Source organism: Bradyrhizobium retamae (assembly GCF_001440415.1).
GTDB classification, from domain to species: domain Bacteria; phylum Pseudomonadota; class Alphaproteobacteria; order Rhizobiales; family Xanthobacteraceae; genus Bradyrhizobium; species Bradyrhizobium retamae.
In genome coordinates this window covers 1-112,243 of the sequence record NZ_LLYA01000068.1, presented here as the reverse complement: position 1 = coordinate 112,243, position 112,243 = coordinate 1, and the positions used below count along the sequence as shown (strand labels likewise).

The following is a 112,243-nucleotide window of genomic DNA, read 5'->3' as shown; positions in this document are numbered from 1 at the left end:
GTCGCCGCAGGCTTGTTTGTCTCAGCGGCAAGTCAAAGGCTTGCGCGGCATTTTGGCAAGCGGGAAGTGCGTGGACTCCTTACGAATCGCTCAAGTGGCAGGGCAACGTTGTCATTTCGCAGGCGCGAAGCAGGACCTGTTCTCGCTCGGCGGGGCGAATGCGCATCGGCGTCTTGCACTTTAGTCGCAGAAAATTGGTGGCGCGCCGTCGGCAGTACGCTGAATCAAGTTGGGCTGATTTTATTCCCGCGCCATTCTGCGCCCAATAGCCGCGCCGCGTCGCCCTTATCGATGGATCAGGTGCTGCTGCCGGCTGCGGTCGCAACCACCGGCAAGACCTCGTTGGCGGCGCGGTCGGGGGTATCTTCCTTCCAGCGGACCGAGCCGAACGGCCGCTCCAGCATGCGGCGGACGCGGATCGGCTCCGGCCCGAGGTGAAAGTCGATCGCGCGCTGGTGCAGGGCGCGCTCGGACTGCGTCGCACGGTTACGCTGGCGCAGATAATCGAGCCAGGTCGGGCAATGGTAGCGCTCGGTCCATAATTCGGGGTCGCCGATGTCGCGCGCGATCGACCAGCCATAGGCGCCGTTGCGCTGGCGGCTGAGCTGCACTTCCTGCATCACATTGTGAAACGCGCGCGCGTTATCCTGCGCGACGCGATATTCGATCTCGACCACCAGCGGTCCGCTGCGCCCCGTGAGCGACAGCCGCACCTCGGGATCGGCAAGCAGTTCGGTGGCATCCTCGTTGCGCGCGCCGACCGGCGGCATGCGCAGCCAGATGCCGAGCAGGGGCGAGACCAGCATCAGGCCAGCCGAGACCAATAGCGCGATCTCCACGCCGGCGAGGTCGGTGAGGTATCCCCAGCCCCAGCTTCCGACCGCAATGCCGCCGGCGATCGACGCCTGGAAAGCCGCCAGCGAGCGGCCCGCAACCCAGCGCGGCGCTGAAAGCTGCACGCCGATATTGAACAGGGCGACCGCCAGCATCCACACCGCGCCAGCGAGCACGAGCGCAATCGCCGTCAGGACTGCGTTGGTGCTCAGGGCGACCGCCGCGATCGCGCCGGCCATCGATATCGCGCAGGCGCGTACCGCGGCCTCGCCGCTCATGCGCCGCCGCACCTCGCCGATATTCAGCGCGCCGAAGACCGCGCCCATGCCGAAGGCCCCGAGCATGATGCCGTAGGTTTGCGCGCCGCCATGCAGGAGATCGCGGGCGACCAGCGGCATCAGCGCCGAGACCGAGCCGCCAATGATGCCGGTGACCAGCGTGCGCGTCAGCACGATCTTGATCGACGGCGAATTGGTGATGTAGCGCACGCCGGAGACCATCGCGCGGTTGAGCCGTTCGCGCGGCAGGCGCGACGGCTCGTTGGCGCGATTCCACAGAAACATCACCACCATCAGCGGCAGATACAGCACCGCATTGACGGCAAACGCGGCCACGGCGCCTGCTGTGGCGACCACGATGCCGCCGATCGCCGGACCGAAGCTGCGCGCAATGTTGTAGCTGATGCCGTTGAGTGCGACCGCCGCCGGCAGTGTCTCCGCCGGCACCTGCTCGGTCACCGAGGCCTGCCAGGCCGGCCCGAACAGCGCCATGCCGCTGCCGACGACGAAGCAGAGTGCCAAGAGGATATTCGGCGTAACGAGGCCGAGCCACGCCAGCACGGTGAGCGCGGTTGCGCCGACAAATGCGATGCCGAGCGAGACCAGCGCGACGATGCGGCGGTCGTGCATATCGGCGATGGCGCCGGCGGGCATCGAGATCAGCATGATCGGCAGCATCAGCGCGGTCTGCACCAGCGCGACCTTGTCGGCCGAAGCAGTCATCTGCGTCATCGCCCAGGCCGCGCCGACGCCCTGGATCAGAATCCCCAGGTTGGAAACGAGGCTGGCGAGCCAGATGCGCCGGAACACCGCGTGCCGCAACGGCGCTGCGATGCCATCTGTCGCAAGTCGCGAGCGTTTCGGCTGGTCGGTCATGATCGGTTCCGTTGGCGTTCTGTCACCGGCTTGATTCCGTTCGAATGTAAAGTGATGCCTGCGAAAGCCCCGACCTGTCCAGTCGAAGCAGCACTATCGGCGGTGCTATCGCACAGCTAAGGTATTGAAAAGCAACGGAAGGTTTCGGAATGCGGCTGTCGCGGCGGTTGATTCTCAAGAGCGCGGGAGCGTTGCCTTTGCTGGCGGGCGGTCTTCCGCTCCTCGGTCTGCAGGCGCGGGCGCAGACCGCACCGGCGGCGGTCCCACCGATCCTGTTCGTGCATGGCAATGGCGACCATGCGGCACTCTGGATCACGACGCTGTGGCGAATGGAATCGAATGGCGTGCCACGCGAGCGAATGCTGGCGATCAGTTTTACCGATCCTCTGGCGCGCACCGATGACAAGGTGCAGCAACCGAACCGCTCCTCGACCGAAGACCAGCGCCGCGAGCTCGGCGAGGCCGTCAAGGAATTGCAGCGTCGCACCGGCGCGGCGCGCATCGCCCTTGTCGGTAATTCGCGTGGCGGCTATTCGATCCGCAATTACATCAGAAATGGCGGCGGAGCTGATGTGAGCCACGCCGTGCTGTGCGGCGTTCCCAATCACGGAATCTATGATTGGGATGACGGCATCAATAACGAATTCAACGGCCGCGGCCCGTTCTTGCGCGGCTTGAACGAGGGCGACAGCGAGGCGACGCCGGGCACGGCGTTTCTCACTTTGCGCAGCGACGGCAACGACAAATATGCACAACCCGACGGGCGCTTCGTCGGCAAGCCGGGCATGCCAACCGGCGTCACATCGGACGGCCCGGCGCTGAAGGGCGCGACCAATCTGGTGCTCGGCGCGCTCGATCATCGCGAGGTCGCGTTTCATCCGCGCGCGTTTCGCGAGATCTACAAATTTATCGCTGGCGTAGAGCCGTCACGCATCGAGATCGCGCCGGAAGCGGAAGTCAGACTGAGCGGGCTTGTGACGGGTACGCCGGGCGGCGTCGTCACCAACCGTCCGGTCTCTGGCGCGACGGTCGAAATCTATCGGGTCTCTCCCGAGACCGGCGAACGGACCGGCGGTCCGATCCATGCTTCGCAGACCGGCGCCGACGGCCGCTGGGGGCCGGCGCAGGTCGAGGCTACCTGGTTTCTCGAAATCGAGCTGACGTCAGCGGGTTCGCCGACCACCCATTTCTACCGCTCACCGTTTCCGCGCTCCTCCGAGATTGTGCATCTGCGTTCCGCGCGCCCGCTTGGGCCGGCCGATGCCGGCGCGGGTGCCGTGGTCCTGATGTCGCGCCCGCGGGGCTATTTTGGGCTGCCGCGGGACGTGGTGCTGATCGACGGCAAGGAGCCCAGGGACGTGAAATCCGGCGTGCCGACCGATTCGGTCACGACCTTGCGGCTTTCGGCCAGCGAAGCCGGTCGGCCGGTGGTAGCCCTGTTCAATCAAGAGCGGATCGTGGCGCGAGCCTGGCCGGCCTCCGAGAACCGGATTGCGGTTGCCGAACTGACTTATTAGCTGTTTCCTGACAGGAGCGCCTTTGTGGCGCCCGGATCGAATACATAGTTGCTGCCGTAGCCCGCATGAGCCAACGGGTCGCTCGAATGCGCGCCCGATGACAGGCTCCGCGATATGCGAGGGGCGTTGGTCCCTACGAGAGTGGTGCCGATGAGCATAGCCGAAGTCTACGACATGACGGTTGCGCGCGCACCGCTGGTGCCGCCGAGCCCGCCGCGGGCACCCGACGACATGACGGTGTTCGGGCGGATGAAGGCGATCCGAGAAAGCCCGATCGGTAGCTGGGGCCAGCGGGCCTATGAGGAAGATATCGTCCAGGGCCGCTTCTTCGGCCGCAGCACGTTCATTCTCAACGCGCCGGATGCGATCAAGCATGTGCTGGTCGACAATTATGAAAATTATACGCGCACGCCAGCCGGCATCCGGGTGTTGCGTCCGATCCTCGGCGAAGGTCTTTTGATCGCGGAAGGGCGCGCGTGGAAGCATCAGCGCCGCACGCTGGCGCCGGCATTCACGCCGCGCGCGGTGATGCCGCTCATTCCGCACATGCTGGCGGCGATCGACCAGACGGTCGCCAAGCTGAGAGGCGCCAACAATGGACACGTCGACCTGCGCGAGGCGATGCAGCGGATGGCGCTCGAGATCGCCGGCCGCACCATGTTCTCGTTCGGGATGGATCGCCATGGCGCCGCCTTGCGCGATTTCGTGATGGAATATGGCGAGCGGCTGGCGCGCCCGCATTTTCTGGACTTGCTGTTGCCGCTGAGCTGGCCAAGCCCGCAGGACATTGCGCGCGGCCGCTTCCGCAAGCGCTGGACTGCATTCGTCGGCATGCTGATGGCCGAACGCCGCGCCGCCGGCAAGCAGAAGGGCGCGCCGGCACGCGATCTGTTCGACCTGATGGGCGACGCGCGCGATCCGGAAACCGGCGAAGCCTTCTCCGACGAACAACTCGGCGATCAAGTCGCGACCATGATTCTCGCCGGCCATGAGACGACGGCGACCGCACTGTTCTGGGCACTCTATCTCCTGGCGCTCGATCCTGCCACGCAGGAGCAGGTGGCGAGCGAAGTACAGACCGCGTCCGTCAACGGCGCGTCCGATATCGAGCGGCTGAAATTCACCCGCGCGGTGATCGACGAAACGATGCGGCTCTATCCGCCAGCGTTCCTGATCGCCCGCGCGGCGATCGGGCCGGATACCATCGCGGGTCTGCCGGTCAAGAAGAAGGACGTCATCCTGATCGCGCCGTGGCTGTTGCATCGGCACGAAAAACTGTGGCGCGATCCGAGCGCGTTCATCCCGTCCCGCTTCATGACGGGAACGCCGCCCGACCGCTTCGCCTATCTGCCGTTCGGCGTCGGCGCCCGCGTTTGCATCGGCGCGCATTTCGCGCTGGTCGAGGCGACGCTGGCGCTGGCGAAGATGATCGGCGCGTTTCGCGTCACGCTGGTCGACAATGATCCGGTGATGCCGATCGGCGTGGTGACGACGCAGCCCGACCGTTCGCCGATGTTTGCCATCACGCCTCGGTAGTCTTTTCTTGATCGGCCGATTGCCGGACCACGCGAAGAAAATGCGTCAGAGAAGGAAGCGCATCTTGCGCAGCCCCTTCGGGAGCGTCATCTAGGTTATCACCATGAGCGATACCCAGGCCCAGTTCGCAGTCTTGAAGCAGACCGCCGATCCCGCGGTGGTCGACGCCATCACGCAACTGATCGCCAAGGGCGAAGACCGCGAGCTCAACCGGATCAACCTGTTGGATTTCGCTGCGCGCTACGGGCTCGACGAGGAAAAGGTCATCTCGGCCTTCCTGCATTCGGCGCGGCTCGGGCTGTTCGATCTCACCTGGAATGTGCTGTGCCCCGGCTGCGGTGGCGTGCTCGGCGCGCACAACACTCTGAAATCGCTGCGGCACGACGATTACAATTGCGCGCTATGCGCCCAAGGTTACGAGGCATCGGTCGACGACCGCGTCGAGGTCGCTTTCACGGTCAGCCCGCGCGTCAGGCGCATTGCGGCACACGATCCCAACACGCTGCCGATCTGGGAATATAACCGCCAGATGTTCTGGAGCTCGGGGATGGACCTGAGCGAGGAATCGATCAAGCGGCTCATCGATGAAGTCTCGCTCGAAGCCATCGAGTTGCCGGCGGGCGAGAAGGCGGTGCTGTCGCTGCAACTGCCCAATCAGTTCGTCATCGTGTTCGAGCCGGTGACGCATTCGGCGCATTTCTTTGATGTCCAGGGCGAACCGACCCGCGAACGGCAACAGTTTTCGATCGTCTTCAACAAGCTGCACGCGCCTACGGGCTCGACGGTGATGCGCCCGGGACCGCTACGGCTATCGCTCGAAAACCAGACTGACCACCGGGTGCTGCCCGCGGTCTGGGTCGCCAACGACACGCTCCATGAACTGCTTGGCAAACGCAAGCCGATCCTGACCGCCAAGCGGATGCTGTCCAACCAGACTTTTCGCGACGTCTTCAAGGCGGATAACCTCAACGTCGATCAGCGCCTCAAGATCACCTCGCTGACCTTCCTGTTCACGGACCTCAAGGGCTCCACCGCGCTCTATGAGCGGGTCGGCGATCTCGCCGCCTTCGACCTGGTGCGCGCGCATTTCCACGCGCTGCTTGAAATCATCGCCTCGGAGAAGGGCGCGGTCGTGAAGACGATCGGCGATGCCGTGATGGCGACCTTCATCAGGCCGGAACATGCGATCGTCGCGGGCCTGCGCATGCGGGCGGCGATGGCAGTCCTGAATGCCGAGCGCGGCCGGGAGGACCTGATCATCAAGATCGGCATCCACGAAGGCCCGTGCCTGGCGGTCATGCTGAACGAGCGGCAGGACTATTTCGGCCAGACCGTCAACATCGCCTCACGGGTGCAGAGCTTGTCGACCTCGCAGGAAATCCACATCACCGGACCTGTGATCGAATCGCCCGCAGTCGCCACGATCCTGGCGAAGCAGGCGATCCGGCCGATCCAGAAGGAAGCGGCGCTGCGCGGCATCGCCGACAAGGTTATGGTGTACGAGATACCTTAGACAGCGCTATTCGATCACGATCTCGCCGGTCATGCCGAGCTCGGCGTGGGTCTTGCCGTCGCTGGTCTTGATGTCGCAGCGCAGATCGTTGACGTGGCCGGCTGCGACCGGCACCAGCCACCATTCGGCGGATTGTCCCGGATAGACCTCGATCTCGCGAATGGCGCCCTTGAATTCGGCGAGTGTAACGGTCTTGCCGTTCTGCTGCTGCGTCACCTGCGCCTTGCGCGTGAACACCATCTGCGAGAACGCATGCGAGGTGAAGTAGTGCGGATCGTTGCTCGAATTGCGCAGGATCAGCTTGTAGAGCTTGCCGGTTTCGAGCTTGAGTTGCTTCGGCGCGAATTCGTGTTTGCCGGGCGAGCCGAGATCGACCGTCACCTCGATCGGCGTCTGTCGCGACAGGTCACCTGCCGCAAGCGCTGCTCCGGAAGCGATTCCCAACACAACGGCAGCGCCAAGTGCGAAGCGCAAGGAGGCCATGGTCGTTTCCTTCTTTGAAAATAGCCTGCTGAAACAAGGAGTTCTTCCCTAATGCAAATGCGAATGATTTGCAATTGAATATCGGCCGACTGCCTGCGGCGAATCGCGCAGCCGGCCGTTGGCCGATAGGCGGTGTCTTGCCGAAGCGGCAAGACTACATGCCTTGAACCGGTCCCCCTCCCAACAGAAAAGCGAAGGCGCGCCGTTGTTTTAGGCGCTGCCCAGGCTTCACGCAGATGTTTCCGTCACACCCAACGTGACGCCGATTTAATCTGCACGCCTTGTCAGCCACCGATCGCGCGGATTGCGAAGGCCAGGTCTTCGACCCATATTCGCTCGACAGCTTCTTCGAATTTGCAGGTAGATTAATGCTCGACGGACTGCGCCAATTCATTGCCGATATCGTCGCTCCCAACGCGGATCAGGATTTCGCGTTCGACGATACCGGGTATCTTCTCGCGGCGACTGCACTACTGGTCCATGTCGTCTCGCTTGACGGCGAGCCGAGCGTGATCGAGAAGCGCAAATTACACAGTTTGATCGAAAGCCGCTTCAAGCTCGATCGCGGGACGGCGGATCATTTGATCGCGTCGGCGACGCGGGCCGAAGGCGATGCGGTCGATCTCTATCGTTTCACCAGCGTCATCATGCGTTCGGTGAACGAAGAGGGCCGGCTTCGCATCATCGAGATGATGTGGGAACTGGTATACGCGGACGGCCAGGTCAGCGAATTCGAGGATAACGTCGTCTGGCGCGCAGCCGACCTGCTCGGCATTTCCTCGCGCGACCGGATCGACCTCAAGCATCGGGTGGCCGAGCGGCAGCCGGTCTCGTCTGCAGGTGCGCCGAAGGCCGAAGACGCAGCAATGTGACAATGCGCGGCGCAGCCACGCATCATTGCAGATGACGAAACTTTGATGTGCGCCGCAACCGGCTGCGCCAGCGCGCGATAAGCCTGAAAACATAGGGACTTCAGCGCGTGGAGCACACAGGCCGGCATGGCGCCATGTTTGGGGGATGGCTTGCGCCACACCGCGCGCCTATGCTCTCGTTCTCGTGCTGGCGGCATAACCCTGATTTGATTTTTAAGAGAATTCAATCGTGACCGAGCGTGTGACGCTGATTACTGGTGCATCGGCGGGCATAGGCACCGAGCTGGCGCGCGTTTTTGCATCGAAGGGTCATCGCGTAGCGCTGGTGGCGCGGCGCGCTGATCGCCTGGAAGCGTTGGCGGCGGAAATCAAGGCGGCCGGCGGCGCGGCGCCGATCGTCATTCCCTGCGACCTTGCGCAACCCGACTGCGGCGACAGGATTGCCGAGGCCTTGACCGCCTCCGGCGTGGAGGTTGAATACCTCGTCAACAACGCCGGATTTGGCGTGTTTGGCAGAGCGATCCAGCGCGATCGGTCCAACCAGCTTGAGATAATCGCCGTCAATATCCGCGCGCTGACTGACCTGTCACTGCGGTTTTCCGATCACCTGATCCGCAATCGCGGCGGCCTTCTCAACGTCGGCTCGATTGCGGGCTTTCTGCCGGGGCCGGGAATGGCGGTCTATTACGCGTCCAAGGCCTATGTGCTGTCGTTCACCGAAGCCATGCGCGCAGAACTGGCGCCACATGGCGTGCGCGTGACGGTGTTGTGTCCGGGACCCGTGCCCTCGGAATTTCAGGCGCGCGCCGGATTCAGACCCGGCTATGATTCGTCGATCCTCAATATGTCGTCGGCCGATGTCGCGCAGCAGGCCTACAGCGGCCTCATGGCGAACAAACGGGCAGTGTTGCCGGGCCTCGGCATCAAGATTGTGCCGTTCATGCTCCGGCTGGTTCCGCGCTCCTTTGTCCTCGGGGCGATCGGCCGCTTCCAGCTCCGCCAGCGCTGAAGAAACCCCAGTTTTTTCCGGTGTTCTTGCCCGTTCGCACCGCGGGTCGGGGCGCTGACCGCATCTGGCCCGCGGTTTGCTTACAATTTTGGATGTGTGCGTGAACTCACCCGAAATTAACAGTCACTTAGGTATGGTTTCGATTCGAGGCACCTGAGCAACGTCGATGTCGTTCCGCTCGAGCAAAAAAGACGACAACATCGTGCCCTTTCCGGGCAGAGGGGCGCTGGCTGCGCCTGACGCCGCATCCCTGTCACCGGTTCTGATCGTTCTCCACCAGGAAAGCTCGACGCCCGGCCGGGTCGGCAACGCGCTGCGCGCGCTCGGCTATCCCCTCGATATCAGGCGTCCGCGGTTCGGCGACCCGTTGCCTAAAACATTGGCCCAGCATGCCGGCGCGGTCATCTTCGGCGGCCCGATGAGCGCCAACGACTCCGAGGAGTATGTCCGCCGTGAGATCGACTGGATCGAAATTCCCTTGCGCGAGCGGCGGCCGTTTCTCGGCATCTGCCTGGGCGCCCAGATGCTTGCCAAACAATTGGGCGCGCCGGTCGCGCCGCATCATGAAGGCAGGGTCGAGGTCGGTTACTATCCGATCCGCCCAACCGCTGCCGGTCACGCGCTCTGTTCGGACTGGCCGGAGCGCGTCTACCATTGGCACGGCGAAGGATTCCAACTGCCTGACGGCGCCGAACTGCTTGCCGAAGGCGATGACTTTCCGGTGCAGGCGTTTCGGCACGGCCACGCGTTCGGCTTCCAGTTTCATCCCGACGTCACCTACGCCATGATGCATCGCTGGACCACGCGCGGATGCGTGCGGATGGATTCGCCAGGCGCGCAGCCGCGTCACCTTCACTTCGAAGGCCGCGCCGTGCACGACGTCGTCGAACGGGCGTGGCTGAAGAATTTCATTGCAGGCTGGATCGTGCGCGCGCCGCAGGCGGCTCTGCTGGAAGCGGCCGAATAGCCGCCACGCGGAATTTGCCCGCGCGTCCGAACGTCTTTCAAAAACCGCTGATGTGATAGGGTCGCGCTCCTGAGCCCGCACGGCAATGACAAGAACGACAGGGAGACCCGCGGTGACCTATCAGCATATTCTCTTCGAGGTGAGCGACAAGATCGCGACCATCACGCTCAATCGCCCCGACCGCATGAACGCATGGACCGCGACCATGGAGCGCGAAGTGCGCCATGCAATGGAGGCGGCCAGCGCCGACGACAATGTCCGCGTCATCGTGCTCACCGGCGCCGGCCGTGCCTTCTGCGCAGGTGCCGACATGGAGGCGTTGCAGGCCATCGACCCCAGCGAGATCAGGCGCGGCGAGAACATCCCGCCCTTCGACATGAACCGCCGGGCGGACTGGCAGACGCGCTACGCCTATTATCCGGCGATCCCAAAACCCGTGATCGGCATGCTCAACGGCGCTACCGCCGGCATCGGCCTGGTCCACGCGCTCTATTGCGACCTGCGCTTCGCCGCCGACAATACCGTCTTCACCACCTCGTTTGCGCGCCGCGGGCTGATCGCCGAGCACGGCATTAGCTGGATGCTGCCACGCATCGTCGGCCACGCCAATGCGCTGGACTTGCTGATGTCGGCGCGACGGGTTTCGAGCGAGGAAGCCTTGCGCATCGGGCTGGTCAACCGGATCTATCCGCCGGACCAGTTGCGCGAACAGACGTATGCCTACGCGCGCGATCTCGCCGATTTCGTCTCGCCCAGCGCGATTTCTGTAATCAAGCGCCAGCTCTATGACGTGCCGTTCCAAACGCTCGCCGAAGCCACCATCGATGCCAACCGCGAAATGCAGATCGCGCTGAAGGGGAGCGATTTCCGGGAGGGGGTAGCGAGTTTTGTGGAGAAGCGGCCGCCGTGGTTTACGGGGAAGTGAGGGGGAGTTGGTCTAACAGCCCGTCTTCGCCCGTTGGGCTACGCCGGGCTCGCTTCGCCCTTCTGGCTCTTGCGTGGCTGCGCCACGCGTAGCCCGAAGGGCGAAGCGTGGTGGAGCCAGGCGGGATCGAACCGCCGACCTCGTCATTGCGAACGACGCGCTCTCCCAGCTGAGCTATGGCCCCGTCGCGACCGCCTCGACATCGTCCGAAGCAGCCGACAATCGGCGCCATTTACAGTCCGGCCCAAGGCCAAGTCAAGAACGGTGAAAGTACCGATTTTGGCGTGATTTTGCCGGGAACTTCCCTTGTTTGCGAGAGGATGAACCGATATCTAGCTGTTTACCCCTCCTCGCGAGCTCCCCCCTCCCATGCGCGCTATCCTCGACATCGTCATCATTGTCCTTGACCTATACGTCTGGCTTTTGATCGCCGCGGCCATCCTGTCCTGGCTGATCGCCTTCAATGTCGTGAACACGCGCAACGGGTTCGTCGCGGCGGTAGCCGAATTCCTGTACCGGATCACCGAGCCGGCGCTGGCGCCGATCCGCCGGTTCATGCCCAACCTGGGTGGGCTCGACATCTCGCCGATCATCCTGATCCTGGTCATCATGCTCATCCAGCGGGTAATCCTCTACTACGTCTATCCCAACGTCATCTGACCGCGAGCACTGATAGCTGACGGATGCCCCATGGATCCCTGGCGCTACTCCACCGACGGCATCAGTGTCGCGCTGCGGGTGACACCGCGCGGCGGCCGCGACGATATCGATGGCATTGAGACGCTCGCCAACGGCCGCTCGGTGGTGAAGGTTCGCGTCCGCGCCATCGCCGACGGCGGCGAAGCCAACCGTGCGGTCACGGAACTGATGGCGAAGGTGCTCGGCGTCCCGAAGGCGAGGGTGAAGATCCTGTCGGGCATGACCTCGCGCATCAAGCAGGTCGCCGTTGACGGCGATCCCAAAATTCTCGGCGAAACGCTGCGAAAGGTAGCCGCCGCCAAAGCATGATCCGGACCCGGAGGGCCGCGGAAGCGCAAAGTGGGAACCGGTTTTACGAAAAGATCATGCGTCAAGACGAAGACGAAGGATTGAGATGACGGCACGCATTATCGACGGAAAGGTCATTGCGGCGGAGCTTCGCGCCCGTGTCGCGGAAGAGGTCGCGCGGGTCAAAGGCGAGCATCAGGTCACACCGGGCCTTGCGGTGGTGCTGGTCGGCAACGACGCCGCCAGCGAGGTCTATGTTCGCAGCAAGCACACCCAGACCCAGGCCGCCGCCATGGCCTCGTTCGAGCACAAACTGCCCGCCGACGTCGCGCAGGCCGATCTCCTGGCGCTGATCGCAAAGCTCAACCGCGATCCCGCCGTGCACGGCATTCTCGTGCAATTGCCGCTGCCGAAATCGCTTCACACCGAAACCATCATCAACGCGATCGATCCCGCCAAGGATGTTGACGGGCTGCATCCCAACAATGCCGGCCGGCTGGCCGGCGGCTTTGCCGCGCTGTCGCCGTGTACGCCGCTCGGTTGCATCATCCTGACCAAGAGCGTGCATGCCTCGCTGGAAGGCATGAACGCGATCGTCATCGGCCGCTCCAACCTGGTTGGCCGCCCGCTGGTGCAGTTGCTGCTGAATGAAAATGCGACGGTGACGATCGCGCATTCGCGCTCAAAGGACCTGCCGCAACTTTGCGCCGGCGCCGATCTGGTCTATGCCGCGGTCGGCAAGCCCGAGATGGTTCGCGCCGACTGGATCAAGCCGGGCGCCACCGTGATCGACGTCGGCATCAACCGCCTGCCTTTGGCTGACGGCAAGACGCGGCTGGTCGGCGATGTCGCGTTCAAGGAAGTGGCCGAAGTTGCCGGCGCGATTACGCCGGTGCCGGGCGGCGTCGGCCAGATGACGGTGGCGTGCCTGCTGGTGAATACGCTGCGTGCGGCCTGTGCGATTCACGGGCTGCCGAAGCCGGCGGTGTAGGTGTTACCTTCGTTCCAGGGCGAAGCGGTCGAACTATGGAGCGCAATTGCGCACCTGAGAACCTCGAGATTCTCCAATGCGCCATTGCGCATCGTAGTTCGATGTGACGCTTCGTCCCGGAATGACACAACCTCATCAGCGACAACGACGTGCTGAAAAAGGCTACTTCTTGTTGGCGCGTTCGATGCCTTCCAGGATCAGGCGGTGGGCGTCCTCGGCGCCGCACCAGCGCAGCACCTTCACCCACTTGCCCTTTTCGAGGTCCTTGTAGTGCTCGAAGAAGTGCTGGATCTGCTGCAGCGTGATGTCGGGCAGGTCGTTGTAGTTCCGGACCTTGTCGTAGCGCTGGGTGAGTTTTGAGGACGGCACGGCGATGATCTTCTCGTCGCCGCCGGCCTCGTCTTCCATCAGCAAGACGCCGACCGGCCGCACGCTCATCACGGCGCCCGGCACGATGGCGCGGGTATTGGCGATCAGCACGTCGCAGGGGTCGCCGTCGCCGGACAGCGTGTGCGGGATGAAGCCGTAATTGCCGGGATAGCGCATCGCCGTATAGAGGAAGCGATCGACCACCAGTGTGCCGGCTTCCTTGTCCATCTCATATTTGATCGGCTCACCGCCAACGGGCACCTCGATGATGACGTTGACGTCGTGTGGCGGATTTACTCCGATCGGGATGGCGTCAATGCGCATAAAGGGCTCCGCTTTGCGTTAAGGGGCGCGCCCGGAATCAGGTGCGCGTCCGGGTCCGTTTAGACCCGCAGCGGAGCAGGGGAAAGCCGAAATTAGGCTCAGTTGGTCCAGGCGAAAGCGACTTTATCGAGCGATTTGGCCCCGAACTTCTCCGAGGAGCGGGCCACCATGCGACCGCCGAGCGCGCGGTAGAATTCCGTCGCCGGATCGTTGTCGGACAGCGCCCAGATCACCATGCTCTTTAGCCCGCTCTGCATCAGATCGCGCCGGGCAGCAGTGAACAGGCGGCGGCCGAAGCCGAGGCCCTGGAATTCCGGCCGCAGATAAAGCTCGTAGATCTCGCCTTCGAAATGCAGGCTGCGGGCGCGGTTGCGGCCGTAATTGGCGTAGCCCGCGACCTTGTCGCCGAACACCAGCACGCTGACGCGGCTGCCTTTGCGGATTGCGCTGTCCCACCATTGCGGGCCGCGACGGTTAATGAGCTTTTCGAGCTCGGCGCCGGGAATGATGCCCTGATAGGCCGAGCGCCAGGCTTCATCATGGGTAGACGCCACCGCGGCTGCATCCGCAGCCTTGGCCGGTCGAACCTCGATCAGGGTTGTGCTCATATGCTGATCAAAGCAAGTCGGCGGGCCGGCTTCAAGGTCCATCGTTAATTATCGGTTAACCTGTGGATTTTCTGCATCAGTTTCGTGTTCTTCTGTACCGAAAGAGGACAAGGTGGCTGTCTCATCAGGTGTTTCGCCAAGGCAATGGGTGGCGAAATCGTTGTTAAAATCATCCAACCAAACGACTCAGTGAATTCTGTTCACGGAAAAATGCGCAGGATTTGATTCGCCGACGGTATTCTGTTGGTGACTTCGCAATACGCCCTTCCCTCGGCTGCACCAGGCCAGTTCATGCGTCCCCTGAACATGCTTCCTGCGCTGGTTCTCGTTGCCGCGCTCGGTGTGAAGGCTGCCGCCGCGCCGCAGCCCAGCCTTGGCGCGCAAGGGCCGGAAGGCGAACCTCACCGGCTGCAGCAATGGCTGGTGCCTTCTCCCGATTCTGCAACCGCCGCGCATGCGGTGCTGTTCAGGCCGCCGGGCAGGGGGCCGTTTCCACTTGCCGTGATTGCGCACGCCTCGACCCAGAACGTGTTGCGGCGGGCGCAGATGCCGCAACCCGAATACCGCGCGCTCGCCGGATGGCTCGTGGCGCGCGGTTTTGCCGTGCTGGTTCCTGAACGCCCGGGTCACGGCGCGACGGGTGGAAAATACCTGGAGGATCAGGGCGGTTGCGACGAGGCTGACTACGCCAAGTCTGGCCGCGCCACGGCGGATGCGATCGCCGCTGCCACCGGCTTCATACGCAAGCAGCCCTTCATCCGCGCCGAGGGCATGGTCGTGATCGGCCATTCGGCCGGTGCCTGGGGTGCACTGGCGCTGGCCGGCGAAGATCCGAAGAACGTTGCCGCCATCATCGCGTTCGCGCCGGGGCGCGGCGGGCATGCCGATGATTCTTCCAACCGCGTCTGCGCGCCGCACACGCTAATGGCTGCCGCGGGCGAATTCGGCCAGGCCGCACGCGTGAGGGTGACCTGGCTGGTGGCTGCCAATGACAGCTACTTTTCGCCCGCGTTCTCGCGTCAACTGGCCGATGCGTTTCGCGCCGCCGGCGGCAAGGCCGATTTTCGCGTGCTGCCGGCACATGGCAGTGAAGGCCACTGGCTGATGGAAACCGGCGGCGGTGTAAGCCTTGCCGGACCTGAACTCGATCATGCCTTGAAGGCGCGGTCCCGTACCCCGGCAGCCAAGTGATGACGCGTGGAGCGAACGCTGGTTGATGATCTCGCTCGGGCTCTATGCGGTGGCGGGCTGTTCTGGGTGCCGGTCGTCTTCATGCAGATTGAAATGCGCGATCTTGCGCGCAAGGCGGCCGAGCAAAACCGAGAGTTGCCGCTGCGCTATTCCGCACTTTTCCACCGCTGGTTTCTGTTTGGGATTCCCGGGTTCGGCTCGGTCATGGCTATTCTCTGGCTGATGATCGCCAAACCGTTCTAGGCAGCATGAACGCCGACATTCGAAAAATCCTCGTGCTCGGCGCCTCCGGCCTGATCGGCCGCTTCTTGACCGACGATCTGCGCGGGAGAGGATTTCGCGTGGTTGGCGTCGCCCGAAGATTATCCGCTTCGCAGAAGGCCGGCGCGCTCGACCTCGAACTGCCGCTCATGTCGATGGATGCGGCGGCGATGGCGCGCCTGCTGCGCGATCACGGCATCGGCCTCGTCGTCAATTGCGTCGGCGTGTTGCAGGATGGCCCCGGCAGCGACACCGCCGCCGTGCATCGCGAATTCGTCGCGCGCCTGTTGCAGGCGATCCGCGAAAGCCGCCTCGCGATCCGGCTGGTGCATATCTCGATTCCTGGCGCCGCCGAGACGGACGCCACGGCCTTCAGCACCACCAAGCGCGAGGCCGAACGGCTGATCGCCGATTCCGGCCTCCCGTACACGATCCTGCGGCCGGGTTTCGTGGTGGCATTGGCCGCCTATGGCGGCAGCGCCATGCTGCGCTCCGTCGCAGCACTTCCGATCGATCTTTCGCCCGCCGAACGGCTGACGCCATTCCAGCCGGTCGCCATGGAGGATATCGCGGCGACGATTGCCTGGCTTGCCGCGCGCGATCCAGGCGCGGCGAACGCGGTGACGTGGGACCTCATGCAGGAGCAGCCGGTCACGCTGGGCGACGTGATCGATCAATTTCGCGAGGTGTTCGGCACCGGCAAATGGTGGCGCATTGTAATGCCGGCGTTCCTGCTCGATCTCGGCGCCAGGCTCGGCGACCTCACGAGCTTGCTCGGCTGGAAGCCGCCGATGCGAACCACGGCGATTGCGGAGCTGCGCCGCGGCGTCAGCGGCAGCCCCGCAGGCTGGATGGCCGCCACCGGCATCATACCGAAGACGATCGGGCAAATGGCGGGAAAGCGCGTAGCGACCATCCAGGACAAATGGTTCGCCCGGCTGTTCCCGATCAAGGCCCTGATGATCGCAAGCCTCGTGCTGTTCTGGGTCGTCTCCGGCTTCATTGTGCTGGTGATTTCCTATGACGCGGCGGCCGGAATCCTGCGCAGCCACGGCTTTCCGCCGGCGCTCGTCGCGCCCATCACGGTGGGTACCAGCCTGATGGATATGACCATCGGCGTGCTGATCGCGTTCCGTCGCACCTCGGCATTTGGCCTAGTGGCGGGTATCATCGCCTTGCTCGGCTATCTGGTGGGCGCCGCAATCCTGACGCCGGACCTCTGGATCGAGCCGCTCGGCGCGCTGGTGAAGACGGGACCCGCGGTTGTGCTGATGCTGGTGGCGCTGCTGACATTGGATAACCGATGAGCCCAAACTCGTGACCCAATGGCCCGACGATGACGTGATCCTCTATGACGGCGTTTGCGTCTTCTGCTCGCGCTGGGTCCGCTTCGTTTCGAAACGCGACGTCGAGCGGAGGTTTCGTTTCACCGCGATCCAGTCGCCCTATGGCACACGGCTGGCGCAAGCGTTTGGTATCGATCCCAACGATCCCGACACCAATGCGGTGGTGCATGGAGGCGTCGCATATCTCAGATCGGACGCCGCTTTGACAGTACTCGGCATGCTGCCGGGCTGGCGCTGGACGCGTGCGCTGTTTGCCGTGCCGAAGCCGCTGCGCGACGCGGTGTACAGCCTCGTCGCCCGCAACCGCTACCGGATCTTCGGAAAGTATGAGGAGTGCTTTGCGCCGGACGCGGAGATGCGGGCGAGGGTGATGGAGTAGGAAAGAAAGTCGCCTCTACCGTCATTGCGAGGAGCCAGTCCGGCGGCGCCTCGCGCCGACTGGCTGACTCGCAATGACGGCGTAGACGTCAGCGCTTCTTCGACGCAGCCAATACCTCTTCCGCCGCGCGTTCACCCGAATCCCTTGCCCCATGCGCGGTCGAGAAGAACTCCGGCGAGGTTGCCTCGCCTGCAAAGAACAGCCGGCCATCGACGGGCGCGGCGAGGACCTCGCGATCTCCCGCATGTCCCGGCAGCGCGTGTGAATAGGAGCCGCGGGCGAAGAGGTCATGCGCCCAGCGTGACTCCGCGAGCGGCTTCAGCTTGCGGCGAAAATCGTTGCCGAGGATCGAGACGATCTCGTCGATGCTTGCTGCGGCCAGTGCGCCGGGGCCGGCGTCCTCCAGCGACTGCGCGAAGCGGCCGCCGAAAAAGCCCTCGATGCAGGGTTGGCCGAATGGGCGGATGTGATAGGTGCCCATTTCGGTGCGCATAGTGGCGGCGCGCAGATTGCCCTCTACGGGCAGCGCCTCGGGCTGATCCACTGCCAGTGTCACCTTGTCGGCGAGGCCGAGCGGCAGGCCGCGCGCGGCATCGACCTTTTCGGGCAATTGCGGGTGAAAGCGTATCGCTTCATAGGCGATCAGGCTGGTCGGCACCGTGATAATCACCTTGTCGGCGGTCAGCGTGCCGCGCGATGTCTCGATGCGGACGCGCTTGGCTGAGTGATCAATCAGCGTCACGGCGCAATTGAGTGCAAGCGGACACGTGGCGCCATAGGCCGCTACCAGTGCGCCATAGCCGCGGCGGACGCGCCAGTTGATGTCGGTGTCTTCATAGGCGTCCATGTCGAGGATCGAGACCTGGTCGAGCTCGCAGCCGTTGACGTAAGTCGAGATCGCATCGATCATCGGGTTCCAGCGATTGCCAGGCTCCAGATAAAGGCTTGCGGCGCAGTCGCGGCCACTCTTCTCGGCTTCCGCCGCTGCTACTTCGGCGCGGTCGTAGAACGCATTGAGCGCGTGCATGAAGTCGTCGCGCTCGGCCTGCGGAAACGCCTTGCCGTGGGCGCGCTCGCGCCAGGGCGGCAGTGACCTGTTGATCTCGAAACCGAGCTGTTCGGCGATTTTGACAAAAGAGTTCTCATCCGCCGAGTGCAGCCAGCCGCAGCCGACGTCGAAGGTGACGTCAGGTGAGGCCATGATGGTGTGTGCGCGGCCGCCGACGCGGTCACGCGCTTCCAGCACAATGACGGAGAGGCCGGAGATTTTCAGTGCGTTCGCCGCGCCGAGCCCGGCAGCACCGGCGCCAATGATGGCGACATCGATTGAGGAGGGGAGAGACGTCATGCGGCAGGCTCTAGCACGTTCGCCGTGAAGCTAGAAGCCGGCCCTTGACGAGGGGCGATGCCGGGGCGGCAATCCGGGCGCGTCCGCGTATCGATCCGCAAGCGGACGTCGGTCGCGGCGGGCGGTTGATGCGACGCTGTGGAAACACGGTGGCAACGACGCGGTCTCTTGCGCCTCGTTCTGTAGTTGTATTGAATACAATATTCACTTGTCTCATTTCAGATATGGATTTCAGCCATGACCACGTTGGATCCGGCGACGAGACGCAAGCGAACCGCCGTTCTCGTCGTTCACGGCATCGGCAGCCAGCGCGCCCTGGAGACAATGCGCGGGGTGATACGGGGGATCTGGGTCGACCGCAACAACCCGGCCGACAAGGACAAGCGGGTATGGACGCATCCGCAAAAGGATGGCGCCGATATCGATCTGTCCGTCATGACGACCAACAGGGTGCCGGGCTCGAAAGACAATCGCAGCGTCGACTTCCACGAACTGTATTGGGCTCATCTGATGAGCGAAACCAGGGCGGTTGCGGTGCTGCTCTGGCTGTACGAGCTCTGCCGGAAGGGTCCGATCATGAAGCTCGGCATGAACGGACTCTGGTGGGCCGCGGCCATTTTCCTGTGCCTGATGAATCTTTCCTTCGCAGTGCTGGTGCTGCGGGGCATCTTGCTGTTTTCGGGAAACAGCGCGCAGATCATGCTGGTGTCGCCGTTTCTGCTGCTCATCGCCAGTATATTTGTCGGTTTTGCCGTGGCGTGCCGGTGGCTGGCGTTCCGGCTCATCATCCTGTTTGCAATTCTATTGGCGGGCGGAGGCCTGCTGGCTCTCGGCTACTTCGAGGTTGCGTGGCATTTCCCCGGCAGCCCCGGAATTCCTGACGGCGCCGAACTGGTGACACTGATTGCGCTGCCTACGCTGATCGCGTTCATCGCAACCGGGCTGGTCATGGGGCTGCAGGGGCTGCGCGCCTTCTGCTGGGCTTTGTTCATTTCGCTGTTCCTGTTTGGCTGGTTTGTCGCTGCCGACCGGTACTGGAATTCGGAGACGGCCTTCGTTTCGACCGTGATCAAGGGTTGGGTGTGGGGGCTGAACTCGCCGTGGGCCGTTGCCACGGCCGCAGCCGTGATCGGCATCTATTTGATCGTCAATGCCGCGTTCCTGCAGCCCTATCTCGGCGATGCGGCGCGCTATTTCCGCAATTCGCCCGCCAATGTCGCGGTGCGCCGGGCGATCCGGAAGGATGCCGTGGAAACGCTCGAGCGTCTTCACACCAGCGGTCAGTACGACCGGATCGTCGTGGTCGCGCACAGCCTCGGAACCGTGGTGGCCTACGACATGCTGCGCGCCTATTTCAGCCGGATTTCCAGCGAGCTGCCGCCGGTCGACCAGCTTGGGCAGGAATTCGCCGACATCGACGGCGCGCCATGGCAGCCAGACGACAAGAGCGCGTCGATCGCAGACAAGAAGGCGTTGCGGACGAAGGCGCGAGCGGCGATCGCAAACATCGCAGCCGCCGCGGCCCTGCAATCGCCCAATGGACAGCGGCCCAAAAGCTGGCTGGTTACGGACTACGTCACGTTGGGAAGTGCGCTGACCCACGCCTACTTCCTGATGTGTGAGGACAAGCACAAGACCGACGCCGCGGCGCGTCAGGACAAGACCAACGCTTCGGCCAAGGTGGCCGACGCCGGGCTCAAGAAAGATTTCAAGCGTCGTGTTGAAGAAAGAGAATTTCCGACCTGCCCGCCAAAACGGCTTGATACGGATGGTTTGCTAACGTTCAGGGACCCAAATACGGGGAATAGGCGGGTTCATAACGGCGCCCTGTTCGGCTTGACCCGATGGACCAACATCTATTTCCCGCGGTTTCAGCTTTTCTGGGGAGACGCCATCGGCGGCGCGCTATCGCCGATTTTCGGCTACCACATCGTCGATCTCGAAGTATCGACCAAGGCGGCAGGCGGCGCCGACTTCTTCACCCATACCGCCTACTGGGACGTCGAATGCAAACCTGACACCTATAGCGCCCCGCACATCGTTGCACTGCGCAACGCCGTCGATCTGGTCGACGCCGTCGGCGCCATCGATCTGGTTGACGACGGTGACGATCCGACCAAGCACGAGGGGGAGTAGAGCATGGCGTCATCGCGGAGGAAGAACGATGCTGTCGTGTCCCGGACACGGTGCAGCCTAGGCGATGCGTAGCGTCCGGCAGCGCTGCTCCGCAGAGCCGGGAACCAGAAGGTGCCACTAACGCTTGGGCTCCGGCTCAGCAGCGCACCGCTATCGCACTGCGCTGCGTCCGGGGCACGAGACTGGCCTTACGCTACCGCTTCCTTGGCCTTTTCCGCGCGCTTGCGGTCGTTGGCGTCGAGGAACTTCTTGCGCAGGCGGATCGACTTCGGCGTCACTTCGACCAGCTCGTCGTCCTCGATATAGGCCAGCGCCTTTTCCAGGGTCATCTTGATCGGCGGCGTCAGGCGCACCGCCTCGTCCTTGGACGTGGTGCGGATGTTGGTGAGCTGCTTGCCCTTGAGCACGTTGATCTCGAGATCGTTGTCGCGGGTGTGCTCGCCGACGATCATGCCCTTGTAGACCTTCCAGCCTGGCTCGATCATCATCGGGCCGCGGTCTTCCAGCTTGAACATCGCGTAAGCCACCGCTTCGCCCTGGTCATTGGAGATCAGGACGCCGTTGCGGCGGCCCTGGATGTCGCCCTTGTAGGGCGCATAGCCGTGGAACAGGCGGTTCATGATCGCGGTGCCGCGGGTATCAGTGAGCAGTTCGCCCTGATAGCCGATCAGGCCGCGGGTCGGCGCGTAGAACACCAGCCGCAGGCGGTTGCCGCCGGAGGGGCGCATCTCGATCATCTCGGCCTTGCGCTCGCTCATCTTCTGCACGACGACGCCGGAATGCTCCTCGTCGACGTCGATCACGACTTCCTCGATCGGCTCCTGCCACTGGCCGGTGGCTTCGTCCTTCTGCAGCACGACGCGCGGACGCGACACCGAGAGTTCAAAGCCTTCGCGGCGCATGGTCTCGATCAGGATCGCGAGCTGCAATTCGCCGCGGCCTGATACTTCCATGGAATCCTTGTCGGCGGCCTCGACCACGCGCAGCGCGACGTTGCCTTCGGCCTCGCGCAGCAGGCGGTCGCGGATCATGCGAGAGGTCACCTTGTCGCCTTCAGTGCCGGCGAGCGGCGAGTTATTGACGATGAACGACATCGACACTGTCGGCGGATCGATCGGCTGCGCCACCAGCGGCGTCTCGACGGAAGGATCGCAGAAGGTGTCGGCGACGGTACCCTTGGTCAGGCCTGCAATCGCGACGATGTCGCCGGCTTCGGCTTCATCCAGCGGGGTGCGCTCGATGCCGCGGAAGGCGAGGATCTTTGTGATGCGCCCTTGTTCGATCGTCTTGCCGTCTGCGCCCAGCACCTTCACTTGCTGGTTCGGCTTGATCGCGCCCGAGGTGATGCGGCCGGTGATGATGCGGCCGAGATAGGGGTTGGCTTCGAGGATGGTGCCGATCATCCGGAACGGGCCCTGCTCGACGCTCGGCGGCGCGACGTGGCGCACGATCAGGTCGAACAACGGCTGCATGCCGGCATCCTGCGGGCCGTCCGGGCTGTCGGCCATCCAGCCCTGCTTGGCCGACCCGTAAAGAATCGGGAAATCGAGTTGCTCCTCGCTGGCGTCGAGCGCCGCGAACAGGTCGAATACCTCGTTGATGACTTCGGTCGGACGCGCATCGGGACGGTCGACCTTGTTGATGACGACGATCGGCTTCAGCCCGACCTTGAGCGCCTTGGAGACCACGAATTTGGTCTGCGGCAGCGGACCTTCGGCTGCGTCTACCAGCACCAGCGCGCCGTCCACCATGTTCAGGATGCGCTCGACCTCGCCACCGAAATCGGCGTGGCCGGGGGTGTCGACGATGTTGATCCGGGTGTCCTTCCACTGCACCGAGGCGGCCTTGGCCAGAATGGTGATGCCGCGCTCGCGCTCCAGGTCGTTGGAGTCCATCGCGCGCTCGGTGACCTTCTGATTCTCGCGATAGGTGCCGGATTGCTGCAGCAGACGGTCGACGAGGGTGGTCTTGCCGTGGTCGACGTGGGCGATGATGGCGACGTTACGAAGGTTCATGGCTCTTCTTCTGGTCGTGCATGTGGAGGCGCGATCTCACCGGAAAACCGGGACCCACTTTTCCGGATCGCGCTCAAACCTGGGATGCGAACGGGGCCAAGGCTCAAACCTGCCCCAAAAAGGAAGCCCGGCCAAAAGGACCGGGCACACCTTACGCGTTGCGGCGCAATATATTCAGAAAACGCCAAAAAACAATGGTTCGTTTGGCATTTGGTTAGCCGATTTTGGGCCTGGCCGGGCTCAGTTGCCCGTTTCGGGGTCGGGATAGACCCCGCGCAAAACCTCGTCAAAATGGGCTTTCACCGCCTCGTTACAGCGGCAGGACCGGTTCCGCAGCGTCTCCCGGTTACGGACCAGGATCGAGCCGCGCCGGGTCTCCAGCGTGCCTTCCACCCTGAAAGTCTGAATAACCCGGCTGGCGTAGGAGCGGCCGACGCCGAGCAGGGTCGCCAGTTGCTCATGAGTCAGCGGCACGACGTCATCGCCATCGGTGCGCTCCATCGCTGAAATGATCCATTTCGCGGTGCGCTGTTCGATCGAATGGATCGCGTTGCAGGCGGTGGACTGGAAGATTTGCGCCAGCATGCAATCCGCATAGCGTGCGAAAATGTTGCTCAGCGTGCGTGACTTCGATTTCGCCGCATCGAGCTTTCCGACCGGGAGCCGCACGAACGGCCCAGCGAACTTGACCGTGATGCGGGTATAGGCTGGCAGATAGCCGTGGCTGACGACGCCGCCGACTGCACCTTCGCGACCGATCAGAACGGTTTCGACGTCGCGGCCATCCTCGTTGGGGACCATGTAGGAGACAAGGCTGGGGCCGCAGGGAAAATGGACGGTCTCGACGTTGTCGCCGGGGTTGTAGAGCAGGTCGTTCGGTTGCGTATCGACCGGAACGAGATGTGGTTCGATCAACCCGAAGTCGGCGTCATTCAAGCGACGCAGCAGGTTATTGAACGGCCGAACGGCGGCCGTCACTTCGCGTCGCGTGAGCATCAGGAATCCCCTATTTCCCTCAATATAATCGGTTTGGCTCCGTTCATATGTTCACAAGTGAACAGACGATCGAACGAAGATGTGGTGGTTTCAGTTCCGGACGGGCGGATGCGCTTTTTGCGAGGCATAGGCCGACTTCCAATCTCCGGGGCTTCGGCCCGGATCCCGATCAAAATCTGAACCTTGGAACCGGCGAGAACATGGACTGCGCCCCCCATGACGGCATGCCCTGCGACGTGCTGGTCGTTGAAGACGATCCGATCATCGCACTCGATTTTGAAGACACCATTCTGGGTTTTGGCGTGAAGACGGTGCGGATCGCCGCGAACGTGGCCAAGGCGCTCGAATTGATCGCCCATCGGCCGCCGGAGTTTGCCCTGCTCGACGTCAGCCTTATCCGCGAAAAGAGCTTTGCCGTCGCCGAACGGCTTGAGGTGCTGAAGATCCCGTTTGTCTTCGTCACCGGGTACGGCGCGGACGCCCCGCTGCCGGCGGCATTTGCGGCGAAGCCGCGTCTGCCGAAACCTTGTTCGACCGAAGCGCTTGAGGCGCTGCTGAAGAACAGCCGCGTCATGCCTTGAGCGGTTGCGGCCCGCGCAGCGATTACACCGGCTTGGGATCGAGCGTCGTCGACCACAATGCAACATCGGCGCGGTCGCGCAAGGTCACCGTCATCTGTGCGCTGTCGCCGTCGATCCTGACATGGCCGAAAAACTGCATTCCGGCGGACGGCGGCAAATTCTGTTTGCCGGGTCCCGGCGCCTTGATGAACTTCACCTCGGGTCCGAACGTGTTGTCGAGCTCGTTCGGGCCGAAGGTGCCGGCGTGCAGGGGACCAGCGACAAACTCCCAGAACGGGCCGAATTCTTGAAATTGCGCCTTGTCGGGATTGTAATAATGGGCGGCCGCGTAGTGCACATCCGCCGTCAGCCACACGGTGTTGACCACGCCCGACGTCTTGATGAAACGCAGGAGATCGGCGATCTCCAGCTCGCGGCCGCGCGGCGGGCCGTCGCTTTGTGCAACGGCTTCCGAGCCTTTTCTGTTGCGTGCATCGTCATAGACGATGATGCTGAGCGGCATGTCGGATGCGATCACCTTCCAGGTGGCGCGCGAGTTCAACAGTTCCCGTTTCAGCCACGCGAGTTGCGTCGGCCCGAGGAAAAAGCTTTCCGGCCCGTAAGCGGTCTCCTGGTTCGCGCCATTCGGTCCGCGATAGCTGCGCTCGTCCAGCATGAACACGTCGAGATGCGGGCCATAATGCAGCGTGCGGTAGAGCCGTCCCGGCTCGGTGATGTTCGCGCGGATCGGATACATCTCGTGGAAGGCGCGTGCTGAGCGGGCCGCGAGCAGGGCGACGTTGCGTTCCCTGTAGGCGGCGGGCAATTCCTTGGACGACGACCAGTTGTTGACGACCTCGTGGTCGTCCCACTGCACGAAGATCGGCACCTCGGCATTGAACGCGCGCAGATGCTCGTCCATGAAGTTGTACTTGTGCGCGGCGCGGAATTCGTCGGTCGTTTCGGCGACCTTTGCTTTCTCGGGCGTCGTCACGTTCTTCCAGACCTTGCCGTCGGGAAGCGTCACCTCGCTCTTGATCGGGCCGTCGGCATAGATGGTGTCGCCCGAGTGCAGCAGGAAATCCGGGCGATGCTTGCGCATGGTGGCGAAGGTGAGCATGCCGCCGTCATCCTGGTTGATGCCCCAGCCCTGTCCGGCAACGTCGCCGCCCCAAACGAAACTGACGTCGCGGCGGTCGCCAGGTGCGGTGCGAAACCGCCCGACCACCGGCTCGCCTTCGATGCCGGTATGGGCGAGGTCGCGAAACCGGATGCGATAGAAGATCTCCTGCCCGGCAGGAAGGTTCTCCAGCAGCATTTTTGCGGTGAAGTCGCTTTCGGGCAGCGCTGCGATCGGCGGCAAAGCCCGTGCGTTGGCAAAGGATTCATTCGTGGCGACCTCGACCAGCATTTGCGAGGGCCGGTCGGCGCGCGCCCATACCACGCCGCCGTCAGCGCCGACATCGCCGGACTGCACGCCGGAAGTGACGATCGGCCGATCCGCGGCGCGGCTGAGATAAGGCGTTGCAATGACGCCGATGGCGCCTGCTCCGGCGGTGGCGAGGAAGTGACGCCGCGAAATTCCAGGAAGGCGGTTGCGGGAAACCCTGAATGTCATGCAAGCCTCTTCCGGACCAGGTTTAGGCGCAATAGAGCGGCCAGACCTAGAGGGAATTGATGACGGCCCGATTACCGGGTTCGCAGATCAGGCGTTGCCGGCCGCGCGGAACTGCGCGGTGGCGCGTTGCAGGTTGTGCGGCATGCTCAGCAACAGCGCCTTGCGGTCGGCGACCGCGTTGTGGAATTGCTCGATCGCGATGTTGAACGCGGTCAACGTACCTTCCTCGATCGTGCCGTGTTCGTAGCACAGCAGCGTGTGGCGCAAGATGTCGTCCGCTTCCGCCTGCATCTGGTCGAGCTCGTCCATCGAATCGCACTGGCGGGCGGCGCTGAGCATGTCGAGAAGCCGGTCGCGCTGCGATACGTTGACGTTGCGCTCATCCTTCTTGAGGTAGCCCGCAAACCACGCGCCGGCGGAGCCCATCGCCGACATCGCCATCAACGTCCACCAGATGTAATCGCTGTAACGGTCGAGAAAGGTCTTTTCCTCGCCGTCGACAAAGGCGGCGGCTCCGGGATGCACTGGAATCGTGGCGTCCTTGTCGGTGTCGGGCGTCTCGATCTTTGCGGTGAGCGGAAACTCGTTCTTCAGGATTTGCCGGATGGCGAACAGTTGGCGGGTAAAGGCGGCGATGGTCGATTCCGAAATGCCTCTGCGCGCCACGATGTGATGCGCGAAACTGATGGTCTTGACCTCTGCCTCGGGCTTGTCCGGCGCGCCGCCGAAAGTCCCGGCGGGAATGTCGGTAGCCTCGTAGGCGGGGTGGTTCTGCGCAATCGCCTCCGCCGAATCGATCGCCAGGAATTTCGGCGTGCCGCCGTCGCGCGTCGAAGCCGCGATCGCGTCCGAAGTGATTTTGCTGTTGACCGGGCCGGCCGCGAGATAGGCATCCGCCTTTTGGCTGCGGATGGCTTCCGCGGCCTCGTTGGCCGGAAACTGAACGATCTCGACCTTGCCGGGATCGACGCCGTATTGCCGCAGGATCACCTTGAGCAAATTGACATTCGCCTGGGTGCGGCCGACCACGCCGATGCGACGGCCGGCGAGTTGCGTAATGTTCTTGATTTCGGGCGCGGCCTTGCTGCCCCTGGCAGCCTTGGCCTTGCCGGCCGACGGGACCCATAACACGGCGACGTTCTTGCGCAGCGTTGCCACGGCCTGCGCGTTCTTCGGCACCTCGAGATCGCCGCGGATGATGGCGAGATCAGCTTTGCCTTCGCCGAGCAGATTGGCGCTCGCGAGCGCGCCGTCGGTTTGCACCGGACGCAGCCGGACCTGGCTGTTTCGGGGATTATTGAAGGCCTGCGCCAGATTCTGAACCACCTTGAGATCGTCGCTGTTGGCAGGGCCAACCGCGATCCGCAGCGTCACCGGCCGCATCGCAAAGTAATAGCCGGCCGCCAGCGCGCCGACGACGGCCAGTACGCCGGCCAGCGTTACGAATGTCAGCCGTCGTTTCGCAGAGCGGGGCGAGGGGGCGGCCGGCGTTTCCGCAGAATGGGGGCCGTCGGTCATCAATCCCAGTAGGTTTGAGGGTGGAATTCTCACGCGGCCGGCACGCTTCGCCCAACATTCTAGCAAATTTTCCCGCGGAACCATTGTTACATCTCTGTCATGGTTACCGGCGTCCGGGCCGCCATTCCTCCTTGCTTGCCAATTTTAGGCGTGGGGGATCCCCAAAGCGGCCTTGGGTGTTAGGCTTGGCGTTAGGTGACAGGCAGAATTCAGCGCGGAGGCGATCATGGCGGAACGGCTGTCGGCAGAAGCGCGAAAATCGGCGCTGGCGGAACTGCCCGGCTGGTCGGAAACGGCCGGCCGTGATGCGATTGCCCGCACCTTCACTTTCAAGGACTTCAACGAAGCGTTCGGTTTCATGTCCCGCGCCGCCCTCGTGGCCGAAAAGAACGACCACCACCCGGAATGGAAGAACGTCTACAAGACGGTGGAAGTGGTGCTGGCGACCCATGACGCCGGCGGCGTCACCAAGCGCGATATCGATCTGGCCAAGGCCATGAACGCCATCGCCGGGCAATTGGGCGTCGCCTAGAGCCCTTTCGGTTCTGATTGAATCAGAACCGGGCTCCAGGTTTTTGTTTTGACGCGTTTTCTTGACGCGAACCGGTGTCCACTTGGCTGGAAAAACGCTCTGAGGTCGCCTCGCCGCGATCTTGCGGGGTGGGGCGCACATCCCCAATTCTTCATCCGTACATATTGACCGCGGCGATCTGCCGCGCCGGATGCGAGGGGAGCGCCGCAATGGCATCGTCCGATCACACCGTGGGTTTTGAGCCGGCCGACCGGCTGGCGCAGGACCGCGAGAGTGTGCGCCGGCGCTTCTGGATCAAGCTCAAGCGGGTGGTAGCGCAGCTTCCCTTCGCCGAGGATCTGCTCGCGGCGTACTATTGTGCATTCGACAAAGAGACGCCGCGTCACGTACAGGCGGCGCTGCTCGGCGCTGTCGCGTATTTCATCCTGCCGTTCGATTTCACGCCGGACGTGCTGCCGTTGCTCGGCTTTACCGACGATGCCGCTGTGCTCGCCACCGCCATCCGCATGGTCGCAAGTCACATCACGCAGGAGCATCGCGATGCCGCCCGCGCTGCGCTGAAGCGCGGGATCGACGCTGCTGAAGCGACGGAATAGCGGATGCCAAAAGCCCGTTCCGATGAAATCGGAACGGGCTTTTGATTTTCTGGCCTTGATGAACCGGCCGCCGTCCCGGACTAAATCCGACGCCGGCTTCCACCGGAAGACGCCTGGAGCCCGGTTCTGATTGAATCAGAACCGGGCTCTAGGTTTTTGTTTTTGACGCGTTTTCTTGACGCGGACCGGTGTCCACTTCGATGGAAAACGCTCTAGCGAGTCTGCGCCCTTGCGCCTCGCTCCGCTTCCCACGCCTGGAACTGCTTGAAGAGCGCCTCCTTGTCCGCGTCGGTCTTGACGCTCGCCGCGGTCGTCGGGCTCTGTTTCAGGAATTCATCGAACCTGGCGCGCGACACGGCCTCGACGTTGTGGGTCTTGAGCCATTGCTCGGCGACCGGCAGACGCTGCCAATCAGGGAGCGGCGCCGACAGCGAGACCTCCTTCCACTTCGGGTGGAACGGCGGGTTCTGGAACGTCGGAAACTTCGTGAAGAAGGCGTCCACGAACTGGGCCAGCTTGCGGTAGCGCTCCGTGTTGGGCGCCCAGTTGTAGGCCGCGAGCACCGCGGGCACGGCGATGGTATCGACCTTCGCCCCTTCCGCAATCAGATTGGGATAGTCCTTCGAAGTCAGGACCGCGGGCAGATAATCGCCCTGCAGCGGCCGCGAATAGTCGACCGGAACCAGGTGGAAACGATCGTCCTTGAATGCGGCGACGGATTTGTACGGTTTGCCGCCGACGGCAACCACGGCGTCGATCTCGCCAGCCCGCATTCTCTCCATCGCGATGCGCTGCTCGAGATAGAGGAAATTCGGTTTGATGCCGAGCCGTTCGAACACGATCGCGGCGGTTACGAAGGTGCCGCCATTGGGTAGGTCGACGCTGACCTTCTTGCCGTTGAGCTGGCTGATGTTGGTCACCGACTTCGATGCGAGGACGTACATCTCTTCATTGTAGAGCTTCGTCACATAGGTGAATTGCTTCTTGATGTCCTTCGCGAAGCCCTTCTTTTCGAGATAGTCGAGCGTGTCGGCGCGCACGATGCCGAGGTCCACACCCTGCAGGAACAGGATGTCGGCCACGCTCTGTACAGAACCGCGCCCGACGATCGGAAGTACGCGCAACTTGTTTCCGTCGTCGAGCACGGAAGCGAGGTCGGCACCGAACTGCACATAGGTACCGCCGATTGTTCCTGAGATCAGCGTAACTGTGTTAGCGTTCAGCGCCTGCTTGGTGGCGACCGAACCGAACTGGAAAATGGCCTTCAGGCTTTCGCTGACTTTGGCTGGATCGTATTCCTTCTCAGCGGCCTTGGCCGCCGTATTGCTGCACGCCACCGTCATGGCAAGCAACGCCATTCCCAGTAAATGTCGCATGGGTTCCTCTGCGCTGGTCTTGAGTAATTTTCTTGAGTAATTGCCTAGTTCTGTAACTGGCCGAGCCGCCGCTTCGCATCAGGCGACCCGAGCTCGGCGGCCTTCTGGTACCAGAGCCGCGCCGCCGCCGGATCGGGCGTGACGCTGCGCAAGTCCTGGCTGCCCAGCACGTGCGGATCATACGTTCCGGCCAGCATCAATGCCGCCTCCGCCTCCTGCGCGTCCGCCGCACGCTCAAGCAATAGTCGGGCGGAAGTAATATCGCCGATCGCAAGCAGGCCTTTCGCTCGCTTCAGCAACGCCGCCAGTTCGTCCGGATCGATGCGACGTGCCGGAGCCGCCTCGCGCGCGGGCTCACGAAACGCCGGTGCGGCCGCAGCAACCGGGGCCGCCGGATTGATCGCAGCGACGACGTCCTGTGATGCTTCGCGCGCCACCGGCTCAGGCACCGCGACCTTGCCCTTGAGCGCGCTTTGATAGGCGGCGGTAATTTCGTCGCGCGACGGCGACGCGGATGCAAGCGCGGTGGGTGTCGAGCGGCGAGCGGCTGCCATCTCCGCACCGGATGGCTCGGCGGCCAGCGGCGGCGCGGCAACGCGCTGTTGCGGCGGCGGGGGCTCCGGCACCGCCGCGGCGAGCTGGTCGGCTGGCGGCGCGATGCCGCCGCCACCGCCGCCGAGCGAGGCGTTGAAGATGACGGCCCGGGTCGAGTCGATCGAAAAGAGCGCGAGAACGGCCGCTATCGCCGATACGATCACGACGCCGGTTACAATGCGCCCGGCGCGCGCCTTCTTCAGGCCGCCGCTGCCGAATCTTCCGCTGCCGAACGTATATTCGGAAAGCTGCTGATGCGACTCCTCTTCGTAGTTGGAGAGGAAAAGCGGCACCGGCTCGTGTGGCGCCAGCTCCTCCGGCAGCACATCGGTCCGCTCAAACGATGGCGCAAAAGACTGCGCATACTGGGGCTGCTCGTATTGCGGCTGCTCGTATCGGGGCTGTTCGTATTGAGGCTGTTCGTATCGAAGCTGCTCGTATCGAGGTTGATCGGCCTCGTACAACCGAGGATCGCTGATGGCTTCGTCGAATCTGTCGAACGGATCTCTCGCCTGAATCGGCTTGGTGTTGTCCGCCATGGTGATGCTCCCCACTACTGAACGCAACGACGGGTTTCCCCCTGCACCTACTTCTTGCTCTTCTTGACGTACAGGAGCCCCTTCACTGATGGTTAAAATCGCACACGGAATGGGTTCAAAAAACGACGGCGGCTGGTGGGAATGAGGAGATATTTTGGTATGATTGAGGCAAACAAGCGGCATCCTGCCGTTTGAAAACACGCATTGTTACCGAGAAACTATATTGGTGAGATGAAATTCATGCCGCAGATGCGAAAAAAGTGCGTCGCTGGTCCGCGCATGACCGCTCTCGCTTCTTCCGAGTGAGCGACTAAGTTCGACAGATGATCCCGCACCTCAGGGATGCAGGATCACCTTGCCCATCGCTTTGCGGCCGGCAAGCACCTTGAGCGCTTCGGCGGTTTCTGCCAGCGGAAAGGTGCGGTCGACATGCGAGGAAATCTTGCCTTCCGCCGTCCACTTCACGAGCTTTTCCAGGTTGGCGCGGTTCTTCTCGGGATTGACCCTGGTCCAGGCACCCCAGAACACGCCGCGGATATCGCAACCCTTGAGCAGCGCGAGGTTGAGCGGCATCTTCGGAATGTCGCCCGCCGCGAAGCCGATCACCAGGAAGCGGCCTTCCCAGGCGATCGAGCGCAAGGCGGCTTCGGCGTAAGTGCCGCCGACCGGATCGAAGATGATATCGACGCCCTTGCCCCCGGTGAGTCGACGCAAGCCCTCTTTCAAATCTTCCTTGCTGTAATTCAGCGTCAGCTCGGCGCCGTGCGCCTTGGCAAATTCCAGCTTCTCGTCCGACGACGCGCAGGCGATCACCTTCAGACCCATCAGCTTGCCGAGCTCGCAGGCCGCAAGGCCGGTGCCGCCGGCAGCGCCCAGCACGGCAAGCGTCTCGCCTGGCTTCGGGCTGGCGCGATCTTCCAGGGCGTGCAGCGCCGTGCCGTAGATGATGATGATCCCGGCGGCGCGGTCAAAATCCAGATTGTCGGGGATCTTCACGATCGAGCTTGCCGGCAGCGCGATCTTTTCGCGCGCGCCGTTGTGGCCGCAGGATGCCACCACGCGGTCGCCGACCTTCAGGTCGGTCACGCCGGCGCCGACGCTTTCGATCACGCCGGCGACTTCGGCGGCCGGCGAAAACGGGAACGGCGGCTTGATCTGGTACTTGCCCTGGATCATCAGAATGTCGAAGAAATTCAGCGCCGCGGCCTTGATCGCGATCACGGCCTGTCCCGGTTCGGCCACCGGATCGGGCAGGTCGGCCAGCACGAGATCGTCCGGTTGGCAATATTGCGAGCAGAGAATGGCTTTCATGGACACACCTGATTTTCGGACCGACGATGAGCTGACTGCTTCATGCCGGATTTGAAGCCGGGCTACAATCCGATTCAGACCGATTCGGACGCATGACTGCGCGGGTGAAGGGGATTCAAACGATGTTTGAAAACAACCTGTTGGCCGGCAAACGGATATTGGTCACCGGTGGCGGCTCGGGGCTGGGAGCGGCGATGGGACGCCGCTTCGTCGAGCTCGGCGCAGAGCTCGTCATTTGCGGCCGACGGCTCGAAGTGCTGGAGGCGACTGCCGCGCAGATGCGCGGTGAACTCGGCGGCAAGGTCACTGCAGTCCGATGCGATATCCGCGACGGCGCGGCCGTCGATCTGATGATGGACCAGATCTGGCGGGAGGCGCCGGTCGATGTGCTGGTCAACAATGCTGCCGCGACCTTCATCGCGCAGACCGAACATCTTTCGTTCCGCGCGGCGGATGCGATCCTGGCGCCGACGCTGCACGGTACGATGTACTGCACCCTCGCCGCGGGCAGGCGCTGGATCGAAAGCAAGCACGAGGGCGTGGTGCTGAGCATACTCTCGACCTCGACGATTACCGGCCGCGCTTTCACGGTACCTTCGGCGATGGCGAAATCCGCCGTGCTCGCGATGACCAAAAGCCTTGCGGTGGAATGGGGACCGAAGGGTGTGCGCACGGTTGCGATCGCGCCCGGTGCGTTTCCGACGCCCGGCGCGTCGGGTCAGCTCCGTCCCGAGGGCCGCGATGAAAGCTGGGCGCAACGCAATCCGCTTGGCCGTGCCGGCGAGCATGGCGAACTTGCGAATCTCGCGAGCTTTCTGATTTCCGACCAGGCCGGTTACATCAATGGCGAGATGGTGGTGCAGGATGGCGGCGCGCATTTGCGCAGTTCCGGCGCCGAGGATTTGCTGCAATGGACCGATGCGCAGTGGCAAAAGCAGCGCGAGCGCCGTTCCAGGGACTGAAGTCGAAACCCGCGCCCTGAATTCGAGCGGACCTGGGACGAAGCGTCGCCACGGCGGTGAGTAACACCGTAACTGCCTTCCCAAAAAAGCATTTCCCGGCTATCCATCCCCGGCGGCGCGATGCGCCCGCGGGCCATCTTCCAGTCACAATAATGAGGGAACCAGTTGTCCGTGTTGCGAATACTGGCATTTCTGGTTGCGATAGCGGCGTTGTGCGGGACGACAGCCCTCGCGCAAACACCGAGCCCTGCTGCGAAGGGCGCCAAGGACTCAGGCAAGGCGGCACCTGCACCAGCGGCAAAGAAGTCGGAACCGGGAGCGGCTGCTGCCGCGGGCGGCGCGGAACCTACCTTGATCGGTCAGTACGGGACCTGGGGCGCCTACACCGCGACGCCGAATGGCAAGAAGGTTTGCTTCGCGTTGGCGAAGCCGTCGTCGTCGAAGACCAACCCGCCGAACCGTCCGCGCGATCCCGCCTACGCTTTCGTCTCGACGCGTCCGGCTGAAAAAGTCGTCAACGAAGTTTCGATCATGATCGGCTACGCGCTGAAGCCGGGCTCGGAATCCTCGCTCGAGGTCGGCGGCGCGTCCTATGCGATGTATACCCAGGGCGATGGACTCTGGATCAAGAACGCCGCGGAGGAAGAACAAATGGTCGCGGCCATGCGCAAGTCTGCCGAGGTCACCATCAAGGGCGTCTCTGCCAAGGGCACCGAGACCACGGACGTCTTCTCGCTCAAGGGGCTGTCCCAGGCGCTCGACCGGCTGGCGCAGGATTGCAAGCGCTAGACGGCATTTAAGCCTAGAATCACGTTGTTTATGGGCCGTGGAAGGCCTATTTGAGGGAGTTCGCAGGGTGGGCAAAGGCGCGGAGGCGCCGTGCCCACCATTAACGTTTGTGGTGGGCACAGCGGAGTTTATCATCGGGCGCGCGTTCGCGCGGCCCGGTGGCTTTGCCCACCCTACGTATCCGCTTCAACCTCGTGTGAATTAATGACGCTTTCATCTTCCGTGGTGCCGCTGGAGAAGGTTCCACTCGAAACCTATGTGCCGCCGGCAAAACCCTCGCTGATCGGCCTGTCGCGCGCCGAGATCGCCGACCGGCTCGGCGAGATCGGCGTTGCGCCAGCGCAGCGCAAGATGCGCACGCAACAGCTCTGGCACTGGATGTACTTTCGCGGCGCCAAATCCTTTGCGGAGATGACCAGCGTCTCCAAGGACATGCGCGCGCAGCTCGAGCAGCATTTTACCGTCGATCGTCCGGAAGTGGTGGCCGAGCAGGTGTCCAACGACGGCACCCGCAAATGGCTGTTGCGCCTGCCGAGCGGCGATGCGTTCCAGAAGGCACATGAAGTCGAGTGCGTCTACATCCCCGAAACCGATCGCGGCACGCTCTGCGTTTCCTCGCAGGTCGGCTGTACGCTGAATTGCTCGTTCTGCCATACCGGCACGCAACGGCTGGTGCGCAACCTCACCGCGGGCGAAATCGTCGGCCAGATCATGGTGGCACGCGACCGCCTCAACGACTGGGCCGATCGCGACACGCCGACCGGCAGTCGCCTTGTCACCAATATCGTCATGATGGGCATGGGCGAGCCGCTCTATAATTTCGACGCGGTGCGCGATGCGCTGCTGATCACAGCCGATAATGAAGGCATCGGCATTTCCCGCCGGCGCATCACGCTGTCGACCTCGGGTGTGGTGCCCAACATCATCCGCACCGGTGAAGAGATCGGCGTCATGCTCGCGATCTCGCTGCATGCGGTTCGCGACGAATTGCGCAACGAACTGGTGCCGCTGAACCGAAAATATCCGATTGCCGAATTGCTGCAGGCCTGCCGCGATTACCCGGGCTCGTCGAATGCGCGGCGCATCACCTTCGAATATGTGATGCTGAAGGGCGTCAACGATTCCCTCGACGACGCCAAGCTGCTGGTCAAGCTGCTCAAGGGCATTCCGGCCAAGATCAACCTGATCCCGTTCAACCCGTGGCCGGGCTCGCGCTACGAGTGCTCGGACTGGGAGCAGATCGAAAAATTCTCCGAATACATCTTCAACGCCGGCTATTCCTCGCCGGTCCGCACGCCGCGCGGCCGCGACATCCTCGCCGCCTGCGGCCAATTGAAGTCGGAGACCGAAAAACTGTCAGCGCGCGAGCGCCAGGCGCTCCGCGCCATGGCGATGACGGATTGATATGATGGGCGAGCCGTCACTCAGGCCGTCATTGCGAGCGAAGCGAAGCAATCCATCCCTCGGCTTGCTGAGGGATGGATTGCTTAGTCGCTTCGCCCCTCGCAATGACGGCGTGTGAACCATGTCCCTAATCGGCCGCCTCTTCGTCATCCTGTTCGCCTTCCTCGCCGCCTGCTTCGTGGCAGGGATGATCGTGGTGGGCGCGGTGTTGTATCCGGAGTTCAGCGACCTCGACAGCGGCATGATCGATCAAAGCGCGATTAATGTCGTGCTCGGCTTTGGATTCATCTTCCTGTCCGGCTTTGCGCTGCTGCCGGCGCTGGTGGTGGTGCTCATCACCGAAGCGTTCTACATCCGCAGCGTGCTGGCTTACGCGGTCGGCGGCGCGATCGTCGGCGCGGCCTGCTATCTCGGCCTCGTTCCCTTCGACCCCGAGACGCTGAAATTTGATGGTATCGTGCGCCGTCATCTCGAAATCATGACCGGTGCAGGCATCGTCGCCGGCCTCGTCTACTGGATGATTGCGGGCCGCACCGCCGGGGCCTGGCGCGAACCATCGCCCCCGATAAAGCCTCCGCCGCCCTTGCCGTCGCAGTCACGGCCATTCTCTTGATGCTTCTCCCACAAGAGGAGAAGGGAAGCGCGCTTGTGCCTTTTCTTCCCCAATCGCCTCGGCTAAACCCCGCGCCATGAACCGTACCGGACTTGTTATCGCGTTGGGCTTGTCGCTCGTCATCGGACTGCTGTTTGGAATCTTTCCCGAACTCGATCTGAAGCTGGCGGCATTGTTCTACGATCCCGCAAGCGCCTCGTTTCCATCCAAACAGAACGGGCTTTACGCTTTCGCGCGTGATGCCGCGATGTGGATCGCGTGGGCGCTGGCGCTGCCCGCCCTGATCGCCATCGTCGCGAAGCTGCTGCGGCCGGATCGGCCGATGCTGGTTCCGGGACGCGCGGCGGTGTTTCTCCTGGCCACCATCCTGCTCTCCGCGGTCGTGCTGACCAATCTGACCTTCAAGAGCCATTGGGGACGGCCAAGGCCAGTGGTGGTGACGGAGTTCAAAGGCCCTTGGGAATTCGTGCCGTGGTGGGACCCGCGCGGGGCTTGCGGGCGTAATTGCTCGTTCTTCTCGGGCGAGGGCGCCACCGCATTCTGGACCTACGCGCCCGCGGCGTTGACGCCGCCGGCGTGGCGGCCGCTGGCCTATACGGCGGCGACCCTGTTCGGTATCGCGACCAGCGTGCTACGGATGGCGTTCGGCGGGCATTTCTTCACCGATGTCGCAGCCGCCGGCCTCGTCAGCTTTTTCGTGATCTGGCTGGCCTATGCCTGGATTTACCGCTGGCCGTCGACGAGGCTCACCGATGCGCAAATCGAAGCCGCGCTGGCGCGCTGGGGCTGGCCCGGCTACCGCCTGTGGCAGCGCTGGCGCGGGCGCGAGGCGGGGTAGTTCGCCCCCAGCCGCCAAGCGCCATTAAACGCGTGCCCACTGCTGCGAAATTTGATATTCGCGGCCCTCAAGCTGCCAGAGCTTCGGTTCTGATTGAATCAGTACCGAAGCTCTAAATTCTTGTTTTGACGCGTTTTCTTCACGCGAACCGGTATCCACTTCGCTCGAAAACGCTATAACGACACCCGCCATTTCGACCGATTGGAAGCTCGATGAGTACGATCCTGAAAAGCCTGCCCAAGGGGGAAAAAGTCGGCATCGCTTTCTCGGGCGGTCTCGACACCAGCGCGGCGCTGCTCTGGATGAAGCAAAAAGGCGCGCGCGTTTTTGCCTATACCGCCAACCTCGGCCAGCCTGACGAGGCCGACTACGACGAGATTCCGCGTAAAGCGCTCGAGTTCGGCGGGGAGAAAGCCCGGCTCGTGGATTGCCGTACCCAACTGGTCCACGAAGGGATTGCCGCGATCCAGTCCGGCGCCTTCCACGTCTCTACCGGCGGCATCGCATACTTCAACACCACGCCGCTCGGGCGCGCGGTGACCGGCACGATGCTGGTCTCGGCCATGAAGGAGGACGGCGTCAACATCTGGGGCGATGGCTCCACCTTCAAGGGCAACGATATCGAGCGGTTCTATCGCTACGGCCTGCTCACCAATCCGAACTTGCAGATCTACAAGCCCTGGCTTGACCAGCAGTTCATCGACGAGCTGGGCGGGCGCGCGGAAATGTCGGCGTTCATGACCGCCAACGGATTCGCCTACAAGATGAGCGCCGAAAAGGCGTACTCGACCGACAGCAATATCCTCGGCGCCACCCATGAGGCCAAGGATCTCGAGCGTCTCGACAGCGGCATCAAGATCGTCAACCCGATTATGGGCGTGCCGTTCTGGCGCGACGACTGCGCCGTCAAGGCCGAACAGGTCGCCGTGCGTTTTGAGGAGGGCCAGCCCGTCGCGCTGAATGGCCAGACATTTACCGATTCGGTTGCCTTGTTCCTCGAGGCCAACGCCATCGGCGGCCGGCATGGCCTTGGCATGAGCGACCAGATCGAGAACCGGATCATCGAGGCCAAGAGCCGCGGCATCTATGAAGCGCCCGCCATGGCGCTGCTGCACATCGCTTACGAACGCCTGGTCACGGGCATCCACAACGAAGACACCATCGAGCAGTACCGGATCGGCGGCATGCGCCTTGGCCGACTGCTGTACCAGGGACGGTGGTTCGATTCCCAGGCCCTCATGCTGCGCGAAACTGCCCATTGGGTGGCGCGCGCGGTCACCGGTGAGGTGACGCTCGAGCTGCGCCGTGGCAATGACTACTCGATCCTGAACACCGAGAGCCCGAACCTGACCTATCAGCCGGAGCGGCTGAGCATGGAGAAGGTCGAGGACGCCGCGTTCTCGCCGGCGGACCGCATCGGCCAGCTCACCATGCGCAACCTCGACATCGCCGATACCCGCACCAAGCTGAAGCTTTATTCGGATACGGGGTTGCTGGCGGGAAGCGAAGGCCCGGAGATATTCAAGCTCGAGAGCGACAAGGGCTGAACCGCGCAGGCGTTGTAACGGGAACGTCATTCGGGTCCGATAAGATACAGGTAGGCCCATGCCTAAGGCTCGGCGGCCGTTGGCTGCCGCTTGGCGCGACCTAATCCGACTCCGATCCGGTGCACGCTCATGATCAAACGCTTCATCAAACTCTTCGCTGCCGCCCTCGTTGTCCTGTCTGCGGGATCCTCGGCGGTTGCCCAGACCATCTACCCGATCGACCGCGCGTCGATTCTCGCCGGCGCACGCTTCGATTTCAAAGTCGAGTTCCCGGATCGCGTCGATCCCTCGAAGCTGAAAGTGACCGTGAACGGCGACGACCATGCCGCTGTGTTCAGCCAGTCCGGAACATTCGTCGAGCGCGAGGACGGCAAGGACCAGTCGGCATTGATGCTTCGCGGCGTCACCCTGACCAGGCCGGGCAATGTCACGGTCGAAGTCAGCGATGGCACGCGAAGCCGCACGGTGGCGTGGACAGTCTACGATACCGGTCCGCGCAAGGCGAAGAACGTCGTCCTGTTCATTGGTGACGGGCTGTCACCCGCGCACCGCGTCGCCGCCCGTCTGCTCTCCAAGGGCATCGCGGAAGGCAAGAGCCTCGGCAAGCTTGCGATCGACGACATGCCGCATATGGCGCTGGTGGCGACCGCAGGCTCGGATTCCATCATCACCGATTCAGCGAACGCTGCGAGCGCCTATGCCACCGGCCACAAGGCCGCGGTCAATGCCATGGGCGTCTATGCGGACCGTACTGCAAGCCCGTTCGATGATCCAAGGGTCGAGACCATTGCGAGCCTGGCGAAGCGGCGGCACGGCATGGGTATCGGCATTGTCACCAATACCGAAGTCGAGGATGCGACGCCGGCGGCGATGGTGGCGCACACCCGCCGTCGCGCCGCCTATGACCAGATCGTCGAGCAATTATTCGCCGCCAGGCCCGATGTGCTGATGGGCGGCGGAGCTGCGAATTTCCTGCCGCAAGGAGCGCCGGGGTCCAGGCGCAAGGACAACGTCGATTACCTCGCCCGATTCCGCGATGCCGGCTATTCGATTGCGGCGACGGCGGGCGAACTCAATGCGCTTGCGGCCAAGCCCGACACGCGCCAGTTACTCGGCCTGTTCGCCACGGGAAATATGGACGGCGCGCTGGATCGCAAGTTTCTCAAAGGCGGCGGCGTGGCGAGATTCCCGGAACAGCCGGATCTAACCGAGCAGATGCAGGCCGCGCTGAACATCCTGTCCAGGAACGATGCGGGCTTCTTCCTGATGGTCGAATCCGGCATGATCGACAAATACGCGCATGCGCTGGATATGGAGCGCGCGGTCTATGACACGATCATGCTGGATAACGCGGTCGCCCTGGCGCGCAAATGGGCGCTGGCGCGCGGCGACGACACCCTGATCCTTGTGCTCGCCGACCACAATCATCCCAACAGCCTTGTCGGCACCATCAATGACGATATGAGCACGACGCCCAACGTGCCTTTGCGCGAGCGCGTCGGTACCTACGACAAAGCCGGATTTCCTAATTATCCGGCTCCCGATGCCGATGGCTATCCGCCGCGCGTGGACGTCAGCCGACGGCTGGCGCTCTTCTCCGCGAGCCTTCCGGACCACTACGAAACCTTCCGCCCCAAGCTCGACAATCCGAACGAACCAAGCGTCAAGGGCGATGCGCCGGGCACGTTCAAGATCAACGAGAAATACAAGGACGTGCCGGGGGCGGTGCTGCGCTTTGGCAACCTGCCGGCGATGATGGGCGCCAGCGTGCATTCGGGAGAGGATGTCATCCTGACGGGGACTGGACCGGGCAGCGAACGCATCAGCGGCTCGATGGACAACACCGACGTATTCCGCATCATGGCGGACGCGCTCGGCCTTGCAGCCGCGGGACAATAGTTTCGCGTGCGAAGTCCTCGCGTCAGGAGAGCGGCGGTGCAAACATCAGTTTGATGCAGCTTCGAAAGATCATGATCTGCCGTTCGAGACGGCCGGGATCGTTCAGCGTCTTGGACATGATGATGGCGCCGTCGACGATGCAGGACAGCATGTCGGCGACATCGTCGAGGTCGACCGGCTCTCTCGGAGGATGGACCGCCGCGATGCCGTCGAGGATCGTGCGGAAGCGCGCGTTCCAGTCCCGCACGGATTGCGCGGTGAGATCGCGTATCTCACGGTCGAACAGCCGTTCCTGATAGCAGATGCTGGCGATCAGGCAGCCGGGATGTCCGTTCGGCAGATCGGCCATCGTTTCCGCAAGCAGCTTCAGTGAAATCAGGAACGCCTGCAGCGGATCGTCCGATAGCTGTTGGCCGCGCCCGAAAATTTCGTCGAACAGGCGATCGTTGGTTGCGACATATCGCCGGACCATTTCGCGGGCGAGCGCGTTCTTGTCCTTGAAGTGGTAGAAAAAGCCGCTCTTGGTGAGGCCGGCCTCGGCGATCACTTCCTCGATCGAGGTCGCGCCGAATCCTTTGGCGAGCACGGCCGCCTCCGCGATCTCGAGAATTCTCTCGCGGGTGGCTTCGCCCTTGCCCTTCGGGGTCTCCAAAACTGTACTCATGGTACGGTTTCTCCACGGCCGGCAGCGCAGGAGCTTTGCGCCCCGCCGGCAACCATTTGATTTCGTATCATTTTGCAGCTCAAGGTTCATCCGCACCACGAGCCGCCTAGGCGGCCGCGACACTATGAGGCACCAACATCGTCGGACCTGGCCGATGCGCGAGAGACGTATCGAAGTCCTCTAATTCGCGGAGATGGTGAAATGGCCAAATACCGACACGCCCTGCCGCAGCGCCGCGGTGGCGTTTTTCTCACCGATGGCGGCATGGAAACCACGCTGATCTTCCACGAAGGCGTGGAGCTGCCGCACTTCGCCGCCTTTGTGCTGCTGGATAGCGCCGAAGGGCGGGAGAAGTTGAAGCAGTATTATGCCGCCTATCTCGCGGTCGCGCGCGACCATGGCACGGGTTTCGTGCTCGACAGCCCGACATGGCGTGCCAATCCGGATTGGGGCATCAAGCTCGGCTATGACGCGTCCGCGCTCGCTGGGATCAATGTCCGTTCGATTGCATTGCTCGAGGAGCTGCGCACCGGCTGGGAGCGGCCAGGCGCACCCTGCGTCATCAGCGGCGCCATCGGCCCGCGCGGCGACGGCTACAAGGCAGGCAACATGCAGGCTGACGAAGCCGAGGCTTATCATCGGGCGCAGATTGCGGCCTTCGTCGAAGGCGGCGCCGACATGGTCACCGCCTATACGCTTACCAGCATCAATGAAGCGATCGGCATCGCGCGCGCGGCGCGGTCGCAAGGGATTCCGGCGGCCATCTCGTTCACTGTGGAGACCAACGGCCGCCTGGTGAAAGGAGAAACGTTGCGTGAGGCGATCGAGACCGTGGATCGCGAGACCGACGGTGCGCCCGAATACTTCCTGATCAACTGTGCGCACCCAACCCATTTCGAAGACGCGTTGAAGGTGGGCGAAGCCTGGACCGAACGTATCCATGGCATCAGGGCCAACGCCTCGACAAAGAGCCATGCCGAACTCGACGAATCCGAAACGCTCGATGCGGGCGATCCGGCCGATCTCGGGCGGCGGTATGTTGCGCTCAGGAGCGCGTTTCCCACGATGCGCATCCTTGGCGGCTGCTGCGGCACCGATCACCGGCACGCCGCCGCCATTTGCGAGGCGTGCGTGCCACCGCGGGCCCTCAGCGCGTGATGCAACAAAAATGGCCGGGATTGTTCCCGGCCATTTTCATTTTGATTGACCGCCAGCTCAGCGCGGCGGCGCGGTGCCGGGCGGGGGCGGCGGCAGCGAGGCCTGTCCGCCGTTGAGCAGCGGCGTGATGTTGCGGATGGTGACGCGCCGGTTGATCGGGCTCGGCCCGTCGACCTGCTCCTTCAGGTACTGCTCGCCATAGCCCTGCGAGGTCAGGTTTTCCGCCGGCACGTTGAACTGCTGCGTCAGCAAGGTGGCCGCCGATTCGGCGCGGCGGTCCGACAGCGACAGATTGTCGACGTCGTTTCCGACCGCGTCGGTGTGGCCCTCGATCAGGAACACTGCGCGCGGATTCTGCTGGATCGCGCGGTTGAGGCCGTCGGCGATCGCCTGCAGCTTCTCCGCCTGATCGGGCGGGATTTCCCACGATCCGGTTTCGAAGTTGATGGTGTTGACGTCGATGCTCGGCATCCGCTGCCGCACCGTGGGGCTGTAGCGGATTTCGTCCAGCGAATAACGCCGTTCGATCCGCTCCACCGGTGGTGCAATCATGGTGTCGTAGATCAATTCCGGCGACGCTTCCTCCGCGTCGACGATGTAACGGTTGTAGGGAATGCGGACCACCGGCGGCGCGAGGGCGACAAAGAATCCGCCGCCCCCACGCGGATCGCGGTAGCTGTTGTCGATGATGATGATCTCGCGACCGCGCTCGTCGCGGCGGATACGGCGCAGCAACTGGCCGTCGCGGCCCATCACGGTGATGACCTGGGTGCCATCCGGTCTGATGACGACGGTACGGGTCTCGCCGCCGACAGTCTGGGTCTGGATGTCGCGCGCGCCGTAACGGAAGCGCTCGACCTCGTTGTGACGAACATATGCCTGCCCGCCGGGATCGCGAACGATGATCCGGCCGGGTTCGGTGATAACCGTGCGACCGCCTTCCTGAACTTCGCGACGCTGGCCGCGGAAGTCGTCGAGGCGCTGCGGCCCTGTGGCCCGAGTGCCCGGGGCGATCACCCTGAGCCCCTCTTGGGTCGGAGGAGGCGCCGGCAATGGCGCCGTGATCTGAGGCGCGCGCTGGAAGGCCGGCGCGACCGTTGGCGGCGCGTTCTGGACCCGGCCTGCCGGCGGCGTGGCGGCCGGCGCACCGGGCACGGCGGTTGGCGCCGCGGGAGCGGTCGTGGTGCCCGGAGCCGCCGGAGTGCCAGCAGCCGGGGGTGCCGTCGGCGCGGGTGTCGCGGCCGGCGCCGTTGCAGCGGGGGCGCCGGGAGCCGGCAGGCCGGGGCGGCCCGTCGGTGGCGTTGGCGCCGGCGTTGGCGCACCCGCCGCGGCCGGAGGCGGTGTGCCGGGACGTCCCTGCGGTGTCGTTGGCGCGGTCGTCGGAGCGCCCGCAGCCGGTGGTGTCGTCGGAGTACCCGCGGCTGGTGGCGCCGCCGGCGACGCCACCAGCCGCGGGTACTCCGACGACACCACCGGCTGCGGGCGCTCCGACGACCGCGCCAACGACACCGCAGGGACGTCCCGGCACACCGCCTCCGGCCGCGGCGGGTGCGCCAACGCCGGCGCCAACGCCACCGACGGGCCGCCCCGGCCTGCCGGCTCCCGGCGCCCCCGCTGCAACGGCGCCGGCCGCGACACCCGCGCCGACGGCACCCCCGGCTGCTGGCACTCCGGCGGCTCCGGGCACCACGACCGCTCCCGCGGCGCCAACCGCCGTGCCCGGTGCGCCGGCCGCCACGCCGCCGGCAGGCCGGGTCCAGAACGCGCCGCCAACGGTCGCGCCGGCCTTCCAGCGCGCGCCTCAGATCACGGCGCCATTGCCGGCGCCTCCTCCGACCCAAGAGGGGCTCAGGGTGATCGCCCCGGGCACTCGGGCCACAGGGCCGCAGCGCCTCGACGACTTCCGCGGCCAGCGTCGCGAAGTTCAGGAAGGCGGTCGCACGGTTATCACCGAACCCGGCCGGATCATCGTTCGCGATCCCGGCGGGCAGGCATATGTTCGTCACAACGAGGTCGAGCGCTTCCGTTACGGCGCGCGCGACATCCAGACCCAGACTGTCGGCGGCGAGACCCGTACCGTCGTCATCAGACCGGATGGCACCCAGGTCATCACCGTGATGGGCCGCGACGGCCAGTTGCTGCGCCGTATCCGCCGCGACGAGCGCGGTCGCGAGATCATCATCATCGACAACAGCTACCGCGATCCGCGTGGGGGCGGCGGATTCTTTGTCGCCCTCGCGCCGCCGGTGGTCCGCATTCCCTACAACCGTTACATCGTCGACGCGGAGGAAGCGTCGCCGGAATTGATCTACGACACCATGATTGCACCACCGGTGGAGCGGATCGAACGGCGTTATTCGCTGGACGAAATCCGCTACAGCCCCACGGTGCGGCAGCGGATGCCGAGCATCGACGTCAACACCATCAACTTCGAAACCGGATCGTGGGAAATCCCGCCCGATCAGGCGGAGAAGCTGCAGGCGATCGCCGACGGCCTCAACCGCGCGATCCAGCAGAATCCGCGCGCAGTGTTCCTGATCGAGGGCCACACCGACGCGGTCGGAAACGACGTCGACAATCTGTCGCTGTCGGACCGCCGCGCCGAATCGGCGGCCACCTTGCTGACGCAGCAGTTCAACGTGCCGGCGGAAAACCTGACCTCGCAGGGCTATGGCGAGCAGTACCTGAAGGAGCAGGTCGACGGGCCGAGCCCGATCAACCGGCGCGTCACCATCCGCAACATCACGCCGCTGCTCAACGGCGGACAGGCCTCGCTGCCGCCGCCCCCGCCCGGCACCGCGCCGCCGCGCTGAGCTGGCGGTCAATCAAAATGAAAATGGCCGGGAACAATCCCGGCCATTTTTGTTGCATCACGCGCTGAGGGCCCGCGGTGGCACGCACGCCTCGCAAATGGCGGCGGCGTGCCGGTGATCGGTGCCGCAGCAGCCGCCAAGGATGCGCATCGTGGGAAACGCGCTCCTGAGCGCAACATACCGCCGCCCGAGATCGGCCGGATCGCCCGCATCGAGCGTTTCGGATTCGTCGAGTTCGGCATGGCTCTTTGTCGAGGCGTTGGCCCTGATGCCATGGATACGTTCGGTCCAGGCTTCGCCCACCTTCAACGCGTCTTCGAAATGGGTTGGGTGCGCACAGTTGATCAGGAAGTATTCGGGCGCACCGTCGGTCTCGCGATCCACGGTCTCGATCGCCTCACGCAACGTTTCTCCTTTCACCAGGCGGCCGTTGGTCTCCACAGTGAACGAGATGGCCGCCGGAATCCCTTGCGACCGCGCCGCGCGCGCGATGCCGATCGCTTCATTGATGCTGGTAAGCGTATAGGCGGTGACCATGTCGGCGCCGCCTTCGACGAAGGCCGCAATCTGCGCCCGATGATAAGCCTCGGCTTCGTCAGCCTGCATGTTGCCTGCCTTGTAGCCGTCGCCGCGCGGGCCGATGGCGCCGCTGATGACGCAGGGTGCGCCTGGCCGCTCCCAGCCGGTGCGCAGCTCCTCGAGCAATGCAATCGAACGGACATTGATCCCAGCGAGCGCGGACGCGTCATAGCCGAGCTTGATGCCCCAATCCGGATTGGCACGCCATGTCGGGCTGTCGAGCACGAAACCCGTGCCATGGTCGCGCGCGACCGCGAGATAGGCGGCATAATACTGCTTCAACTTCTCCCGCCCTTCGGCGCTATCCAGCAGCACAAAGGCGGCGAAGTGCGGCAGCTCCACGCCTTCGTGGAAGATCAGCGTGGTTTCCATGCCGCCATCGGTGAGAAAAACGCCACCGCGGCGCTGCGGCAGGGCGTGTCGGTATTTGGCCATTTCACCATCTCCGCGAATTAGAGGACTTCGATACGTCTCTCGCGCATCGGCCAGGTCCGACGATGTTGGTGCCTCATAGTGTCGCGGCCGCCTAGGCGGCTCGTGGTGCGGATGAACCTTGAGCTGCAAAATGATACGAAATCAAATGGTTGCCGGCGGGGCGCAAAGCTCCTGCGCTGCCGGCCGTGGAGAAACCGTACCATGAGTACAGTTTTGGAGACCCCGAAGGGCAAGGGCGAAGCCACCCGCGAGAGAATTCTCGAGATCGCGGAGGCGGCCGTGCTCGCCAAAGGATTCGGCGCGACCTCGATCGAGGAAGTGATCGCCGAGGCCGGCCTCACCAAGAGCGGCTTTTTCTACCACTTCAAGGACAAGAACGCGCTCGCCCGCGAAATGGTCCGGCGATATGTCGCAACCAACGATCGCCTGTTCGACGAAATTTTCGGGCGCGGCCAACAGCTATCGGACGATCCGCTGCAGGCGTTCCTGATTTCACTGAAGCTGCTTGCGGAAACGATGGCCGATCTGCCGAACGGACATCCCGGCTGCCTGATCGCCAGCATCTGCTATCAGGAACGGCTGTTCGACCGTGAGATACGCGATCTCACCGCGCAATCCGTGCGGGACTGGAACGCGCGCTTCCGCACGATCCTCGACGGCATCGCGGCGGTCCATCCTCCGAGAGAGCCGGTCGACCTCGACGATGTCGCCGACATGCTGTCCTGCATCGTCGACGGCGCCATCATCATGTCCAAGACGCTGAACGATCCCGGCCGTCTCGAACGGCAGATCATGATCTTTCGAAGCTGCATCAAACTGATGTTTGCACCGCCGCTCTCCTGACGCGAGGACTTCGCACGCGAAACTATTGTCCCGCGGCTGCAAGGCCGAGCGCGTCCGCCATGATGCGGAATACGTCGGTGTTGTCCATCGAGCCGCTGATGCGTTCGCTGCCCGGTCCAGTCCCCGTCAGGATGACATCCTCTCCCGAATGCACGCTGGCGCCCATCATCGCCGGCAGGTTGCCAAAGCGCAGCACCGCCCCCGGCACGTCCTTGTATTTCTCGTTGATCTTGAACGTGCCCGGCGCATCGCCCTTGACGCTTGGTTCGTTCGGATTGTCGAGCTTGGGGCGGAAGGTTTCGTAGTGGTCCGGAAGGCTCGCGGAGAAGAGCGCCAGCCGTCGGCTGACGTCCACGCGCGGCGGATAGCCATCGGCATCGGGAGCCGGATAATTAGGAAATCCGGCTTTGTCGTAGGTACCGACGCGCTCGCGCAAAGGCACGTTGGGCGTCGTGCTCATATCGTCATTGATGGTGCCGACAAGGCTGTTGGGATGATTGTGGTCGGCGAGCACAAGGATCAGGGTGTCGTCGCCGCGCGCCAGCGCCCATTTGCGCGCCAGGGCGACCGCGTTATCCAGCATGATCGTGTCATAGACCGCGCGCTCCATATCCAGCGCATGCGCGTATTTGTCGATCATGCCGGATTCGACCATCAGGAAGAAGCCCGCATCGTTCCTGGACAGGATGTTCAGCGCGGCCTGCATCTGCTCGGTTAGATCCGGCTGTTCCGGGAATCTCGCCACGCCGCCGCCTTTGAGAAACTTGCGATCCAGCGCGCCGTCCATATTTCCCGTGGCGAACAGGCCGAGTAACTGGCGCGTGTCGGGCTTGGCCGCAAGCGCATTGAGTTCGCCCGCCGTCGCCGCAATCGAATAGCCGGCATCGCGGAATCGGGCGAGGTAATCGACGTTGTCCTTGCGCCTGGACCCCGGCGCTCCTTGCGGCAGGAAATTCGCAGCTCCGCCGCCCATCAGCACATCGGGCCTGGCGGCGAATAATTGCTCGACGATCTGGTCATAGGCGGCGCGACGGCGGGTGTGCGCCACCATCGCCGCCGGCGTCGCATCCTCGACTTCGGTATTGGTGACAATGCCGATACCCATGCCGTGCCGCCGCTTCGCCAGGCTCGCAATGGTCTCGACCCTTGGATCATCGAACGGGCTTGCAGTACGGTCCGCATAGACGCCCATGGCATTGACCGCGGCCTTGTGGCCGGTGGCATAGGCGCTCGCAGCGTTCGCTGAATCGGTGATGATGGAATCCGAGCCTGCGGTCGCCACCAGCGCCATATGCGGCATGTCGTCGATCGCAAGCTTGCCGAGGCTCTTGCCTTCCGCGATGCCCTTGGAGAGCAGACGGGCGGCGACGCGGTGCGCGGGTGACAGCCCGTCACCAATGAACAGGACGACGTTCTTCGCCTTGCGCGGACCGGTATCGTAGACTGTCCACGCCACCGTGCGGCTTCGCGTGCCATCGCTGACTTCGACCGTGACATTGCCCGGCCTGGTCAGGGTGACGCCGCGAAGCATCAATGCCGACTGGTCCTTGCCGTCCTCGCGCTCGACGAATGTTCCGGACTGGCTGAACACAGCGGCATGGTCGTCGCCGTTCACGGTCACTTTCAGCTTCGAGGGATCGACGCGATCCGGGAACTCGACTTTGAAATCGAAGCGTGCGCCGGCGAGAATCGACGCGCGGTCGATCGGGTAGATGGTCTGGGCAACCGCCGAGGATCCCGCAGACAGGACAACGAGGGCGGCAGCGAAGAGTTTGATGAAGCGTTTGATCATGAGCGTGCACCGGATCGGAGTCGGATTAGGTCGCGCCAAGCGGCAGCCAACGGCCGCCGAGCCTTAGGCATGGGCCTACCTGTATCTTATCGGACCCGAATGACGTTCCCGTTACAACGCCTGCGCGGTTCAGCCCTTGTCGCTCTCGAGCTTGAATATCTCCGGGCCTTCGCTTCCCGCCAGCAACCCCGTATCCGAATAAAGCTTCAGCTTGGTGCGGGTATCGGCGATGTCGAGGTTGCGCATGGTGAGCTGGCCGATGCGGTCCGCCGGCGAGAACGCGGCGTCCTCGACCTTCTCCATGCTCAGCCGCTCCGGCTGATAGGTCAGGTTCGGGCTCTCGGTGTTCAGGATCGAGTAGTCATTGCCACGGCGCAGCTCGAGCGTCACCTCACCGGTGACCGCGCGCGCCACCCAATGGGCAGTTTCGCGCAGCATGAGGGCCTGGGAATCGAACCACCGTCCCTGGTACAGCAGTCGGCCAAGGCGCATGCCGCCGATCCGGTACTGCTCGATGGTGTCTTCGTTGTGGATGCCCGTGACCAGGCGTTCGTAAGCGATGTGCAGCAGCGCCATGGCGGGCGCTTCATAGATGCCGCGGCTCTTGGCCTCGATGATCCGGTTCTCGATCTGGTCGCTCATGCCAAGGCCATGCCGGCCGCCGATGGCGTTGGCCTCGAGGAACAAGGCAACCGAATCGGTAAATGTCTGGCCATTCAGCGCGACGGGCTGGCCCTCCTCAAAACGCACGGCGACCTGTTCGGCCTTGACGGCGCAGTCGTCGCGCCAGAACGGCACGCCCATAATCGGGTTGACGATCTTGATGCCGCTGTCGAGACGCTCGAGATCCTTGGCCTCATGGGTGGCGCCGAGGATATTGCTGTCGGTCGAGTACGCCTTTTCGGCGCTCATCTTGTAGGCGAATCCGTTGGCGGTCATGAACGCCGACATTTCCGCGCGCCCGCCCAGCTCGTCGATGAACTGCTGGTCAAGCCAGGGCTTGTAGATCTGCAAGTTCGGATTGGTGAGCAGGCCGTAGCGATAGAACCGCTCGATATCGTTGCCCTTGAAGGTGGAGCCATCGCCCCAGATGTTGACGCCGTCCTCCTTCATGGCCGAGACCAGCATCGTGCCGGTCACCGCGCGCCCGAGCGGCGTGGTGTTGAAGTATGCGATGCCGCCGGTAGAGACGTGGAAGGCGCCGGACTGGATCGCGGCAATCCCTTCGTGGACCAGTTGGGTACGGCAATCCACGAGCCGGGCTTTCTCCCCGCCGAACTCGAGCGCTTTACGCGGAATCTCGTCGTAGTCGGCCTCGTCAGGCTGGCCGAGGTTGGCGGTATAGGCAAAAACGCGCGCGCCTTTTTGCTTCATCCAGAGCAGCGCCGCGCTGGTGTCGAGACCGCCCGAGAAAGCGATGCCGACTTTTTCCCCCTTGGGCAGGCTTTTCAGGATCGTACTCATCGAGCTTCCAATCGGTCGAAATGGCGGGTGTCGTTATAGCGTTTTCGAGCGAAGTGGATACCGGTTCGCGTGAAGAAAACGCGTCAAAACAAGAATTTAGAGCTTCGGTACTGATTCAATCAGAACCGAAGCTCTGGCAGCTTGAGGGCCGCGAATATCAAATTTCGCAGCAGTGGGCACGCGTTTAATGGCGCTTGGCGGCTGGGGGCGAACTACCCCGCCTCGCGCCCGCGCCAGCGCTGCCACAGGCGGTAGCCGGGCCAGCCCCAGCGCGCCAGCGCGGCTTCGATTTGCGCATCGGTGAGCCTCGTCGACGGCCAGCGGTAAATCCAGGCATAGGCCAGCCAGATCACGAAAAAGCTGACGAGGCCGGCGGCTGCGACATCGGTGAAGAAATGCCCGCCGAACGCCATCCGTAGCACGCTGGTCGCGATACCGAACAGGGTCGCCGCCGTATAGGCCAGCGGCCGCCACGCCGGCGGCGTCAACGCCGCGGGCGCGTAGGTCCAGAATGCGGTGGCGCCCTCGCCCGAGAAGAACGAGCAATTACGCCCGCAAGCCCCGCGCGGGTCCCACCACGGCACGAATTCCCAAGGGCCTTTGAACTCCGTCACCACCACTGGCCTTGGCCGTCCCCAATGGCTCTTGAAGGTCAGATTGGTCAGCACGACCGCGGAGAGCAGGATGGTGGCCAGGAGAAACACCGCCGCGCGTCCCGGAACCAGCATCGGCCGATCCGGCCGCAGCAGCTTCGCGACGATGGCGATCAGGGCGGGCAGCGCCAGCGCCCACGCGATCCACATCGCGGCATCACGCGCGAAAGCGTAAAGCCCGTTCTGTTTGGATGGAAACGAGGCGCTTGCGGGATCGTAGAACAATGCCGCCAGCTTCAGATCGAGTTCGGGAAAGATTCCAAACAGCAGTCCGATGACGAGCGACAAGCCCAACGCGATAACAAGTCCGGTACGGTTCATGGCGCGGGGTTTAGCCGAGGCGATTGGGGAAGAAAAGGCACAAGCGCGCTTCCCTTCTCCTCTTGTGGGAGAAGCATCAAGAGAATGGCCGTGACTGCGACGGCAAGGGCGGCGGAGGCTTTATCGGGGGCGATGGTTCGCGCCAGGCCCCGGCGGTGCGGCCCGCAATCATCCAGTAGACGAGGCCGGCGACGATGCCTGCACCGGTCATGATTTCGAGATGACGGCGCACGATACCATCAAATTTCAGCGTCTCGGGGTCGAAGGGAACGAGGCCGAGATAGCAGGCCGCGCCGACGATCGCGCCGCCGACCGCGTAAGCCAGCACGCTGCGGATGTAGAACGCTTCGGTGATGAGCACCACCACCAGCGCCGGCAGCAGCGCAAAGCCGGACAGGAAGATGAATCCAAAGCCGAGCACGACATTAATCGCGCTTTGATCGATCATGCCGCTGTCGAGGTCGCTGAACTCCGGATACAACACCGCGCCCACCACGATCATCCCTGCCACGAAGCAGGCGGCGAGGAAGGCGAACAGGATGACGAAGAGGCGGCCGATTAGGGACATGGTTCACACGCCGTCATTGCGAGGGGCGAAGCGACTAAGCAATCCATCCCTCAGCAAGCCGAGGGATGGATTGCTTCGCTTCGCTCGCAATGACGGCCTGAGTGACGGCTCGCCCATCATATCAATCCGTCATCGCCATGGCGCGGAGCGCCTGGCGCTCGCGCGCTGACAGTTTTTCGGTCTCCGACTTCAATTGGCCGCAGGCGGCGAGGATGTCGCGGCCGCGCGGCGTGCGGACCGGCGAGGAATAGCCGGCGTTGAAGATGTATTCGGAGAATTTTTCGATCTGCTCCCAGTCCGAGCACTCGTAGCGCGAGCCCGGCCACGGGTTGAACGGGATCAGGTTGATCTTGGCCGGAATGCCCTTGAGCAGCTTGACCAGCAGCTTGGCGTCGTCGAGGGAATCGTTGACGCCCTTCAGCATCACATATTCGAAGGTGATGCGCCGCGCATTCGACGAGCCCGGGTAATCGCGGCAGGCCTGCAGCAATTCGGCAATCGGATATTTTCGGTTCAGCGGCACCAGTTCGTTGCGCAATTCGTCGCGAACCGCATGCAGCGAGATCGCGAGCATGACGCCGATCTCTTCACCGGTGCGGATGATGTTGGGCACCACACCCGAGGTCGACAGCGTGATGCGCCGGCGGGAAATGCCGATGCCTTCATTATCGGCTGTGATCAGCAGCGCATCGCGCACCGCGTCGAAATTATAGAGCGGCTCGCCCATGCCCATCATGACGATATTGGTGACAAGGCGACTGCCGGTCGGCGTGTCGCGATCGGCCCAGTCGTTGAGGCGGTCGCGTGCCACCATGATCTGGCCGACGATTTCGCCCGCGGTGAGGTTGCGCACCAGCCGTTGCGTGCCGGTATGGCAGAACGAGCAATTCAGCGTACAGCCGACCTGCGAGGAAACGCAGAGCGTGCCGCGATCGGTTTCGGGGATGTAGACGCACTCGACTTCATGTGCCTTCTGGAACGCATCGCCGCTCGGCAGGCGCAACAGCCATTTGCGGGTGCCGTCGTTGGACACCTGCTCGGCCACCACTTCCGGACGATCGACGGTAAAATGCTGCTCGAGCTGCGCGCGCATGTCCTTGGAGACGCTGGTCATCTCCGCAAAGGATTTGGCGCCGCGAAAGTACATCCAGTGCCAGAGCTGTTGCGTGCGCATCTTGCGCTGCGCTGGCGCAACGCCGATCTCGCCGAGCCGGTCGGCGATCTCGGCGCGCGACAGGCCGATCAGCGAGGGTTTTGCCGGCGGCACATAGGTTTCGAGTGGAACCTTCTCCAGCGGCACCACGGAAGATGAAAGCGTCATTAATTCACACGAGGTTGAAGCGGATACGTAGGGTGGGCAAAGCCACCGGGCCGCGCGAACGCGCGCCCGATGATAAACTCCGCTGTGCCCACCACAAACGTTAATGGTGGGCACGGCGCCTCCGCGCCTTTGCCCACCCTGCGAACTCCCTCAAATAGGCCTTCCACGGCCCATAAACAACGTGATTCTAGGCTTAAATGCCGTCTAGCGCTTGCAATCCTGCGCCAGCCGGTCGAGCGCCTGGGACAGCCCCTTGAGCGAGAAGACGTCCGTGGTCTCGGTGCCCTTGGCAGAGACGCCCTTGATGGTGACCTCGGCAGACTTGCGCATGGCCGCGACCATTTGTTCTTCCTCCGCGGCGTTCTTGATCCAGAGTCCATCGCCCTGGGTATACATCGCATAGGACGCGCCGCCGACCTCGAGCGAGGATTCCGAGCCCGGCTTCAGCGCGTAGCCGATCATGATCGAAACTTCGTTGACGACTTTTTCAGCCGGACGCGTCGAGACGAAAGCGTAGGCGGGATCGCGCGGACGGTTCGGCGGGTTGGTCTTCGACGACGACGGCTTCGCCAACGCGAAGCAAACCTTCTTGCCATTCGGCGTCGCGGTGTAGGCGCCCCAGGTCCCGTACTGACCGATCAAGGTAGGTTCCGCGCCGCCCGCGGCAGCAGCCGCTCCCGGTTCCGACTTCTTTGCCGCTGGTGCAGGTGCCGCCTTGCCTGAGTCCTTGGCGCCCTTCGCAGCAGGGCTCGGTGTTTGCGCGAGGGCTGTCGTCCCGCACAACGCCGCTATCGCAACCAGAAATGCCAGTATTCGCAACACGGACAACTGGTTCCCTCATTATTGTGACTGGAAGATGGCCCGCGGGCGCATCGCGCCGCCGGGGATGGATAGCCGGGAAATGCTTTTTTGGGAAGGCAGTTACGGTGTTACTCACCGCCGTGGCGACGCTTCGTCCCAGGTCCGCTCGAATTCAGGGCGCGGGTTTCGACTTCAGTCCCTGGAACGGCGCTCGCGCTGCTTTTGCCACTGCGCATCGGTCCATTGCAGCAAATCCTCGGCGCCGGAACTGCGCAAATGCGCGCCGCCATCCTGCACCACCATCTCGCCATTGATGTAACCGGCCTGGTCGGAAATCAGAAAGCTCGCGAGATTCGCAAGTTCGCCATGCTCGCCGGCACGGCCAAGCGGATTGCGTTGCGCCCAGCTTTCATCGCGGCCCTCGGGACGGAGCTGACCCGACGCGCCGGGCGTCGGAAACGCACCGGGCGCGATCGCAACCGTGCGCACACCCTTCGGTCCCCATTCCACCGCAAGGCTTTTGGTCATCGCGAGCACGGCGGATTTCGCCATCGCCGAAGGTACCGTGAAAGCGCGGCCGGTAATCGTCGAGGTCGAGAGTATGCTCAGCACCACGCCCTCGTGCTTGCTTTCGATCCAGCGCCTGCCCGCGGCGAGGGTGCAGTACATCGTACCGTGCAGCGTCGGCGCCAGGATCGCATCCGCCGCGCGGAACGAAAGATGTTCGGTCTGCGCGATGAAGGTCGCGGCAGCATTGTTGACCAGCACATCGACCGGCGCCTCCCGCCAGATCTGGTCCATCATCAGATCGACGGCCGCGCCGTCGCGGATATCGCATCGGACTGCAGTGACCTTGCCGCCGAGTTCACCGCGCATCTGCGCGGCAGTCGCCTCCAGCACTTCGAGCCGTCGGCCGCAAATGACGAGCTCTGCGCCGAGCTCGACGAAGCGGCGTCCCATCGCCGCTCCCAGCCCCGAGCCGCCACCGGTGACCAATATCCGTTTGCCGGCCAACAGGTTGTTTTCAAACATCGTTTGAATCCCCTTCACCCGCGCAGTCATGCGTCCGAATCGGTCTGAATCGGATTGTAGCCCGGCTTCAAATCCGGCATGAAGCAGTCAGCTCATCGTCGGTCCGAAAATCAGGTGTGTCCATGAAAGCCATTCTCTGCTCGCAATATTGCCAACCGGACGATCTCGTGCTGGCCGACCTGCCCGATCCGGTGGCCGAACCGGGACAGGCCGTGATCGCGATCAAGGCCGCGGCGCTGAATTTCTTCGACATTCTGATGATCCAGGGCAAGTACCAGATCAAGCCGCCGTTCCCGTTTTCGCCGGCCGCCGAAGTCGCCGGCGTGATCGAAAGCGTCGGCGCCGGCGTGACCGACCTGAAGGTCGGCGACCGCGTGGTGGCATCCTGCGGCCACAACGGCGCGCGCGAAAAGATCGCGCTGCCGGCAAGCTCGATCGTGAAGATCCCCGACAATCTGGATTTTGACCGCGCCGCCGGGATCATCATCATCTACGGCACGGCGCTGCACGCCCTGGAAGATCGCGCCAGCCCGAAGCCAGGCGAGACGCTTGCCGTGCTGGGCGCTGCCGGCGGCACCGGCCTTGCGGCCTGCGAGCTCGGCAAGCTGATGGGTCTGAAGGTGATCGCCTGCGCGTCGTCGGACGAGAAGCTGGAATTTGCCAAGGCGCACGGCGCCGAGCTGACGCTGAATTACAGCAAGGAAGATTTGAAAGAGGGCTTGCGTCGACTCACCGGGGGCAAGGGCGTCGATATCATCTTCGATCCGGTCGGCGGCACTTACGCCGAAGCCGCCTTGCGCTCGATCGCCTGGGAAGGCCGCTTCCTGGTGATCGGCTTCGCGGCGGGCGACATTCCGAAGATGCCGCTCAACCTCGCGCTGCTCAAGGGTTGCGATATCCGCGGCGTGTTCTGGGGTGCCTGGACCAGGGTCAATCCCGAGAAGAACCGCGCCAACCTGGAAAAGCTCGTGAAGTGGACGGCGGAAGGCAAGATTTCCTCGCATGTCGACCGCACCTTTCCGCTGGCAGAAACCGCCGAAGCGCTCAAGGTGCTTGCCGGCCGCAAAGCGATGGGCAAGGTGATCCTGCATCCCTGAGGTGCGGGATCATCTGTCGAACTTAGTCGCTCACTCGGAAGAAGCGAGAGCGGTCATGCGCGGACCAGCGACGCACTTTTTTCGCATCTGCGGCATGAATTTCATCTCACCAATATAGTTTCTCGGTAACAATGCGTGTTTTCAAACGGCAGGATGCCGCTTGTTTGCCTCAATCATACCAAAATATCTCCTCATTCCCACCAGCCGCCGTCGTTTTTTGAACCCATTCCGTGTGCGATTTTAACCATCAGTGAAGGGGCTCCTGTACGTCAAGAAGAGCAAGAAGTAGGTGCAGGGGGAAACCCGTCGTTGCGTTCAGTAGTGGGGAGCATCACCATGGCGGACAACACCAAGCCGATTCAGGCGAGAGATCCGTTCGACAGATTCGACGAAGCCATCAGCGATCCTCGGTTGTACGAGGCCGATCAACCTCGATACGAGCAGCTTCGATACGAACAGCCTCAATACGAACAGCCCCGATACGAGCAGCCGCAATACGAGCAGCCCCAGTATGCGCAGTCTTTTGCGCCATCGTTTGAGCGGACCGATGTGCTGCCGGAGGAGCTGGCGCCACACGAGCCGGTGCCGCTTTTCCTCTCCAACTACGAAGAGGAGTCGCATCAGCAGCTTTCCGAATATACGTTCGGCAGCGGAAGATTCGGCAGCGGCGGCCTGAAGAAGGCGCGCGCCGGGCGCATTGTAACCGGCGTCGTGATCGTATCGGCGATAGCGGCCGTTCTCGCGCTCTTTTCGATCGACTCGACCCGGGCCGTCATCTTCAACGCCTCGCTCGGCGGCGGTGGCGGCGGCATCGCGCCGCCAGCCGACCAGCTCGCCGCGGCGGTGCCGGAGCCCCCGCCGCCGCAACAGCGCGTTGCCGCGCCGCCGCTGGCCGCCGAGCCATCCGGTGCGGAGATGGCAGCCGCTCGCCGCTCGACACCCACCGCGCTTGCATCCGCGTCGCCGTCGCGCGACGAAATTACCGCCGCCTATCAAAGCGCGCTCAAGGGCAAGGTCGCGGTGCCTGAGCCGGTGGCGCGCGAAGCATCACAGGACGTCGTCGCTGCGATCAATCCGGCGGCCCCGGTTGCTGCGGCCGCACCGGCGTTTCGTGAGCCCGCGCGCGAGGCGGCTCCGGCACGTCGCATCGATCCGGACGAACTGGCGGCGTTGCTGAAGCGAGCGAAAGGCCTGCTTGCGATCGGCGATATTACTTCCGCCCGACTATTGCTTGAGCGTGCGGCGGACGCGCAGGAGGCGGAGGCGGCATTGATGCTGGCCGGAACGTATGATCCGCACGTGCTGGGCAGCCAGGACTTGCGCAGCGTCACGCCCGATCCGGCGGCGGCGCGGCTCTGGTACCAGAAGGCCGCCGAGCTCGGGTCGCCTGATGCGAAGCGGCGGCTCGGCCAGTTACAGAACTAGGCAATTACTCAAGAAAATTACTCAAGACCAGCGCAGAGGAACCCATGCGACATTTACTGGGAATGGCGTTGCTTGCCATGACGGTGGCGTGCAGCAATACGGCGGCCAAGGCCGCTGAGAAGGAATACGATCCAGCCAAAGTCAGCGAAAGCCTGAAGGCCATTTTCCAGTTCGGTTCGGTCGCCACCAAGCAGGCGCTGAACGCTAACACAGTTACGCTGATCTCAGGAACAATCGGCGGTACCTATGTGCAGTTCGGTGCCGACCTCGCTTCCGTGCTCGACGACGGAAACAAGTTGCGCGTACTTCCGATCGTCGGGCGCGGTTCTGTACAGAGCGTGGCCGACATCCTGTTCCTGCAGGGTGTGGACCTCGGCATCGTGCGCGCCGACACGCTCGACTATCTCGAAAAGAAGGGCTTCGCGAAGGACATCAAGAAGCAATTCACCTATGTGACGAAGCTCTACAATGAAGAGATGTACGTCCTCGCATCGAAGTCGGTGACCAACATCAGCCAGCTCAACGGCAAGAAGGTCAGCGTCGACCTACCCAATGGCGGCACCTTCGTAACCGCCGCGATCGTGTTCGAACGGCTCGGCATCAAACCGAATTTCCTCTATCTCGAGCAGCGCATCGCGATGGAGAGAATGCGGGCTGGCGAGATCGACGCCGTGGTTGCCGTCGGCGGCAAACCGTACAAATCCGTCGCCGCATTCAAGGACGATCGTTTCCACCTGGTTCCGGTCGACTATTCGCGGCCGCTGCAGGGCGATTATCTGCCCGCGGTCCTGACTTCGAAGGACTATCCCAATCTGATTGCGGAAGGGGCGAAGGTCGATACCATCGCCGTGCCCGCGGTGCTCGCGGCCTACAACTGGGCGCCCAACACGGAGCGCTACCGCAAGCTGGCCCAGTTCGTGGACGCCTTCTTCACGAAGTTTCCGACGTTCCAGAACCCGCCGTTCCACCCGAAGTGGAAGGAGGTCTCGCTGTCGGCGCCGCTCCCTGATTGGCAGCGTCTGCCGGTCGCCGAGCAATGGCTCAAGACCCACAACGTCGAGGCCGTGTCGCGCGCCAGGTTCGATGAATTCCTGAAACAGAGCCCGACGACCGCGGCGAGCGTCAAGACCGACGCGGACAAGGAGGCGCTCTTCAAGCAGTTCCAGGCGTGGGAAGCGGAGCGAGGCGCAAGGGCGCAGACTCGCTAGAGCGTTTTCCATCGAAGTGGACACCGGTCCGCGTCAAGAAAACGCGTCAAAAACAAAAACCTAGAGCCCGGTTCTGATTCAATCAGAACCGGGCTCCAGGCGTCTTCCGGTGGAAGCCGGCGTCGGATTTAGTCCGGGACGGCGGCCGGTTCATCAAGGCCAGAAAATCAAAAGCCCGTTCCGATTTCATCGGAACGGGCTTTTGGCATCCGCTATTCCGTCGCTTCAGCAGCGTCGATCCCGCGCTTCAGCGCAGCGCGGGCGGCATCGCGATGCTCCTGCGTGATGTGACTTGCGACCATGCGGATGGCGGTGGCGAGCACAGCGGCATCGTCGGTAAAGCCGAGCAACGGCAGCACGTCCGGCGTGAAATCGAACGGCAGGATGAAATACGCGACAGCGCCGAGCAGCGCCGCCTGTACGTGACGCGGCGTCTCTTTGTCGAATGCACAATAGTACGCCGCGAGCAGATCCTCGGCGAAGGGAAGCTGCGCTACCACCCGCTTGAGCTTGATCCAGAAGCGCCGGCGCACACTCTCGCGGTCCTGCGCCAGCCGGTCGGCCGGCTCAAAACCCACGGTGTGATCGGACGATGCCATTGCGGCGCTCCCCTCGCATCCGGCGCGGCAGATCGCCGCGGTCAATATGTACGGATGAAGAATTGGGGATGTGCGCCCCACCCCGCAAGATCGCGGCGAGGCGACCTCAGAGCGTTTTTCCAGCCAAGTGGACACCGGTTCGCGTCAAGAAAACGCGTCAAAACAAAAACCTGGAGCCCGGTTCTGATTCAATCAGAACCGAAAGGGCTCTAGGCGACGCCCAATTGCCCGGCGATGGCGTTCATGGCCTTGGCCAGATCGATATCGCGCTTGGTGACGCCGCCGGCGTCATGGGTCGCCAGCACCACTTCCACCGTCTTGTAGACGTTCTTCCATTCCGGGTGGTGGTCGTTCTTTTCGGCCACGAGGGCGGCGCGGGACATGAAACCGAACGCTTCGTTGAAGTCCTTGAAAGTGAAGGTGCGGGCAATCGCATCACGGCCGGCCGTTTCCGACCAGCCGGGCAGTTCCGCCAGCGCCGATTTTCGCGCTTCTGCCGACAGCCGTTCCGCCATGATCGCCTCCGCGCTGAATTCTGCCTGTCACCTAACGCCAAGCCTAACACCCAAGGCCGCTTTGGGGATCCCCCACGCCTAAAATTGGCAAGCAAGGAGGAATGGCGGCCCGGACGCCGGTAACCATGACAGAGATGTAACAATGGTTCCGCGGGAAAATTTGCTAGAATGTTGGGCGAAGCGTGCCGGCCGCGTGAGAATTCCACCCTCAAACCTACTGGGATTGATGACCGACGGCCCCCATTCTGCGGAAACGCCGGCCGCCCCCTCGCCCCGCTCTGCGAAACGACGGCTGACATTCGTAACGCTGGCCGGCGTACTGGCCGTCGTCGGCGCGCTGGCGGCCGGCTATTACTTTGCGATGCGGCCGGTGACGCTGCGGATCGCGGTTGGCCCTGCCAACAGCGACGATCTCAAGGTGGTTCAGAATCTGGCGCAGGCCTTCAATAATCCCCGAAACAGCCAGGTCCGGCTGCGTCCGGTGCAAACCGACGGCGCGCTCGCGAGCGCCAATCTGCTCGGCGAAGGCAAAGCTGATCTCGCCATCATCCGCGGCGATCTCGAGGTGCCGAAGAACGCGCAGGCCGTGGCAACGCTGCGCAAGAACGTCGCCGTGTTATGGGTCCCGTCGGCCGGCAAGGCCAAGGCTGCCAGGGGCAGCAAGGCCGCGCCCGAAATCAAGAACATTACGCAACTCGCCGGCCGTCGCATCGGCGTGGTCGGCCGCACCCAGGCGAATGTCAATTTGCTCAAGGTGATCCTGCGGCAATACGGCGTCGATCCCGGCAAGGTCGAGATCGTTCAGTTTCCGGCCAACGAGGCCGCGGAAGCCATCCGCAGCCAAAAGGCGGATGCCTATCTCGCGGCCGGCCCGGTCAACAGCAAAATCACTTCGGACGCGATCGCGGCTTCGACGCGCGACGGCGGCACGCCGAAATTCCTGGCGATCGATTCGGCGGAGGCGATTGCGCAGAACCACCCCGCCTACGAGGCTACCGACATTCCCGCCGGGACTTTCGGCGGCGCGCCGGACAAGCCCGAGGCAGAGGTCAAGACCATCAGTTTCGCGCATCACATCGTGGCGCGCAGAGGCATTTCGGAATCGACCATCGCCGCCTTTACCCGCCAACTGTTCGCCATCCGGCAAATCCTGAAGAACGAGTTTCCGCTCACCGCAAAGATCGAGACGCCCGACACCGACAAGGACGCCACGATTCCAGTGCATCCCGGAGCCGCCGCCTTTGTCGACGGCGAGGAAAAGACCTTTCTCGACCGTTACAGCGATTACATCTGGTGGACGTTGATGGCGATGTCGGCGATGGGCTCCGCCGGCGCGTGGTTTGCGGGCTACCTCAAGAAGGATGAGCGCAACGTCAACGTATCGCAGCGCGACCGGCTTCTCGACATGCTCAGCGCCGCCCGCCAGTGCGATTCGATGGACGAGCTCGACCAGATGCAGGCGGAAGCGGACGACATCTTGCGCCACACGCTGCTGTGCTACGAACACGGCACGATCGAGGAAGGTACGTTGACCGCGTTCAACATCGCGATCGAGCAATTCCACAACGCGGTCGCCGACCGCAAGGCGCTGTTGCTGAGCATGCCGCACAACCTGCAACGCGCCACCGCGCAGTTCCGCGCGGCCGGCAACGCCTGATCTGCGAACCCGGTAATCGGGCCGTCATCAATTCCCTCTAGGTCTGGCCGCTCTATTGCGCCTAAACCTGGTCCGGAAGAGGCTTGCATGACATTCAGGGTTTCCCGCAACCGCCTTCCTGGAATTTCGCGGCGTCACTTCCTCGCCACCGCCGGAGCAGGCGCCATCGGCGTCATTGCAACGCCTTATCTCAGCCGCGCCGCGGATCGGCCGATCGTCACTTCCGGCGTGCAGTCCGGCGATGTCGGCGCTGACGGCGGCGTGGTATGGGCGCGCGCCGACCGGCCCTCGCAAATGCTGGTCGAGGTCGCCACGAATGAATCCTTTGCCAACGCACGGGCTTTGCCGCCGATCGCAGCGCTGCCCGAAAGCGACTTCACCGCAAAAATGCTGCTGGAGAACCTTCCTGCCGGGCAGGAGATCTTCTATCGCATCCGGTTTCGCGACCTCGCCCATACCGGCATCGAAGGCGAGCCGGTGGTCGGGCGGTTTCGCACCGCACCTGGCGACCGCCGCGACGTCAGTTTCGTTTGGGGCGGCGACGTTGCCGGACAGGGCTGGGGCATCAACCAGGATGACGGCGGCATGCTCACCTTCGCCACCATGCGCAAGCATCGCCCGGATTTCCTGCTGCACTCGGGCGACACCATCTATGCCGACGGCCCGATCAAGAGCGAGGTGACGCTTCCCGACGGCAAGGTCTGGAAGAACGTGACGACGCCCGAGAAAGCAAAGGTCGCCGAAACGACCGACGAATTCCGCGCCGCGCACAAGTACAACTTCATGGACGAGCATCTGCGCGCGTTCAATGCCGAGGTGCCGATCTTCGTGCAGTGGGACGACCACGAGGTCGTCAACAACTGGTCGTCGTCCAAGGAATTGCCCGCCGCCTACAGGGAACGCAACGTCGCCCTGCTCGCGGCCCGCTCAGCACGCGCCTTCCACGAGATGTATCCGATCCGCGCGAACATCACCGAGCCGGGACGGCTCTACCGCACGCTGCATTATGGCCCGCATCTCGACGTGTTCATGCTGGACGAGCGCAGCTATCGCGGACCGAATGGCGCGAACCAGGAGACCGCTTACGGGCCGGAAAGCTTTTTCCTCGGGCCGACGCAACTCGCGTGGCTGAAACGGGAACTGTTGAACTCGCGCGCCACCTGGAAGGTGATCGCATCCGACATGCCGCTCAGCATCATCGTCTATGACGATGCACGCAACAGAAAAGGCTCGGAAGCCGTTGCACAAAGCGACGGCCCGCCGCGCGGCCGCGAGCTGGAGATCGCCGATCTCCTGCGTTTCATCAAGACGTCGGGCGTGGTCAACACCGTGTGGCTGACGGCGGATGTGCACTACGCGGCCGCCCATTATTACAATCCCGACAAGGCGCAATTTCAAGAATTCGGCCCGTTCTGGGAGTTTGTCGCTGGTCCCCTGCACGCCGGCACCTTCGGCCCGAACGAGCTCGACAACACGTTCGGACCCGAGGTGAAGTTCATCAAGGCGCCGGGACCCGGCAAACAGAATTTGCCGCCGTCCGCCGGAATGCAGTTTTTCGGCCATGTCAGGATCGACGGCGACAGCGCACAGATGACGGTGACCTTGCGCGACCGCGCCGATGTTGCATTGTGGTCGACGACGCTCGATCCCAAGCCGGTGTAATCGCTGCGCGGGCCGCAACCGCTCAAGGCATGACGCGGCTGTTCTTCAGCAGCGCCTCAAGCGCTTCGGTCGAACAAGGTTTCGGCAGACGCGGCTTCGCCGCAAATGCCGCCGGCAGCGGGGCGTCCGCGCCGTACCCGGTGACGAAGACAAACGGGATCTTCAGCACCTCAAGCCGTTCGGCGACGGCAAAGCTCTTTTCGCGGATAAGGCTGACGTCGAGCAGGGCAAACTCCGGCGGCCGATGGGCGATCAATTCGAGCGCCTTGGCCACGTTCGCGGCGATCCGCACCGTCTTCACGCCAAAACCCAGAATGGTGTCTTCAAAATCGAGTGCGATGATCGGATCGTCTTCAACGACCAGCACGTCGCAGGGCATGCCGTCATGGGGGGCGCAGTCCATGTTCTCGCCGGTTCCAAGGTTCAGATTTTGATCGGGATCCGGGCCGAAGCCCCGGAGATTGGAAGTCGGCCTATGCCTCGCAAAAAGCGCATCCGCCCGTCCGGAACTGAAACCACCACATCTTCGTTCGATCGTCTGTTCACTTGTGAACATATGAACGGAGCCAAACCGATTATATTGAGGGAAATAGGGGATTCCTGATGCTCACGCGACGCGAAGTGACGGCCGCCGTTCGGCCGTTCAATAACCTGCTGCGTCGCTTGAATGACGCCGACTTCGGGTTGATCGAACCACATCTCGTTCCGGTCGATACGCAACCGAACGACCTGCTCTACAACCCCGGCGACAACGTCGAGACCGTCCATTTTCCCTGCGGCCCCAGCCTTGTCTCCTACATGGTCCCCAACGAGGATGGCCGCGACGTCGAAACCGTTCTGATCGGTCGCGAAGGTGCAGTCGGCGGCGTCGTCAGCCACGGCTATCTGCCAGCCTATACCCGCATCACGGTCAAGTTCGCTGGGCCGTTCGTGCGGCTCCCGGTCGGAAAGCTCGATGCGGCGAAATCGAAGTCACGCACGCTGAGCAACATTTTCGCACGCTATGCGGATTGCATGCTGGCGCAAATCTTCCAGTCCACCGCCTGCAACGCGATCCATTCGATCGAACAGCGCACCGCGAAATGGATCATTTCAGCGATGGAGCGCACCGATGGCGATGACGTCGTGCCGCTGACTCATGAGCAACTGGCGACCCTGCTCGGCGTCGGCCGCTCCTACGCCAGCCGGGTTATTCAGACTTTCAGGGTGGAAGGCACGCTGGAGACCCGGCGCGGCTCGATCCTGGTCCGTAACCGGGAGACGCTGCGGAACCGGTCCTGCCGCTGTAACGAGGCGGTGAAAGCCCATTTTGACGAGGTTTTGCGCGGGGTCTATCCCGACCCCGAAACGGGCAACTGAGCCCGGCCAGGCCCAAAATCGGCTAACCAAATGCCAAACGAACCATTGTTTTTTGGCGTTTTCTGAATATATTGCGCCGCAACGCGTAAGGTGTGCCCGGTCCTTTTGGCCGGGCTTCCTTTTTGGGGCAGGTTTGAGCCTTGGCCCCGTTCGCATCCCAGGTTTGAGCGCGATCCGGAAAAGTGGGTCCCGGTTTTCCGGTGAGATCGCGCCTCCACATGCACGACCAGAAGAAGAGCCATGAACCTTCGTAACGTCGCCATCATCGCCCACGTCGACCACGGCAAGACCACCCTCGTCGACCGTCTGCTGCAGCAATCCGGCACCTATCGCGAGAATCAGAAGGTCACCGAGCGCGCGATGGACTCCAACGACCTGGAGCGCGAGCGCGGCATCACCATTCTGGCCAAGGCCGCCTCGGTGCAGTGGAAGGACACCCGGATCAACATCGTCGACACCCCCGGCCACGCCGATTTCGGTGGCGAGGTCGAGCGCATCCTGAACATGGTGGACGGCGCGCTGGTGCTGGTAGACGCAGCCGAAGGTCCGCTGCCGCAGACCAAATTCGTGGTCTCCAAGGCGCTCAAGGTCGGGCTGAAGCCGATCGTCGTCATCAACAAGGTCGACCGTCCCGATGCGCGTCCGACCGAAGTCATCAACGAGGTATTCGACCTGTTCGCGGCGCTCGACGCCAGCGAGGAGCAACTCGATTTCCCGATTCTTTACGGGTCGGCCAAGCAGGGCTGGATGGCCGACAGCCCGGACGGCCCGCAGGATGCCGGCATGCAGCCGTTGTTCGACCTGATCGTGCGCCACGTCGCGCCGCCGAGCGTCGAGCAGGGCCCGTTCCGGATGATCGGCACCATCCTCGAAGCCAACCCCTATCTCGGCCGCATCATCACCGGCCGCATCACCTCGGGCGCGATCAAGCCGAACCAGCAAGTGAAGGTGCTGGGCGCAGACGGCAAGACGATCGAACAAGGGCGCATCACAAAGATCCTCGCCTTCCGCGGCATCGAGCGCACCCCGCTGGATGAAGCCGAAGCCGGCGACATCGTCGCGATTGCAGGCCTGACCAAGGGTACCGTCGCCGACACCTTCTGCGATCCTTCCGTCGAGACGCCGCTGGTGGCGCAGCCGATCGATCCGCCGACAGTGTCGATGTCGTTCATCGTCAATAACTCGCCGCTCGCCGGCACTGAAGGCGACAAGGTGACCTCTCGCATGATCCGCGACCGCCTGCTGCGCGAGGCCGAAGGCAACGTCGCGCTGCGCGTGGTCGAGGCCGCCGACAAGGATTCCATGGAAGTATCAGGCCGCGGCGAATTGCAGCTCGCGATCCTGATCGAGACCATGCGCCGCGAAGGCTTTGAACTCTCGGTGTCGCGTCCGCGCGTCGTGCTGCAGAAGGACGAAGCCACCGGCCAGTGGCAGGAGCCGATCGAGGAAGTCGTGATCGACGTCGACGAGGAGCATTCCGGCGTCGTCGTGCAGAAGATGAGCGAGCGCAAGGCCGAGATGATCGAGATGCGCCCCTCCGGCGGCAACCGCCTGCGGCTGGTGTTCTACGCGCCGACCCGCGGCCTGATCGGCTATCAGGGCGAACTGCTCACTGATACCCGCGGCACCGCGATCATGAACCGCCTGTTCCACGGCTATGCGCCCTACAAGGGCGACATCCAGGGCCGCCGCAACGGCGTCCTGATCTCCAATGACCAGGGCGAAGCGGTGGCTTACGCGATGTTCAAGCTGGAAGACCGCGGCCCGATGATGATCGAGCCAGGCTGGAAGGTCTACAAGGGCATGATCGTCGGCGAGCACACCCGCGACAACGATCTCGAGATCAACGTGCTCAAGGGCAAGCAGCTCACCAACATCCGCACCACGTCCAAGGACGAGGCGGTGCGCCTGACGCCGCCGATCAAGATGACCCTGGAAAAGGCGCTGGCCTATATCGAGGACGACGAGCTGGTCGAAGTGACGCCGAAGTCGATCCGCCTGCGCAAGAAGTTCCTCGACGCCAACGACCGCAAGCGCGCGGAAAAGGCCAAGGAAGCGGTAGCGTAAGGCCAGTCTCGTGCCCCGGACGCAGCGCAGTGCGATAGCGGTGCGCTGCTGAGCCGGAGCCCAAGCGTTAGTGGCACCTTCTGGTTCCCGGCTCTGCGGAGCAGCGCTGCCGGACGCTACGCATCGCCTAGGCTGCACCGTGTCCGGGACACGACAGCATCGTTCTTCCTCCGCGATGACGCCATGCTCTACTCCCCCTCGTGCTTGGTCGGATCGTCACCGTCGTCAACCAGATCGATGGCGCCGACGGCGTCGACCAGATCGACGGCGTTGCGCAGTGCAACGATGTGCGGGGCGCTATAGGTGTCAGGTTTGCATTCGACGTCCCAGTAGGCGGTATGGGTGAAGAAGTCGGCGCCGCCTGCCGCCTTGGTCGATACTTCGAGATCGACGATGTGGTAGCCGAAAATCGGCGATAGCGCGCCGCCGATGGCGTCTCCCCAGAAAAGCTGAAACCGCGGGAAATAGATGTTGGTCCATCGGGTCAAGCCGAACAGGGCGCCGTTATGAACCCGCCTATTCCCCGTATTTGGGTCCCTGAACGTTAGCAAACCATCCGTATCAAGCCGTTTTGGCGGGCAGGTCGGAAATTCTCTTTCTTCAACACGACGCTTGAAATCTTTCTTGAGCCCGGCGTCGGCCACCTTGGCCGAAGCGTTGGTCTTGTCCTGACGCGCCGCGGCGTCGGTCTTGTGCTTGTCCTCACACATCAGGAAGTAGGCGTGGGTCAGCGCACTTCCCAACGTGACGTAGTCCGTAACCAGCCAGCTTTTGGGCCGCTGTCCATTGGGCGATTGCAGGGCCGCGGCGGCTGCGATGTTTGCGATCGCCGCTCGCGCCTTCGTCCGCAACGCCTTCTTGTCTGCGATCGACGCGCTCTTGTCGTCTGGCTGCCATGGCGCGCCGTCGATGTCGGCGAATTCCTGCCCAAGCTGGTCGACCGGCGGCAGCTCGCTGGAAATCCGGCTGAAATAGGCGCGCAGCATGTCGTAGGCCACCACGGTTCCGAGGCTGTGCGCGACCACGACGATCCGGTCGTACTGACCGCTGGTGTGAAGACGCTCGAGCGTTTCCACGGCATCCTTCCGGATCGCCCGGCGCACCGCGACATTGGCGGGCGAATTGCGGAAATAGCGCGCCGCATCGCCGAGATAGGGCTGCAGGAACGCGGCATTGACGATCAAATAGATGCCGATCACGGCTGCGGCCGTGGCAACGGCCCACGGCGAGTTCAGCCCCCACACCCAACCCTTGATCACGGTCGAAACGAAGGCCGTCTCCGAATTCCAGTACCGGTCGGCAGCGACAAACCAGCCAAACAGGAACAGCGAAATGAACAAAGCCCAGCAGAAGGCGCGCAGCCCCTGCAGCCCCATGACCAGCCCGGTTGCGATGAACGCGATCAGCGTAGGCAGCGCAATCAGTGTCACCAGTTCGGCGCCGTCAGGAATTCCGGGGCTGCCGGGGAAATGCCACGCAACCTCGAAGTAGCCGAGAGCCAGCAGGCCTCCGCCCGCCAATAGAATTGCAAACAGGATGATGAGCCGGAACGCCAGCCACCGGCACGCCACGGCAAAACCGACAAATATACTGGCGATGAGCAGCAGAAACGGCGACACCAGCATGATCTGCGCGCTGTTTCCCGAAAACAGCAAGATGCCCCGCAGCACCAGCACTGCGAAGGAAAGATTCATCAGGCACAGGAAAATGGCCGCGGCCCACCAGAGTCCGTTCATGCCGAGCTTCATGATCGGACCCTTCCGGCAGAGCTCGTACAGCCAGAGCAGCACCGCAACCGCCCTGGTTTCGCTCATCAGATGAGCCCAATACAGTTCGTGGAAGTCGACGCTGCGATTGTCTTTCGAGCCCGGCACCCTGTTGGTCGTCATGACGGACAGATCGATATCGGCGCCATCCTTTTGCGGATGCGTCCATACCCGCTTGTCCTTGTCGGCCGGGTTGTTGCGGTCGACCCAGATCCCCCGTATCACCCCGCGCATTGTCTCCAGGGCGCGCTGGCTGCCGATGCCGTGAACGACGAGAACGGCGGTTCGCTTGCGTCTCGTCGCCGGATCCAACGTGGTCATGGCTGAAATCCATATCTGAAATGAGACAAGTGAATATTGTATTCAATACAACTACAGAACGAGGCGCAAGAGACCGCGTCGTTGCCACCGTGTTTCCACAGCGTCGCATCAACCGCCCGCCGCGACCGACGTCCGCTTGCGGATCGATACGCGGACGCGCCCGGATTGCCGCCCCGGCATCGCCCCTCGTCAAGGGCCGGCTTCTAGCTTCACGGCGAACGTGCTAGAGCCTGCCGCATGACGTCTCTCCCCTCCTCAATCGATGTCGCCATCATTGGCGCCGGTGCTGCCGGGCTCGGCGCGGCGAACGCACTGAAAATCTCCGGCCTCTCCGTCATTGTGCTGGAAGCGCGTGACCGCGTCGGCGGCCGCGCACACACCATCATGGCCTCACCTGACGTCACCTTCGACGTCGGCTGCGGCTGGCTGCACTCGGCGGATGAGAACTCTTTTGTCAAAATCGCCGAACAGCTCGGTTTCGAGATCAACAGGTCACTGCCGCCCTGGCGCGAGCGCGCCCACGGCAAGGCGTTTCCGCAGGCCGAGCGCGACGACTTCATGCACGCGCTCAATGCGTTCTACGACCGCGCCGAAGTAGCAGCGGCGGAAGCCGAGAAGAGTGGCCGCGACTGCGCCGCAAGCCTTTATCTGGAGCCTGGCAATCGCTGGAACCCGATGATCGATGCGATCTCGACTTACGTCAACGGCTGCGAGCTCGACCAGGTCTCGATCCTCGACATGGACGCCTATGAAGACACCGACATCAACTGGCGCGTCCGCCGCGGCTATGGCGCACTGGTAGCGGCCTATGGCGCCACGTGTCCGCTTGCACTCAATTGCGCCGTGACGCTGATTGATCACTCAGCCAAGCGCGTCCGCATCGAGACATCGCGCGGCACGCTGACCGCCGACAAGGTGATTATCACGGTGCCGACCAGCCTGATCGCCTATGAAGCGATACGCTTTCACCCGCAATTGCCCGAAAAGGTCGATGCCGCGCGCGGCCTGCCGCTCGGCCTCGCCGACAAGGTGACACTGGCAGTGGATCAGCCCGAGGCGCTGCCCGTAGAGGGCAATCTGCGCGCCGCCACTATGCGCACCGAAATGGGCACCTATCACATCCGCCCATTCGGCCAACCCTGCATCGAGGGCTTTTTCGGCGGCCGCTTCGCGCAGTCGCTGGAGGACGCCGGCCCCGGCGCACTGGCCGCAGCAAGCATCGACGAGATCGTCTCGATCCTCGGCAACGATTTTCGCCGCAAGCTGAAGCCGCTCGCGGAGTCACGCTGGGCGCATGACCTCTTCGCCCGCGGCTCCTATTCACACGCGCTGCCGGGACATGCGGGAGATCGCGAGGTCCTCGCCGCGCCCGTCGATGGCCGGCTGTTCTTTGCAGGCGAGGCAACCTCGCCGGAGTTCTTCTCGACCGCGCATGGGGCAAGGGATTCGGGTGAACGCGCGGCGGAAGAGGTATTGGCTGCGTCGAAGAAGCGCTGACGTCTACGCCGTCATTGCGAGTCAGCCAGTCGGCGCGAGGCGCCGCCGGACTGGCTCCTCGCAATGACGGTAGAGGCGACTTTCTTTCCTACTCCATCACCCTCGCCCGCATCTCCGCGTCCGGCGCAAAGCACTCCTCATACTTTCCGAAGATCCGGTAGCGGTTGCGGGCGACGAGGCTGTACACCGCGTCGCGCAGCGGCTTCGGCACGGCAAACAGCGCACGCGTCCAGCGCCAGCCCGGCAGCATGCCGAGTACTGTCAAAGCGGCGTCCGATCTGAGATATGCGACGCCTCCATGCACCACCGCATTGGTGTCGGGATCGTTGGGATCGATACCAAACGCTTGCGCCAGCCGTGTGCCATAGGGCGACTGGATCGCGGTGAAACGAAACCTCCGCTCGACGTCGCGTTTCGAAACGAAGCGGACCCAGCGCGAGCAGAAGACGCAAACGCCGTCATAGAGGATCACGTCATCGTCGGGCCATTGGGTCACGAGTTTGGGCTCATCGGTTATCCAATGTCAGCAGCGCCACCAGCATCAGCACAACCGCGGGTCCCGTCTTCACCAGCGCGCCGAGCGGCTCGATCCAGAGGTCCGGCGTCAGGATTGCGGCGCCCACCAGATAGCCGAGCAAGGCGATGATACCCGCCACTAGGCCAAATGCCGAGGTGCGACGGAACGCGATCAGCACGCCGATGGTCATATCCATCAGGCTGGTACCCACCGTGATGGGCGCGACGAGCGCCGGCGGAAAGCCGTGGCTGCGCAGGATTCCGGCCGCCGCGTCATAGGAAATCACCAGCACAATGAAGCCGGAGACGACCCAGAACAGCACGAGGCTTGCGATCATCAGGGCCTTGATCGGGAACAGCCGGGCGAACCATTTGTCCTGGATGGTCGCTACGCGCTTTCCCGCCATTTGCCCGATCGTCTTCGGTATGATGCCGGTGGCGGCCATCCAGCCTGCGGGGCTGCCGCTGACGCCGCGGCGCAGCTCCGCAATCGCCGTGGTTCGCATCGGCGGCTTCCAGCCGAGCAAGCTCGTGAGGTCGCCGAGCCTGGCGCCGAGATCGAGCAGGAACGCCGGCATTACAATGCGCCACCATTTGCCGGTGCCGAACACCTCGCGAAATTGATCGATCACGTCGCCCAGCGTGACCGGCTGCTCCTGCATGAGGTCCCACGTCACCGCGTTCGCCGCGCCTGGATCGCGCGCGGCAAGCCAGGCAATCGTCGCCGCGATATCCTCCATGGCGACCGGCTGGAATGGCGTCAGCCGTTCGGCGGGCGAAAGATCGATCGGAAGTGCTGCGACGGAGCGCAGCATGGCGCTGCCGCCATAGGCGGCCAATGCCACCACGAAACCCGGCCGCAGGATCGTGTACGGGAGGCCGGAATCGGCGATCAGCCGTTCGGCCTCGCGCTTGGTGGTGCTGAAGGCCGTGGCGTCCGTCTCGGCGGCGCCAGGAATCGAGATATGCACCAGCCGGATCGCGAGGCGGCTTTCGCGGATCGCCTGCAACAGGCGCGCGACGAATTCGCGATGCACGGCGGCGGTGTCGCTGCCGGGGCCATCCTGCAACACGCCGACGCAATTGACGACGAGGCCGATGCCGTGATCGCGCAGCAGGCGCGCCATCGCCGCCGCATCCATCGACATGAGCGGCAGTTCGAGGTCGAGCGCGCCGGCCTTCTGCGAAGCGGATAATCTTCGGGCGACGCCAACCACGCGAAATCCTCTCCCGCGCAGATCGTCGGTCAAGAAGCGGCCGATCAGGCCGGAGGCGCCGAGCACGAGGATTTTTCGAATGTCGGCGTTCATGCTGCCTAGAACGGTTTGGCGATCATCAGCCAGAGAATAGCCATGACCGAGCCGAACCCGGGAATCCCAAACAGAAACCAGCGGTGGAAAAGTGCGGAATAGCGCAGCGGCAACTCTCGGTTTTGCTCGGCCGCCTTGCGCGCAAGATCGCGCATTTCAATCTGCATGAAGACGACCGGCACCCAGAACAGCCCGCCACCGCATAGAGCCCGAGCGAGATCATCAACCAGCGTTCGCTCCACGCGTCATCACTTGGCTGCCGGGGTACGGGACCGCGCCTTCAAGGCATGATCGAGTTCAGGTCCGGCAAGGCTTACACCGCCGCCGGTTTCCATCAGCCAGTGGCCTTCACTGCCATGTGCCGGCAGCACGCGAAAATCGGCCTTGCCGCCGGCGGCGCGAAACGCATCGGCCAGTTGACGCGAGAACGCGGGCGAAAAGTAGCTGTCATTGGCAGCCACCAGCCAGGTCACCCTCACGCGTGCGGCCTGGCCGAATTCGCCCGCGGCAGCCATTAGCGTGTGCGGCGCGCAGACGCGGTTGGAAGAATCATCGGCATGCCCGCCGCGCCCCGGCGCGAACGCGATGATGGCGGCAACGTTCTTCGGATCTTCGCCGGCCAGCGCCAGTGCACCCCAGGCACCGGCCGAATGGCCGATCACGACCATGCCCTCGGCGCGGATGAAGGGCTGCTTGCGTATGAAGCCGGTGGCAGCGGCGATCGCATCCGCCGTGGCGCGGCCAGACTTGGCGTAGTCAGCCTCGTCGCAACCGCCCTGATCCTCCAGGTATTTTCCACCCGTCGCGCCGTGACCCGGGCGTTCAGGAACCAGCACGGCAAAACCGCGCGCCACGAGCCATCCGGCGAGCGCGCGGTATTCGGGTTGCGGCATCTGCGCCCGCCGCAACACGTTCTGGGTCGAGGCGTGCGCAATCACGGCAAGTGGAAACGGCCCCCTGCCCGGCGGCCTGAACAGCACCGCATGCGCGGCGGTTGCAGAATCGGGAGAAGGCACCAGCCATTGCTGCAGCCGGTGAGGTTCGCCTTCCGGCCCTTGCGCGCCAAGGCTGGGCTGCGGCGCGGCGGCAGCCTTCACACCGAGCGCGGCAACGAGAACCAGCGCAGGAAGCATGTTCAGGGGACGCATGAACTGGCCTGGTGCAGCCGAGGGAAGGGCGTATTGCGAAGTCACCAACAGAATACCGTCGGCGAATCAAATCCTGCGCATTTTTCCGTGAACAGAATTCACTGAGTCGTTTGGTTGGATGATTTTAACAACGATTTCGCCACCCATTGCCTTGGCGAAACACCTGATGAGACAGCCACCTTGTCCTCTTTCGGTACAGAAGAACACGAAACTGATGCAGAAAATCCACAGGTTAACCGATAATTAACGATGGACCTTGAAGCCGGCCCGCCGACTTGCTTTGATCAGCATATGAGCACAACCCTGATCGAGGTTCGACCGGCCAAGGCTGCGGATGCAGCCGCGGTGGCGTCTACCCATGATGAAGCCTGGCGCTCGGCCTATCAGGGCATCATTCCCGGCGCCGAGCTCGAAAAGCTCATTAACCGTCGCGGCCCGCAATGGTGGGACAGCGCAATCCGCAAAGGCAGCCGCGTCAGCGTGCTGGTGTTCGGCGACAAGGTCGCGGGCTACGCCAATTACGGCCGCAACCGCGCCCGCAGCCTGCATTTCGAAGGCGAGATCTACGAGCTTTATCTGCGGCCGGAATTCCAGGGCCTCGGCTTCGGCCGCCGCCTGTTCACTGCTGCCCGGCGCGATCTGATGCAGAGCGGGCTAAAGAGCATGGTGATCTGGGCGCTGTCCGACAACGATCCGGCGACGGAATTCTACCGCGCGCTCGGCGGTCGCATGGTGGCCCGCTCCTCGGAGAAGTTCGGGGCCAAATCGCTCGATAAAGTCGCTTTCGCCTGGACCAACTGAGCCTAATTTCGGCTTTCCCCTGCTCCGCTGCGGGTCTAAACGGACCCGGACGCGCACCTGATTCCGGGCGCGCCCCTTAACGCAAAGCGGAGCCCTTTATGCGCATTGACGCCATCCCGATCGGAGTAAATCCGCCACACGACGTCAACGTCATCATCGAGGTGCCCGTTGGCGGTGAGCCGATCAAATATGAGATGGACAAGGAAGCCGGCACACTGGTGGTCGATCGCTTCCTCTATACGGCGATGCGCTATCCCGGCAATTACGGCTTCATCCCGCACACGCTGTCCGGCGACGGCGACCCCTGCGACGTGCTGATCGCCAATACCCGCGCCATCGTGCCGGGCGCCGTGATGAGCGTGCGGCCGGTCGGCGTCTTGCTGATGGAAGACGAGGCCGGCGGCGACGAGAAGATCATCGCCGTGCCGTCCTCAAAACTCACCCAGCGCTACGACAAGGTCCGGAACTACAACGACCTGCCCGACATCACGCTGCAGCAGATCCAGCACTTCTTCGAGCACTACAAGGACCTCGAAAAGGGCAAGTGGGTGAAGGTGCTGCGCTGGTGCGGCGCCGAGGACGCCCACCGCCTGATCCTGGAAGGCATCGAACGCGCCAACAAGAAGTAGCCTTTTTCAGCACGTCGTTGTCGCTGATGAGGTTGTGTCATTCCGGGACGAAGCGTCACATCGAACTACGATGCGCAATGGCGCATTGGAGAATCTCGAGGTTCTCAGGTGCGCAATTGCGCTCCATAGTTCGACCGCTTCGCCCTGGAACGAAGGTAACACCTACACCGCCGGCTTCGGCAGCCCGTGAATCGCACAGGCCGCACGCAGCGTATTCACCAGCAGGCACGCCACCGTCATCTGGCCGACGCCGCCCGGCACCGGCGTAATCGCGCCGGCAACTTCGGCCACTTCCTTGAACGCGACATCGCCGACCAGCCGCGTCTTGCCGTCAGCCAAAGGCAGGCGGTTGATGCCGACGTCGATCACGGTGGCGCCCGGCTTGATCCAGTCGGCGCGAACCATCTCGGGCTTGCCGACCGCGGCATAGACCAGATCGGCGCCGGCGCAAAGTTGCGGCAGGTCCTTTGAGCGCGAATGCGCGATCGTCACCGTCGCATTTTCATTCAGCAGCAACTGCACCAGCGGGCGGCCAACCAGGTTGGAGCGGCCGATGACGATCGCGTTCATGCCTTCCAGCGAGGCATGCACGCTCTTGGTCAGGATGATGCAACCGAGCGGCGTACACGGCGACAGCGCGGCAAAGCCGCCGGCCAGCCGGCCGGCATTGTTGGGATGCAGCCCGTCAACATCCTTGGCGGGATCGATCGCGTTGATGATGGTTTCGGTGTGAAGCGATTTCGGCAGCGGCAATTGCACGAGAATGCCGTGCACGGCGGGATCGCGGTTGAGCTTTGCGATCAGCGCCAGGAGATCGGCCTGCGCGACGTCGGCGGGCAGTTTGTGCTCGAACGAGGCCATGGCGGCGGCCTGGGTCTGGGTGTGCTTGCTGCGAACATAGACCTCGCTGGCGGCGTCGTTGCCGACCAGCACCACCGCAAGGCCCGGTGTGACCTGATGCTCGCCTTTGACCCGCGCGACCTCTTCCGCGACACGGGCGCGAAGCTCCGCCGCAATGACCTTTCCGTCGATAATGCGTGCCGTCATCTCAATCCTTCGTCTTCGTCTTGACGCATGATCTTTTCGTAAAACCGGTTCCCACTTTGCGCTTCCGCGGCCCTCCGGGTCCGGATCATGCTTTGGCGGCGGCTACCTTTCGCAGCGTTTCGCCGAGAATTTTGGGATCGCCGTCAACGGCGACCTGCTTGATGCGCGAGGTCATGCCCGACAGGATCTTCACCCTCGCCTTCGGGACGCCGAGCACCTTCGCCATCAGTTCCGTGACCGCACGGTTGGCTTCGCCGCCGTCGGCGATGGCGCGGACGCGAACCTTCACCACCGAGCGGCCGTTGGCGAGCGTCTCAATGCCATCGATATCGTCGCGGCCGCCGCGCGGTGTCACCCGCAGCGCGACACTGATGCCGTCGGTGGAGTAGCGCCAGGGATCCATGGGGCATCCGTCAGCTATCAGTGCTCGCGGTCAGATGACGTTGGGATAGACGTAGTAGAGGATTACCCGCTGGATGAGCATGATGACCAGGATCAGGATGATCGGCGAGATGTCGAGCCCACCCAGGTTGGGCATGAACCGGCGGATCGGCGCCAGCGCCGGCTCGGTGATCCGGTACAGGAATTCGGCTACCGCCGCGACGAACCCGTTGCGCGTGTTCACGACATTGAAGGCGATCAGCCAGGACAGGATGGCCGCGGCGATCAAAAGCCAGACGTATAGGTCAAGGACAATGATGACGATGTCGAGGATAGCGCGCATGGGAGGGGGGAGCTCGCGAGGAGGGGTAAACAGCTAGATATCGGTTCATCCTCTCGCAAACAAGGGAAGTTCCCGGCAAAATCACGCCAAAATCGGTACTTTCACCGTTCTTGACTTGGCCTTGGGCCGGACTGTAAATGGCGCCGATTGTCGGCTGCTTCGGACGATGTCGAGGCGGTCGCGACGGGGCCATAGCTCAGCTGGGAGAGCGCGTCGTTCGCAATGACGAGGTCGGCGGTTCGATCCCGCCTGGCTCCACCACGCTTCGCCCTTCGGGCTACGCGTGGCGCAGCCACGCAAGAGCCAGAAGGGCGAAGCGAGCCCGGCGTAGCCCAACGGGCGAAGACGGGCTGTTAGACCAACTCCCCCTCACTTCCCCGTAAACCACGGCGGCCGCTTCTCCACAAAACTCGCTACCCCCTCCCGGAAATCGCTCCCCTTCAGCGCGATCTGCATTTCGCGGTTGGCATCGATGGTGGCTTCGGCGAGCGTTTGGAACGGCACGTCATAGAGCTGGCGCTTGATTACAGAAATCGCGCTGGGCGAGACGAAATCGGCGAGATCGCGCGCGTAGGCATACGTCTGTTCGCGCAACTGGTCCGGCGGATAGATCCGGTTGACCAGCCCGATGCGCAAGGCTTCCTCGCTCGAAACCCGTCGCGCCGACATCAGCAAGTCCAGCGCATTGGCGTGGCCGACGATGCGTGGCAGCATCCAGCTAATGCCGTGCTCGGCGATCAGCCCGCGGCGCGCAAACGAGGTGGTGAAGACGGTATTGTCGGCGGCGAAGCGCAGGTCGCAATAGAGCGCGTGGACCAGGCCGATGCCGGCGGTAGCGCCGTTGAGCATGCCGATCACGGGTTTTGGGATCGCCGGATAATAGGCGTAGCGCGTCTGCCAGTCCGCCCGGCGGTTCATGTCGAAGGGCGGGATGTTCTCGCCGCGCCTGATCTCGCTGGGGTCGATGGCCTGCAACGCCTCCATGTCGGCACCTGCGCAGAAGGCACGGCCGGCGCCGGTGAGCACGATGACGCGGACATTGTCGTCGGCGCTGGCCGCCTCCATTGCATGGCGCACTTCGCGCTCCATGGTCGCGGTCCATGCGTTCATGCGGTCGGGGCGATTGAGCGTGATGGTCGCGATCTTGTCGCTCACCTCGAAGAGAATATGCTGATAGGTCACCGCGGGTCTCCCTGTCGTTCTTGTCATTGCCGTGCGGGCTCAGGAGCGCGACCCTATCACATCAGCGGTTTTTGAAAGACGTTCGGACGCGCGGGCAAATTCCGCGTGGCGGCTATTCGGCCGCTTCCAGCAGAGCCGCCTGCGGCGCGCGCACGATCCAGCCTGCAATGAAATTCTTCAGCCACGCCCGTTCGACGACGTCGTGCACGGCGCGGCCTTCGAAGTGAAGGTGACGCGGCTGCGCGCCTGGCGAATCCATCCGCACGCATCCGCGCGTGGTCCAGCGATGCATCATGGCGTAGGTGACGTCGGGATGAAACTGGAAGCCGAACGCGTGGCCGTGCCGAAACGCCTGCACCGGAAAGTCATCGCCTTCGGCAAGCAGTTCGGCGCCGTCAGGCAGTTGGAATCCTTCGCCGTGCCAATGGTAGACGCGCTCCGGCCAGTCCGAACAGAGCGCGTGACCGGCAGCGGTTGGGCGGATCGGATAGTAACCGACCTCGACCCTGCCTTCATGATGCGGCGCGACCGGCGCGCCCAATTGTTTGGCAAGCATCTGGGCGCCCAGGCAGATGCCGAGAAACGGCCGCCGCTCGCGCAAGGGAATTTCGATCCAGTCGATCTCACGGCGGACATACTCCTCGGAGTCGTTGGCGCTCATCGGGCCGCCGAAGATGACCGCGCCGGCATGCTGGGCCAATGTTTTAGGCAACGGGTCGCCGAACCGCGGACGCCTGATATCGAGGGGATAGCCGAGCGCGCGCAGCGCGTTGCCGACCCGGCCGGGCGTCGAGCTTTCCTGGTGGAGAACGATCAGAACCGGTGACAGGGATGCGGCGTCAGGCGCAGCCAGCGCCCCTCTGCCCGGAAAGGGCACGATGTTGTCGTCTTTTTTGCTCGAGCGGAACGACATCGACGTTGCTCAGGTGCCTCGAATCGAAACCATACCTAAGTGACTGTTAATTTCGGGTGAGTTCACGCACACATCCAAAATTGTAAGCAAACCGCGGGCCAGATGCGGTCAGCGCCCCGACCCGCGGTGCGAACGGGCAAGAACACCGGAAAAAACTGGGGTTTCTTCAGCGCTGGCGGAGCTGGAAGCGGCCGATCGCCCCGAGGACAAAGGAGCGCGGAACCAGCCGGAGCATGAACGGCACAATCTTGATGCCGAGGCCCGGCAACACTGCCCGTTTGTTCGCCATGAGGCCGCTGTAGGCCTGCTGCGCGACATCGGCCGACGACATATTGAGGATCGACGAATCATAGCCGGGTCTGAATCCGGCGCGCGCCTGAAATTCCGAGGGCACGGGTCCCGGACACAACACCGTCACGCGCACGCCATGTGGCGCCAGTTCTGCGCGCATGGCTTCGGTGAACGACAGCACATAGGCCTTGGACGCGTAATAGACCGCCATTCCCGGCCCCGGCAGAAAGCCCGCAATCGAGCCGACGTTGAGAAGGCCGCCGCGATTGCGGATCAGGTGATCGGAAAACCGCAGTGACAGGTCAGTCAGCGCGCGGATATTGACGGCGATTATCTCAAGCTGGTTGGACCGATCGCGCTGGATCGCTCTGCCAAACACGCCAAATCCGGCGTTGTTGACGAGGTATTCAACCTCCACGCCGGAGGCGGTCAAGGCCTCGGCAATCCTGTCGCCGCAGTCGGGTTGCGCAAGGTCGCAGGGAATGACGATCGGCGCCGCGCCGCCGGCCGCCTTGATTTCCGCCGCCAACGCTTCCAGGCGATCAGCGCGCCGCGCCACCAGCGCTACGCGATGACCCTTCGATGCAAAAACGCGCGCCAGCTCGGTGCCTATGCCCGCCGATGCACCAGTAATCAGCGTCACACGCTCGGTCACGATTGAATTCTCTTAAAAATCAAATCAGGGTTATGCCGCCAGCACGAGAACGAGAGCATAGGCGCGCGGTGTGGCGCAAGCCATCCCCCAAACATGGCGCCATGCCGGCCTGTGTGCTCCACGCGCTGAAGTCCCTATGTTTTCAGGCTTATCGCGCGCTGGCGCAGCCGGTTGCGGCGCACATCAAAGTTTCGTCATCTGCAATGATGCGTGGCTGCGCCGCGCATTGTCACATTGCTGCGTCTTCGGCCTTCGGCGCACCTGCAGACGAGACCGGCTGCCGCTCGGCCACCCGATGCTTGAGGTCGATCCGGTCGCGCGAGGAAATGCCGAGCAGGTCGGCTGCGCGCCAGACGACGTTATCCTCGAATTCGCTGACCTGGCCGTCCGCGTATACCAGTTCCCACATCATCTCGATGATGCGAAGCCGGCCCTCTTCGTTCACCGAACGCATGATGACGCTGGTGAAACGATAGAGATCGACCGCATCGCCTTCGGCCCGCGTCGCCGACGCGATCAAATGATCCGCCGTCCCGCGATCGAGCTTGAAGCGGCTTTCGATCAAACTGTGTAATTTGCGCTTCTCGATCACGCTCGGCTCGCCGTCAAGCGAGACGACATGGACCAGTAGTGCAGTCGCCGCGAGAAGATACCCGGTATCGTCGAACGCGAAATCCTGATCCGCGTTGGGAGCGACGATATCGGCAATGAATTGGCGCAGTCCGTCGAGCATTAATCTACCTGCAAATTCGAAGAAGCTGTCGAGCGAATATGGGTCGAAGACCTGGCCTTCGCAATCCGCGCGATCGGTGGCTGACAAGGCGTGCAGATTAAATCGGCGTCACGTTGGGTGTGACGGAAACATCTGCGTGAAGCCTGGGCAGCGCCTAAAACAACGGCGCGCCTTCGCTTTTCTGTTGGGAGGGGGACCGGTTCAAGGCATGTAGTCTTGCCGCTTCGGCAAGACACCGCCTATCGGCCAACGGCCGGCTGCGCGATTCGCCGCAGGCAGTCGGCCGATATTCAATTGCAAATCATTCGCATTTGCATTAGGGAAGAACTCCTTGTTTCAGCAGGCTATTTTCAAAGAAGGAAACGACCATGGCCTCCTTGCGCTTCGCACTTGGCGCTGCCGTTGTGTTGGGAATCGCTTCCGGAGCAGCGCTTGCGGCAGGTGACCTGTCGCGACAGACGCCGATCGAGGTGACGGTCGATCTCGGCTCGCCCGGCAAACACGAATTCGCGCCGAAGCAACTCAAGCTCGAAACCGGCAAGCTCTACAAGCTGATCCTGCGCAATTCGAGCAACGATCCGCACTACTTCACCTCGCATGCGTTCTCGCAGATGGTGTTCACGCGCAAGGCGCAGGTGACGCAGCAGCAGAACGGCAAGACCGTTACACTCGCCGAATTCAAGGGCGCCATTCGCGAGATCGAGGTCTATCCGGGACAATCCGCCGAATGGTGGCTGGTGCCGGTCGCAGCCGGCCACGTCAACGATCTGCGCTGCGACATCAAGACCAGCGACGGCAAGACCCACGCCGAGCTCGGCATGACCGGCGAGATCGTGATCGAATAGCGCTGTCTAAGGTATCTCGTACACCATAACCTTGTCGGCGATGCCGCGCAGCGCCGCTTCCTTCTGGATCGGCCGGATCGCCTGCTTCGCCAGGATCGTGGCGACTGCGGGCGATTCGATCACAGGTCCGGTGATGTGGATTTCCTGCGAGGTCGACAAGCTCTGCACCCGTGAGGCGATGTTGACGGTCTGGCCGAAATAGTCCTGCCGCTCGTTCAGCATGACCGCCAGGCACGGGCCTTCGTGGATGCCGATCTTGATGATCAGGTCCTCCCGGCCGCGCTCGGCATTCAGGACTGCCATCGCCGCCCGCATGCGCAGGCCCGCGACGATCGCATGTTCCGGCCTGATGAAGGTCGCCATCACGGCATCGCCGATCGTCTTCACGACCGCGCCCTTCTCCGAGGCGATGATTTCAAGCAGCGCGTGGAAATGCGCGCGCACCAGGTCGAAGGCGGCGAGATCGCCGACCCGCTCATAGAGCGCGGTGGAGCCCTTGAGGTCCGTGAACAGGAAGGTCAGCGAGGTGATCTTGAGGCGCTGATCGACGTTGAGGTTATCCGCCTTGAAGACGTCGCGAAAAGTCTGGTTGGACAGCATCCGCTTGGCGGTCAGGATCGGCTTGCGTTTGCCAAGCAGTTCATGGAGCGTGTCGTTGGCGACCCAGACCGCGGGCAGCACCCGGTGGTCAGTCTGGTTTTCGAGCGATAGCCGTAGCGGTCCCGGGCGCATCACCGTCGAGCCCGTAGGCGCGTGCAGCTTGTTGAAGACGATCGAAAACTGTTGCCGTTCGCGGGTCGGTTCGCCCTGGACATCAAAGAAATGCGCCGAATGCGTCACCGGCTCGAACACGATGACGAACTGATTGGGCAGTTGCAGCGACAGCACCGCCTTCTCGCCCGCCGGCAACTCGATGGCTTCGAGCGAGACTTCATCGATGAGCCGCTTGATCGATTCCTCGCTCAGGTCCATCCCCGAGCTCCAGAACATCTGGCGGTTATATTCCCAGATCGGCAGCGTGTTGGGATCGTGTGCCGCAATGCGCCTGACGCGCGGGCTGACCGTGAAAGCGACCTCGACGCGGTCGTCGACCGATGCCTCGTAACCTTGGGCGCATAGCGCGCAATTGTAATCGTCGTGCCGCAGCGATTTCAGAGTGTTGTGCGCGCCGAGCACGCCACCGCAGCCGGGGCACAGCACATTCCAGGTGAGATCGAACAGCCCGAGCCGCGCCGAATGCAGGAAGGCCGAGATGACCTTTTCCTCGTCGAGCCCGTAGCGCGCAGCGAAATCCAACAGGTTGATCCGGTTGAGCTCGCGGTCTTCGCCCTTGGCGATCAGTTGCGTGATGGCGTCGACCACCGCGGGATCGGCGGTCTGCTTCAAGACTGCGAACTGGGCCTGGGTATCGCTCATGGTGATAACCTAGATGACGCTCCCGAAGGGGCTGCGCAAGATGCGCTTCCTTCTCTGACGCATTTTCTTCGCGTGGTCCGGCAATCGGCCGATCAAGAAAAGACTACCGAGGCGTGATGGCAAACATCGGCGAACGGTCGGGCTGCGTCGTCACCACGCCGATCGGCATCACCGGATCATTGTCGACCAGCGTGACGCGAAACGCGCCGATCATCTTCGCCAGCGCCAGCGTCGCCTCGACCAGCGCGAAATGCGCGCCGATGCAAACGCGGGCGCCGACGCCGAACGGCAGATAGGCGAAGCGGTCGGGCGGCGTTCCCGTCATGAAGCGGGACGGGATGAACGCGCTCGGATCGCGCCACAGTTTTTCGTGCCGATGCAACAGCCACGGCGCGATCAGGATGACGTCCTTCTTCTTGACCGGCAGACCCGCGATGGTATCCGGCCCGATCGCCGCGCGGGCGATCAGGAACGCTGGCGGATAGAGCCGCATCGTTTCGTCGATCACCGCGCGGGTGAATTTCAGCCGCTCGATATCGGACGCGCCGTTGACGGACGCGGTCTGTACTTCGCTCGCCACCTGCTCCTGCGTGGCAGGATCGAGCGCCAGGAGATAGAGTGCCCAGAACAGTGCGGTCGCCGTCGTCTCATGGCCGGCGAGAATCATGGTCGCGACTTGATCGCCGAGTTGTTCGTCGGAGAAGGCTTCGCCGGTTTCCGGATCGCGCGCGTCGCCCATCAGGTCGAACAGATCGCGTGCCGGCGCGCCCTTCTGCTTGCCGGCGGCGCGGCGTTCGGCCATCAGCATGCCGACGAATGCAGTCCAGCGCTTGCGGAAGCGGCCGCGCGCAATGTCCTGCGGGCTTGGCCAGCTCAGCGGCAACAGCAAGTCCAGAAAATGCGGGCGCGCCAGCCGCTCGCCATATTCCATCACGAAATCGCGCAAGGCGGCGCCATGGCGATCCATCCCGAACGAGAACATGGTGCGGCCGGCGATCTCGAGCGCCATCCGCTGCATCGCCTCGCGCAGGTCGACGTGTCCATTGTTGGCGCCTCTCAGCTTGGCGACCGTCTGGTCGATCGCCGCCAGCATGTGCGGAATGAGCGGCATCACCGCGCGCGGCGTGAATGCCGGCGCCAGCGTGCGGCGCTGATGCTTCCACGCGCGCCCTTCCGCGATCAAAAGACCTTCGCCGAGGATCGGACGCAACACCCGGATGCCGGCTGGCGTGCGCGTATAATTTTCATAATTGTCGACCAGCACATGCTTGATCGCATCCGGCGCGTTGAGAATGAACGTGCTGCGGCCGAAGAAGCGGCCCTGGACGATATCTTCCTCATAGGCCCGCTGGCCCCAGCTACCGATCGGGCTTTCTCGGATCGCCTTCATCCGCCCGAACACCGTCATGTCGTCGGGTGCCCGCGGCGGGCTCGGCGGCACCAGCGGTGCGCGCGCAACCGTCATGTCGTAGACTTCGGCTATGCTCATCGGCACCACTCTCGTAGGGACCAACGCCCCTCGCATATCGCGGAGCCTGTCATCGGGCGCGCATTCGAGCGACCCGTTGGCTCATGCGGGCTACGGCAGCAACTATGTATTCGATCCGGGCGCCACAAAGGCGCTCCTGTCAGGAAACAGCTAATAAGTCAGTTCGGCAACCGCAATCCGGTTCTCGGAGGCCGGCCAGGCTCGCGCCACGATCCGCTCTTGATTGAACAGGGCTACCACCGGCCGACCGGCTTCGCTGGCCGAAAGCCGCAAGGTCGTGACCGAATCGGTCGGCACGCCGGATTTCACGTCCCTGGGCTCCTTGCCGTCGATCAGCACCACGTCCCGCGGCAGCCCAAAATAGCCCCGCGGGCGCGACATCAGGACCACGGCACCCGCGCCGGCATCGGCCGGCCCAAGCGGGCGCGCGGAACGCAGATGCACAATCTCGGAGGAGCGCGGAAACGGTGAGCGGTAGAAATGGGTGGTCGGCGAACCCGCTGACGTCAGCTCGATTTCGAGAAACCAGGTAGCCTCGACCTGCGCCGGCCCCCAGCGGCCGTCGGCGCCGGTCTGCGAAGCATGGATCGGACCGCCGGTCCGTTCGCCGGTCTCGGGAGAGACCCGATAGATTTCGACCGTCGCGCCAGAGACCGGACGGTTGGTGACGACGCCGCCCGGCGTACCCGTCACAAGCCCGCTCAGTCTGACTTCCGCTTCCGGCGCGATCTCGATGCGTGACGGCTCTACGCCAGCGATAAATTTGTAGATCTCGCGAAACGCGCGCGGATGAAACGCGACCTCGCGATGATCGAGCGCGCCGAGCACCAGATTGGTCGCGCCCTTCAGCGCCGGGCCGTCCGATGTGACGCCGGTTGGCATGCCCGGCTTGCCGACGAAGCGCCCGTCGGGTTGTGCATATTTGTCGTTGCCGTCGCTGCGCAAAGTGAGAAACGCCGTGCCCGGCGTCGCCTCGCTGTCGCCCTCGTTCAAGCCGCGCAAGAACGGGCCGCGGCCGTTGAATTCGTTATTGATGCCGTCATCCCAATCATAGATTCCGTGATTGGGAACGCCGCACAGCACGGCGTGGCTCACATCAGCTCCGCCGCCATTTCTGATGTAATTGCGGATCGAATAGCCGCCACGCGAATTACCGACAAGGGCGATGCGCGCCGCGCCGGTGCGACGCTGCAATTCCTTGACGGCCTCGCCGAGCTCGCGGCGCTGGTCTTCGGTCGAGGAGCGGTTCGGTTGCTGCACCTTGTCATCGGTGCGCGCCAGAGGATCGGTAAAACTGATCGCCAGCATTCGCTCGCGTGGCACGCCATTCGATTCCATTCGCCACAGCGTCGTGATCCAGAGTGCCGCATGGTCGCCATTGCCATGCACGAACAGGATCGGTGGGACCGCCGCCGGTGCGGTCTGCGCCCGCGCCTGCAGACCGAGGAGCGGAAGACCGCCCGCCAGCAAAGGCAACGCTCCCGCGCTCTTGAGAATCAACCGCCGCGACAGCCGCATTCCGAAACCTTCCGTTGCTTTTCAATACCTTAGCTGTGCGATAGCACCGCCGATAGTGCTGCTTCGACTGGACAGGTCGGGGCTTTCGCAGGCATCACTTTACATTCGAACGGAATCAAGCCGGTGACAGAACGCCAACGGAACCGATCATGACCGACCAGCCGAAACGCTCGCGACTTGCGACAGATGGCATCGCAGCGCCGTTGCGGCACGCGGTGTTCCGGCGCATCTGGCTCGCCAGCCTCGTTTCCAACCTGGGGATTCTGATCCAGGGCGTCGGCGCGGCCTGGGCGATGACGCAGATGACTGCTTCGGCCGACAAGGTCGCGCTGGTGCAGACCGCGCTGATGCTGCCGATCATGCTGATCTCGATGCCCGCCGGCGCCATCGCCGATATGCACGACCGCCGCATCGTCGCGCTGGTCTCGCTCGGCATCGCATTTGTCGGCGCAACCGCGCTCACCGTGCTGGCGTGGCTCGGCCTCGTTACGCCGAATATCCTCTTGGCACTCTGCTTCGTCGTCGGCAGCGGCATGGCGCTGTTCGGGCCGGCCTGGCAGGCCTCGGTGACCGAGCAGGTGCCGGCGGAGACACTGCCGGCGGCGGTCGCACTCAACGGCATCAGCTACAACATTGCGCGCAGCTTCGGTCCGGCGATCGGCGGCATCGTGGTCGCCACAGCAGGCGCCGTGGCCGCGTTTGCCGTCAATGCGGTGCTGTATCTGCCGCTGATGGTGGTGATGTTTCTGTGGAATCGCGCCAACGAGCCGTCGCGCCTGCCGCGCGAACGGCTCAACCGCGCGATGGTCTCCGGCGTGCGCTACATCACCAATTCGCCGTCGATCAAGATCGTGCTGACGCGCACGCTGGTCACCGGCATCATTGGCGGCTCGGTCTCGGCGCTGATGCCGCTGGTCGCCCGCGATCTCCTGCATGGCGGCGCGCAAACCTACGGCATCATGCTCGGGGCCTTCGGCATGGGCGCGGTCTTCGGCGCGCTGAATATCGGCGAGGTGCGGCGGCGCATGAGCGGCGAGGCCGCGGTACGCGCCTGCGCGATATCGATGGCCGGCGCGATCGCGGCGGTCGCCCTGAGCACCAACGCAGTCCTGACGGCGATTGCGCTCGTGCTCGCTGGCGCGGTGTGGATGCTGGCGGTCGCCCTGTTCAATATCGGCGTGCAGCTTTCAGCGCCGCGCTGGGTTGCGGGCCGCTCGCTGGCGGCTTTCCAGGCGTCGATCGCCGGCGGCATTGCGGTCGGAAGCTGGGGCTGGGGATACCTCACCGACCTCGCCGGCGTGGAGATCGCGCTATTGGTCTCGGCTGGCCTGATGCTGGTCTCGCCCCTGCTCGGCATCTGGCTGCGCATGCCGCCGGTCGGCGCGCGCAACGAGGATGCCACCGAACTGCTTGCCGATCCCGAGGTGCGGCTGTCGCTCACGGGGCGCAGCGGACCGCTGGTGGTCGAGATCGAATATCGCGTCGCGCAGGATAACGCGCGCGCGTTTCACAATGTGATGCAGGAAGTGCAGCTCAGCCGCCAGCGCAACGGCGCCTATGGCTGGTCGATCGCGCGCGACATCGGCGACCCCGAATTATGGACCGAGCGCTACCATTGCCCGACCTGGCTCGATTATCTGCGCCAGCGTAACCGTGCGACGCAGTCCGAGCGCGCCCTGCACCAGCGCGCGATCGACTTTCACCTCGGGCCGGAGCCGATCCGCGTCCGCCGCATGCTGGAGCGGCCGTTCGGCTCGGTCCGCTGGAAGGAAGATACCCCCGACCGCGCCGCCAACGAGGTCTTGCCGGTGGTTGCGACCGCAGCCGGCAGCAGCACCTGATCCATCGATAAGGGCGACGCGGCGCGGCTATTGGGCGCAGAATGGCGCGGGAATAAAATCAGCCCAACTTGATTCAGCGTACTGCCGACGGCGCGCCACCAATTTTCTGCGACTAAAGTGCAAGACGCCGATGCGCATTCGCCCCGCCGAGCGAGAACAGGTCCTGCTTCGCGCCTGCGAAATGACAACGTTGCCCTGCCACTTGAGCGATTCGTAAGGAGTCCACGCACTTCCCGCTTGCCAAAATGCCGCGCAAGCCTTTGACTTGCCGCTGAGACAAACAAGCCTGCGGCGACAGCGGGCGACATCTCAACCGGGAGGAGCTCATGAGCAAGCGTAGCGATACAAAAACGACGCGGCGCCGTTTCCTGACGGCCGCGGCCGCCGGCGGTGCGGCGATTGCGATGCCACAAGTCAGCCGGGCGCAGACGGCGACCCTGAAGATGCAGGGCTCGTGGGGCAAGGCCGACGTCTTCAACGAGATGGCCGAAGATTATGTGAAGCGCGTCAACGAGATGGCGGGCGGCCGGTTGCGCATCGACTATCTGGTGGGCGGCTCAGTCGTGCACCCGTTCCAGGTATTCGACGGCGTGCATGGCGGCCAGATCGACGCGGCCCATACGGTGACAGTCTACTGGTACGGCAAGCACAAGGCAGCATCGCTGTTCGGCACCGGGCCTGTGTTCGGCTTTAATGCCAACGAAGGCCTCGGCTGGATTCACAACGGCGGTGGCAAGGAGCTGTTCGAAGAACTCCAGACCCAGATCATGAAGGTCAACATCAAGAGCTTCTTCGCGATGCCGATGCCGACCCAGCCGCTCGGCTGGTTCAAAAAGCCGATCAATAGCGACGCCGACCTGAAGGGACTCAAGTACCGCACCGTGGGTCTCGCCGCCGACTTGTTCCAGGTGATGGGCGCCTCTGTCGCGCAGCTTCCGGGCGGGGAAATCGTGCCGGCCATGGAGCGCGGCGTGATCGACGGATTCGAGTTCAACAACCCGACATCGGACAGGCGCTTCGGCGCGCAGGACGTCGCCAAGAACTACATGTTGGGCAGCCACCATCAGGCGACGGAATACTTCGAGATCATGTTCAACCGCACGAAGTATAATGCGCTGCCGGCCGAGCAGAAGGCGATCCTGCAGTATGCTGCAGAGGCGGTTTCCTCCGCCAACGAATGGAAGGGGATGGACTATTACTCCAAGGACCTCCAGGAACTGATCAACAAGGACAAGGTCAACGTTCAGCGGACGCCGAAGTCCGTGTTCGATGCGCAGATCAAGGCATGGGATGGCTTGATCGCCCAGCTCGGGTCGGATCCATTCATGAAGAAGGTGATGGACTCGCAGAAGGCATGGGTGCGCCGCGTGGTTTACTACAATATGACCAACGCGACGGATTACCGTGGCGCCTTCGAGCATCACTTCCCGGGCGTGCTCAAGGTCTGACGAACTCCCGGCGCGTTATCGGCGCTACGGTATGAATAAAGGGTGGCGCGGTTGACGCGCCGCCCAGCCAGGAACTGGGGACATCCGGATGTGCGACTTGCCGCGAGTTCAGCTCGCATGAGGAAGTTTCTTTTTTTCATCGACGAACTCAGCACCTGGGTCGGCAAGGCGTTCGCCTGGCTGATCCTCGTCCTCACGCTCGGCGTCAGTTACGAGGTGTTCATGCGCTACGTGCTGCGGGCGCCGACCACCTGGGCATTCGACATCAGCTACATCACCTATGGCGCGATGTTCCTGATGGCCGGGGCGTATACGCTCTCGCGCAATGGTCATGTGCGCGCCGACGTGGTCTACCGGCTGTGGTCGCCGCGCACCCAGGCGACCATGGACCTCGTTCTCTACATTCTGTTCTTCCTGCCGGCGATTGCGGCCTTGATGTATTCGGGCTGGAATTATGCCGATATGTCGGTGCGCTTCCGCGAAGTCAGCATCTTCAGTCCAGCTGGCGTGCCGGTGTTTCCGCTCAAGGCGTTGATCCCGATCACAGGCCTGCTTCTGTTTCTGCAAGGCTTCGCTGAAATCATCCGCTGCGTGCTGTGCATCCGTACCGGCCAATGGCCGCAGCGCCTGCACGACGTGGAGGAGACCGAGAGCCTCATCATTCGCGAACGTCAGCAGCAGCAGGCGGCCGCGCAGCAGAGCGAGAGGGGAGCAGGCGCATGACCGATCCCCAACTCGGCATGCTGATGCTGGGCCTGTTCATCTTCATCATCATGCTCGGCTTCCCGATTGCCTTCACGCTGATGGCGATGGGCGTCTCGTTCGGCTACTACGCCTACTACACGCCCGGTCAGGAGTTCTTCCAGAACCGCATCTTCACGCTTCTGGTGCAGAAAACGTTCGAGGTCACGTCCAGCGACGTGCTGGTCGCAGTTCCGCTGTTCCTGTTCATGGGCTATTTGATCGAACGTGCGAACATTCTCGACCGCCTGTTCTACTCCCTGCAACTGTCGATGAAGAACGTGCCGGGCGCGCTTGCGGTGGCGACCCTGATCACTTGCGCAATGTTCGCCACCGCCACCGGCATCGTCGGCGCCGTTGTCACGCTGATGGGGCTGCTGGCTTTGCCCGCCATGCTGCGGGCCGGCTACGACACCAAGCTGTCGGCAGGCGTGGTCTGCGCCGGCGGCTGTCTTGGTATCCTGATTCCGCCGAGCATTCTCCTGATCGTCTATGCGGCGACCGCCGGCGTTTCGGCGGTCAAGCTCTATGCGGCCGCCTTCTTTCCAGGGTTCATGCTGGCTATGTTTTACATCGTCTATGCAATGGGGCGCGCGATCATCAATCCCGCGCTCGCACCGAAGCTGCCGCCCGAGCAGACCAACGTGCCGATCGCGACGGTGATCTGGGCGCTCGCCACGTCATTCCTGCCGCTGGCGCTGCTCATCGTTTCGGTGCTTGGCGCGATCCTGTTTGGCCTGGCGACGCCGTCCGAGGCGGCCGCGGTAGGTGCCCTCATGAGCATCGTTCTGGCGGCCGCCTATCGTTCGCTCAATTACACGATGATGAAGGAATCGGTATATCTGACGGTGCGCGCCACTGCGATGGTCTGCTACCTCTTCATCGGATCGTGGACGTTTTCCGCGGTGTTCGCCGTCCTTGGCGGACAGACCGTGGTCGAGCAATTCTTCGCCTCGATGAACCTGTCGCCGGTCCAGTTCCTGATATTGACCCAGGTGATCATCTTTCTGCTCGGCTGGCCGCTGGAATGGACCGAGATCATCATCATCTTCGTACCGATCTTCCTGCCCCTGCTTCCCAACTACGGCATCGATCCGATCTTCTTCGGCATCCTGGTCGCACTGAACACGCAGACCGCGTTCAATACGCCGCCTGTTGCGATGGCCGCCTTCTATCTGAAGGGCGTGGCGCCGCCGGAGGTGAAACTCACCGACATCTTCTCCGGCGCGCTCCCCTTTGTCGGCCTGGTCTTCCTCACCATGGCGCTGGTCTACATCTTCCCGGAAATTACGTTGTGGTTGCCCAACTACCTCTATGGATCGCGGTGAGCAGGTTGGGTAAACCGCTGAAAGGACGCGCATGAGTCTCAATGCGCTCGGGCTTGCGGAAGCGGCGGCCGGCATCCGCGATGGCCGGTTCAGCTCAGTGGAGCTTGTCGCCGACTGCTTGAAACGCATCGACGAGGCCGATCGCGACATCGAGGCGTGGGCTTTCCTCGATCGCGACTATGCGATGCGGCAGGCCGAGGCCGCCGACGACCGTCGCAAGCAGGGCAAGGCCACAGGCCCGTTGCATGGCGTGCCGCTGGGCATCAAGGATATCTTCGATACGGGCGACATGCCGACGGAGTTCGGATCAAGCCTGTGGGCCGGACGCACGCCGCGCCGCGATGCGGCGGCGGTGGCGCGCCTGCGTGCGGCAGGGGCCGTGATCCTCGGCAAGACGGTGACGACCGAGTATGCCTATTTCAATCCCGGCAAGACCCGAAATCCGCACAACCCGGCTCACACGCCGGGCGGATCGTCGTCGGGCTCCGCCGCGGCCGTTGCGGCGCTGATGGTGCCGGGCGCCATCGGCTCCCAGACCAACGGGTCCGTGATCCGACCTGCCGCCTTCTGCGGGGTGGTTGGCTTCAAGCCGACACACGGTCTCATTCCACGCAGCGGCGCGCTACTGCTATCGCGGGCACTCGATCATGTCGGCGTGTTTGCGCGCTCGGTCGACGATGCAGCACTGCTGGCACAGACGCTTGCAGGTTTCGACGAGGAAGATCCGGATACGCGCCCCCTTGCCTCTCCCCCCTTTGTCGAAATGGCGGCAAGCGAGCCGCCATTGCCGCCGCGGTTCGCCTTCGTGCGCTCGCCCGCGTGGAAGCATGTTGAGCAGGTGACAACGGAGGCGTTTGCCGAACTGGCGGAAGCGCTCGGCGAGCACGTTTCCGAAGTCGAGATCGGCCCGAGTTTCGAGCGCGCCATCGACATGCACCGCACCATCATGGAAGTGGAGATGGCGCACAACCTGCATCCCGATTTCGAGCAGGGCGTCGGATCCTTGAGCCAGGTATTGCGCGCGCTGATCGAGCGCGGCCGCATGGTGGCGGCCGTCGACTACACGCGCGCCTTGGCCAGCAGCGCACCGCTCAACGCGGCGCTCGACAGCGTGTTTGACGAATACGACGCGATTCTGACCCCGTCTGCACCGGGCCCGGCGCCGCGCGGCCTCGACAGTACCGGCAACCCCGTGTTCTGCTCGACGTGGACCTATCTCGGCACGCCGGCGGTGACGCTGCCGCTGCTGCAATCGGAAAGCGGCCTGCCCATTGGCGTTCAGTTGATCGGACGCCGCGGCAACGATGCGCGGCTCCTGCGGACAGCCAACTGGCTAATCAAAACTCTCGGAAAAGGCGGCCGCGACAGAGCCGCGCCTGCCAAAACCAGTGCCAAGACCAGTGCGCGTCGCGCGAAAACAAGGAGCGACAGATGACGAATTTCATCACCGGACTGATCGGCGTTGCCGGCGTCTGCGCGTTTCTCGGCATCATGCTCTGGTGGATCAAGGCGGTGCCGCTGATCATCATCTGCGTGTTGGTGATGGCGCTGTTGACTTACGACTTCTATCAATCGCTCCGCACCAACGGGAACGGCACGGGATAAGCCGCAAGGGCTGCGCAGCCTTTACTGCCCGACGCTCGCTAGCTTCCGCTGGCAGGCCTTGCTGATCCGTGAGCGGTTCTGCTTCAGGCAGGCCAGAATGACCTGATCACCATCCTGCATCTGCGCCCGGCAATACCGCGAGACGTCGCGCGCGCACTCGTCATGCCCCTCTCTTTTTTGTGTTTGTGCCGACACGCTTGAGGCCATCAGGATCAGGGGAATGACGAAAAGGATCTTGGTCATTTGTTATGCCTTCGTAGCCGGGAAACGCGATCAGCGCGCTCTATAGCGTTTTCTGGCGAGGTTGGAACCGGTCCGCGTCGGGAAAACGCGTCAAACGGGAATCCAGTGCGCCAAAATCCCGGCCGCACGCATTTGTGAACGGTGAATTGCCCGTTCGCGTTGTGAACGCCGCGAAACGAAAAACGCCTGCGTCGCATCGCCGCAAGCGTTCCCGGGAGCCGGTGGGCCAACTATTGCGCGGCGAGCTTGCCCTTCTTCGCCGCGAGATCGCGATCCATCACGGTGCGGCAGCCCGCGCTCAGGTCGGCGCGATGCTTGATCATGCAGGCGGTGATCTTCGGAATATTCGGGATTTCCGAGCTGCAGAGGCGGAATGCGTCGCCGGTGCACATCTGCTGCTGCTCAGAGGTGAAGGCGAAGCTCGCGGTCGACGACGCGGCGGCGAAAGAGATCGTCAAGGCCAGCACTGGACTGATCTTGCGAACGGCATTGAACAACATTGCGGTCATTGTCGGCTCCTGTTGGCTCGGCAGGCGAGCCCGTTGTTGATGGCAGGAGCATGCGCCCGGAACCGCGGGGCGACTGTGACTGACCTCACTCGAAGATAAGCCTCTCATCTCCTTCGCCTAACCGGCGGTTGTTCGCGAGACGTTAAGACATTGTTGGCATTAATGGCCCGTTGCGTGTGTATCCCGAGTATGTGGAAAGAGTAGCGATGCGTAATGCGTTGGGCCTGATGCTGGCCAGTGTAGTGACGGCGCTGGTGATAACCGGCGTTTGGTTCTGGACCTCCTCGCCGCGGACCGACGCGGCTGCACCCCAAACCGTTGCCGCCCGTGCGGCCGAGCCGGCGCCCGCCGCAGCCAGGCCCGCACTGAGGGACGACGTCGAGACCACGGCCTCGCTCTCGAAGCCGGCCCCTGCCCCCGCGCCCATGCCCGCAGCCCAGCCGATGCGATCGGCCTGCGCCAATCCCGACGCACTCGGCGTCAGCCGCACCGTCGTGATCGACACCACCGGCGGCCCCGGCTTCGGCTTCCTGCAATACAAGCAGTTCGACTTCCTGACCGAGAAAGAGGTCGTGCTGACCTTCGACGACGGCCCGTGGCCGACCACGCCCGCCGTGCTCAAGGCGCTATCGGATGAATGCACCAAGGCCTTGTTCTTCCCGGTCGGCAAGCACACGACGTATCATCCCGAGATTCTCAAGCAGGTCGCGGCCGCCGGGCACACCATCGGCTCGCATACCTGGTCGCACGCCCATCTCGACAGCAAGAAACTGACCGAAGCGCAGGTCAAGGAAGAGATCGAGAAGGGCTTTAGCGCGGTGAAGATGGCGCTGGGGACGGCGCCCGCGCCGTTCTTCCGCTTCCCGGGACTCGCGCACACACAGCCGGCGCTTGGCTATCTCGCCTCGCGCAACATCTCGATGTTTTCAGTTGATGTCGATTCGAACGACTTCAGGTCTTCCGGACCCGACCAGGTGATCCAGAACGTCATGACCAAGCTCGACAAGCAAGGCAAGGGCGTGATCCTGATGCACGACCTGCAGAAGAGCACGGCGCAGGCCTTGCCGACGCTGCTGCGCCGCCTGAAAGCCGGCGGCTACAGGGTCGTGCAGATGAAGGCCAAGCAGCAGCTCGAAACCCTGCCCGAATACGACGCGATGCTGGTCAAGGACCAGAAGATGCCGGCCGTTGCCAGCCGTCCGATCGGCAGCGTGGTGCAGACGGTTTCGCAGTAAGCCGACAGGCTCAAGCGTCACGCAAAACGCGCCCCTCGGAGTAATCCCGAGGGGCGCGTTTTGCTTTGGCAATGTTTACCAGTAGATGCCGTGGCGATGCAGCTCGCGGACGATGCGCGCTTCAATCCAGTGGTGCCTGCGGCGCGGTTTCATGCTCTTGGACATTAAGGCCGTTCTTCGAGCAACGGGCCTTCCGCGCTCGGCTCTCGACCGCTCAGCGGCCGGCTGTTGAACCTTTGCTGCCAGTCTGGGCGCCTCGGCCTTCGGTGTCTCGGCCTTCAGAGTCTCGGCCTTCGGTGTCTCAGCTTTGGGCTCGATCGCCGGCCGCTCGACATATTTCGGCGGTTCCGGCTGCGGGACTTCGGCGGTTTTCGGTGCATCGACAGCCTTCGCGGACGCCCGCTCGATGCCACCCAGCGACAAGCTCCGATCCCCAGCCTGAGCAGCAGTGGATGCCAGAACGAATCCTGCGATGAGAATGAGCTTACGCATGTTGATGTCTCCCCTTGAGGTCGAGGCAGAGACTAGGCCGGGCAGGGCGGTGCTTATGTGAGACAAGTCACGCAAACGCAGCCGTGACCGTGCGTGCTGACGAATTCAGGAAACTTTCGGAAAAGCGTGGTGCCGCAAACAGGACTCGAACCTGTGACCCCGTCATTACGAATGACGTGCTCTACCAACTGAGCTATTGCGGCGGACCGAAGCGGCGTCCGGGCGTTAGCCGCGAACGCCCGCACCTGATATCGGGCAGCGCCCCGATTGGCAAGAAAAACGCTAGCCCCGAAACGCTAGCTGCCGCCCCAGCGTGACAAAAATCCCCGCCAGCCGCCGGCCTGGGCCTTGGGCGGGGCGAGTTGTTCCGCGAATTCGTCCGCCGGGCCGTCCTCATCGATGCCGGGGTCGTCCGGGGCTCGAATGAGGGGGATTACGGCGGGAATCGGGGCTGGGACCGTCTTTGGAATATCCTGCCGCGAACGGAACAACGGGGCCGGCTGGCTTGGTGCCGGTTCGGCCGGCTTCGGCGGGGCCGGCTCTTGCGTCGGAAGAATGGTGGCCGCTTCGTGGCGAGTGGCCTCGGCGGGAGGCACTTCGGCGGCGGCCGCAGGTGGCGGCACATTGTCCTGCGCGGCCGGTGCCGCAGGCGGTTCGGGCGTGACGGGAGCAGTGGGCTCGGCAGGCTGCTCGTCCGCGGCTTCAGGCGGCGCAATCACCACGGCACGGCGCGGCGTCGCCAGCATGGCTTCCTCGAACGGGGAGGATTCGATCGTGCTCGCCTTGTCGGACGGCAGCGCCGCGACCGGCGTCTGCCACTGGAAGGCATCGAGCCGCCCGGTGACGGGGGAGACCGGCCGCCAGCGATCGCTGACATAGCCGTCCGCAGTCCAGGCCGGATCGTGCAGCGCGCGCACCGCGCGCAAAGTCCATGCGCGCGCGCGGCCACTATCGCCGTGCTCGGTGCGCTCGATCTCGGCCATCAACAGCGCGACGCGCTGCGTCGGCTGAGCGATGAAGGGCGCCAGCGCCTCGCGTGCCTTGGTGAACTCAGACGCGTCGATCGCGGCGCGCGCAATCGCCAGCGCGCCCTCGATATGGCCGGGCGTCTTCGCCGCCAGCGTCTCGACCCGCACCAGCCGTTGGCGCGCGGAATCCCCGAGCTTCACATGGGCATAGGCATCGGCCAGATCCGGATGCGGCTGCGCCAGCCACGCCGTCTCGACAAGCCGCATCGAGCGCCGCACCTGGTGCGCTTCGCTCTCGAACTTGCTCGCCAGCACGGCGGCGGGTACCAGCGTCGGCGCCAGCTTGACCGCTTCCATCGCGCTCTCGCGCGCCAGGTCGCGATCGACCTTTTCGAGTTCGAGCGCGCGTGCGGTGAGCAGCACGCCGCGCTGCCGGCGATAGGTCGCCTTGTCGATCAGCCCGGCCGATTGATTGTTGTCGAGAATTTTTAGCGCACCGGCCCAGTCGCCCTTGGCGCAGCAGAAGCCGAGCACGGCGTGCGATGCCCATGACGACGACGGCGACAGCTTCAGCGCTTCCTCGGCGAGCATGACGGCGGCGACCGGATCGTCGGCGCGCTGCGCCTCGATGAACAGGCCGCGCAGGCCCAACAGCCGCGTGTCTTCACGCTCGGCCATGGCGCGGAAGGCGCGCTGCGCGCCTTCGCGGTCGCCGTCGAGCTGCGCCGATTGCGCGTGCAGCAGCAGGGCCAGCGGATCATGCGCCGCGTGCTTTCGCGCGGCGTCCGCGTGAATGCGGGCAGCCGTGGAATCGCCATGGCCGATCGCGAGCAGGCCTTGCGTGATCGCATGCCGGCCGCGGGCCTGACGACGTTCGCGCTGGTTGCGGCGGATCCGTTGCGGCGTGCGCCACAGGCCGCGCAGGATCGCCCACAGCATCATCGCCGCAACGATGACGATGCCGAGCGCCAGCACGAACACCGGCAGCGTGGTCTGCACGCGATAGCCGCCCCAAGACAGCACGACATTGCCGGTCTGCTCGGCAATCCAGGCCGCGCCGGCTGCACCGAGCGCGATCAACAGCAGAAACAGAATGATCCGGACCATTGAAATCCTTATTGCGCCGGTTTGGCGAGCACAGCCATGGCCTCAGTCGCAAATTGACGGGATGCGGCCAGCGCGGCGTCGCGCGCATCGGCCGCCTCAAGCCATGATTGCGCCGCGGCGCGATCGGCCGGCTCCAGTGTCTTCAATTCCCGCCGCGCCTCGTTGAAATCATTGCGCAGCGCAGCCGCCGTGATCCGCGCCACCACGGCGCCGCGGTCCGTGCCGGCGGTATCGGTGCGTTCGATCTTGACCAGTTTGGCAGCGCCCGCCTGCAGACGGTCGAAGATGCCGGTGCCGGTGGTGTCGGCGCTCTGTTGGGCCGGCAACAGCTTTGGCACCAGCGCCAACAGTTCCGTGCTCAGCTTGCCGGCGTTCGGCACGCCCTTCTCCGCAAATTCATCGAGCGGCTTCAGCGCTTCGGGATTTGGTGCCAGCGCCTTGGCTGCGGCGAGCGCCGTCGGATAGGGATCGCCGATTCTGACCAGCACATCGAGCAGTGCTGCCGATACCACACGGCGCAGCGGCATATCATCCGCAGGTTTGGCTTCGGCTGTCGTGTCGGCAAGCTTGCTGCCTTGCTGCGCGATCTCGGCGCTCTGCGCCCGCATCTGGCTCTCGACCTTAGCGATGCGTTCCGCGAAAGCGGCGAGATCAGGCGACGCGGTGCCGTCGCCACGCGGCGTCGACTTCACCTCGTTGATGGCAGATGCCAGCTTCTCGCCTTGCGCGCGCGCCGTGGCGAGCTCCCCGCGCAGCGTCGCGACCGATTTTTCAAGTGCGTCAGTGCGCGCGGCCGCGGCCGGATCGGCCACGGGTTTGCCCACCTTGGATTCGAGGCCGGCGATTTGCGCGGTCAAACCGTCGATGGCGGCGGCGTTGAGCTGCGCGGTCTGCGATACGGAGGCCGGCTGAATCGCGGGCCAGCCCAGCATCCAGCCGACGCCGATCACCAGCGCCGCCGCGACCGCGCCGGAAACCGGCGCGACGATCCAAGGCGACACGGGCCGGGACCGCGGCTCCGCAATCCGTGACTCCTCAACTGGAGCCTCCTCAACCGGCGCTTGGGCGATCTCGGGCGCGGGTTCAGCCTCAGGCTCGGATGGCGCCTCGCCAGAACTCTTGGTCTCGCTCGACACTTCAGAGGCATCGAGATCGATGGTCGGCGGCTCACGCTTCGGCCGACCCGATTCGGGCAACGATCCAGTGTCTTCGGGCCTGTTGTCGACCATCACAGCGGTTCCCTTAAGGTGGTTAGATGCCGGAACTTAGCAGAATCGAGACGTCTTAGAGCATGATCCGGCCGTGGCGGCACCGGTTTTCCGATAAGACCATGCTCAGACTTAAAGATTAGGACCCGATCGAGCCTGCAACGCCCGGTCCAGCGCCTCGAACAGGGCGTTTTCATCCGGTGAAACCGCCGTCGTGACCTGGGTCGCGCCGGCGTCCCGCAACACCGCGGCGACGCCTGCCGAAATGCAACACTGCGGCAGCGCCAATGCCGAGATTTCGACGCCGCCGAAGCGCGCCGCCTCCAGAAACGCACGCGCGCTGCGCCGCGAGTAATGCAGCACGGCCTCGACCTCATGCGCCACGAAAGCGTCACATATTTCCCGCGGCAGGTTGGGCACGGGCACCATCCGGTACGTGGTATGCGTCACCACCGTAAAACCCTTCTCGCCGAGTTCACCGGCGAGGTCGCGCGCGAGATCGGCGCCGGCAAGGTACAGGATCGGGCTCGCCTTCTTCAGTTGCTTCGATTTCGCGTTCGCCAGCACCAGATCGCGCAACGCGCCGGCGTCGCCCTTGGAGGCGATCACGTCGCCAAACCCCGCATCGCGGGCCGCCGCTGCGGTATTTTCTCCGACCGCGAACAGTGGCAGGTTGAGAAGCTGGCCGTCGGCAAGATGGGGCGAGATGGCGCGCAGCGCGTTGGCGCTGGTGACGATAACGGCGCCATAGGTCGCGTCCGCATCGTCCTGGAACGGCACCGGCTCGAACCGCAGCATCGGCGCGCGCAGCACGTCGAACCCCCGCGCGCGGAGGGCCTTCGCCGTCATCTCATCATCCGGACTTGGTCGCGTCACGAGAACGGCCATATTTCAGATCTCCGCCAAACCGGTTTCGGTACGCGCAGGCGATTGCACGTTGTGACCTCGTAATGCTACCCGGTTACGGAAGCGTTGTTTTTGGCGATAGCGCAAGGGTTCAAATTGGACAACGACAAGCCGATGCTGGTGTTGGGTATCGAGACCACCTGCGATGAAACCGCAGCCGCCGTGGTCGAGCGCCAGCGCGACGGCAGCGGAAAGATTTTGTCCAATATCGTGCGCTCGCAGACCTCGGAACACGCCCGTTTCGGCGGCGTGGTGCCGGAGATCGCGGCGCGCGCCCATGTCGACCTGCTCGACGGCATCGTCGGCCAGGCCATGAAGGACGCCAATGTGGGCTTCGCGCAATTGTCGGCGGTGGCGGCCGCCGCGGGTCCCGGCCTGATCGGCGGCGTGATTGTCGGCCTCACCACCGCCAAGGCCATTGCGATGGTGCATGACACGCCGCTGATCGCGGTCAATCATCTCGAAGCGCACGCGCTGACGCCGCGGCTCACTTGCGCGCTCGCCTTTCCCTATTGCCTGTTTCTCGCCTCCGGCGGTCACACCCAGATCGTCGCCGTGGTCGGCGTCGGCAAATATGTGCGGCTCGGCACCACCGTCGACGACGCGATGGGGGAAGCCTTCGACAAGGTCGCAAAGATGTTGTCGCTGCCCTATCCGGGCGGCCCTGAGGTCGAGCGCGCGGCGGGAAGTGGCGACGCCAAACGTTTCGCCTTTCCGCGGCCGATGCTCGGCCGGCAGGATGCGAATTTCTCGCTGTCGGGATTGAAGACGGCGGTTCGTAATGAGGCCAACCGCCTGGCGCCGCTGGAGCCGCAGGATGTCAGCGACCTCTGCGCCAGTTTTCAGGCCGCGGTGCTGGAATCGACCGCAGATCGGCTGAGCGTCGGCTTGCGATTGTTTCACGAGCAATTCGGCCCGCCCCGCGCGTTGGTCGCCGCCGGTGGCGTCGCCGCCAATCATGCTATTCGCGGGGCGCTGCAGGATGTCGCCTCGAAGGCGCAGACCACGCTGATCATTCCGCCGCCTGCGCTCTGCACCGATAACGGCGCCATGATCGCCTGGGCCGGCGCGGAGCGGATGGCGCTGGGATTGACCGATACGATGGATGCGCCGCCGCGCGCGCGCTGGCTGCTCGACGCCAACGCAACCGCGCCGGCCGGCTTCGCCAACACCCGCGCTGGATTCTGACATGACGTCCTTCAAATCCGTCGCGGTGATCGGCGGTGGCGCCTATGGCACCGCGCTCGCCTGCGCCGCGGTGCGCGCCGGCCGCAAAGTCGTGCTCTATGCGCGAAGCGCCGAAAGCGCCGCGCAGATGCAGACGACGCGAAACAATCCAAAACTACCCGGCGTGAGCCTCGACAGCAGTATCGGCGTCACGGCCGACATCGCTGCCGCGGCACGCACGGACATCGTCCTGCTTGCGACGCCTGCGCAAAGTTTGCGCGAAGCCGCGGCGACGCTAGCGCCGCACCTCAAGCCAAAGACACCCGTCGTCGCCTGTGCCAAGGGCATCGAGCGCGGCACCCACCGCTTCATGACCGAGATCATTGCCGAGACCATACCGGAAGCAATCCCGGCGATCCTGTCGGGACCGAACTTCGCCGACGACGTCGCGCGAGGCCTTCCGACCGCCGTGACGCTTGCGGCAAGGGACGAAAAGCTGGCGAGCCGTCTGGTGCAGGCGCTGGGCTCATCAACCTTCCGGCCCTATCACACCACGGATGTTCGCGGCGTCGAGATCGGCGGCGCGGCCAAGAACGTGCTGGCGATCGCAGCCGGGATCGTCGTCGGCCGTCAGCTCGGTGCCTCGGCGCTGGCCGCACTGACCACGCGCGGCTTCAGCGAACTCGCTCGCCTCGGCCGCGCCTGCGGCGCGCGCAGCGAAACGCTGGCGGGCCTGTCGGGTCTCGGCGATCTGATCCTGAGCTGCTCCAGTCCGCAGTCCCGCAATTTGGCATTTGGCATAGCGCTTGGGCGCGGCGAGCCGCCGAACCGTGACAAACTCGCCGAAGGTGAGTTCACCGCGCCGGTCTTGATCGAGCTGGCGGCTTCGCAAAACGTCGATATGCCGGTATCAAATGCGGTCGCGGCGATCCTCGGCGGCAAGGCGACGATCGACGCAGCGATCGAAGGCCTGCTGACGCGGCCGTTCAAGGCGGAGGAATGACGATGGCGTACTGGCTGGTGAAATCTGAACCGTCGGCCTGGTCATGGGACCAGCAGGTCGCAAAGGGAGCAAAAGGCGAAGCCTGGACTGGCGTGCGCAATTTCACCGCGCGGCAGAATCTGGTGAACATGAAGAAGGGCGACAAAGCCTTCTTCTATCATTCCAACGAGGGCAAGGAGATCGTCGGCATCGCGGAAGTCATCAAGGAAGCCTATCCCGATCCGACCGACAAGACCGGCAAATTCGTCTGCGTCGACATCAAGGCCGACAAGCCGTTGAAGACGCCGGTGACGATGGCCGCGATCAAGGCTGACAAGAAGCTCGCCGACATGGCGCTGGTGAAATATTCGCGGCTGTCGGTGCAGCCGGTCACGGCGGAAGAGTGGAAGCTGGTCTGCAAGATGGGCGGGCTGTAGCGCGCGCCATTGGTAGGGTGGGCAAAGCGCAGCGTGCCCACCATTCAAGAACACAGCTCGTGGAAAGACGGTGGGCACGCTTCGCTTTGCCCACAAGAGCTACGGTTTACGCGGCCGCCGCCGCGGTCACCACCTGCGCCAGCAGGGCCTCGCGTTTCGCCTGCGTGCGGTAGCCTTTCATCGTCGCGGCAAAGCGCTCGAGGATGCCGTCTTCGAACGCGGTGACGATGGTGTCGTGGACGTAGCTCTTGCGGCAGATCGCCGGCGTGTTCGAGAGTTCGTCGGCCGCCGCGCGCACCGCTTCGAGCACCTGCTTCTTGCGGCCGCGGGCGCTCGCCGCCGGTGAAATTCGCGACAATGATTCCAGCACCACGGCCGATGCCATCAGCGTGCGGAAATCCTTCAGCGAAATCTTGATGCCGGCGATCTCGCGCAGGAACCCGTTCACGGCCGTGGTCGAGGCTGCGCGCACGACGCCAGACCTGTCGCGGTACTGGAACATGCGCTTGCCCGGCACGGTGCGCAGGATGCCGATGGCGCGCACCAGCTTGGCGGCGTCGCATTCCTTGCGCACGGCCTTGCCGCCCTTGGCCTTGAAAGTCAGGACGAGGCAATCGTCTTCCAGCGTGACGTTCGATTTCAGCAGCGTGGTGGCGCCGCGGGTGCCGTTGAGACGAGCATATGACTCGTTGCCGGGACGGATCGCGGTACGCGCGATCAACTCGATCACGGCCGAGAGCGCAAACTCCCGCGTCGGCTCCTCGCCCGACAGATACGCAGAGACCTTCCGCCGGATCTTGGGCAGCGCCGCGACCAGTTTGGCGAGGCGATGCGCCTTGCGGTGCTCGCGGACCTTTTCCCAATCGGCGTGGTAGCGGTATTGCAACCGGCCAGCGGCATCAAAGCCGACCGCCTGCAGATGCGAATTCGGATCGGCCGAATAGCGAACGTCGCGATAGGCCGGCGGCACCGCCATCGAATGCAGGCGCCGGATCGTTCCGGCGTGACGGATCTGCGTGCCATTGGCGCGAATGAATGAATAGCTTTTTCCGCGCTTGATGCGGCGGATGGTCAGGCCGTTTTGATCGCCGAGTTTGAGGCCAAGTTCTTCTGCCAGCGCTTCGACGGTGATAATGCGCGGCTTTGCCGCGGACGATTTGGCAGGTTCCTTCGGCAGTTGCCCGAGCGCTTCGGCCAATGCGACGGCAGGATCGGCGGAAACGGGCCGCGTAGCCTCGAAATTCTGCTGATCCATCATGTCCGTTGTCGCCTTGCTCCGCCTGTTTCGCCGGTAATGCCGTTTGTTATGGCTTGTTCCGGGAGGCCTCCGGCCCCGGGGAGGCCATTTAGGAGGTAACGAACCAGTTTGCGAGTCCCGAATCCGTCATTGACGGTTATTAGATACCAATATTGGGAGCCATTCGGCCGATAACGTTGATTTGCCCTGAGCGGGACCCGCGAAAAATACTCAGACTTTGATCCGCGACAAGGCCGGGAACCGGCTGGCCGACCAAGGTCGCAGACGTTCCGCCTTGTCCGGGCATCGTCCCGCGACGCATAATCGCTGCAACAATCAGGGACGATTTGTGGCCGCCGAGCATCCGGCCGCAATGAGTGGGAGGATAAAGATGTCCGAGAAGATTTACGACGTATCCGCCGATTGGGCCAAACGTGCCTACGTCGATGACGCCAAGTACCGCGAAATGTACGCCCGCTCGGTCTCGGACCCCAATGGTTTCTGGGCCGAACAGGCCAAGCGCATCGACTGGATCAAGCCCTTCCACAAGGTCGAAAACGTCTCCTACGCCCCCGGCAACATCTCGATCAAATGGTTCGAGGATGGCGTTCTGAACGCCGCCTGGAACTGCATCGACCGGCATCTCGACAAGCGCGGCAACCAGACCGCCATCATCTGGGAGGGCGACGATCCCTCGCAGTCCAAGCACATCACCTATCGCCAGTTGCACGACGAAGTCTGCAAGATGGCCAACATCCTGCGCACGCGAAACGTCAAGAAGGGCGACCGCGTCACGATCTATCTGCCGATGATCCCGGAAGCCGCCTACGCGATGTTGGCCTGCGCGCGCATCGGCGCCATTCATTCCGTGGTGTTCGCCGGCTTCTCACCGGATAGCCTCGCCCAACGCATCACCGATTGCCGGTCCAAGGTCGTCATCACCGCAGACGAGGGACTGCGCGGCGGCAAGAAGGTGCCGCTGAAAGCAAATGTCGACGCGGCGATCGAGAAAGCGGGTGGCGTCGATTGGGTTGTCGTCGTGAAGCGCACCGGCGCACCGGTCGACATGAATCCGACGCGCGATTTCTGGTACCACGAAGTGGCCAAGCTGGTAACGACGGAATGCCCGGTCGAGCACATGCACGCGGAAGACCCGCTGTTCATCCTCTATACATCGGGCTCTACCGGTCAGCCCAAGGGCGTGCTGCACACCACCGGCGGCTATCTCGTGTTCGCGGCGATGACGCATCAATACGTGTTCGACTATCACGACGGCGACATCTACTGGTGTACCGCCGACGTCGGCTGGGTTACCGGCCACAGCTACATTCTCTATGGGCCGCTGGCGAACGGCGCCACCACGCTGATGTTCGAGGGCGTGCCGAACTATCCGGACAATTCGCGCTTCTGGAACGTCATCGACAAGCACAACGTCAATATCTTCTACACCGCGCCGACCGCGATCCGCGCGCTGATGCAAAGCGGCGACGAGCCGGTGAAGAAGACCTCGCGCAAGAGCCTGCGCCTGCTCGGCTCGGTCGGCGAGCCGATCAATCCGGAAGCATGGGAATGGTATCACCGCGTGGTTGGTGACGGCCGCTGCCCGATTGTCGACACCTGGTGGCAGACCGAGACCGGCGGCATCCTGATCACGCCACTGCCGGGCGCGACAAAACTCAAGCCGGGTTCGGCGACGCGGCCGTTCTTCGGCGTGGTGCCGGAGATCGTCGACGCCGACGGCAAAGTGCTGGAGGGCGAATGCACCGGCAATCTCTGCCTCGCCAAATCCTGGCCGGGGCAGATGCGCACGGTCTATGGCGACCACGCGCGGTTCGAGCAGACCTATTTCACAACCTACAAGGGCAAGTATTTCACCGGCGACGGCTGCCGCCGAGATGCCGACGGCTATTACTGGATCACCGGCCGCGTCGACGACGTCATCAACGTCTCGGGCCACCGCATGGGTACCGCCGAAGTCGAGAGCTCGCTGGTGGCGCATGCCAAGGTGTCGGAAGCGGCCGTGGTCGGCTATCCCCACGATATCAAGGGCCAGGGCATCTACGCCTATGTGACGTTGATGGCCGGTACCGAGCCGACCGAGGAGCTGCGGAAAGAGCTGGTCGCCTGGGTGCGCAAGGACATCGGCCCGATCGCGTCCCCCGACCAGATCCAGTTCGCGCCGGGCCTGCCGAAAACCCGCTCCGGCAAGATCATGCGCCGCATCCTGCGCAAGATCGCCGAGGATGAACCCTCCAGCCTCGGCGACACCTCGACGCTCGCCGACCCCGCCGTGGTCGACGACCTCGTGAAGAACCGGCAGAACAAGAAGGGCGCACCGGCGTAGCACGCCGCTGAAGCAAGCATCTCGTCCCGGACCCGGGACGAGGCAATGCCGAGTTTTGCGGCAATCCCATCGCCCACGCGTTTGTCAGTGGCGAGCCCGCCTCACTGGGCTTTTCGCCGCTGCGTGTTGTTTTACGGTCATTTACTTTGATTCGAACATTCCCTTGGTTCCCCCATCGAAAACAATCTCGAAGGCTGGCGTTGAAACCAGCCGGTCAGTTCGCGCGACTAAACTGAAAACGCGTGGACGAGACAGCAGGCCGTCAAGGCTTGAAAGGACATTTGAGGGCCCCCGAGAGGGGCGGGCAAAGGCGGAGCTGGGGAATGTCGAAGTGGATTGCGGTGGCGTTGGCCGCCACCTTGGCTGCGGGCACTATGATGTCGTCGCAGGCACAAGCGAGGCCGGAACTGGTCGATGTCAGCGGCGAGTACGCGCCGGGCACGATCGTGGTGAAGACCGGCGAGCGACGTCTCTATCTCATTCTCGAGTCCGGCCGCGCCATGCGCTATCCGGTCGGCGTCGGCAAGGCCGGCAAGCAATGGTTGGGCACCACAAAGATCGACGGCAAGTATCTCAACCCGGCCTGGTCGCCGCCGAGCGAAGTCAGGCGCGACAAGCCCTATATGCCCGACGTGATTCCCGGCGGCTCGCCGCGCAACCCGATGGGCGTCGCGGCGATGACGCTGGCCGGCGGCGAGTATGCCATTCACGGCACCAACGTGCCGGGCTCGGTCGGCGGCTTCGTGTCCTACGGTTGTATCCGCATGCTCAACGACGACATCTCCGATCTCTATCAACGCGTGCCGGTCGGAACGACGGTGACCGTCATGCACTGATCTTCGGATTGAATTGAACGCAAAGGCCGCCGCGATCGCGCGGCCTTTTCATTTCGGCAGTGCCTGGCCCGCGTTCGCGCACCATCCGTTGCGATGACCGCCGCCATAGCCGCGTGCATGACCTGCCGCGAGCATGGCGGTCGAAATATTCCCGGTGCGCCGGGTCGCGGCCTCCGCCACGACCCGGCCGCTATATTTGTCCGGTCCAATGTTGAAGATCGTGACGCCGCCTTCGCCGAGCAGCGCGCGCAGCGCACCGGTCGCCGCCTCCGCCATCTGCAATTCACCAGGGCACGATGCCTTCAATTCGGGCGCGTCGATCCCGCGCAGGCGTACGCGCGTGGTCGGCTCAACGCCGGGCGACAAATACACCCGCGCCTCAAACGTGTCGCCATCGATGGTCCGAATGACATCGACGGGATGGCGCATGTCAGGACTTCCAGAGTGCTTCCAGACCATCTCGGCATCGCGCGCCGCCTGGCTGTCGGCAAAGTCAGGCAACGACCGGCGTAGCCAATCCCGCACCGGCAGCGTCGTCGCCGCCGCCACGCAAAACACGAACATCCACGGCAAGGCCGCCGCAAACCAGCGGCGCCGCGGACCCCGGCGCGAGGTCCGGTAAGCATTTATCTTCTCGTATGGAGGCATGTTCCCGACTAAGAGCTGAGTCGGGTCGTCCGGCAAGAGCCGGTGCGGTCAAAAATCCGAAGCGATCCCTTTGCGCTCCCAATCGCCGTAGCGGGTCGGTTCCGGGCCCTTCGGGCCCTGGAATTCCTTCTGCTGCGGCATGGCGCAGGCGTCAGTGGCCTTGCGGCGCGCTTCGGCCTCGGCAAGCGCGCGCTCGGCTGCGGGCGTCAGCTTCTTGCGTTCCGCAACCGGCGCGGGGGATGAAGAATTGTCGGTCATCGCAGCTCTCCCATAGCACGGGATGAGCGCACAGATGACATCACAATCGGGAAATTGTCTGTGGCGATTCTTACATTTGGCATATTCGCATGCCAAATGAGCGTTTCATTTCATTGGCATGAGCCGAAACCTTTCCGCCTTCCGAGATATTCCTGCTTCATGCCCTCTTCAAGATTCGCAGTACCTTCAGAAGTGCCCGGCCTCGCGGCGCGGCGGATCGCAGCTGATATTCTCGACGGCGTGCTGCACAAGCATCGCACCCTCGACGACCAGCTCGACGGCGCAGGCGCCCATCCCGGACTGAAGGCGCTCGCCGATCGCGATCGCGCGCTGATGCGGCGGCTGGTGGCGACGATCCTGCGGCGGCTCGGCACGCTCGGCCATTTGCTGTCGCGCCTGCTCGATCGCGGCATTCCGACGGATGCGCCGCGGGCACAGAGCGCGCTTCTGATCGGCGCGGCGCAGATTCTCTGGATGGACGTGCCGGATCACGCCGCCGTCGATCTTTCGGTGCGGCTGGTGCAATCGGACCGCCGCGCCGCAAAGTATGCCGGCCTCGTCAATGCCGTGCTGCGCCGCTGCGCCCGCGAGGGACAGCCACTGATCGAGGAAGTCAAGTCGCAGACGCTTGATGTCCCGCCGTGGCTGTTGACGCGCTGGATCGGCGCCTATGGCGAGACCACCGCGTGCGAGATGGCGCGCGCCATCGGCCACGAGCCGTCCCTCGACATCACCGTGAAGACGGACGCGGCGCAATGGGCGAGCCGCCTGCATGGCGAAGCCTTGCCGACCGGAACCGTGCGTACGCTGCTGCAGGGTTCGGTGACCATGCTGCCCGGTTTCTCCGAGGGACAGTGGTGGGTGCAGGACGCCGCCGCCGCGCTGCCGGCGCGATTGTTCGGCGATTGCGCCGGCAAGAGCATCGTCGATCTCTGCGCCGCGCCCGGCGGCAAGACCGCGCAGCTCGCGCACGCCGGCGCGCGCGTCACCGCGGTCGATCGCTCGCCGGCGCGCATGGCGCGGCTGCGCGACAATCTGGCCCGGCTTTCGCTACAGGCCGATGACATCGTGACCGATGCGGCCGAATGGCAAGGCAGCGGCAATGGAGGTTACGACGGCGTGCTGGTGGATGCACCCTGCACCTCCACCGGCACCATCCGCCGACACCCCGATGTCGCCTGGCTGCGTCAGGAAGCCGACATTGCGGCGCTGTCCGCGCTACAGAAACGGTTGCTGCAAAAGGCGGTCGCCCTGCTCAAGCCGGGCGGAACGCTGGTCTATTGTACCTGCTCGCTGGAGCCCGAGGAAGGCGAACAGGCGGTCGCGTCCCTGCTCGCTGCCGAACCGGGCATGCGCCGTGTCCCGGTCGAGGTGGACGAGGTCGCAGGCCTCAGCGAAATCGTGACCGCAAGCGGCGATTTACGCACCCTTCCCTGCCATTTGCCCCATGACGACCCCCGGCTCGGCGGGCTGGATGGATTTTACGCGGCGCGGCTGGTTAAAACCTGATTTTAGACCGGAATCACCCTGCCTTCGGGGTGATTCGTCGATTTTCAAGATGGTGTCTTACCGGCGTTTCCGGATTAAAAGGATTCGCCAGAATACCCCTCCCCTCCTTAAGCCAAGGCACGGCGTGTCGGTCGCTCAACGCAGACGCATCTCGACGCTTATCATGAGCCGCTCGGCGCGGACCGTGATCGCCCGCGCGACCGGCGTCACGGTGGCGGTATCGCGGCTGTGGCCGGGCCGCGCCGACCGGCTGATCATCGCTCCGCACGATCTGCGCACCGCCGACGCCACCCGCGCCGCGGAAATCTATGCCGGCCGCTTCGTGTTCGCCGGCAAAATCGTCACCTGCCATGGCCGCTCGATATTCGATCTCGAGCCGCCGTCGGAAGATTGGGAAGTCGCGCTGCTCGGCTTCGGCTGGCTGCGGCACCTGCGCGCCGCCGACACCGCGCTGACCCGCGCCAATGCCCGCTCGCTGGTCGACGACTGGATCTCGAATCCGGCGCGCAAGCGGCCGCTCGAACGCCGCCCCGACGTGCTGGCGCGCCGCGTGATCTCGCTGTTGTCGCAGGCGCCGCTGGTGCTCGGCGACACCGACGGAAAATTCTATCGCAAATATCTGCGCGGGCTGACCCGCGAAATTCGATATCTTCGCTACACGATGCTCGACATCGCCGACGGCGTGCCGCGGCTGCAGGTCCTGATCGCGCTGTGCTACGCCTCGCTGTGCCTGGCCAATCAGGCGCGACACATCCGCTCCGCGACGCGACGGCTTTCCGACGAATTGCAGCGCCAGATCCAGCCCGACGGCGGGCATATTTCGCGCAACCCCGGCGCGCTGGTCGAACTGCTCAGCGACCTCCTGCCCCTGCGCCAGACCTTTGCCGCCCGCAACATCGCGCCGCCGCCCGCGCTGTTGAATGCGATCGACCGCATGATGCCGATGCTGCGCTTCTTCCGTCATGGCGATGGCAGCTTCGCGCTGTTCAACGGCATGAGCAACGCCCCCTCGGACCTGGTGGCGACGCTGCTCGCCTATGACGACACGCACGGCGTGCCGATGGCGAACATGCCGCATACCGGCTTCCAGCGCCTCGACGCCGGCACGACGACCGTCATCATCGATAGCGGCCCGCCGCCGCCGCCGAATGTCAGCCAGGAAGCGCACGCCGGGTGTCTCTCGTTCGAACTGTCTTCGGGGTCGAGCCGGATCGTGGTCAATTGCGGGATGCCCTCGACCGGCAGGGATAATTGGCGCACCTTTGCCCGCAGCACCGCGGCGCATTCGACCCTGACCTATCACGAGGCGTCCTCATGCCAGTTCGTCGAATTGTCGGCGATGAAACGCCTGCTGCAGGGCGCGCCGGTCGTCAGCGGTCCGGTCAACGTGGAAAGCTACCGCGAGACGGTGGGCGACGGCGATCTCCTGACCACCTCGCATGACGGCTATCTCGCACGCTTCGGCGTCGTGCATCGCCGGGTGCTGATGATCTCCCATGACGGCGCAAGGCTCGACGGCGAGGACACCGTGTCGCCGGCGCCGGGGACGCGCATCAAGGGCGCGGAGACCGATTTTGCGCTGCGGTTTCATCTTCATCCCGCGGTGAAGGCTAGCCGCCTCAGCGATGCGCGCGGCGTCATGCTGGTATTGCCCAACCGCGACGTCTGGACCTTCGAGGCGCTCGACGACAAGGTCGATCTCGAAGATAGCGTGTTTCTGGCCGGCAATGACGGCCCGCGCCGCACCGCCCAGATCGTGATCCGCCAGGATTCCCGCCACGCCTCCTCGATCCGCTGGAGCTTTGTCCGCTCAAGCACGTCGGCAAGCGCCACCAACGCCCGGCGCACTGCGCGGCGCGAGCCGGAATTGCCGCTCTGAGCCCTTCCCGGCCAGATTTCCACACCCGGATTTGGCGCCTTCTGGCGGTTTCATGACCGGCCAATCCATGCTACCGGGCTGGCCTTAACAGCCAGGAATCCAGCCATGACCGACCATCCGCGCCGCGTGACCCGCGCCCTGTTGTCCGTTTCCGACAAGACCGGCCTGATCGAATTTGCCCAGGCGTTGGCAGGACATGGCGTCGAGCTGGTCTCGACCGGCGGCACGGCGAAGGCGATCGCCGCCGCGGGGTTGAAGGTCAGGGATGTCTCCGAACTCACCGGCTTCCCTGAAATGATGGACGGCCGGGTCAAGACGCTGCATCCGAAGGTGCATGGCGGCCTGCTCGCGATCCGCGACAACAAGGAGCACGCCGACGCCATGAAGGCGCACGGCATCGCGCCGATCGATCTGCTCGTCGTCAACCTCTACCCGTTCGAGGCGACCGTCGACAAAGGCGCTGCTTACGAAGACTGCATCGAGAATATCGATATCGGCGGGCCCGCGATGATCCGGGCGGCGGCAAAGAATCACGACGACGTCGCCGTCGTCGTCGAGGCGCAGGACTATCAGGCCGTGCTCGACGAACTCGCCGCCAACAAGGGCGCAACGACGCTCGCGTTGCGCCGCCGCCTCGCCGCAAAAGCCTATGCGCGCACCGCCGCCTACGACGCCGCGATCTCGAACTGGTTTGCTACGCAGCTCAAGGACAACGCGCCGGATTTCCGCGCCTTTGGCGGCCGGTTGATTCAGTCCTTGCGCTATGGCGAGAATCCGCACCAGACCGCGGCGTTTTATGCGACACCCGACAAGCGGCCCGGCGTCTCCACCGCGCGCCAGTTGCAGGGCAAGGAACTGTCCTACAACAACATCAACGATACCGACGCAGCTTACGAATGCGTCGGTGAATTCGATCCGAAGCGCACGGCCGCCTGCGTTATCGTGAAACATGCAAACCCCTGCGGCGTTGCGGAGGGTCCTGATCTCGTCACCGCCTATCGCCGCGCGCTCGCCTGCGACTCGACGTCGGCCTATGGCGGCATCATCGCAGTCAACCGCACGCTGGATGCGGAGGCCGCACGCGCCATCATCGGCATTTTCACCGAAGTGATCATCGCCCCCGACGCCACCGAAGAGGCGATCTCGATCATCGGCAGCAGGCGTAATTTGCGCCTGTTGCTCGCGGGCGGCCTGCCCGACCCGCGCAGGGTCGGCCTGACCGCCAAGACGGTTGCCGGCGGCTTGCTGGTGCAGAGCCGCGACAATGCGGTGGTTGAGGACATGGACATCAAAGTCGCAACCAAGCGCGCGCCGACCGACGCCGAACTGCGCGATCTCAAATTCGCCTTCCGCGTCGCCAAGCACGTCAAGTCGAACACCATCATCTACGCCAAGGATCTCGCCACTGTGGGCATCGGCGCCGGCCAGATGAGCCGGGTCGATTCGGCGCGTATTGCCGCCCGCAAGGCACAGGATGCTGCGGCCGAAATGAAGCTCGCTGAACCGCTGACCAAAGGCTCCGTCGTCGCATCCGATGCGTTCTTCCCCTTCGCCGACGGCATGCTGGCCTGCATCGAAGCCGGCGCAACGGCGGTAATCCAGCCCGGCGGTTCGATGCGCGATGAAGAAGTAATAAAGGCCGCCGACGACCACGGCATCGCCATGGTGTTCACCGGCGTCAGGCATTTCAGGCACTGATGCGCGTCGTCCCTGCCTCCGTGCGCAATCGCACACTCGGCGCAGGGACCCATAACCACAGGTTTGCGTTGTTGACGGAGGCCGTCTACCCACGCCGCGGCGTATGGGTCCCGGATCGCGCTCGCGTTGCTCGCTTGCCCAGGACGACGAACTGATTTGCCGCGCACGCAAGCGCAATCATGCCGCAATCATGCAACGACCTGGGACAAGATAAGCCGAGGGGCAAACCACTTCTGATTTTCAGAAATCGTGTCAAGCTTGGGAATCAAAGATATTCCGCTTTCGTTCTCACCCAAATCAGTCGCATAACTCCGCCCGTCTCACGG

101 protein-coding genes, 3 tRNA genes and 2 pseudogenes are annotated in these 112,243 nt (G+C 63.5%); 55 read left to right on the top strand and 51 right to left on the bottom strand.

The features are described from left to right. Nucleotides 1–296: 296 nt before the first annotated feature. Nucleotides 297–1,988, bottom strand: a complete 1,692-nt coding sequence (locus CQ13_RS09480; protein ID WP_057842705.1) for an MFS transporter — start codon at nucleotides 1,986–1,988, stop codon at nucleotides 297–299. 149 nt (nucleotides 1,989–2,137) lie between these two features. Between CQ13_RS09480 and CQ13_RS09485 the strand changes: the two genes are divergently transcribed. The 3 genes from CQ13_RS09485 (at nucleotide 2,138) to CQ13_RS09495 (ending at nucleotide 6,554) form a co-directional block, all read left to right on the top strand. Then, nucleotides 2,138–3,505 (top strand): hydrolase, encoded by a 1,368-nt coding sequence (locus CQ13_RS09485; protein WP_057842706.1) that lies wholly within the window; start codon nucleotides 2,138–2,140, stop codon nucleotides 3,503–3,505. A gap of 150 nt (nucleotides 3,506–3,655) precedes the next feature. Beyond that, nucleotides 3,656–5,041, top strand: coding sequence for a cytochrome P450 (locus tag CQ13_RS09490; protein WP_057842707.1), 1,386 nt, complete (start codon nucleotides 3,656–3,658; stop codon nucleotides 5,039–5,041). A 103-nt stretch (nucleotides 5,042–5,144) separates the two neighbouring features. Continuing rightward, nucleotides 5,145–6,554 carry an adenylate/guanylate cyclase domain-containing protein gene (locus tag CQ13_RS09495; protein ID WP_057842708.1) on the top strand — a complete coding sequence of 470 codons (1,410 nt, stop codon included), beginning with the start codon at nucleotides 5,145–5,147 and terminating at the stop codon, nucleotides 6,552–6,554. Nucleotides 6,555–6,560: 6 nt separating this feature from the next. Here the strand turns inward: CQ13_RS09495 and CQ13_RS09500 are convergent, their stop codons facing one another. Then, nucleotides 6,561–7,037, bottom strand: coding sequence for a cupredoxin domain-containing protein (locus CQ13_RS09500; protein WP_057842709.1), 477 nt, complete (start codon nucleotides 7,035–7,037; stop codon nucleotides 6,561–6,563). 368 nt (nucleotides 7,038–7,405) lie between these two features. On the opposite strand from CQ13_RS09500, the gene CQ13_RS09505 reads away from it, so the two are divergent. From CQ13_RS09505 to CQ13_RS09520, 4 genes are all read left to right on the top strand, one after another. Then, complete coding sequence (locus CQ13_RS09505; RefSeq protein WP_057842743.1) at nucleotides 7,406–7,909, top strand: tellurite resistance TerB family protein; 504 nt, start codon at nucleotides 7,406–7,408, stop codon at nucleotides 7,907–7,909. A 229-nt stretch (nucleotides 7,910–8,138) separates the two neighbouring features. Beyond that, the gene (locus CQ13_RS09510; protein WP_057842710.1) at nucleotides 8,139–8,918 is read left to right on the top strand and encodes an SDR family NAD(P)-dependent oxidoreductase; all 780 of its coding nucleotides are present in this window, start codon (nucleotides 8,139–8,141) and stop codon (nucleotides 8,916–8,918) included. 166 nt (nucleotides 8,919–9,084) lie between these two features. Continuing rightward, entirely contained in the window at nucleotides 9,085–9,885 is an 801-nt protein-coding gene (locus CQ13_RS09515; RefSeq protein WP_057842711.1) for a glutamine amidotransferase, read from the top strand. 112 nt (nucleotides 9,886–9,997) lie between these two features. Beyond that, nucleotides 9,998–10,810 (top strand): enoyl-CoA hydratase, encoded by an 813-nt coding sequence (locus CQ13_RS09520; protein WP_057842712.1) that lies wholly within the window; start codon nucleotides 9,998–10,000, stop codon nucleotides 10,808–10,810. Between the two features lie 108 nt (nucleotides 10,811–10,918). On the opposite strand, the gene CQ13_RS09525 is transcribed toward CQ13_RS09520, so the two are convergent. Then, nucleotides 10,919–10,994 (bottom strand) — tRNA-Ala (locus CQ13_RS09525). A gap of 185 nt (nucleotides 10,995–11,179) precedes the next feature. Between CQ13_RS09525 and CQ13_RS09530 the strand changes: the two genes are divergently transcribed. From CQ13_RS09530 to folD (CQ13_RS09540), 3 genes are all read left to right on the top strand, one after another. Beyond that, on the top strand, nucleotides 11,180–11,470 hold the full coding sequence (locus CQ13_RS09530; RefSeq protein WP_057842713.1) for a YggT family protein: 291 nt from the start codon (nucleotides 11,180–11,182) through the stop codon (nucleotides 11,468–11,470). A gap of 30 nt (nucleotides 11,471–11,500) precedes the next feature. Further along, complete coding sequence (locus CQ13_RS09535) at nucleotides 11,501–11,818, top strand: DUF167 domain-containing protein (protein ID WP_057842714.1); 318 nt, start codon at nucleotides 11,501–11,503, stop codon at nucleotides 11,816–11,818. 85 nt (nucleotides 11,819–11,903) lie between these two features. Next, the gene (gene folD / locus CQ13_RS09540; protein WP_057842715.1) at nucleotides 11,904–12,788 is read left to right on the top strand and encodes a bifunctional methylenetetrahydrofolate dehydrogenase/methenyltetrahydrofolate cyclohydrolase FolD; all 885 of its coding nucleotides are present in this window, start codon (nucleotides 11,904–11,906) and stop codon (nucleotides 12,786–12,788) included. 162 nt (nucleotides 12,789–12,950) lie between these two features. Here the strand turns inward: folD (CQ13_RS09540) and ppa (CQ13_RS09545) are convergent, their stop codons facing one another. Next, nucleotides 12,951–13,481 (bottom strand): inorganic diphosphatase, encoded by a 531-nt coding sequence (gene ppa / locus CQ13_RS09545; protein ID WP_057842716.1) that lies wholly within the window; start codon nucleotides 13,479–13,481, stop codon nucleotides 12,951–12,953. A 98-nt stretch (nucleotides 13,482–13,579) separates the two neighbouring features. Next, entirely contained in the window at nucleotides 13,580–14,089 is a 510-nt protein-coding gene (locus CQ13_RS09550) for a GNAT family N-acetyltransferase (protein WP_057842744.1), read from the bottom strand. A 291-nt stretch (nucleotides 14,090–14,380) separates the two neighbouring features. On the opposite strand from CQ13_RS09550, the gene CQ13_RS09555 reads away from it, so the two are divergent. From CQ13_RS09555 to CQ13_RS09570, 4 genes and pseudogenes are all read left to right on the top strand, one after another. Continuing rightward, nucleotides 14,381–15,280 carry an alpha/beta hydrolase family protein gene (locus CQ13_RS09555; protein WP_057842738.1) on the top strand — a complete coding sequence of 300 codons (900 nt, stop codon included), beginning with the start codon at nucleotides 14,381–14,383 and terminating at the stop codon, nucleotides 15,278–15,280. A 10-nt stretch (nucleotides 15,281–15,290) separates the two neighbouring features. Then, a pseudogene (locus CQ13_RS09560) lies at nucleotides 15,291–15,523 on the top strand (DUF2269 family protein); the annotation flags it as partial. A gap of 5 nt (nucleotides 15,524–15,528) precedes the next feature. Then, entirely contained in the window at nucleotides 15,529–16,848 is a 1,320-nt protein-coding gene (locus CQ13_RS09565; RefSeq protein ID WP_057842717.1) for an SDR family oxidoreductase, read from the top strand. A gap of 10 nt (nucleotides 16,849–16,858) precedes the next feature. Then, a complete protein-coding gene (locus tag CQ13_RS09570; protein WP_057842718.1) occupies nucleotides 16,859–17,266 on the top strand; it encodes a thiol-disulfide oxidoreductase DCC family protein in 408 nt (135 codons plus the stop codon). A gap of 88 nt (nucleotides 17,267–17,354) precedes the next feature. Here the strand turns inward: CQ13_RS09570 and CQ13_RS09575 are convergent, their stop codons facing one another. Then, nucleotides 17,355–18,614 (bottom strand): flavin monoamine oxidase family protein, encoded by a 1,260-nt coding sequence (locus tag CQ13_RS09575; protein WP_057842719.1) that lies wholly within the window; start codon nucleotides 18,612–18,614, stop codon nucleotides 17,355–17,357. A 237-nt stretch (nucleotides 18,615–18,851) separates the two neighbouring features. Between CQ13_RS09575 and CQ13_RS09580 the strand changes: the two genes are divergently transcribed. Further along, the gene (locus CQ13_RS09580; RefSeq protein ID WP_057842720.1) at nucleotides 18,852–20,750 is read left to right on the top strand and encodes a hypothetical protein; all 1,899 of its coding nucleotides are present in this window, start codon (nucleotides 18,852–18,854) and stop codon (nucleotides 20,748–20,750) included. Between the two features lie 188 nt (nucleotides 20,751–20,938). Here the strand turns inward: CQ13_RS09580 and typA (CQ13_RS09585) are convergent, their stop codons facing one another. Together typA (CQ13_RS09585) and CQ13_RS09590 are read right to left on the bottom strand one after the other, a co-directional pair. Continuing rightward, complete coding sequence (gene typA, locus CQ13_RS09585) at nucleotides 20,939–22,765, bottom strand: translational GTPase TypA (protein WP_057842721.1); 1,827 nt, start codon at nucleotides 22,763–22,765, stop codon at nucleotides 20,939–20,941. 240 nt (nucleotides 22,766–23,005) lie between these two features. Continuing rightward, the gene (locus CQ13_RS09590) at nucleotides 23,006–23,761 is read right to left on the bottom strand and encodes a Crp/Fnr family transcriptional regulator (RefSeq protein WP_057842722.1); all 756 of its coding nucleotides are present in this window, start codon (nucleotides 23,759–23,761) and stop codon (nucleotides 23,006–23,008) included. A gap of 200 nt (nucleotides 23,762–23,961) precedes the next feature. On the opposite strand from CQ13_RS09590, the gene CQ13_RS09595 reads away from it, so the two are divergent. Next, nucleotides 23,962–24,342 carry a response regulator gene (locus CQ13_RS09595; protein ID WP_057842745.1) on the top strand — a complete coding sequence of 127 codons (381 nt, stop codon included), beginning with the start codon at nucleotides 23,962–23,964 and terminating at the stop codon, nucleotides 24,340–24,342. A gap of 22 nt (nucleotides 24,343–24,364) precedes the next feature. Here the strand turns inward: CQ13_RS09595 and CQ13_RS09600 are convergent, their stop codons facing one another. Both CQ13_RS09600 and CQ13_RS09605 read right to left on the bottom strand, forming a co-directional pair. Then, nucleotides 24,365–25,939 carry an alkaline phosphatase D family protein gene (locus CQ13_RS09600; RefSeq protein WP_057842723.1) on the bottom strand — a complete coding sequence of 525 codons (1,575 nt, stop codon included), beginning with the start codon at nucleotides 25,937–25,939 and terminating at the stop codon, nucleotides 24,365–24,367. 87 nt (nucleotides 25,940–26,026) lie between these two features. Further along, complete coding sequence (locus CQ13_RS09605) at nucleotides 26,027–27,457, bottom strand: TAXI family TRAP transporter solute-binding subunit (protein ID WP_082637396.1); 1,431 nt, start codon at nucleotides 27,455–27,457, stop codon at nucleotides 26,027–26,029. Between the two features lie 223 nt (nucleotides 27,458–27,680). On the opposite strand from CQ13_RS09605, the gene CQ13_RS09610 reads away from it, so the two are divergent. Together CQ13_RS09610 and CQ13_RS09615 are read left to right on the top strand one after the other, a co-directional pair. Further along, a complete protein-coding gene (locus tag CQ13_RS09610; RefSeq protein ID WP_347337024.1) occupies nucleotides 27,681–27,989 on the top strand; it encodes a 4a-hydroxytetrahydrobiopterin dehydratase in 309 nt (102 codons plus the stop codon). A gap of 209 nt (nucleotides 27,990–28,198) precedes the next feature. Further along, complete coding sequence (locus tag CQ13_RS09615; RefSeq protein ID WP_057842726.1) at nucleotides 28,199–28,585, top strand: YkvA family protein; 387 nt, start codon at nucleotides 28,199–28,201, stop codon at nucleotides 28,583–28,585. A 212-nt stretch (nucleotides 28,586–28,797) separates the two neighbouring features. Here the strand turns inward: CQ13_RS09615 and CQ13_RS09620 are convergent, their stop codons facing one another. The 3 genes from CQ13_RS09620 to CQ13_RS09630 all read right to left on the bottom strand — a co-directional run bounded on the left by CQ13_RS09620 (nucleotide 28,798) and on the right by CQ13_RS09630 (nucleotide 32,405). Continuing rightward, a complete protein-coding gene (locus CQ13_RS09620; RefSeq protein ID WP_057842727.1) occupies nucleotides 28,798–29,961 on the bottom strand; it encodes a TAXI family TRAP transporter solute-binding subunit in 1,164 nt (387 codons plus the stop codon). Between the two features lie 44 nt (nucleotides 29,962–30,005). Then, a complete protein-coding gene (locus CQ13_RS09625; RefSeq protein ID WP_156433604.1) occupies nucleotides 30,006–31,295 on the bottom strand; it encodes a hypothetical protein in 1,290 nt (429 codons plus the stop codon). A gap of 135 nt (nucleotides 31,296–31,430) precedes the next feature. After that, entirely contained in the window at nucleotides 31,431–32,405 is a 975-nt protein-coding gene (locus CQ13_RS09630) for an NADPH:quinone oxidoreductase family protein (RefSeq protein WP_057842729.1), read from the bottom strand. Nucleotides 32,406–32,527: 122 nt separating this feature from the next. On the opposite strand from CQ13_RS09630, the gene CQ13_RS09635 reads away from it, so the two are divergent. From CQ13_RS09635 to CQ13_RS09665, 7 genes are all read left to right on the top strand, one after another. Further along, nucleotides 32,528–33,367 (top strand): SDR family oxidoreductase, encoded by an 840-nt coding sequence (locus tag CQ13_RS09635; protein ID WP_057842746.1) that lies wholly within the window; start codon nucleotides 32,528–32,530, stop codon nucleotides 33,365–33,367. A gap of 183 nt (nucleotides 33,368–33,550) precedes the next feature. Then, the gene (locus CQ13_RS09640) at nucleotides 33,551–34,156 is read left to right on the top strand and encodes an invasion associated locus B family protein (protein WP_430649673.1); all 606 of its coding nucleotides are present in this window, start codon (nucleotides 33,551–33,553) and stop codon (nucleotides 34,154–34,156) included. Between the two features lie 204 nt (nucleotides 34,157–34,360). Then, on the top strand, nucleotides 34,361–35,560 hold the full coding sequence (rlmN, locus tag CQ13_RS09645) for a dual-specificity RNA methyltransferase RlmN (protein ID WP_057842731.1): 1,200 nt from the start codon (nucleotides 34,361–34,363) through the stop codon (nucleotides 35,558–35,560). A gap of 121 nt (nucleotides 35,561–35,681) precedes the next feature. Further along, on the top strand, nucleotides 35,682–36,173 hold the full coding sequence (locus CQ13_RS09650) for a hypothetical protein (protein WP_057842732.1): 492 nt from the start codon (nucleotides 35,682–35,684) through the stop codon (nucleotides 36,171–36,173). Between the two features lie 76 nt (nucleotides 36,174–36,249). Beyond that, complete coding sequence (locus CQ13_RS09655) at nucleotides 36,250–37,011, top strand: phosphatase PAP2 family protein (protein ID WP_057842733.1); 762 nt, start codon at nucleotides 36,250–36,252, stop codon at nucleotides 37,009–37,011. 212 nt (nucleotides 37,012–37,223) lie between these two features. Continuing rightward, nucleotides 37,224–38,558 (top strand): argininosuccinate synthase, encoded by a 1,335-nt coding sequence (argG, locus tag CQ13_RS09660; protein WP_057842734.1) that lies wholly within the window; start codon nucleotides 37,224–37,226, stop codon nucleotides 38,556–38,558. Nucleotides 38,559–38,687: 129 nt separating this feature from the next. Continuing rightward, the gene (locus CQ13_RS09665; RefSeq protein WP_057842735.1) at nucleotides 38,688–40,457 is read left to right on the top strand and encodes an alkaline phosphatase; all 1,770 of its coding nucleotides are present in this window, start codon (nucleotides 38,688–38,690) and stop codon (nucleotides 40,455–40,457) included. A gap of 22 nt (nucleotides 40,458–40,479) precedes the next feature. Here CQ13_RS09665 and CQ13_RS09670 read toward each other — a convergent pair whose 3' ends face one another. Next, on the bottom strand, nucleotides 40,480–41,121 hold the full coding sequence (locus CQ13_RS09670; RefSeq protein WP_057842736.1) for a TetR/AcrR family transcriptional regulator: 642 nt from the start codon (nucleotides 41,119–41,121) through the stop codon (nucleotides 40,480–40,482). Nucleotides 41,122–41,322: 201 nt separating this feature from the next. Between CQ13_RS09670 and CQ13_RS09675 the strand changes: the two genes are divergently transcribed. Then, nucleotides 41,323–42,279 (top strand): homocysteine S-methyltransferase family protein, encoded by a 957-nt coding sequence (locus CQ13_RS09675; RefSeq protein ID WP_057842737.1) that lies wholly within the window; start codon nucleotides 41,323–41,325, stop codon nucleotides 42,277–42,279. A gap of 57 nt (nucleotides 42,280–42,336) precedes the next feature. Here the strand turns inward: CQ13_RS09675 and CQ13_RS44330 are convergent, their stop codons facing one another. Continuing rightward, nucleotides 42,337–43,434, bottom strand: a complete 1,098-nt coding sequence (locus CQ13_RS44330) for an OmpA family protein (RefSeq protein WP_156433606.1) — start codon at nucleotides 43,432–43,434, stop codon at nucleotides 42,337–42,339. Between the two features lie 140 nt (nucleotides 43,435–43,574). Between CQ13_RS44330 and CQ13_RS44325 the strand changes: the two genes are divergently transcribed. Continuing rightward, nucleotides 43,575–45,092, top strand: coding sequence for an OmpA family protein (locus tag CQ13_RS44325; RefSeq protein WP_245309115.1), 1,518 nt, complete (start codon nucleotides 43,575–43,577; stop codon nucleotides 45,090–45,092). A gap of 57 nt (nucleotides 45,093–45,149) precedes the next feature. Here the strand turns inward: CQ13_RS44325 and CQ13_RS09690 are convergent, their stop codons facing one another. Continuing rightward, nucleotides 45,150–46,106, bottom strand: a complete 957-nt coding sequence (locus CQ13_RS09690; protein ID WP_057842737.1) for a homocysteine S-methyltransferase family protein — start codon at nucleotides 46,104–46,106, stop codon at nucleotides 45,150–45,152. Nucleotides 46,107–46,307: 201 nt separating this feature from the next. Here CQ13_RS09690 and CQ13_RS09695 point away from each other — a divergent pair, with 201 nt between their 5' ends. Next, a complete protein-coding gene (locus tag CQ13_RS09695) occupies nucleotides 46,308–46,949 on the top strand; it encodes a TetR/AcrR family transcriptional regulator (RefSeq protein ID WP_057842736.1) in 642 nt (213 codons plus the stop codon). 22 nt (nucleotides 46,950–46,971) lie between these two features. On the opposite strand, the gene CQ13_RS09700 is transcribed toward CQ13_RS09695, so the two are convergent. The 7 genes from CQ13_RS09700 to CQ13_RS09730 all read right to left on the bottom strand — a co-directional run bounded on the left by CQ13_RS09700 (nucleotide 46,972) and on the right by CQ13_RS09730 (nucleotide 54,901). Next, nucleotides 46,972–48,741 carry an alkaline phosphatase gene (locus tag CQ13_RS09700; RefSeq protein WP_057842735.1) on the bottom strand — a complete coding sequence of 590 codons (1,770 nt, stop codon included), beginning with the start codon at nucleotides 48,739–48,741 and terminating at the stop codon, nucleotides 46,972–46,974. 129 nt (nucleotides 48,742–48,870) lie between these two features. Next, complete coding sequence (gene argG, locus CQ13_RS09705) at nucleotides 48,871–50,205, bottom strand: argininosuccinate synthase (RefSeq protein ID WP_057842734.1); 1,335 nt, start codon at nucleotides 50,203–50,205, stop codon at nucleotides 48,871–48,873. Nucleotides 50,206–50,417: 212 nt separating this feature from the next. Then, complete coding sequence (locus CQ13_RS09710; protein ID WP_057842733.1) at nucleotides 50,418–51,179, bottom strand: phosphatase PAP2 family protein; 762 nt, start codon at nucleotides 51,177–51,179, stop codon at nucleotides 50,418–50,420. A 76-nt stretch (nucleotides 51,180–51,255) separates the two neighbouring features. Further along, nucleotides 51,256–51,747: a hypothetical protein gene (locus CQ13_RS09715; RefSeq protein WP_057842732.1), complete on the bottom strand. Its 492-nt coding sequence runs from the start codon at nucleotides 51,745–51,747 to the stop codon at nucleotides 51,256–51,258. A gap of 121 nt (nucleotides 51,748–51,868) precedes the next feature. Next, nucleotides 51,869–53,068, bottom strand: a complete 1,200-nt coding sequence (gene rlmN / locus CQ13_RS09720; protein WP_057842731.1) for a dual-specificity RNA methyltransferase RlmN — start codon at nucleotides 53,066–53,068, stop codon at nucleotides 51,869–51,871. Nucleotides 53,069–53,272: 204 nt separating this feature from the next. Then, nucleotides 53,273–53,878, bottom strand: a complete 606-nt coding sequence (locus CQ13_RS09725; protein ID WP_430649673.1) for an invasion associated locus B family protein — start codon at nucleotides 53,876–53,878, stop codon at nucleotides 53,273–53,275. Nucleotides 53,879–54,061: 183 nt separating this feature from the next. Further along, on the bottom strand, nucleotides 54,062–54,901 hold the full coding sequence (locus CQ13_RS09730; RefSeq protein WP_057842746.1) for an SDR family oxidoreductase: 840 nt from the start codon (nucleotides 54,899–54,901) through the stop codon (nucleotides 54,062–54,064). A gap of 122 nt (nucleotides 54,902–55,023) precedes the next feature. Between CQ13_RS09730 and CQ13_RS09735 the strand changes: the two genes are divergently transcribed. The 3 genes from CQ13_RS09735 (at nucleotide 55,024) to CQ13_RS09745 (ending at nucleotide 58,631) form a co-directional block, all read left to right on the top strand. After that, nucleotides 55,024–55,998, top strand: coding sequence for an NADPH:quinone oxidoreductase family protein (locus tag CQ13_RS09735; RefSeq protein ID WP_057842729.1), 975 nt, complete (start codon nucleotides 55,024–55,026; stop codon nucleotides 55,996–55,998). A gap of 135 nt (nucleotides 55,999–56,133) precedes the next feature. Then, nucleotides 56,134–57,423: a hypothetical protein gene (locus tag CQ13_RS09740; protein ID WP_156433604.1), complete on the top strand. Its 1,290-nt coding sequence runs from the start codon at nucleotides 56,134–56,136 to the stop codon at nucleotides 57,421–57,423. Between the two features lie 44 nt (nucleotides 57,424–57,467). Further along, on the top strand, nucleotides 57,468–58,631 hold the full coding sequence (locus CQ13_RS09745; protein WP_057842727.1) for a TAXI family TRAP transporter solute-binding subunit: 1,164 nt from the start codon (nucleotides 57,468–57,470) through the stop codon (nucleotides 58,629–58,631). A gap of 212 nt (nucleotides 58,632–58,843) precedes the next feature. On the opposite strand, the gene CQ13_RS09750 is transcribed toward CQ13_RS09745, so the two are convergent. Further along, nucleotides 58,844–59,230 (bottom strand): YkvA family protein, encoded by a 387-nt coding sequence (locus tag CQ13_RS09750; protein WP_057842726.1) that lies wholly within the window; start codon nucleotides 59,228–59,230, stop codon nucleotides 58,844–58,846. Nucleotides 59,231–59,439: 209 nt separating this feature from the next. Then, complete coding sequence (locus tag CQ13_RS09755) at nucleotides 59,440–59,748, bottom strand: 4a-hydroxytetrahydrobiopterin dehydratase (RefSeq protein ID WP_347337024.1); 309 nt, start codon at nucleotides 59,746–59,748, stop codon at nucleotides 59,440–59,442. A 223-nt stretch (nucleotides 59,749–59,971) separates the two neighbouring features. On the opposite strand from CQ13_RS09755, the gene CQ13_RS09760 reads away from it, so the two are divergent. Further along, on the top strand, nucleotides 59,972–61,402 hold the full coding sequence (locus tag CQ13_RS09760) for a TAXI family TRAP transporter solute-binding subunit (RefSeq protein WP_082637396.1): 1,431 nt from the start codon (nucleotides 59,972–59,974) through the stop codon (nucleotides 61,400–61,402). A gap of 87 nt (nucleotides 61,403–61,489) precedes the next feature. Further along, entirely contained in the window at nucleotides 61,490–63,064 is a 1,575-nt protein-coding gene (locus tag CQ13_RS09765; RefSeq protein WP_057842723.1) for an alkaline phosphatase D family protein, read from the top strand. A 22-nt stretch (nucleotides 63,065–63,086) separates the two neighbouring features. On the opposite strand, the gene CQ13_RS09770 is transcribed toward CQ13_RS09765, so the two are convergent. Beyond that, a complete protein-coding gene (locus CQ13_RS09770; protein WP_057842745.1) occupies nucleotides 63,087–63,467 on the bottom strand; it encodes a response regulator in 381 nt (126 codons plus the stop codon). Nucleotides 63,468–63,667: 200 nt separating this feature from the next. On the opposite strand from CQ13_RS09770, the gene CQ13_RS09775 reads away from it, so the two are divergent. Further along, on the top strand, nucleotides 63,668–64,423 hold the full coding sequence (locus CQ13_RS09775; RefSeq protein ID WP_057842722.1) for a Crp/Fnr family transcriptional regulator: 756 nt from the start codon (nucleotides 63,668–63,670) through the stop codon (nucleotides 64,421–64,423). A 240-nt stretch (nucleotides 64,424–64,663) separates the two neighbouring features. Further along, nucleotides 64,664–66,490 carry a translational GTPase TypA gene (gene typA, locus CQ13_RS09780; protein WP_057842721.1) on the top strand — a complete coding sequence of 609 codons (1,827 nt, stop codon included), beginning with the start codon at nucleotides 64,664–64,666 and terminating at the stop codon, nucleotides 66,488–66,490. A 188-nt stretch (nucleotides 66,491–66,678) separates the two neighbouring features. Here typA (CQ13_RS09780) and CQ13_RS09785 read toward each other — a convergent pair whose 3' ends face one another. Continuing rightward, the gene (locus tag CQ13_RS09785; protein WP_057842720.1) at nucleotides 66,679–68,577 is read right to left on the bottom strand and encodes a hypothetical protein; all 1,899 of its coding nucleotides are present in this window, start codon (nucleotides 68,575–68,577) and stop codon (nucleotides 66,679–66,681) included. Between the two features lie 237 nt (nucleotides 68,578–68,814). On the opposite strand from CQ13_RS09785, the gene CQ13_RS09790 reads away from it, so the two are divergent. Beyond that, on the top strand, nucleotides 68,815–70,074 hold the full coding sequence (locus CQ13_RS09790) for a flavin monoamine oxidase family protein (protein ID WP_057842719.1): 1,260 nt from the start codon (nucleotides 68,815–68,817) through the stop codon (nucleotides 70,072–70,074). A gap of 88 nt (nucleotides 70,075–70,162) precedes the next feature. On the opposite strand, the gene CQ13_RS09795 is transcribed toward CQ13_RS09790, so the two are convergent. The 4 genes and pseudogenes from CQ13_RS09795 to CQ13_RS09810 all read right to left on the bottom strand — a co-directional run bounded on the left by CQ13_RS09795 (nucleotide 70,163) and on the right by CQ13_RS09810 (nucleotide 73,048). After that, the gene (locus CQ13_RS09795) at nucleotides 70,163–70,570 is read right to left on the bottom strand and encodes a thiol-disulfide oxidoreductase DCC family protein (protein WP_057842718.1); all 408 of its coding nucleotides are present in this window, start codon (nucleotides 70,568–70,570) and stop codon (nucleotides 70,163–70,165) included. Between the two features lie 10 nt (nucleotides 70,571–70,580). Next, nucleotides 70,581–71,900, bottom strand: a complete 1,320-nt coding sequence (locus tag CQ13_RS09800; RefSeq protein ID WP_057842717.1) for an SDR family oxidoreductase — start codon at nucleotides 71,898–71,900, stop codon at nucleotides 70,581–70,583. 5 nt (nucleotides 71,901–71,905) lie between these two features. Next, nucleotides 71,906–72,138, bottom strand: a pseudogene (locus CQ13_RS09805) (DUF2269 family protein); the annotation flags it as partial. Between the two features lie 10 nt (nucleotides 72,139–72,148). Then, nucleotides 72,149–73,048: an alpha/beta hydrolase family protein gene (locus CQ13_RS09810; protein WP_057842738.1), complete on the bottom strand. Its 900-nt coding sequence runs from the start codon at nucleotides 73,046–73,048 to the stop codon at nucleotides 72,149–72,151. Nucleotides 73,049–73,339: 291 nt separating this feature from the next. Here CQ13_RS09810 and CQ13_RS09815 point away from each other — a divergent pair, with 291 nt between their 5' ends. Further along, nucleotides 73,340–73,849: a GNAT family N-acetyltransferase gene (locus CQ13_RS09815; protein ID WP_057842744.1), complete on the top strand. Its 510-nt coding sequence runs from the start codon at nucleotides 73,340–73,342 to the stop codon at nucleotides 73,847–73,849. A gap of 98 nt (nucleotides 73,850–73,947) precedes the next feature. Beyond that, on the top strand, nucleotides 73,948–74,478 hold the full coding sequence (ppa, locus tag CQ13_RS09820) for an inorganic diphosphatase (protein WP_057842716.1): 531 nt from the start codon (nucleotides 73,948–73,950) through the stop codon (nucleotides 74,476–74,478). A gap of 162 nt (nucleotides 74,479–74,640) precedes the next feature. Here the strand turns inward: ppa (CQ13_RS09820) and folD (CQ13_RS09825) are convergent, their stop codons facing one another. From folD (CQ13_RS09825) to CQ13_RS09835, 3 genes are all read right to left on the bottom strand, one after another. Continuing rightward, entirely contained in the window at nucleotides 74,641–75,525 is an 885-nt protein-coding gene (gene folD, locus CQ13_RS09825; protein ID WP_057842715.1) for a bifunctional methylenetetrahydrofolate dehydrogenase/methenyltetrahydrofolate cyclohydrolase FolD, read from the bottom strand. An 85-nt stretch (nucleotides 75,526–75,610) separates the two neighbouring features. Further along, nucleotides 75,611–75,928, bottom strand: coding sequence for a DUF167 domain-containing protein (locus CQ13_RS09830; RefSeq protein WP_057842714.1), 318 nt, complete (start codon nucleotides 75,926–75,928; stop codon nucleotides 75,611–75,613). Between the two features lie 30 nt (nucleotides 75,929–75,958). Beyond that, nucleotides 75,959–76,249 carry a YggT family protein gene (locus CQ13_RS09835; protein WP_057842713.1) on the bottom strand — a complete coding sequence of 97 codons (291 nt, stop codon included), beginning with the start codon at nucleotides 76,247–76,249 and terminating at the stop codon, nucleotides 75,959–75,961. A gap of 185 nt (nucleotides 76,250–76,434) precedes the next feature. Here CQ13_RS09835 and CQ13_RS09840 point away from each other — a divergent pair. Then, nucleotides 76,435–76,510 (top strand) — tRNA-Ala (locus tag CQ13_RS09840). Between the two features lie 108 nt (nucleotides 76,511–76,618). Here CQ13_RS09840 and CQ13_RS09845 read toward each other — a convergent pair. From CQ13_RS09845 to CQ13_RS09860, 4 genes are all read right to left on the bottom strand, one after another. Continuing rightward, on the bottom strand, nucleotides 76,619–77,431 hold the full coding sequence (locus tag CQ13_RS09845) for an enoyl-CoA hydratase (protein WP_057842712.1): 813 nt from the start codon (nucleotides 77,429–77,431) through the stop codon (nucleotides 76,619–76,621). A 112-nt stretch (nucleotides 77,432–77,543) separates the two neighbouring features. Further along, nucleotides 77,544–78,344 (bottom strand): glutamine amidotransferase, encoded by an 801-nt coding sequence (locus CQ13_RS09850; RefSeq protein ID WP_057842711.1) that lies wholly within the window; start codon nucleotides 78,342–78,344, stop codon nucleotides 77,544–77,546. Between the two features lie 166 nt (nucleotides 78,345–78,510). Further along, entirely contained in the window at nucleotides 78,511–79,290 is a 780-nt protein-coding gene (locus CQ13_RS09855; RefSeq protein WP_057842710.1) for an SDR family NAD(P)-dependent oxidoreductase, read from the bottom strand. Between the two features lie 229 nt (nucleotides 79,291–79,519). Then, nucleotides 79,520–80,023, bottom strand: a complete 504-nt coding sequence (locus CQ13_RS09860) for a tellurite resistance TerB family protein (protein WP_057842743.1) — start codon at nucleotides 80,021–80,023, stop codon at nucleotides 79,520–79,522. 368 nt (nucleotides 80,024–80,391) lie between these two features. On the opposite strand from CQ13_RS09860, the gene CQ13_RS09865 reads away from it, so the two are divergent. Continuing rightward, nucleotides 80,392–80,868 carry a cupredoxin domain-containing protein gene (locus CQ13_RS09865; RefSeq protein ID WP_057842709.1) on the top strand — a complete coding sequence of 159 codons (477 nt, stop codon included), beginning with the start codon at nucleotides 80,392–80,394 and terminating at the stop codon, nucleotides 80,866–80,868. A gap of 6 nt (nucleotides 80,869–80,874) precedes the next feature. On the opposite strand, the gene CQ13_RS09870 is transcribed toward CQ13_RS09865, so the two are convergent. The 3 genes from CQ13_RS09870 to CQ13_RS09880 all read right to left on the bottom strand — a co-directional run bounded on the left by CQ13_RS09870 (nucleotide 80,875) and on the right by CQ13_RS09880 (nucleotide 85,291). Further along, nucleotides 80,875–82,284 (bottom strand): adenylate/guanylate cyclase domain-containing protein, encoded by a 1,410-nt coding sequence (locus CQ13_RS09870; protein WP_057842708.1) that lies wholly within the window; start codon nucleotides 82,282–82,284, stop codon nucleotides 80,875–80,877. Between the two features lie 103 nt (nucleotides 82,285–82,387). After that, nucleotides 82,388–83,773: a cytochrome P450 gene (locus tag CQ13_RS09875; RefSeq protein WP_057842707.1), complete on the bottom strand. Its 1,386-nt coding sequence runs from the start codon at nucleotides 83,771–83,773 to the stop codon at nucleotides 82,388–82,390. A gap of 150 nt (nucleotides 83,774–83,923) precedes the next feature. After that, the gene (locus CQ13_RS09880; RefSeq protein WP_057842706.1) at nucleotides 83,924–85,291 is read right to left on the bottom strand and encodes a hydrolase; all 1,368 of its coding nucleotides are present in this window, start codon (nucleotides 85,289–85,291) and stop codon (nucleotides 83,924–83,926) included. A 149-nt stretch (nucleotides 85,292–85,440) separates the two neighbouring features. Here CQ13_RS09880 and CQ13_RS09885 point away from each other — a divergent pair, with 149 nt between their 5' ends. The 6 genes from CQ13_RS09885 to CQ13_RS42750 all read left to right on the top strand — a co-directional run bounded on the left by CQ13_RS09885 (nucleotide 85,441) and on the right by CQ13_RS42750 (nucleotide 92,254). Beyond that, entirely contained in the window at nucleotides 85,441–87,132 is a 1,692-nt protein-coding gene (locus tag CQ13_RS09885) for an MFS transporter (protein ID WP_057842705.1), read from the top strand. Between the two features lie 326 nt (nucleotides 87,133–87,458). Then, nucleotides 87,459–88,580, top strand: coding sequence for a TRAP transporter substrate-binding protein (locus CQ13_RS09890; RefSeq protein ID WP_057842704.1), 1,122 nt, complete (start codon nucleotides 87,459–87,461; stop codon nucleotides 88,578–88,580). Nucleotides 88,581–88,697: 117 nt separating this feature from the next. Next, nucleotides 88,698–89,303 (top strand): TRAP transporter small permease subunit, encoded by a 606-nt coding sequence (locus CQ13_RS09895; protein WP_057842703.1) that lies wholly within the window; start codon nucleotides 88,698–88,700, stop codon nucleotides 89,301–89,303. Beyond that, a complete protein-coding gene (locus tag CQ13_RS09900) occupies nucleotides 89,300–90,649 on the top strand; it encodes a TRAP transporter large permease (protein WP_057842702.1) in 1,350 nt (449 codons plus the stop codon). The genes CQ13_RS09895 and CQ13_RS09900 overlap by 4 nt, the downstream gene beginning before the upstream one ends. A 31-nt stretch (nucleotides 90,650–90,680) precedes the next feature. Next, entirely contained in the window at nucleotides 90,681–92,084 is a 1,404-nt protein-coding gene (locus tag CQ13_RS09905) for an amidase (RefSeq protein ID WP_082637395.1), read from the top strand. Then, nucleotides 92,081–92,254 (top strand): hypothetical protein, encoded by a 174-nt coding sequence (locus CQ13_RS42750; RefSeq protein ID WP_156433602.1) that lies wholly within the window; start codon nucleotides 92,081–92,083, stop codon nucleotides 92,252–92,254. The genes CQ13_RS09905 and CQ13_RS42750 overlap by 4 nt, the downstream gene beginning before the upstream one ends. Nucleotides 92,255–92,275: 21 nt before the next feature. Here the strand turns inward: CQ13_RS42750 and CQ13_RS09910 are convergent, their stop codons facing one another. Both CQ13_RS09910 and CQ13_RS09915 read right to left on the bottom strand, forming a co-directional pair. Continuing rightward, entirely contained in the window at nucleotides 92,276–92,497 is a 222-nt protein-coding gene (locus CQ13_RS09910) for a hypothetical protein (RefSeq protein WP_057842701.1), read from the bottom strand. Between the two features lie 230 nt (nucleotides 92,498–92,727). After that, nucleotides 92,728–93,006 carry a hypothetical protein gene (locus tag CQ13_RS09915; protein ID WP_156433601.1) on the bottom strand — a complete coding sequence of 93 codons (279 nt, stop codon included), beginning with the start codon at nucleotides 93,004–93,006 and terminating at the stop codon, nucleotides 92,728–92,730. A gap of 206 nt (nucleotides 93,007–93,212) precedes the next feature. Here CQ13_RS09915 and CQ13_RS09920 point away from each other — a divergent pair, with 206 nt between their 5' ends. Continuing rightward, nucleotides 93,213–94,241, top strand: a complete 1,029-nt coding sequence (locus CQ13_RS09920) for a polysaccharide deacetylase family protein (protein ID WP_057842700.1) — start codon at nucleotides 93,213–93,215, stop codon at nucleotides 94,239–94,241. A gap of 75 nt (nucleotides 94,242–94,316) precedes the next feature. Here the strand turns inward: CQ13_RS09920 and CQ13_RS09925 are convergent, their stop codons facing one another. The 5 genes from CQ13_RS09925 to CQ13_RS09945 form a co-directional block, all read right to left on the bottom strand. Continuing rightward, entirely contained in the window at nucleotides 94,317–94,733 is a 417-nt protein-coding gene (locus tag CQ13_RS09925) for a hypothetical protein (protein ID WP_063800057.1), read from the bottom strand. A 127-nt stretch (nucleotides 94,734–94,860) separates the two neighbouring features. After that, nucleotides 94,861–94,936, bottom strand: a tRNA-Thr gene (locus tag CQ13_RS09930). A gap of 93 nt (nucleotides 94,937–95,029) precedes the next feature. Continuing rightward, complete coding sequence (locus tag CQ13_RS09935; RefSeq protein WP_057842698.1) at nucleotides 95,030–96,808, bottom strand: heme biosynthesis protein HemY; 1,779 nt, start codon at nucleotides 96,806–96,808, stop codon at nucleotides 95,030–95,032. Nucleotides 96,809–96,816: 8 nt separating this feature from the next. Continuing rightward, complete coding sequence (locus CQ13_RS09940; RefSeq protein ID WP_057842697.1) at nucleotides 96,817–98,037, bottom strand: COG4223 family protein; 1,221 nt, start codon at nucleotides 98,035–98,037, stop codon at nucleotides 96,817–96,819. A 111-nt stretch (nucleotides 98,038–98,148) separates the two neighbouring features. After that, nucleotides 98,149–98,904 carry a uroporphyrinogen-III synthase gene (locus CQ13_RS09945; protein WP_057842696.1) on the bottom strand — a complete coding sequence of 252 codons (756 nt, stop codon included), beginning with the start codon at nucleotides 98,902–98,904 and terminating at the stop codon, nucleotides 98,149–98,151. Between the two features lie 132 nt (nucleotides 98,905–99,036). Between CQ13_RS09945 and tsaD the strand changes: the two genes are divergently transcribed. Genes tsaD through CQ13_RS09960 form a run of 3 tightly spaced genes read left to right on the top strand, consistent with a single transcriptional unit; the run spans nucleotide 99,037 to nucleotide 101,508 of the window. After that, the gene (gene tsaD / locus CQ13_RS09950) at nucleotides 99,037–100,110 is read left to right on the top strand and encodes a tRNA (adenosine(37)-N6)-threonylcarbamoyltransferase complex transferase subunit TsaD (RefSeq protein ID WP_057842741.1); all 1,074 of its coding nucleotides are present in this window, start codon (nucleotides 99,037–99,039) and stop codon (nucleotides 100,108–100,110) included. 1 nt (nucleotide 100,111) lies between these two features. Then, entirely contained in the window at nucleotides 100,112–101,092 is a 981-nt protein-coding gene (locus tag CQ13_RS09955) for an NAD(P)H-dependent glycerol-3-phosphate dehydrogenase (RefSeq protein WP_057842695.1), read from the top strand. 2 nt (nucleotides 101,093–101,094) lie between these two features. Then, the gene (locus tag CQ13_RS09960) at nucleotides 101,095–101,508 is read left to right on the top strand and encodes an EVE domain-containing protein (protein WP_057842740.1); all 414 of its coding nucleotides are present in this window, start codon (nucleotides 101,095–101,097) and stop codon (nucleotides 101,506–101,508) included. Nucleotides 101,509–101,614: 106 nt separating this feature from the next. Here the strand turns inward: CQ13_RS09960 and CQ13_RS09965 are convergent, their stop codons facing one another. Further along, complete coding sequence (locus tag CQ13_RS09965) at nucleotides 101,615–102,766, bottom strand: DNA topoisomerase IB (RefSeq protein WP_057842694.1); 1,152 nt, start codon at nucleotides 102,764–102,766, stop codon at nucleotides 101,615–101,617. Between the two features lie 370 nt (nucleotides 102,767–103,136). Here CQ13_RS09965 and acs point away from each other — a divergent pair, with 370 nt between their 5' ends. After that, nucleotides 103,137–105,089 (top strand): acetate--CoA ligase, encoded by a 1,953-nt coding sequence (gene acs, locus CQ13_RS09970; RefSeq protein WP_057842693.1) that lies wholly within the window; start codon nucleotides 103,137–103,139, stop codon nucleotides 105,087–105,089. 323 nt (nucleotides 105,090–105,412) lie between these two features. Then, the gene (locus tag CQ13_RS09975) at nucleotides 105,413–105,925 is read left to right on the top strand and encodes a L,D-transpeptidase (RefSeq protein WP_057842692.1); all 513 of its coding nucleotides are present in this window, start codon (nucleotides 105,413–105,415) and stop codon (nucleotides 105,923–105,925) included. A gap of 48 nt (nucleotides 105,926–105,973) precedes the next feature. Here CQ13_RS09975 and CQ13_RS09980 read toward each other — a convergent pair whose 3' ends face one another. Both CQ13_RS09980 and CQ13_RS09985 read right to left on the bottom strand, forming a co-directional pair. After that, nucleotides 105,974–106,573 carry a thermonuclease family protein gene (locus tag CQ13_RS09980; protein ID WP_197427293.1) on the bottom strand — a complete coding sequence of 200 codons (600 nt, stop codon included), beginning with the start codon at nucleotides 106,571–106,573 and terminating at the stop codon, nucleotides 105,974–105,976. Nucleotides 106,574–106,621: 48 nt separating this feature from the next. Next, nucleotides 106,622–106,831, bottom strand: coding sequence for a DUF1674 domain-containing protein (locus CQ13_RS09985; RefSeq protein ID WP_057842690.1), 210 nt, complete (start codon nucleotides 106,829–106,831; stop codon nucleotides 106,622–106,624). Nucleotides 106,832–106,990: 159 nt separating this feature from the next. Between CQ13_RS09985 and CQ13_RS09990 the strand changes: the two genes are divergently transcribed. The 3 genes from CQ13_RS09990 (at nucleotide 106,991) to purH (ending at nucleotide 111,917) form a co-directional block, all read left to right on the top strand. After that, complete coding sequence (locus CQ13_RS09990; RefSeq protein ID WP_057842739.1) at nucleotides 106,991–108,340, top strand: RsmB/NOP family class I SAM-dependent RNA methyltransferase; 1,350 nt, start codon at nucleotides 106,991–106,993, stop codon at nucleotides 108,338–108,340. A 163-nt stretch (nucleotides 108,341–108,503) separates the two neighbouring features. Continuing rightward, entirely contained in the window at nucleotides 108,504–110,219 is a 1,716-nt protein-coding gene (locus tag CQ13_RS09995) for a heparinase II/III family protein (RefSeq protein ID WP_057842689.1), read from the top strand. A gap of 105 nt (nucleotides 110,220–110,324) precedes the next feature. After that, nucleotides 110,325–111,917 (top strand): bifunctional phosphoribosylaminoimidazolecarboxamide formyltransferase/IMP cyclohydrolase, encoded by a 1,593-nt coding sequence (purH, locus tag CQ13_RS10000; protein WP_057842688.1) that lies wholly within the window; start codon nucleotides 110,325–110,327, stop codon nucleotides 111,915–111,917. The last annotated feature ends 326 nt before the right edge of the window (nucleotides 111,918–112,243 follow it).

What these genes read in the sequence shown, in the direction of transcription:
- CQ13_RS09620 (WP_057842727.1), bottom strand. Translation starts at nt 29,961, where the DNA reads ATGCGACATTTACTGGGAATGGCGTTGCTTGCCATGACGGTGGCGTGC.
- CQ13_RS09775 (WP_057842722.1), top strand. Translation starts at nt 63,668, where the DNA reads ATGCTCACGCGACGCGAAGTGACGGCCGCCGTTCGGCCGTTCAATAAC.
- CQ13_RS09595 (WP_057842745.1), top strand. Translation starts at nt 23,962, where the DNA reads ATGGACTGCGCCCCCCATGACGGCATGCCCTGCGACGTGCTGGTCGTT.
- CQ13_RS09940 (WP_057842697.1), bottom strand. Translation starts at nt 98,037, where the DNA reads ATGGTCGACAACAGGCCCGAAGACACTGGATCGTTGCCCGAATCGGGT.
- CQ13_RS09760 (WP_082637396.1), top strand. Translation starts at nt 59,972, where the DNA reads ATGACCGACGGCCCCCATTCTGCGGAAACGCCGGCCGCCCCCTCGCCC.
- CQ13_RS09860 (WP_057842743.1), bottom strand. Translation starts at nt 80,023, where the DNA reads ATGCTCGACGGACTGCGCCAATTCATTGCCGATATCGTCGCTCCCAAC.
- CQ13_RS09615 (WP_057842726.1), top strand. Translation starts at nt 28,199, where the DNA reads ATGGCATCGTCCGATCACACCGTGGGTTTTGAGCCGGCCGACCGGCTG.
- CQ13_RS09960 (WP_057842740.1), top strand. Translation starts at nt 101,095, where the DNA reads ATGGCGTACTGGCTGGTGAAATCTGAACCGTCGGCCTGGTCATGGGAC.
- CQ13_RS09670 (WP_057842736.1), bottom strand. Translation starts at nt 41,121, where the DNA reads ATGAGTACAGTTTTGGAGACCCCGAAGGGCAAGGGCGAAGCCACCCGC.
- CQ13_RS09890 (WP_057842704.1), top strand. Translation starts at nt 87,459, where the DNA reads ATGAGCAAGCGTAGCGATACAAAAACGACGCGGCGCCGTTTCCTGACG.
- CQ13_RS09935 (WP_057842698.1), bottom strand. Translation starts at nt 96,808, where the DNA reads ATGGTCCGGATCATTCTGTTTCTGCTGTTGATCGCGCTCGGTGCAGCC.
- rlmN (WP_057842731.1), top strand. Translation starts at nt 34,361, where the DNA reads ATGACGCTTTCATCTTCCGTGGTGCCGCTGGAGAAGGTTCCACTCGAA.
- folD (WP_057842715.1), bottom strand. Translation starts at nt 75,525, where the DNA reads ATGACGGCACGCATTATCGACGGAAAGGTCATTGCGGCGGAGCTTCGC.
- CQ13_RS09480 (WP_057842705.1), bottom strand. Translation starts at nt 1,988, where the DNA reads ATGACCGACCAGCCGAAACGCTCGCGACTTGCGACAGATGGCATCGCA.
- CQ13_RS09875 (WP_057842707.1), bottom strand. Translation starts at nt 83,773, where the DNA reads ATGAGCATAGCCGAAGTCTACGACATGACGGTTGCGCGCGCACCGCTG.
- ppa (WP_057842716.1), bottom strand. Translation starts at nt 13,481, where the DNA reads ATGCGCATTGACGCCATCCCGATCGGAGTAAATCCGCCACACGACGTC.
- CQ13_RS09910 (WP_057842701.1), bottom strand. Translation starts at nt 92,497, where the DNA reads ATGACCAAGATCCTTTTCGTCATTCCCCTGATCCTGATGGCCTCAAGC.
- CQ13_RS09815 (WP_057842744.1), top strand. Translation starts at nt 73,340, where the DNA reads ATGAGCACAACCCTGATCGAGGTTCGACCGGCCAAGGCTGCGGATGCA.
- CQ13_RS09895 (WP_057842703.1), top strand. Translation starts at nt 88,698, where the DNA reads ATGAGGAAGTTTCTTTTTTTCATCGACGAACTCAGCACCTGGGTCGGC.
- CQ13_RS09835 (WP_057842713.1), bottom strand. Translation starts at nt 76,249, where the DNA reads ATGCGCGCTATCCTCGACATCGTCATCATTGTCCTTGACCTATACGTC.
- CQ13_RS09735 (WP_057842729.1), top strand. Translation starts at nt 55,024, where the DNA reads ATGAAAGCCATTCTCTGCTCGCAATATTGCCAACCGGACGATCTCGTG.
- CQ13_RS42750 (WP_156433602.1), top strand. Translation starts at nt 92,081, where the DNA reads ATGACGAATTTCATCACCGGACTGATCGGCGTTGCCGGCGTCTGCGCG.
- CQ13_RS09995 (WP_057842689.1), top strand. Translation starts at nt 108,504, where the DNA reads ATGAGCCGCTCGGCGCGGACCGTGATCGCCCGCGCGACCGGCGTCACG.
- CQ13_RS09630 (WP_057842729.1), bottom strand. Translation starts at nt 32,405, where the DNA reads ATGAAAGCCATTCTCTGCTCGCAATATTGCCAACCGGACGATCTCGTG.
- CQ13_RS09965 (WP_057842694.1), bottom strand. Translation starts at nt 102,766, where the DNA reads ATGATGGATCAGCAGAATTTCGAGGCTACGCGGCCCGTTTCCGCCGAT.
- CQ13_RS09870 (WP_057842708.1), bottom strand. Translation starts at nt 82,284, where the DNA reads ATGAGCGATACCCAGGCCCAGTTCGCAGTCTTGAAGCAGACCGCCGAT.
- CQ13_RS09495 (WP_057842708.1), top strand. Translation starts at nt 5,145, where the DNA reads ATGAGCGATACCCAGGCCCAGTTCGCAGTCTTGAAGCAGACCGCCGAT.
- CQ13_RS09590 (WP_057842722.1), bottom strand. Translation starts at nt 23,761, where the DNA reads ATGCTCACGCGACGCGAAGTGACGGCCGCCGTTCGGCCGTTCAATAAC.
- CQ13_RS09980 (WP_197427293.1), bottom strand. Translation starts at nt 106,573, where the DNA reads ATGCCTCCATACGAGAAGATAAATGCTTACCGGACCTCGCGCCGGGGT.
- CQ13_RS09535 (WP_057842714.1), top strand. Translation starts at nt 11,501, where the DNA reads ATGGATCCCTGGCGCTACTCCACCGACGGCATCAGTGTCGCGCTGCGG.
- CQ13_RS09505 (WP_057842743.1), top strand. Translation starts at nt 7,406, where the DNA reads ATGCTCGACGGACTGCGCCAATTCATTGCCGATATCGTCGCTCCCAAC.
- CQ13_RS09745 (WP_057842727.1), top strand. Translation starts at nt 57,468, where the DNA reads ATGCGACATTTACTGGGAATGGCGTTGCTTGCCATGACGGTGGCGTGC.
- CQ13_RS09985 (WP_057842690.1), bottom strand. Translation starts at nt 106,831, where the DNA reads ATGACCGACAATTCTTCATCCCCCGCGCCGGTTGCGGAACGCAAGAAG.
- CQ13_RS09955 (WP_057842695.1), top strand. Translation starts at nt 100,112, where the DNA reads ATGACGTCCTTCAAATCCGTCGCGGTGATCGGCGGTGGCGCCTATGGC.
- CQ13_RS09650 (WP_057842732.1), top strand. Translation starts at nt 35,682, where the DNA reads ATGTCCCTAATCGGCCGCCTCTTCGTCATCCTGTTCGCCTTCCTCGCC.
- CQ13_RS09770 (WP_057842745.1), bottom strand. Translation starts at nt 63,467, where the DNA reads ATGGACTGCGCCCCCCATGACGGCATGCCCTGCGACGTGCTGGTCGTT.
- CQ13_RS09865 (WP_057842709.1), top strand. Translation starts at nt 80,392, where the DNA reads ATGGCCTCCTTGCGCTTCGCACTTGGCGCTGCCGTTGTGTTGGGAATC.
- ppa (WP_057842716.1), top strand. Translation starts at nt 73,948, where the DNA reads ATGCGCATTGACGCCATCCCGATCGGAGTAAATCCGCCACACGACGTC.
- CQ13_RS09600 (WP_057842723.1), bottom strand. Translation starts at nt 25,939, where the DNA reads ATGACATTCAGGGTTTCCCGCAACCGCCTTCCTGGAATTTCGCGGCGT.
- purH (WP_057842688.1), top strand. Translation starts at nt 110,325, where the DNA reads ATGACCGACCATCCGCGCCGCGTGACCCGCGCCCTGTTGTCCGTTTCC.
- CQ13_RS09905 (WP_082637395.1), top strand. Translation starts at nt 90,681, where the DNA reads ATGAGTCTCAATGCGCTCGGGCTTGCGGAAGCGGCGGCCGGCATCCGC.
- typA (WP_057842721.1), bottom strand. Translation starts at nt 22,765, where the DNA reads ATGAACCTTCGTAACGTCGCCATCATCGCCCACGTCGACCACGGCAAG.
- CQ13_RS09550 (WP_057842744.1), bottom strand. Translation starts at nt 14,089, where the DNA reads ATGAGCACAACCCTGATCGAGGTTCGACCGGCCAAGGCTGCGGATGCA.
- CQ13_RS09690 (WP_057842737.1), bottom strand. Translation starts at nt 46,106, where the DNA reads ATGGCCAAATACCGACACGCCCTGCCGCAGCGCCGCGGTGGCGTTTTT.
- CQ13_RS09990 (WP_057842739.1), top strand. Translation starts at nt 106,991, where the DNA reads ATGCCCTCTTCAAGATTCGCAGTACCTTCAGAAGTGCCCGGCCTCGCG.
- CQ13_RS09605 (WP_082637396.1), bottom strand. Translation starts at nt 27,457, where the DNA reads ATGACCGACGGCCCCCATTCTGCGGAAACGCCGGCCGCCCCCTCGCCC.
- CQ13_RS09920 (WP_057842700.1), top strand. Translation starts at nt 93,213, where the DNA reads ATGCGTAATGCGTTGGGCCTGATGCTGGCCAGTGTAGTGACGGCGCTG.
- CQ13_RS09575 (WP_057842719.1), bottom strand. Translation starts at nt 18,614, where the DNA reads ATGACGTCTCTCCCCTCCTCAATCGATGTCGCCATCATTGGCGCCGGT.
- CQ13_RS09880 (WP_057842706.1), bottom strand. Translation starts at nt 85,291, where the DNA reads ATGCGGCTGTCGCGGCGGTTGATTCTCAAGAGCGCGGGAGCGTTGCCT.
- folD (WP_057842715.1), top strand. Translation starts at nt 11,904, where the DNA reads ATGACGGCACGCATTATCGACGGAAAGGTCATTGCGGCGGAGCTTCGC.
- CQ13_RS09530 (WP_057842713.1), top strand. Translation starts at nt 11,180, where the DNA reads ATGCGCGCTATCCTCGACATCGTCATCATTGTCCTTGACCTATACGTC.
- CQ13_RS09710 (WP_057842733.1), bottom strand. Translation starts at nt 51,179, where the DNA reads ATGAACCGTACCGGACTTGTTATCGCGTTGGGCTTGTCGCTCGTCATC.
- CQ13_RS09695 (WP_057842736.1), top strand. Translation starts at nt 46,308, where the DNA reads ATGAGTACAGTTTTGGAGACCCCGAAGGGCAAGGGCGAAGCCACCCGC.
- CQ13_RS09635 (WP_057842746.1), top strand. Translation starts at nt 32,528, where the DNA reads ATGTTTGAAAACAACCTGTTGGCCGGCAAACGGATATTGGTCACCGGT.
- CQ13_RS09800 (WP_057842717.1), bottom strand. Translation starts at nt 71,900, where the DNA reads ATGAACGCCGACATTCGAAAAATCCTCGTGCTCGGCGCCTCCGGCCTG.
- CQ13_RS09485 (WP_057842706.1), top strand. Translation starts at nt 2,138, where the DNA reads ATGCGGCTGTCGCGGCGGTTGATTCTCAAGAGCGCGGGAGCGTTGCCT.
- CQ13_RS09580 (WP_057842720.1), top strand. Translation starts at nt 18,852, where the DNA reads ATGACCACGTTGGATCCGGCGACGAGACGCAAGCGAACCGCCGTTCTC.
- CQ13_RS09715 (WP_057842732.1), bottom strand. Translation starts at nt 51,747, where the DNA reads ATGTCCCTAATCGGCCGCCTCTTCGTCATCCTGTTCGCCTTCCTCGCC.
- rlmN (WP_057842731.1), bottom strand. Translation starts at nt 53,068, where the DNA reads ATGACGCTTTCATCTTCCGTGGTGCCGCTGGAGAAGGTTCCACTCGAA.
- CQ13_RS09975 (WP_057842692.1), top strand. Translation starts at nt 105,413, where the DNA reads ATGTCGAAGTGGATTGCGGTGGCGTTGGCCGCCACCTTGGCTGCGGGC.
- tsaD (WP_057842741.1), top strand. Translation starts at nt 99,037, where the DNA reads ATGCTGGTGTTGGGTATCGAGACCACCTGCGATGAAACCGCAGCCGCC.
- CQ13_RS09830 (WP_057842714.1), bottom strand. Translation starts at nt 75,928, where the DNA reads ATGGATCCCTGGCGCTACTCCACCGACGGCATCAGTGTCGCGCTGCGG.
- CQ13_RS09490 (WP_057842707.1), top strand. Translation starts at nt 3,656, where the DNA reads ATGAGCATAGCCGAAGTCTACGACATGACGGTTGCGCGCGCACCGCTG.
- CQ13_RS09785 (WP_057842720.1), bottom strand. Translation starts at nt 68,577, where the DNA reads ATGACCACGTTGGATCCGGCGACGAGACGCAAGCGAACCGCCGTTCTC.
- acs (WP_057842693.1), top strand. Translation starts at nt 103,137, where the DNA reads ATGTCCGAGAAGATTTACGACGTATCCGCCGATTGGGCCAAACGTGCC.
- CQ13_RS09765 (WP_057842723.1), top strand. Translation starts at nt 61,490, where the DNA reads ATGACATTCAGGGTTTCCCGCAACCGCCTTCCTGGAATTTCGCGGCGT.
- CQ13_RS09500 (WP_057842709.1), bottom strand. Translation starts at nt 7,037, where the DNA reads ATGGCCTCCTTGCGCTTCGCACTTGGCGCTGCCGTTGTGTTGGGAATC.
- CQ13_RS09925 (WP_063800057.1), bottom strand. Translation starts at nt 94,733, where the DNA reads ATGCGTAAGCTCATTCTCATCGCAGGATTCGTTCTGGCATCCACTGCT.
- CQ13_RS09515 (WP_057842711.1), top strand. Translation starts at nt 9,085, where the DNA reads ATGTCGTTCCGCTCGAGCAAAAAAGACGACAACATCGTGCCCTTTCCG.
- CQ13_RS09655 (WP_057842733.1), top strand. Translation starts at nt 36,250, where the DNA reads ATGAACCGTACCGGACTTGTTATCGCGTTGGGCTTGTCGCTCGTCATC.
- CQ13_RS09565 (WP_057842717.1), top strand. Translation starts at nt 15,529, where the DNA reads ATGAACGCCGACATTCGAAAAATCCTCGTGCTCGGCGCCTCCGGCCTG.
- CQ13_RS09945 (WP_057842696.1), bottom strand. Translation starts at nt 98,904, where the DNA reads ATGGCCGTTCTCGTGACGCGACCAAGTCCGGATGATGAGATGACGGCG.
- CQ13_RS09885 (WP_057842705.1), top strand. Translation starts at nt 85,441, where the DNA reads ATGACCGACCAGCCGAAACGCTCGCGACTTGCGACAGATGGCATCGCA.
- CQ13_RS09675 (WP_057842737.1), top strand. Translation starts at nt 41,323, where the DNA reads ATGGCCAAATACCGACACGCCCTGCCGCAGCGCCGCGGTGGCGTTTTT.
- argG (WP_057842734.1), top strand. Translation starts at nt 37,224, where the DNA reads ATGAGTACGATCCTGAAAAGCCTGCCCAAGGGGGAAAAAGTCGGCATC.
- CQ13_RS09900 (WP_057842702.1), top strand. Translation starts at nt 89,300, where the DNA reads ATGACCGATCCCCAACTCGGCATGCTGATGCTGGGCCTGTTCATCTTC.
- CQ13_RS09915 (WP_156433601.1), bottom strand. Translation starts at nt 93,006, where the DNA reads ATGACCGCAATGTTGTTCAATGCCGTTCGCAAGATCAGTCCAGTGCTG.
- CQ13_RS09810 (WP_057842738.1), bottom strand. Translation starts at nt 73,048, where the DNA reads ATGCGTCCCCTGAACATGCTTCCTGCGCTGGTTCTCGTTGCCGCGCTC.
- typA (WP_057842721.1), top strand. Translation starts at nt 64,664, where the DNA reads ATGAACCTTCGTAACGTCGCCATCATCGCCCACGTCGACCACGGCAAG.
- CQ13_RS09790 (WP_057842719.1), top strand. Translation starts at nt 68,815, where the DNA reads ATGACGTCTCTCCCCTCCTCAATCGATGTCGCCATCATTGGCGCCGGT.
- CQ13_RS09665 (WP_057842735.1), top strand. Translation starts at nt 38,688, where the DNA reads ATGATCAAACGCTTCATCAAACTCTTCGCTGCCGCCCTCGTTGTCCTG.
- CQ13_RS09850 (WP_057842711.1), bottom strand. Translation starts at nt 78,344, where the DNA reads ATGTCGTTCCGCTCGAGCAAAAAAGACGACAACATCGTGCCCTTTCCG.
- argG (WP_057842734.1), bottom strand. Translation starts at nt 50,205, where the DNA reads ATGAGTACGATCCTGAAAAGCCTGCCCAAGGGGGAAAAAGTCGGCATC.
- CQ13_RS09750 (WP_057842726.1), bottom strand. Translation starts at nt 59,230, where the DNA reads ATGGCATCGTCCGATCACACCGTGGGTTTTGAGCCGGCCGACCGGCTG.
- CQ13_RS09730 (WP_057842746.1), bottom strand. Translation starts at nt 54,901, where the DNA reads ATGTTTGAAAACAACCTGTTGGCCGGCAAACGGATATTGGTCACCGGT.
- CQ13_RS09555 (WP_057842738.1), top strand. Translation starts at nt 14,381, where the DNA reads ATGCGTCCCCTGAACATGCTTCCTGCGCTGGTTCTCGTTGCCGCGCTC.
- CQ13_RS09700 (WP_057842735.1), bottom strand. Translation starts at nt 48,741, where the DNA reads ATGATCAAACGCTTCATCAAACTCTTCGCTGCCGCCCTCGTTGTCCTG.